General features: G+C 54.0%; 97 protein-coding genes and 12 tRNA genes. 51 read left to right on the top strand and 58 right to left on the bottom strand.

The features are described 5' to 3' along the window. Nucleotides 1-97 precede the first annotated feature (97 nt). Nucleotides 98-2,113 (bottom strand): excinuclease ABC subunit UvrB, encoded by a 2,016-nt coding sequence (gene uvrB / locus M987_RS12300; protein ID WP_014069424.1) that lies wholly within the window; start codon nucleotides 2,111-2,113, stop codon nucleotides 98-100. 751 nt (nucleotides 2,114-2,864) lie between these two features. Between uvrB and M987_RS12295 the strand changes: the two genes are divergently transcribed. Then, on the top strand, nucleotides 2,865-3,587 hold the full coding sequence (locus M987_RS12295) for an ABC transporter ATP-binding protein (RefSeq protein WP_014069423.1): 723 nt from the start codon (nucleotides 2,865-2,867) through the stop codon (nucleotides 3,585-3,587). On the opposite strand, the gene bioD is transcribed toward M987_RS12295, so the two are convergent. The 4 genes from bioD to bioB are packed head-to-tail and all read right to left on the bottom strand — an operon-like array spanning nucleotide 3,550 to nucleotide 7,177. Then, on the bottom strand, nucleotides 3,550-4,251 hold the full coding sequence (gene bioD, locus M987_RS12290; RefSeq protein WP_014069422.1) for a dethiobiotin synthase: 702 nt from the start codon (nucleotides 4,249-4,251) through the stop codon (nucleotides 3,550-3,552). The two genes, M987_RS12295 and bioD, sit on opposite strands and share 38 nt — an antisense overlap. Next, complete coding sequence (gene bioC, locus M987_RS12285) at nucleotides 4,244-4,999, bottom strand: malonyl-ACP O-methyltransferase BioC (protein ID WP_014069421.1); 756 nt, start codon at nucleotides 4,997-4,999, stop codon at nucleotides 4,244-4,246. The genes bioD and bioC overlap by 8 nt, the downstream gene beginning before the upstream one ends. Further along, the gene (gene bioF, locus M987_RS12280; RefSeq protein WP_014069420.1) at nucleotides 4,983-6,140 is read right to left on the bottom strand and encodes an 8-amino-7-oxononanoate synthase; all 1,158 of its coding nucleotides are present in this window, start codon (nucleotides 6,138-6,140) and stop codon (nucleotides 4,983-4,985) included. The genes bioC and bioF overlap by 17 nt, the downstream gene beginning before the upstream one ends. Then, the gene (gene bioB / locus M987_RS12275) at nucleotides 6,137-7,177 is read right to left on the bottom strand and encodes a biotin synthase BioB (RefSeq protein WP_014069419.1); all 1,041 of its coding nucleotides are present in this window, start codon (nucleotides 7,175-7,177) and stop codon (nucleotides 6,137-6,139) included. The genes bioF and bioB overlap by 4 nt, the downstream gene beginning before the upstream one ends. Nucleotides 7,178-7,263: 86 nt before the next feature. On the opposite strand from bioB, the gene bioA reads away from it, so the two are divergent. Together bioA and M987_RS12265 are read left to right on the top strand one after the other, a co-directional pair. Next, a complete protein-coding gene (gene bioA, locus M987_RS12270) occupies nucleotides 7,264-8,553 on the top strand; it encodes an adenosylmethionine--8-amino-7-oxononanoate transaminase (protein ID WP_074392831.1) in 1,290 nt (429 codons plus the stop codon). Between the two features lie 70 nt (nucleotides 8,554-8,623). Further along, nucleotides 8,624-9,100: a kinase inhibitor gene (locus M987_RS12265; RefSeq protein WP_014069417.1), complete on the top strand. Its 477-nt coding sequence runs from the start codon at nucleotides 8,624-8,626 to the stop codon at nucleotides 9,098-9,100. 84 nt (nucleotides 9,101-9,184) lie between these two features. Here M987_RS12265 and hutH read toward each other — a convergent pair whose 3' ends face one another. From hutH to hutI, 5 genes are all read right to left on the bottom strand, one after another. Then, nucleotides 9,185-10,705, bottom strand: coding sequence for a histidine ammonia-lyase (gene hutH, locus M987_RS12260; RefSeq protein ID WP_014069416.1), 1,521 nt, complete (start codon nucleotides 10,703-10,705; stop codon nucleotides 9,185-9,187). After that, the gene (hutU, locus tag M987_RS12255) at nucleotides 10,705-12,390 is read right to left on the bottom strand and encodes a urocanate hydratase (RefSeq protein ID WP_014069415.1); all 1,686 of its coding nucleotides are present in this window, start codon (nucleotides 12,388-12,390) and stop codon (nucleotides 10,705-10,707) included. The genes hutH and hutU overlap by 1 nt, the downstream gene beginning before the upstream one ends. A 136-nt stretch (nucleotides 12,391-12,526) precedes the next feature. Next, nucleotides 12,527-13,261, bottom strand: a complete 735-nt coding sequence (locus tag M987_RS12250; protein WP_014069414.1) for a histidine utilization repressor — start codon at nucleotides 13,259-13,261, stop codon at nucleotides 12,527-12,529. Nucleotides 13,262-13,280: 19 nt separating this feature from the next. Further along, nucleotides 13,281-14,219, bottom strand: a complete 939-nt coding sequence (hutG, locus tag M987_RS12245; RefSeq protein WP_014069413.1) for a formimidoylglutamase — start codon at nucleotides 14,217-14,219, stop codon at nucleotides 13,281-13,283. Beyond that, nucleotides 14,216-15,439 carry an imidazolonepropionase gene (gene hutI, locus M987_RS12240; RefSeq protein WP_014069412.1) on the bottom strand — a complete coding sequence of 408 codons (1,224 nt, stop codon included), beginning with the start codon at nucleotides 15,437-15,439 and terminating at the stop codon, nucleotides 14,216-14,218. Before hutI ends, hutG begins: the two co-directional genes overlap by 4 nt. Before the next feature lie 224 nt (nucleotides 15,440-15,663). Between hutI and M987_RS12235 the strand changes: the two genes are divergently transcribed. Beyond that, nucleotides 15,664-16,947, top strand: coding sequence for a putative acyl-CoA thioester hydrolase (locus tag M987_RS12235; RefSeq protein WP_014069411.1), 1,284 nt, complete (start codon nucleotides 15,664-15,666; stop codon nucleotides 16,945-16,947). 100 nt (nucleotides 16,948-17,047) lie between these two features. On the opposite strand, the gene pgl is transcribed toward M987_RS12235, so the two are convergent. Next, entirely contained in the window at nucleotides 17,048-18,043 is a 996-nt protein-coding gene (gene pgl / locus M987_RS12230) for a 6-phosphogluconolactonase (protein WP_014069410.1), read from the bottom strand. A 140-nt stretch (nucleotides 18,044-18,183) separates the two neighbouring features. Here pgl and M987_RS12225 point away from each other — a divergent pair, with 140 nt between their 5' ends. Further along, nucleotides 18,184-19,002: a pyridoxal phosphatase gene (locus tag M987_RS12225; RefSeq protein ID WP_014069409.1), complete on the top strand. Its 819-nt coding sequence runs from the start codon at nucleotides 18,184-18,186 to the stop codon at nucleotides 19,000-19,002. On the opposite strand, the gene modC is transcribed toward M987_RS12225, so the two are convergent. The 4 genes from modC to M987_RS12205 form a co-directional block, all read right to left on the bottom strand. After that, complete coding sequence (modC, locus tag M987_RS12220) at nucleotides 19,003-20,061, bottom strand: molybdenum ABC transporter ATP-binding protein ModC (RefSeq protein ID WP_014069408.1); 1,059 nt, start codon at nucleotides 20,059-20,061, stop codon at nucleotides 19,003-19,005. A 2-nt stretch (nucleotides 20,062-20,063) separates the two neighbouring features. Next, nucleotides 20,064-20,753 carry a molybdate ABC transporter permease subunit gene (gene modB, locus M987_RS12215; protein WP_014069407.1) on the bottom strand — a complete coding sequence of 230 codons (690 nt, stop codon included), beginning with the start codon at nucleotides 20,751-20,753 and terminating at the stop codon, nucleotides 20,064-20,066. Continuing rightward, nucleotides 20,753-21,526: a molybdate ABC transporter substrate-binding protein gene (gene modA / locus M987_RS12210; protein ID WP_014069406.1), complete on the bottom strand. Its 774-nt coding sequence runs from the start codon at nucleotides 21,524-21,526 to the stop codon at nucleotides 20,753-20,755. Before modA ends, modB begins: the two co-directional genes overlap by 1 nt. Nucleotides 21,527-21,704: 178 nt before the next feature. Continuing rightward, nucleotides 21,705-21,854 carry an AcrZ family multidrug efflux pump-associated protein gene (locus M987_RS12205; protein ID WP_014069405.1) on the bottom strand — a complete coding sequence of 50 codons (150 nt, stop codon included), beginning with the start codon at nucleotides 21,852-21,854 and terminating at the stop codon, nucleotides 21,705-21,707. A 127-nt stretch (nucleotides 21,855-21,981) separates the two neighbouring features. Here M987_RS12205 and modE point away from each other — a divergent pair, with 127 nt between their 5' ends. The 7 genes from modE (at nucleotide 21,982) to gpmA (ending at nucleotide 29,752) form a co-directional block, all read left to right on the top strand. Beyond that, the gene (gene modE / locus M987_RS12200) at nucleotides 21,982-22,770 is read left to right on the top strand and encodes a molybdenum-dependent transcriptional regulator (protein ID WP_014069404.1); all 789 of its coding nucleotides are present in this window, start codon (nucleotides 21,982-21,984) and stop codon (nucleotides 22,768-22,770) included. Between the two features lie 67 nt (nucleotides 22,771-22,837). Beyond that, nucleotides 22,838-24,310 (top strand): molybdate ABC transporter ATP-binding protein ModF, encoded by a 1,473-nt coding sequence (modF, locus tag M987_RS12195; protein ID WP_014069403.1) that lies wholly within the window; start codon nucleotides 22,838-22,840, stop codon nucleotides 24,308-24,310. 200 nt (nucleotides 24,311-24,510) lie between these two features. Further along, on the top strand, nucleotides 24,511-25,527 hold the full coding sequence (gene galE, locus M987_RS12190; RefSeq protein WP_014069402.1) for a UDP-glucose 4-epimerase GalE: 1,017 nt from the start codon (nucleotides 24,511-24,513) through the stop codon (nucleotides 25,525-25,527). 9 nt (nucleotides 25,528-25,536) lie between these two features. Then, nucleotides 25,537-26,583 carry a galactose-1-phosphate uridylyltransferase gene (galT, locus tag M987_RS12185; RefSeq protein WP_014069401.1) on the top strand — a complete coding sequence of 349 codons (1,047 nt, stop codon included), beginning with the start codon at nucleotides 25,537-25,539 and terminating at the stop codon, nucleotides 26,581-26,583. Nucleotides 26,584-26,588: 5 nt separating this feature from the next. Then, the gene (gene galK / locus M987_RS12180) at nucleotides 26,589-27,737 is read left to right on the top strand and encodes a galactokinase (RefSeq protein ID WP_014069400.1); all 1,149 of its coding nucleotides are present in this window, start codon (nucleotides 26,589-26,591) and stop codon (nucleotides 27,735-27,737) included. Continuing rightward, on the top strand, nucleotides 27,731-28,774 hold the full coding sequence (gene galM, locus M987_RS12175; RefSeq protein ID WP_014069399.1) for a galactose-1-epimerase: 1,044 nt from the start codon (nucleotides 27,731-27,733) through the stop codon (nucleotides 28,772-28,774). Before galK ends, galM begins: the two co-directional genes overlap by 7 nt. Nucleotides 28,775-28,999: 225 nt before the next feature. Next, on the top strand, nucleotides 29,000-29,752 hold the full coding sequence (gpmA, locus tag M987_RS12170) for a 2,3-diphosphoglycerate-dependent phosphoglycerate mutase (protein WP_014069398.1): 753 nt from the start codon (nucleotides 29,000-29,002) through the stop codon (nucleotides 29,750-29,752). A 61-nt stretch (nucleotides 29,753-29,813) separates the two neighbouring features. On the opposite strand, the gene aroG is transcribed toward gpmA, so the two are convergent. After that, on the bottom strand, nucleotides 29,814-30,866 hold the full coding sequence (gene aroG / locus M987_RS12165; protein ID WP_014069397.1) for a 3-deoxy-7-phosphoheptulonate synthase AroG: 1,053 nt from the start codon (nucleotides 30,864-30,866) through the stop codon (nucleotides 29,814-29,816). A gap of 303 nt (nucleotides 30,867-31,169) precedes the next feature. Here aroG and M987_RS12160 point away from each other — a divergent pair, with 303 nt between their 5' ends. Both M987_RS12160 and zitB read left to right on the top strand, forming a co-directional pair. After that, nucleotides 31,170-31,550 carry a YbgS-like family protein gene (locus M987_RS12160; RefSeq protein ID WP_014069396.1) on the top strand — a complete coding sequence of 127 codons (381 nt, stop codon included), beginning with the start codon at nucleotides 31,170-31,172 and terminating at the stop codon, nucleotides 31,548-31,550. Nucleotides 31,551-31,649: 99 nt separating this feature from the next. After that, nucleotides 31,650-32,588, top strand: coding sequence for a CDF family zinc transporter ZitB (gene zitB / locus M987_RS12155; RefSeq protein WP_014069395.1), 939 nt, complete (start codon nucleotides 31,650-31,652; stop codon nucleotides 32,586-32,588). Here the strand turns inward: zitB and pnuC are convergent. The 20 genes from pnuC to mngA all read right to left on the bottom strand — a co-directional run bounded on the left by pnuC (nucleotide 32,585) and on the right by mngA (nucleotide 49,482). Then, a complete protein-coding gene (gene pnuC / locus M987_RS12150; protein ID WP_014069394.1) occupies nucleotides 32,585-33,304 on the bottom strand; it encodes a nicotinamide riboside transporter PnuC in 720 nt (239 codons plus the stop codon). The genes zitB and pnuC overlap by 4 nt on opposite strands. Before the next feature lie 22 nt (nucleotides 33,305-33,326). Continuing rightward, nucleotides 33,327-34,370 carry a quinolinate synthase NadA gene (gene nadA, locus M987_RS12145; RefSeq protein ID WP_014069393.1) on the bottom strand — a complete coding sequence of 348 codons (1,044 nt, stop codon included), beginning with the start codon at nucleotides 34,368-34,370 and terminating at the stop codon, nucleotides 33,327-33,329. 290 nt (nucleotides 34,371-34,660) lie between these two features. Continuing rightward, a tRNA-Lys gene (locus tag M987_RS12140) sits at nucleotides 34,661-34,736 on the bottom strand. 31 nt (nucleotides 34,737-34,767) lie between these two features. Beyond that, nucleotides 34,768-34,843 (bottom strand) — tRNA-Lys (locus M987_RS12135). Nucleotides 34,844-34,885: 42 nt separating this feature from the next. Beyond that, a tRNA-Lys gene (locus M987_RS12130) sits at nucleotides 34,886-34,961 on the bottom strand. 3 nt (nucleotides 34,962-34,964) lie between these two features. Next, a tRNA-Val gene (locus M987_RS12125) sits at nucleotides 34,965-35,040 on the bottom strand. A gap of 27 nt (nucleotides 35,041-35,067) precedes the next feature. Next, nucleotides 35,068-35,143: transfer RNA gene (locus tag M987_RS12120), tRNA-Lys, on the bottom strand. 161 nt (nucleotides 35,144-35,304) lie between these two features. Next, complete coding sequence (gene cpoB / locus M987_RS12115; RefSeq protein ID WP_014069392.1) at nucleotides 35,305-36,099, bottom strand: cell division protein CpoB; 795 nt, start codon at nucleotides 36,097-36,099, stop codon at nucleotides 35,305-35,307. 9 nt (nucleotides 36,100-36,108) lie between these two features. Further along, nucleotides 36,109-36,630: a peptidoglycan-associated lipoprotein Pal gene (gene pal, locus M987_RS12110; protein ID WP_003858578.1), complete on the bottom strand. Its 522-nt coding sequence runs from the start codon at nucleotides 36,628-36,630 to the stop codon at nucleotides 36,109-36,111. A 35-nt stretch (nucleotides 36,631-36,665) separates the two neighbouring features. Continuing rightward, the gene (gene tolB, locus M987_RS12105; RefSeq protein ID WP_014069391.1) at nucleotides 36,666-37,958 is read right to left on the bottom strand and encodes a Tol-Pal system beta propeller repeat protein TolB; all 1,293 of its coding nucleotides are present in this window, start codon (nucleotides 37,956-37,958) and stop codon (nucleotides 36,666-36,668) included. A gap of 134 nt (nucleotides 37,959-38,092) precedes the next feature. Then, on the bottom strand, nucleotides 38,093-39,379 hold the full coding sequence (tolA, locus tag M987_RS12100) for a cell envelope integrity protein TolA (RefSeq protein ID WP_014069390.1): 1,287 nt from the start codon (nucleotides 39,377-39,379) through the stop codon (nucleotides 38,093-38,095). Nucleotides 39,380-39,420: 41 nt separating this feature from the next. After that, nucleotides 39,421-39,849, bottom strand: coding sequence for a colicin uptake protein TolR (gene tolR / locus M987_RS12095; protein ID WP_003858589.1), 429 nt, complete (start codon nucleotides 39,847-39,849; stop codon nucleotides 39,421-39,423). A gap of 3 nt (nucleotides 39,850-39,852) precedes the next feature. Beyond that, nucleotides 39,853-40,545, bottom strand: a complete 693-nt coding sequence (gene tolQ / locus M987_RS12090) for a Tol-Pal system protein TolQ (RefSeq protein WP_014069389.1) — start codon at nucleotides 40,543-40,545, stop codon at nucleotides 39,853-39,855. Further along, entirely contained in the window at nucleotides 40,542-40,946 is a 405-nt protein-coding gene (gene ybgC / locus M987_RS12085) for a tol-pal system-associated acyl-CoA thioesterase (protein WP_014069388.1), read from the bottom strand. The genes tolQ and ybgC overlap by 4 nt, the downstream gene beginning before the upstream one ends. 148 nt (nucleotides 40,947-41,094) lie before the next feature. Further along, nucleotides 41,095-41,385, bottom strand: coding sequence for a cyd operon protein YbgE (ybgE, locus tag M987_RS12080; protein ID WP_014069387.1), 291 nt, complete (start codon nucleotides 41,383-41,385; stop codon nucleotides 41,095-41,097). Then, nucleotides 41,385-41,498 carry a cytochrome bd-I oxidase subunit CydX gene (gene cydX, locus M987_RS12075; RefSeq protein WP_014069386.1) on the bottom strand — a complete coding sequence of 38 codons (114 nt, stop codon included), beginning with the start codon at nucleotides 41,496-41,498 and terminating at the stop codon, nucleotides 41,385-41,387. Before cydX ends, ybgE begins: the two co-directional genes overlap by 1 nt. Nucleotides 41,499-41,512: 14 nt before the next feature. Continuing rightward, nucleotides 41,513-42,652, bottom strand: a complete 1,140-nt coding sequence (gene cydB / locus M987_RS12070; protein WP_014069385.1) for a cytochrome d ubiquinol oxidase subunit II — start codon at nucleotides 42,650-42,652, stop codon at nucleotides 41,513-41,515. A gap of 15 nt (nucleotides 42,653-42,667) precedes the next feature. Then, on the bottom strand, nucleotides 42,668-44,236 hold the full coding sequence (cydA, locus tag M987_RS12065; protein WP_014069384.1) for a cytochrome ubiquinol oxidase subunit I: 1,569 nt from the start codon (nucleotides 44,234-44,236) through the stop codon (nucleotides 42,668-42,670). A 682-nt stretch (nucleotides 44,237-44,918) separates the two neighbouring features. Further along, entirely contained in the window at nucleotides 44,919-47,552 is a 2,634-nt protein-coding gene (gene mngB, locus M987_RS12060) for a mannosylglycerate hydrolase (RefSeq protein ID WP_014069383.1), read from the bottom strand. Between the two features lie 22 nt (nucleotides 47,553-47,574). After that, the gene (mngA, locus tag M987_RS12055) at nucleotides 47,575-49,482 is read right to left on the bottom strand and encodes a PTS 2-O-a-mannosyl-D-glycerate transporter subunit IIABC (protein ID WP_014069382.1); all 1,908 of its coding nucleotides are present in this window, start codon (nucleotides 49,480-49,482) and stop codon (nucleotides 47,575-47,577) included. A 172-nt stretch (nucleotides 49,483-49,654) separates the two neighbouring features. On the opposite strand from mngA, the gene M987_RS12050 reads away from it, so the two are divergent. Next, nucleotides 49,655-50,371: a GntR family transcriptional regulator gene (locus M987_RS12050; protein WP_014069381.1), complete on the top strand. Its 717-nt coding sequence runs from the start codon at nucleotides 49,655-49,657 to the stop codon at nucleotides 50,369-50,371. An 81-nt stretch (nucleotides 50,372-50,452) separates the two neighbouring features. Here the strand turns inward: M987_RS12050 and sucD are convergent, their stop codons facing one another. The 8 genes from sucD to sdhC all read right to left on the bottom strand — a co-directional run bounded on the left by sucD (nucleotide 50,453) and on the right by sdhC (nucleotide 60,135). Then, complete coding sequence (gene sucD, locus M987_RS12045) at nucleotides 50,453-51,322, bottom strand: succinate--CoA ligase subunit alpha (protein WP_014069380.1); 870 nt, start codon at nucleotides 51,320-51,322, stop codon at nucleotides 50,453-50,455. Beyond that, nucleotides 51,322-52,488 carry an ADP-forming succinate--CoA ligase subunit beta gene (gene sucC, locus M987_RS12040; RefSeq protein WP_014069379.1) on the bottom strand — a complete coding sequence of 389 codons (1,167 nt, stop codon included), beginning with the start codon at nucleotides 52,486-52,488 and terminating at the stop codon, nucleotides 51,322-51,324. Before sucC ends, sucD begins: the two co-directional genes overlap by 1 nt. 85 nt (nucleotides 52,489-52,573) lie before the next feature. Further along, nucleotides 52,574-53,800 (bottom strand): 2-oxoglutarate dehydrogenase complex dihydrolipoyllysine-residue succinyltransferase, encoded by a 1,227-nt coding sequence (gene odhB, locus M987_RS12035; protein WP_014069378.1) that lies wholly within the window; start codon nucleotides 53,798-53,800, stop codon nucleotides 52,574-52,576. Between the two features lie 14 nt (nucleotides 53,801-53,814). Then, a complete protein-coding gene (gene sucA / locus M987_RS12030) occupies nucleotides 53,815-56,622 on the bottom strand; it encodes a 2-oxoglutarate dehydrogenase E1 component (RefSeq protein ID WP_014069377.1) in 2,808 nt (935 codons plus the stop codon). Nucleotides 56,623-56,891: 269 nt separating this feature from the next. Continuing rightward, nucleotides 56,892-57,608 carry a succinate dehydrogenase iron-sulfur subunit SdhB gene (gene sdhB, locus M987_RS12025; protein WP_014069376.1) on the bottom strand — a complete coding sequence of 239 codons (717 nt, stop codon included), beginning with the start codon at nucleotides 57,606-57,608 and terminating at the stop codon, nucleotides 56,892-56,894. A gap of 15 nt (nucleotides 57,609-57,623) precedes the next feature. Next, nucleotides 57,624-59,390, bottom strand: a complete 1,767-nt coding sequence (gene sdhA, locus M987_RS12020) for a succinate dehydrogenase flavoprotein subunit (RefSeq protein WP_014069375.1) — start codon at nucleotides 59,388-59,390, stop codon at nucleotides 57,624-57,626. Beyond that, nucleotides 59,390-59,737, bottom strand: coding sequence for a succinate dehydrogenase membrane anchor subunit (sdhD, locus tag M987_RS12015; protein WP_008501088.1), 348 nt, complete (start codon nucleotides 59,735-59,737; stop codon nucleotides 59,390-59,392). The genes sdhA and sdhD overlap by 1 nt, the downstream gene beginning before the upstream one ends. Then, entirely contained in the window at nucleotides 59,731-60,135 is a 405-nt protein-coding gene (gene sdhC, locus M987_RS12010; RefSeq protein WP_020684965.1) for a succinate dehydrogenase cytochrome b556 subunit, read from the bottom strand. Before sdhC ends, sdhD begins: the two co-directional genes overlap by 7 nt. Nucleotides 60,136-60,774: 639 nt before the next feature. Here sdhC and M987_RS12005 point away from each other — a divergent pair. Beyond that, nucleotides 60,775-62,058 carry a citrate synthase gene (locus M987_RS12005; protein WP_014069373.1) on the top strand — a complete coding sequence of 428 codons (1,284 nt, stop codon included), beginning with the start codon at nucleotides 60,775-60,777 and terminating at the stop codon, nucleotides 62,056-62,058. Nucleotides 62,059-62,158: 100 nt separating this feature from the next. Here M987_RS12005 and nei read toward each other — a convergent pair whose 3' ends face one another. The 7 genes from nei to M987_RS11970 all read right to left on the bottom strand — a co-directional run bounded on the left by nei (nucleotide 62,159) and on the right by M987_RS11970 (nucleotide 68,268). Then, nucleotides 62,159-62,950, bottom strand: a complete 792-nt coding sequence (nei, locus tag M987_RS12000) for an endonuclease VIII (RefSeq protein ID WP_014069372.1) — start codon at nucleotides 62,948-62,950, stop codon at nucleotides 62,159-62,161. A gap of 22 nt (nucleotides 62,951-62,972) precedes the next feature. Then, nucleotides 62,973-63,710: a 5-oxoprolinase subunit PxpA gene (gene pxpA, locus M987_RS11995; RefSeq protein WP_014069371.1), complete on the bottom strand. Its 738-nt coding sequence runs from the start codon at nucleotides 63,708-63,710 to the stop codon at nucleotides 62,973-62,975. Next, nucleotides 63,697-64,629 carry a 5-oxoprolinase subunit PxpC gene (gene pxpC / locus M987_RS11990; RefSeq protein WP_014069370.1) on the bottom strand — a complete coding sequence of 311 codons (933 nt, stop codon included), beginning with the start codon at nucleotides 64,627-64,629 and terminating at the stop codon, nucleotides 63,697-63,699. The genes pxpA and pxpC overlap by 14 nt, the downstream gene beginning before the upstream one ends. Further along, on the bottom strand, nucleotides 64,623-65,279 hold the full coding sequence (gene pxpB, locus M987_RS11985) for a 5-oxoprolinase subunit PxpB (protein ID WP_014069369.1): 657 nt from the start codon (nucleotides 65,277-65,279) through the stop codon (nucleotides 64,623-64,625). The genes pxpC and pxpB overlap by 7 nt, the downstream gene beginning before the upstream one ends. Nucleotides 65,280-65,293: 14 nt before the next feature. Further along, entirely contained in the window at nucleotides 65,294-66,037 is a 744-nt protein-coding gene (locus M987_RS11980) for a type 2 GTP cyclohydrolase I (protein WP_014069368.1), read from the bottom strand. A gap of 10 nt (nucleotides 66,038-66,047) precedes the next feature. Beyond that, nucleotides 66,048-67,460, bottom strand: a complete 1,413-nt coding sequence (gene phrB, locus M987_RS11975) for a deoxyribodipyrimidine photo-lyase (protein WP_014069367.1) — start codon at nucleotides 67,458-67,460, stop codon at nucleotides 66,048-66,050. 601 nt (nucleotides 67,461-68,061) lie between these two features. Continuing rightward, nucleotides 68,062-68,268, bottom strand: coding sequence for a YbfA family protein (locus tag M987_RS11970; protein ID WP_014069366.1), 207 nt, complete (start codon nucleotides 68,266-68,268; stop codon nucleotides 68,062-68,064). A 308-nt stretch (nucleotides 68,269-68,576) separates the two neighbouring features. Here M987_RS11970 and kdpF point away from each other — a divergent pair, with 308 nt between their 5' ends. From kdpF to potE, 9 genes are all read left to right on the top strand, one after another. Continuing rightward, entirely contained in the window at nucleotides 68,577-68,666 is a 90-nt protein-coding gene (gene kdpF / locus M987_RS24475) for a K(+)-transporting ATPase subunit F (protein ID WP_014069365.1), read from the top strand. Continuing rightward, complete coding sequence (kdpA, locus tag M987_RS11960; protein ID WP_014069364.1) at nucleotides 68,666-70,345, top strand: potassium-transporting ATPase subunit KdpA; 1,680 nt, start codon at nucleotides 68,666-68,668, stop codon at nucleotides 70,343-70,345. The genes kdpF and kdpA overlap by 1 nt, the downstream gene beginning before the upstream one ends. Before the next feature lie 18 nt (nucleotides 70,346-70,363). Further along, nucleotides 70,364-72,412, top strand: a complete 2,049-nt coding sequence (gene kdpB / locus M987_RS11955) for a potassium-transporting ATPase subunit KdpB (RefSeq protein ID WP_014069363.1) — start codon at nucleotides 70,364-70,366, stop codon at nucleotides 72,410-72,412. A 12-nt stretch (nucleotides 72,413-72,424) separates the two neighbouring features. Further along, on the top strand, nucleotides 72,425-73,000 hold the full coding sequence (kdpC, locus tag M987_RS11950) for a potassium-transporting ATPase subunit KdpC (protein ID WP_014069362.1): 576 nt from the start codon (nucleotides 72,425-72,427) through the stop codon (nucleotides 72,998-73,000). After that, nucleotides 73,001-75,688: a two-component system sensor histidine kinase KdpD gene (kdpD, locus tag M987_RS11945; protein ID WP_014069361.1), complete on the top strand. Its 2,688-nt coding sequence runs from the start codon at nucleotides 73,001-73,003 to the stop codon at nucleotides 75,686-75,688. It begins immediately after the preceding gene. Next, the gene (kdpE, locus tag M987_RS11940; RefSeq protein WP_014069360.1) at nucleotides 75,685-76,362 is read left to right on the top strand and encodes a two-component system response regulator KdpE; all 678 of its coding nucleotides are present in this window, start codon (nucleotides 75,685-75,687) and stop codon (nucleotides 76,360-76,362) included. The genes kdpD and kdpE overlap by 4 nt, the downstream gene beginning before the upstream one ends. A 277-nt stretch (nucleotides 76,363-76,639) precedes the next feature. After that, nucleotides 76,640-76,744 (top strand): leader peptide SpeFL, encoded by a 105-nt coding sequence (gene speFL, locus M987_RS24470; RefSeq protein ID WP_003858645.1) that lies wholly within the window; start codon nucleotides 76,640-76,642, stop codon nucleotides 76,742-76,744. A 257-nt stretch (nucleotides 76,745-77,001) separates the two neighbouring features. Continuing rightward, entirely contained in the window at nucleotides 77,002-79,200 is a 2,199-nt protein-coding gene (gene speF / locus M987_RS11935) for an ornithine decarboxylase SpeF (RefSeq protein ID WP_014069359.1), read from the top strand. Next, nucleotides 79,197-80,510, top strand: a complete 1,314-nt coding sequence (potE, locus tag M987_RS11930; RefSeq protein ID WP_014069358.1) for a putrescine-ornithine antiporter — start codon at nucleotides 79,197-79,199, stop codon at nucleotides 80,508-80,510. The genes speF and potE overlap by 4 nt, the downstream gene beginning before the upstream one ends. A 103-nt stretch (nucleotides 80,511-80,613) precedes the next feature. Here the strand turns inward: potE and pgm are convergent, their stop codons facing one another. Continuing rightward, on the bottom strand, nucleotides 80,614-82,254 hold the full coding sequence (gene pgm / locus M987_RS11925) for a phosphoglucomutase (alpha-D-glucose-1,6-bisphosphate-dependent) (RefSeq protein ID WP_014069357.1): 1,641 nt from the start codon (nucleotides 82,252-82,254) through the stop codon (nucleotides 80,614-80,616). A 24-nt stretch (nucleotides 82,255-82,278) separates the two neighbouring features. After that, on the bottom strand, nucleotides 82,279-82,827 hold the full coding sequence (gene seqA, locus M987_RS11920) for a replication initiation negative regulator SeqA (RefSeq protein ID WP_014069356.1): 549 nt from the start codon (nucleotides 82,825-82,827) through the stop codon (nucleotides 82,279-82,281). 183 nt (nucleotides 82,828-83,010) lie between these two features. Between seqA and ybfF the strand changes: the two genes are divergently transcribed. The 4 genes from ybfF (at nucleotide 83,011) to fur (ending at nucleotide 85,624) form a co-directional block, all read left to right on the top strand. Beyond that, entirely contained in the window at nucleotides 83,011-83,784 is a 774-nt protein-coding gene (ybfF, locus tag M987_RS11915) for an esterase (RefSeq protein ID WP_014069355.1), read from the top strand. A gap of 129 nt (nucleotides 83,785-83,913) precedes the next feature. After that, nucleotides 83,914-84,201 carry a LexA regulated protein gene (ybfE, locus tag M987_RS11910; RefSeq protein WP_041162017.1) on the top strand — a complete coding sequence of 96 codons (288 nt, stop codon included), beginning with the start codon at nucleotides 83,914-83,916 and terminating at the stop codon, nucleotides 84,199-84,201. Between the two features lie 155 nt (nucleotides 84,202-84,356). After that, on the top strand, nucleotides 84,357-84,887 hold the full coding sequence (fldA, locus tag M987_RS11905) for a flavodoxin FldA (RefSeq protein ID WP_014069353.1): 531 nt from the start codon (nucleotides 84,357-84,359) through the stop codon (nucleotides 84,885-84,887). A gap of 290 nt (nucleotides 84,888-85,177) precedes the next feature. Beyond that, complete coding sequence (fur, locus tag M987_RS11900) at nucleotides 85,178-85,624, top strand: ferric iron uptake transcriptional regulator (protein ID WP_014069352.1); 447 nt, start codon at nucleotides 85,178-85,180, stop codon at nucleotides 85,622-85,624. A gap of 136 nt (nucleotides 85,625-85,760) precedes the next feature. On the opposite strand, the gene chiQ is transcribed toward fur, so the two are convergent. From chiQ to nagE, 4 genes are all read right to left on the bottom strand, one after another. Continuing rightward, nucleotides 85,761-86,090: a ChiQ/YbfN family lipoprotein gene (gene chiQ, locus M987_RS11895; RefSeq protein ID WP_041162200.1), complete on the bottom strand. Its 330-nt coding sequence runs from the start codon at nucleotides 86,088-86,090 to the stop codon at nucleotides 85,761-85,763. A gap of 47 nt (nucleotides 86,091-86,137) precedes the next feature. Then, entirely contained in the window at nucleotides 86,138-87,535 is a 1,398-nt protein-coding gene (gene chiP, locus M987_RS11890; RefSeq protein ID WP_014069350.1) for a chitoporin ChiP, read from the bottom strand. 449 nt (nucleotides 87,536-87,984) lie between these two features. After that, the gene (gene glnS, locus M987_RS11880) at nucleotides 87,985-89,652 is read right to left on the bottom strand and encodes a glutamine--tRNA ligase (RefSeq protein ID WP_014069349.1); all 1,668 of its coding nucleotides are present in this window, start codon (nucleotides 89,650-89,652) and stop codon (nucleotides 87,985-87,987) included. Between the two features lie 170 nt (nucleotides 89,653-89,822). Further along, the gene (gene nagE / locus M987_RS11875) at nucleotides 89,823-91,841 is read right to left on the bottom strand and encodes an N-acetylglucosamine-specific PTS transporter subunit IIBC (protein WP_014069348.1); all 2,019 of its coding nucleotides are present in this window, start codon (nucleotides 91,839-91,841) and stop codon (nucleotides 89,823-89,825) included. 325 nt (nucleotides 91,842-92,166) lie between these two features. Between nagE and nagB the strand changes: the two genes are divergently transcribed. The 12 genes from nagB to M987_RS11815 all read left to right on the top strand — a co-directional run bounded on the left by nagB (nucleotide 92,167) and on the right by M987_RS11815 (nucleotide 99,036). After that, entirely contained in the window at nucleotides 92,167-92,967 is an 801-nt protein-coding gene (nagB, locus tag M987_RS11870) for a glucosamine-6-phosphate deaminase (RefSeq protein ID WP_014069347.1), read from the top strand. Between the two features lie 55 nt (nucleotides 92,968-93,022). Then, nucleotides 93,023-94,171 carry an N-acetylglucosamine-6-phosphate deacetylase gene (gene nagA / locus M987_RS11865; protein WP_014069346.1) on the top strand — a complete coding sequence of 383 codons (1,149 nt, stop codon included), beginning with the start codon at nucleotides 93,023-93,025 and terminating at the stop codon, nucleotides 94,169-94,171. Nucleotides 94,172-94,179: 8 nt separating this feature from the next. Next, on the top strand, nucleotides 94,180-95,400 hold the full coding sequence (nagC, locus tag M987_RS11860; RefSeq protein ID WP_014069345.1) for a DNA-binding transcriptional regulator NagC: 1,221 nt from the start codon (nucleotides 94,180-94,182) through the stop codon (nucleotides 95,398-95,400). Nucleotides 95,401-95,445: 45 nt separating this feature from the next. Then, the gene (nagD, locus tag M987_RS11855; protein WP_014069344.1) at nucleotides 95,446-96,198 is read left to right on the top strand and encodes a ribonucleotide monophosphatase NagD; all 753 of its coding nucleotides are present in this window, start codon (nucleotides 95,446-95,448) and stop codon (nucleotides 96,196-96,198) included. A gap of 249 nt (nucleotides 96,199-96,447) precedes the next feature. Then, nucleotides 96,448-98,112: an asparagine synthase B gene (asnB, locus tag M987_RS11850; RefSeq protein WP_014069343.1), complete on the top strand. Its 1,665-nt coding sequence runs from the start codon at nucleotides 96,448-96,450 to the stop codon at nucleotides 98,110-98,112. Between the two features lie 225 nt (nucleotides 98,113-98,337). Beyond that, nucleotides 98,338-98,414: transfer RNA gene (locus tag M987_RS11845), tRNA-Met, on the top strand. 8 nt (nucleotides 98,415-98,422) lie between these two features. Then, nucleotides 98,423-98,507, top strand: a tRNA-Leu gene (locus tag M987_RS11840). A gap of 23 nt (nucleotides 98,508-98,530) precedes the next feature. After that, a tRNA-Gln gene (locus M987_RS11835) sits at nucleotides 98,531-98,605 on the top strand. A gap of 32 nt (nucleotides 98,606-98,637) precedes the next feature. Then, nucleotides 98,638-98,712, top strand: a tRNA-Gln gene (locus tag M987_RS11830). Between the two features lie 17 nt (nucleotides 98,713-98,729). Then, nucleotides 98,730-98,806 (top strand) — tRNA-Met (locus M987_RS11825). Between the two features lie 44 nt (nucleotides 98,807-98,850). After that, nucleotides 98,851-98,925, top strand: a tRNA-Gln gene (locus tag M987_RS11820). A gap of 36 nt (nucleotides 98,926-98,961) precedes the next feature. After that, nucleotides 98,962-99,036 (top strand) — tRNA-Gln (locus M987_RS11815). Between the two features lie 106 nt (nucleotides 99,037-99,142). On the opposite strand, the gene ubiF is transcribed toward M987_RS11815, so the two are convergent. After that, nucleotides 99,143-100,318, bottom strand: coding sequence for a 3-demethoxyubiquinol 3-hydroxylase (gene ubiF / locus M987_RS11810; protein WP_014069342.1), 1,176 nt, complete (start codon nucleotides 100,316-100,318; stop codon nucleotides 99,143-99,145). 135 nt (nucleotides 100,319-100,453) lie between these two features. Between ubiF and miaB the strand changes: the two genes are divergently transcribed. The 10 genes from miaB (at nucleotide 100,454) to rihA (ending at nucleotide 110,689) form a co-directional block, all read left to right on the top strand. Beyond that, nucleotides 100,454-101,878 (top strand): tRNA (N6-isopentenyl adenosine(37)-C2)-methylthiotransferase MiaB, encoded by a 1,425-nt coding sequence (miaB, locus tag M987_RS11805; RefSeq protein WP_014069341.1) that lies wholly within the window; start codon nucleotides 100,454-100,456, stop codon nucleotides 101,876-101,878. 154 nt (nucleotides 101,879-102,032) lie between these two features. Beyond that, a complete protein-coding gene (locus M987_RS11800) occupies nucleotides 102,033-103,079 on the top strand; it encodes a PhoH family protein (protein WP_014069340.1) in 1,047 nt (348 codons plus the stop codon). Next, nucleotides 103,076-103,543: an rRNA maturation RNase YbeY gene (gene ybeY, locus M987_RS11795; RefSeq protein WP_003858677.1), complete on the top strand. Its 468-nt coding sequence runs from the start codon at nucleotides 103,076-103,078 to the stop codon at nucleotides 103,541-103,543. Before M987_RS11800 ends, ybeY begins: the two co-directional genes overlap by 4 nt. Nucleotides 103,544-103,632: 89 nt before the next feature. Beyond that, complete coding sequence (corC, locus tag M987_RS11790; RefSeq protein WP_010428614.1) at nucleotides 103,633-104,511, top strand: CNNM family magnesium/cobalt transport protein CorC; 879 nt, start codon at nucleotides 103,633-103,635, stop codon at nucleotides 104,509-104,511. Nucleotides 104,512-104,516: 5 nt separating this feature from the next. Continuing rightward, nucleotides 104,517-106,055, top strand: coding sequence for an apolipoprotein N-acyltransferase (gene lnt, locus M987_RS11785; RefSeq protein ID WP_014069339.1), 1,539 nt, complete (start codon nucleotides 104,517-104,519; stop codon nucleotides 106,053-106,055). A 372-nt stretch (nucleotides 106,056-106,427) separates the two neighbouring features. Continuing rightward, entirely contained in the window at nucleotides 106,428-107,333 is a 906-nt protein-coding gene (locus M987_RS11780; protein WP_014069338.1) for an amino acid ABC transporter substrate-binding protein, read from the top strand. A 154-nt stretch (nucleotides 107,334-107,487) separates the two neighbouring features. Beyond that, the gene (locus M987_RS11775; protein WP_014069337.1) at nucleotides 107,488-108,228 is read left to right on the top strand and encodes an amino acid ABC transporter permease; all 741 of its coding nucleotides are present in this window, start codon (nucleotides 107,488-107,490) and stop codon (nucleotides 108,226-108,228) included. Further along, nucleotides 108,228-108,902, top strand: coding sequence for a glutamate/aspartate ABC transporter permease GltK (gene gltK, locus M987_RS11770; RefSeq protein WP_014069336.1), 675 nt, complete (start codon nucleotides 108,228-108,230; stop codon nucleotides 108,900-108,902). Before M987_RS11775 ends, gltK begins: the two co-directional genes overlap by 1 nt. After that, nucleotides 108,902-109,627: an amino acid ABC transporter ATP-binding protein gene (locus M987_RS11765; RefSeq protein WP_014069335.1), complete on the top strand. Its 726-nt coding sequence runs from the start codon at nucleotides 108,902-108,904 to the stop codon at nucleotides 109,625-109,627. Before gltK ends, M987_RS11765 begins: the two co-directional genes overlap by 1 nt. Before the next feature lie 120 nt (nucleotides 109,628-109,747). Further along, nucleotides 109,748-110,689, top strand: coding sequence for a pyrimidine-specific ribonucleoside hydrolase RihA (gene rihA, locus M987_RS11760; RefSeq protein ID WP_014069334.1), 942 nt, complete (start codon nucleotides 109,748-109,750; stop codon nucleotides 110,687-110,689). Nucleotides 110,690-110,755: the final 66 nt, after the last annotated feature.

Genomic DNA, 110,755 nt, shown 5'->3' with positions numbered 1-110,755 from the left:
CGCTGAATAAAGATAAACATTACTGGGGAACCCTCAGCCCACAGGGAGAGGGAGAAAACACTAAAGATGGCAGCTTCTGGCTGCCATCTTGCTTTTGTTACGATGCCGCAATAAACAGATCCCGCAACTGATGCAGCTGATCGCGGATTTGCGCAGCCTCTTCAAACTCCAGGTTCTGCGCGTGCTGCATCATCTGTGCTTCCAGCTCATGAATTTTCTGCTGGAGCGCTTTCGGCGTCAGCACGACGGTATCTTCTTCCACCACTGAACGTGCCTTGCCACGCCCTTTCGCTTTGGTTTTGGCGATGTTCTGCCCCAGCGCCAGGATATCCACCACCTTCTTGTTCAGCCCTTGTGGCGTAATACCGTTTTCTTCGTTATAACGCTGCTGTTTCTCGCGTCGACGTTCCGTTTCACCAATCGCTTTCGCCATCGATGGGGTTATCTTATCGCCGTAGAGGATTGCCTTGCCGTTCACGTTACGTGCGGCACGGCCGATGGTCTGGATCAGGGAACGTTCAGAACGCAGGAAGCCCTCTTTGTCGGCATCCAGAATCGCAACCAGCGACACTTCTGGCATATCCAGACCTTCTCGCAGCAGGTTGATCCCCACCAGTACGTCGAACTCGCCCAGGCGCAGGTCACGGATGATCTCCATACGCTCGACGGTATCGATATCCGAGTGCAGATACCGCACGCGCTCACCGTGTTCTTCAAGATATTCAGTCAGATCTTCCGCCATGCGCTTGGTCAGGGTCGTCACCAGCACGCGCTCATTGATGGCAGCGCGAGTGCGGATCTCAGACAGAAGATCGTCAACCTGGGTGGCAACAGGACGCACTTCGATAATCGGATCCAACAGACCGGTCGGACGCACCACCTGGTCAACGACCTCATCGCCGGATTTTTCCAGCTCGTAGCTACCTGGCGTTGCCGACACGTAGATAGTTTGCGGGGCAAGCGCTTCAAACTCTTCAAACTTCATCGGGCGGTTATCCAGCGCTGATGGCAGGCGGAAGCCGTACTCCACCAGCGTCTCTTTACGAGCCCGGTCACCGCGATACATGCCGCCAATCTGCGGGATCGTCACGTGGGATTCATCCACCACCAGCAGGCCGTCCGCCGGGAGATAGTCAAACAGGGTTGGCGGTGGCTCGCCCGGCCCACGGCCAGAGAGGAAGCGTGAGTAGTTTTCGATACCGGAGCAGTACCCCAGCTCGTTCATCATCTCCAGGTCAAACTGGGTGCGCTGGCTTAAGCGCTGCTCCTCGAGCAGCTTGTTATTCGCCAGCAGCACCTTACGGCGGTCTGCCAGCTCGACTTTGATCTCTTCCATCGCCTGCACAATACGTTCGCGCGGGGTTACGTAGTGCGTTTTAGGGTAAACGGTGAAACGCTGAATGATCGATTCCACATGCCCGGTCAGCGGGTCAAACAACGACAGCCGCTCAACCTCTTCGTCGAACAGTTCAACACGCAGTGCAATATCGTCCGACTCTGCCGGGAAGATATCGATAACTTCACCGCGCACGCGGAACGTACCGCGCTGGAAGGCCTGGTCGTTACGGGTGTATTGCAGCTCCGCCAGGCGGCGCAAAATCGCACGCTGATCGATGATCATCCCCTGAGTGAGGTGCAGCATCATCTTCAGGTACAAATCCGGGTCGCCCAGACCGTAGATAGCGGACACCGACGCCACCACAATGACATCGCGGCGTTCCAGCAGCGCTTTGGTTGCCGACAGACGCATTTGTTCGATGTGTTCGTTTACCGACGCATCTTTTTCGATAAAGGTATCGGAGCTTGGGACATACGCTTCAGGCTGGTAGTAATCGTAGTAAGAGACGAAGTACTCCACCGCATTCTCCGGGAAGAACTCCTTCATTTCGCCATAGAGCTGAGCCGCCAGCGTTTTATTCGGGGCAAGCACCATTGTGGGGCGCTGGAGATCCGCAATGACGTTGGCAACGGTAAACGTTTTACCCGAGCCGGTAACGCCCAGCAGCGTTTGATGTGCCAGACCGTCTTCCAGCCCCTCTTCCAGGCGACGGATCGCCTCAGGCTGGTCGCCTGAAGGGCTGAAAACAGAATTCAATTTGAACGGTTTACTCATGGGCGATGACCTGATGACGTAATTAGCGGCAGGTGAGTAATTTTACTCGCAGCTGCCAGGATTGCCAGTAAAAAATACTGGATGAAAAACCAGTGGCGTGGCAGGATATTTAGAGTAGCGTTCGGATGATTAGCGCAATCCCGGTCAAAATTTAGACTGTGACAAAATAAAACACCAGCGAACCCGGGTTATCCCCAGAACTTTTTCTTTTTTAACATTTGTCAAGGTGTGTAATGAAAGTTTTGTGGCAACCAGTGACAGTTTCATTACGCTAATTGCTTTTATATAACAAATTGATTTTTAACCGATATTTCATAAAGCCGCGTTTCGCACCAATTCAGGCGTAAGCCGCGTATTCTCTCGCTTATCGCGTGTTTTCTAACTCTAATACACATGGTTATCCACAGGAATAGTGGATAACTGCCTCCAGCCCGTATAGACCGCCACTCAGCTAATTCCCGGTTTTTCCCATCGGTGGGGTGACAAAAAATTTTTATAGCTCTTTTTTGATGGTAATCAGTTGCGCCAGACATAACGGATTGGTGAGATCTTAATCACAATTCAGTGATTATGCCGCTGCACCACAAATCAACACCACCGGCACTGCTACTGTGCAATTCCCTGCCGCATCCCTCCCTTGCCCCAGGCTCATTCCTAAAAAAGTCTCTTTTTTAATCAACTTAACGGTTCTGGCAGGAGTTTTGCACAATTCGTACGAGCCATACCCACATCGATGTTTAAGGAGAGAAACATGTTGAGTCTGCGTGCAGTGAATCAGTTTTACGGAAGCCAACATACGCTATGGAATGTTGATTTAGATTTACCGCCAGGTCTGTGTACGGGGGTCGTTGGCCTGCCGGGTATGGGGAAATCCACGCTGATGAACTGTATCGCGGGCAATTTACCCGTTGAGAGCGGAACCATCATCTGGCATGAAGCAGGCGCCCCTCCGCGTGACCTGCTCAGCCAGCCACCGGAACAGCGAAACCGTCCTGGCATTGGCTACGTCCCGCAGGACAGGCGGATATTCTCGCAACTGACCATTGAAGAAAATCTGCATATCGCGATGCGGGCCACCGGGAAGCCGGATGCCACCGCCAAAAGCGAGGTTTACGCCCTGTTCCCGCAGCTCTATACGCTGCGCCAGACCCGCGCCAACGGGTTATCGCCGGATATTCAGTATCAACTGGCGATAGCCAACGCCCTGGTGAACCGACCGCGGGTATTGATTCTGGATGAGCCGATGCACGGCGCGGGGCCGAGCTTTGCCCAGAAGCTTGCGCAACTGCTGATACGGCTGAACCGGGAGCTGGGTATGACAGTACTGTTAGCGGAGCAGCAGCTATCGTTTATCCGCCGGGTTGCGGACCGCTTCTGCATGTTGTATCGCGGGCGTAACGTGGCGCAGGGCCACGTTAACGAGCTTAATGATGAGCTTATTGCCCACTGGATGACGCTGGAGGCAAGACGCTGAGATCCAGATAGTGACCGGTTTCGGCACTGTCGGCCCCCTCAGCAAGCCAGGGGATCTCACCCAGACATGGCGCAGGCAGCACGCGTTTTAGCGTTGCCAGATACTCCTGATGACGCCTGCCCGGGGCAACCACATCGTTGGCTATCCAGCCCGCAAGGCGCAACCCTGCCTGCTGGATAGCCTGCGCAGTCAGCATGGCGTGGTTGATGCAGCCAAGCTTCACCCCCACCACCAGAATGACCGGAAGCTGCTCAGCCTGAACCCAGTCGGCAAAGGTCTGTTGGTCCGAAAGCGGGGTAAACCAGCCGCCAGCCCCTTCCACCAGTACCCACTCTGCCTGCTGCTCCAGAGCACGTAATCCCCCCGACAGCACCGCGAAATCAATCGCCCGACCTTCATCTGCACTGACGATGTGCGGCGAGGTTGGTTCCGCGAACGTGTATGGATTCACCTGCGGGTAGCTCAGCGCAAGGCTGCTGTTACGTTGCAACGCCAGCGCGTCGGTGTTGCGTAACCCCTCTGCCGTCATTTCACTGCCGGAGGCCACAGGTTTGTAGCCAGCGGTGATAAACCCTTGCAGATTCGCCGCCTGTAATAGCGCCGAGCTGGCAACCGTCTTACCGACTTCCGTATCGGTGCCGGTGACAAAATAACGTTCAGTCACGTTCGATAATCCCATGAAAAAGTTGATAAGAGAGCGGAAACTCACCCTGTTGCTGCGGCCAGGCCATCTCTAAACGGTGCAACTGACCACGGGTAAGCGGTTTTGTGTCCCGCCCTGAATGCAAATGCGTCGCCCCAATGCCTTTCAGTGAGCGCATGGCACTGAGGGCATCGCTAAAACTGAGCGTAATGGTCTGCACCACACTGCGATAACGCCAGCCTTTCAGCGCCTGGAGCACTTCGTCCTGCGATAAAAATCGGTTCGCGTGCGCCCCGCTATCCACCGCGTGCCAGGCCTGATTTAGCTCCGGCAACGAGCTTTCAAGCAGCGTGGTAAAGGCGATTTTTCCGCCTGGTCGTGCCACGCGATACAGTTCATGCAACGCCTGAGGCAGGCTGCTGCACCACTGCACCGCAAGGTGGCTCCACACCAGGTCAAACTGCTCATCTGGCAGGGGAATAGCTTCAATATCCGCCACCAGATAGCGGTCGGCCGCCTGTTGCTGGCGTGCTTCGTCCAGCATTTGCGAGGAGAGATCGATAGCCGTCACACAGCTTCCCGCCGCACGCCAGTAGCGGCTATTTGCGCCCGGGCCACACCCGGCATCCAGCACCTGCGGGAAATCGCTTTCACCCAGCGTGCGGAGCAACCCACGCGCGCTCTGACGTTGCAGTTCATCGTGTTGTGAATAGCTCTGCGCCGCGCGGCCAAACGCGGCTGCAATGGCCTCTTTATTGACGGGCGACATGCAGCGCCTCCAGCAGCGTATCGATATCCTGCGTTTCGTGCGCCGCCGTGAGCGTGAGGCGTAACCGCGCCGTACCCGGTGGTACAGTCGGCGGGCGGATCGCCGTCACCCACATGCCCTGTTCACGAAGCCGTTGCGCCAGCTCCAGCGCCTGGCCGTTATCCCCCACGATCACCGGCTGAATGGCACTCAGTGAGTCAGTGCTCTGGAAAGGTAGCGTGCTTAAGCCCCGGCGGAAATGGCGAATGTGCTGCGCTAAGCGCTGCCGACGTGCTTCTCCGTCATCCCCGCGAATGACCTGCATAGCCGCAGATAGCGCCACGGCCTGCGCAGGTGGCATACTGGTGCTGTAAATCAGGTGTCGTGCGAATTGCAGCAGATAATCGGCCACCGTTTCACTGCACAGTACCGCCGCGCCGCTGACGCCGAATCCTTTACCGAACGTCACCACCAGCAATTCGGGTTTCACGCCCTGGTGATACGCGCTTCCGCGCCCTTCATCACCCACCACACCGATGCCGTGGGCATCATCCACCAGCAGCCAGGCATTGTGCTGCTGCGCTGTGTCATGCAGGGCGTTCAGCGGTGCACTGTCGCCGTCCATGCTAAACACCCCTTCCGTCACCACCAGCTGCTGGCCGTCACAGGGTTTGCCCAGCAGAGCGTGAAGCGGGGTGGCGTCATTATGGGCAAAGCGGCGAAGCTGCGCCGGACTCAGGTTTGCCGCCTCCAGTAGTGAGGCATGGCTTAAACGGTCGGCCACAATTCTGTCGTCTTTCCCCATCAGGGCAGTAATCACCGCCTGATTGGCCGCAAAGCCCGAGATAAACAGCAACGCACGGGGATACCCCAACCAGTCGGCAAGCTCTTCTTCCAGCGCCTGATGGGCTGTGGTGTAGCCGCTGACGTGGCCCGATCCGCCACTGCCCACGCCGTAACGTTCGGCACCCTGCTGCCAGGCGCGGACAACCTGCGGGTGCTGACTCAGGGCCAGATAATCGTTACTGGAGAAATTGCAAAAACGCTGATTGTCGCGGGTGAGAAAACGGCCTGCACCGTTTTCCACCACCCTGCGTACGCGAAAAGTCTCCGCCGCCCGGCGTTCCTCCAGGGCGGTGTTTATGCGTTGTTGCCAGGTCATACGGTCGCCGCGTTGTAAAACTGGTCAGTATCGGCGTTGAAAATTTGCTGCTCCAGCTGCTGCTGTTGCTCGTTATCACCCGTCAGCACCTCGGTCTGATGCGGATTCAGCCCCAATTTACGGAACAACTGGACGTCTTTGTCCTCTTCCGGGTTTGGCGTGGTCAGCAGTTTGCAGCCGTAGAAGATGGAGTTCGCACCGGCCATAAAGCACATAGCCTGGGTCTGTTCGCTCATCTGCTCGCGTCCGGCAGACAGGCGCACAAAGGAAGTTGGCATCATGATGCGCGCCACCGCAATGGTACGGATAAAATCAAACGCATCGACATCGTCGTTATCCGCCAGCGGCGTACCTTTCACCTTAACCAGCATGTTGATTGGCACGCTTTCTGGTGGGGTTGGCAGGTTGGCCAGTTGCAGCAGCAAGCCAGCGCGATCTTTCACCGTTTCGCCCAGACCAACGATCCCGCCGGAACACACTTTGATGCCTGCATCGCGGACTTTATCCAGCGTGTCCAGACGCTCCTGGTAGGTACGCGTGGTGATGATGTTGCCGTAAAACTCCGGAGAGGTGTCGAGGTTATGGTTGTAGTAATCCAGCCCCGCAGCGGACAAGCGTTGCGCCTGATCGTCATTCAGCGTTCCCAGGGTCATACAGGCTTCCAGCCCCATCTCCTTCACGCCTTTCACCATCTGTTCCAGGTATGGCATGTCGCGATCGTGCGGGTTTTTCCACGCCGCACCCATGCAAAAACGGGTCGACCCGGCGTTTTTCGCTTTACGCGCGGAATCCAGAACCTGCTCAACTTCCATCAGGCGTTCGGATTCAAGACCGGTTTTATAGCGGGCACTTTGCGGGCAATATTTGCAATCTTCCGGGCACGCGCCCGTCTTAATCGACAGCAGCGTACTGACCTGCACATGACGCGGGTCGAAGTGCTGACGGTGTACCGTTTGCGCTTCAAACAATAGCTCAAGGAAAGGTTTATTGAATAATTCAGTAACTTGCGACATTGTCCAGCGTGCGTGGTGAGCCATCGGGCTTCTCCAAAGGGTTTTGTTAATTTCCGGTTCGGTTTATACTCGTAAACCTAAAACTTTTCAAAATGGTTTACAAGTCGATTATGACCCAGGACGATCTCGCCTTCGATAAGCTGCATATCTGGCACCCTTACACTTCCACGACGAACCCGCTGCCCGTTTACCCGGTGGCCTCTGCCCGAGGCTGCGAACTGCATCTCGCCAGCGGAGAGCGGCTTGTTGACGGGATGTCTTCCTGGTGGGCCGCCATTCACGGTTACAACAATCCGCGTCTGAACGCGGCGATGAAAGCGCAGATTGACCAGATGTCGCACGTGATGTTCGGCGGTATCACCCATCAGCCTGCGGTTGATCTTTGCCGCCGTCTGGTGGCGATGACGCCGGACTCGCTGGAGTGCGTTTTCCTCGCTGACTCAGGTTCCGTGGCCGTTGAGGTGGCGATGAAAATGGCGTTGCAGTACTGGCACGCCAAAGGCGAGTCTCGCCAGCGGTTCCTCACCTTCCGCAACGGTTATCACGGGGATACCTTCGGCGCCATGTCGGTCTGTGACCCGGATAACTCGATGCACAGCCTGTGGAAAGGCTACCTGCCGGATAACCTGTTTGCCCCAGCGCCGCAGAGCCGCTTTGATGGCGAATGGAACGAAGCCGATATGGTGGGCTTCGCACGCCTGATGGCCGCGCACCGCCACGAGATAGCCGCCGTGATCCTGGAACCCGTTGTGCAGGGCGCGGGCGGGATGCGCATGTACCACCCGGAGTGGCTAAAACGTATTCGTAAGATGTGCGATCGCGAGGGCATTCTGCTGATTGCTGATGAGATAGCCACCGGCTTTGGCCGCACCGGTAAACTGTTTGCCTGCGAACATGCCGGTATTGCGCCGGATATCCTGTGCCTGGGTAAGGCATTGACCGGTGGCACGATGACGCTTTCCGCCACGCTCACCACCCGCCACGTTGCGGATACCATCAGCGACGGCGAAGCGGGTTGCTTTATGCATGGCCCGACATTTATGGGAAATCCACTGGCCTGTGCGGTGGCAAGCGAAAGCCTGGCCATTCTGGAAAGCGGTGAATGGCAAACCCAGGTTGCCGCGATTGAAGCGCAGCTTCAGCAGGAGCTCAGCGCGGCATCAGACTCTGAGTTTGTGGCGGATGTGCGCGTACTTGGCGCAATTGGCGTGATTGAGACAACGCATCCGGTAAATATGGCCGCGCTACAACGCTTCTTCGTCGAGCGTGGCGTCTGGGTTCGTCCTTTCGGGAAACTGATTTATCTGATGCCGCCGTACCTTATTACCGGGGTACAGCTGCGCAAGCTGACCGCCGCGGTTGTCGAAGCGGTTAAGGTTCCCGCACATTTTGCGATTTAATCCAGGGCGTTAGCTTCGGTACTCTGTTTATGCATTACACTTTTTGCACGGCTCAGTACGGAGAAAACGAATGAAACTCATCAGTCAGGATCTGCGCGACGGCGAGAAATTGCCTGAGCGCCACGTATTTAACGGAATGGGATATCAGGGGGATAATTTATCCCCGCATCTGGCCTGGGATGACGTTCCTGCGGGAACCAAAAGCTTTGTCGTCACCTGCTACGACCCGGATGCGCCAACCGGCTCCGGCTGGTGGCACTGGATTGTCGCCAACCTGCCTGCCAGCACGCGCGTCCTGCCGCAGGGTGCGGGTTCTGGCGTTTCCGCCCTGCCAGAAGGCGCGATCCAGACGCGTACCGATTTTGGTAAAGCGGGCTACGGCGGCGCGGCGCCACCAAAAGGGGAAACCCACCGCTATATCTTCACGGTTCATGCACTGGATGTGGATAAGATTGAGGTGGACGAAGGTGCCAGCGGCGCGATGGTGGGTTTTAACGTGCACTTCCAAACGCTGGGAAGCGCCTCGATAACGGCGATGTACTCCTGAAAAAAGCCGGGTGGCGGCTTCGCCTTACCCGGCCTACATTTTGCACTCGTAGGCCCGGTAAGCGCAGCGCCACCGGGCAAACAATCACAGCACAGAAGGTAATAATCCCACCAGTCGCCCTTCTTCAAGAAGCTGCATCGCTTTATCAATATCCGGGGCAAAGAAACGATCATCGTCATAATGCGTGACATGCTCGCGCAGAACATGGCGCGCCTGTTCCAGCAATGCACTGGATTTCAGCCCATCACGCAGATCGATCCCCTGGCAGGCTGCCAGCCACTCAACCGCCAGCACGCCGCGGGTGTTAGAAGCCATCTCCCACAGACGACGCCCGGCAGCCGGAGCCATCGAAACGTGATCTTCCTGGTTTGCCGAAGTCGGCAGGCTGTCCACGCTGTGTGGATGCGACAACGCTTTGTTCTCACTTGCCAGCGCCGCGGCCGTCACCTGGGCAATCATAAAGCCCGAGTTCACCCCACCGTTACGCACCAGGAACGGCGGCAGCTGAGACATGTGTTTGTCCATCATCAGCGCGATACGGCGTTCAGATAACGCACCCACTTCGGCAATGGCCAGCGCGATGTTATCCGCCGCCATCGCCACAGGCTCGGCGTGGAAGTTACCGCCGGACACCACCTCGTTTTCCTGGGCAAACACCAGCGGGTTATCCGACACCGCGTTAGCTTCCACCAGCAATACCTCTGCCGCCTGACGCAGCTGCGTCAGACACGCCCCCATCACCTGCGGCTGGCAGCGCAGGGAATACGGGTCCTGCACCTTGTCGCAGTTATGGTGAGACTCGGCAATGTCACTGGTATCGGTCAGCAGATGGCGATACAGGGCGGCAGCGTCAATCTGCCCGCGCTGACCGCGCACCTCGTGAATACGGGCATCAAACGGACGACGAGAGCCGAGCACCGCTTCCGTGGTCAGTGCACCGCACACCACCGCCGAGGCAAACAGATCTTCGGCTTCAAACAGGCCGCGCAGGGCAAACGCCGTGGATGCCTGCGTCCCATTGAGCAGCGCCAGCCCCTCTTTCGCCGCCAGCGTAATCGGCGCCAGACCGGCTTTTTTCAGCGCTTCTGTTGCAGGTAACCACTCTCCCTGCCAGCGCGCCTTGCCTTCACCCAGCAGTAGCAAAGACATATGCGCCAGCGGTGCCAGGTCGCCGGAAGCGCCCACTGAGCCTTTCGCCGGGATCCACGGATAAACTCCGGCATTCACCAGCGCCATCAGCGCCTGGATAACGCTCAGTCGGATGCCGGAAAAACCACGCGCCAGGCTGTTGATTTTGAGCACCATCATCAGACGGACAATCTCATCATCCAGCGGCTGCCCCACACCCGCTGCATGGGAAAGCACCAGCGAGCGTTGCAGGTTTTCCAGATCGTGAGTCGCAATTCGCGTCTGGGCTAACAGGCCAAATCCGGTGTTGATACCGTATGCGGTGCGCCCTTCGGCCACAATGGCCTCGACGCAGGCAACGCTGTCGTTAATTGCGCGATGGGCGCTTTCATCCAGCGCCAGTGTTACCGGGTGACGCCAGACGTTACGCAGCTGTTTTAGCGTCAGTGAGCCGGGAGTGAGTGTAAGAGCGTTCATTAAAGCTTTCCTTGTGTGGCAGGGATCATCGGCAGGTTTAGCCCCTGCTCTTTGGCACATTCAACCGCTATCTCGTAACCCGCATCCGCGTGACGCATCACGCCGGTTGCCGGGTCGTTATGCAGCACGCGAGCGATACGCGCGGCCGCTTCGTCAGTGCCGTCGCAGACAATGACCATCCCCGAATGCTGGGAGAAGCCCATTCCTACGCCGCCGCCGTGGTGCAGTGATACCCAGGTTGCACCGCTGGCGGTGTTCAGCAACGCATTCAGCAATGGCCAGTCGGATACCGCATCCGATCCGTCACGCATGGCTTCGGTTTCACGGTTCGGGCTGGCGACCGAACCGGAATCGAGGTGATCACGCCCGATAACAATCGGTGCGGAAACTTCACCGCTGCGCACCATTTCGTTAAACGCCAGGCCCAGCTTCTGGCGCCATTCCAGCCCTACCCAGCAGATACGCGCCGGTAAGCCCTGGAAGTTAATGCGTTCGCGGGCCATATCCAGCCAGTGATGCAGGTGTTCGTCGTCTGCGACAATCTCTTTAACTTTTGCATCCGTTTTGTAGATATCTTCCGGGTCGCCGGACAGGGCCACCCAGCGGAACGGGCCAATACCGCGACAGAACAGCGGGCGGATATAAGCCGGTACGAAGCCCGGGAAATCAAAGGCATTGGCAACGCCCATCTCTTTTGCCATCTGGCGAATGTTGTTGCCGTAATCGAAGGTTGGGATGCCCATTTTGCTGAACGCCAGCATGGCGCTCACATGCTCTGCCATGGATTGTTTTGCCGCGAGCACCGTGCCTTCCGGATCGGTTTCGGCTTTTTGCTGGTAGGCTTCCCACGTCCAGCCTTTTGGCAGATAGCCGTGCAGCGGGTCGTGGGCGCTGGTCTGGTCGGTAACTAAATCCGGGCGAACGCCACGAGCCACCAGTTCCGGGACGATATCTGCCGCGTTACCGCACAGGGCAATCGACATAGCTTTACCTTCCGCGGTGTATTTTTTAATACGTGCCAGCGCGTCATCAAGGTTTTCGGCCTGCTCGTCAACATAGCGGGTACGCAGACGGAAATCGATGCGGCTCTGCTGGCATTCAATGTTCAGGGAACAGGCACCGGCAAGCGTTGCTGCCAGCGGCTGTGCGCCGCCCATTCCGCCCAGGCCCGCAGTCAGGACCCAGCGGCCTTTCAGCGAGCCGCTATAGTGCTGGCGACCGGCTTCAACGAAGGTTTCATAGGTTCCCTGCACAATCCCCTGGCTGCCAATGTAGATCCAGCTGCCCGCCGTCATCTGGCCGTACATCGCCAGCCCTTTCGCGTCCAGCTCGTTGAAGTGTTCCCAGGTCGCCCAGTGTGGCACCAGGTTTGAGTTTGCAATCAGCACGCGCGGTGCGTTTTTGTGAGTTTTGAATACCCCGACCGGCTTGCCGGATTGCACCAGCAGGGTTTCGTCGTTTTCCAGTTGAGTCAGGGCTTCTACAATGGCGTCGTAGCACTCCCAGTTGCGCGCGGCGCGGCCAATGCCGCCGTAGACCACTAACTCATGGGGATTTTCTGCGACCTCAGGATCAAGGTTGTTCATCAACATGCGCAGCGGTGCTTCGGTGAGCCAGCTTTTTGCGGTGAGCGTGGTGCCGCGCGCGGCGCGGACATCCTGCTGGCGGTATTTACCTGACGACATTGTGTGCTCCTCATACGGGACAGATGATACAAATAGATATACTTGTATAGACAAGCACACACAAGATTGGTTTTAACAAAAAAGATACAATTTTGTTATATTGAGTTAGCTATCACGCTTTTACTTCTTATGACCCTCAGGACATAAAATGGCCCTGCAAGCGGTAACGATCTCCCGGGAAGAGCAGCCTGGCGTGTGACACAATCTGGGACGATGACCAGGTGCGGCGGCGGATAAGCAGGCAGGGATCGTGCTCTTTCATCCGTAGCAGTTCACACTCCTGCTGTGTAGCGCGCACCGCTTCCACGATATGCTCCCCTTCAGTGAGCGGAGCCACCAGCGACAGATACGCGTGCGGCGTGGTGCGGGTGTAGTCCTGCTCAAGATATTCCGGCACGCTCAGCGCGTTGACGCAGCGATCTTCAATCTGCACCGGAACATCATTTTCAAAGTGGACCATTATCGAATGGAACACCCGCGTTCCCTCTTTGACGTTCAGCTCCAGAGCCTGTTCGGCGCTGGCATGGGTCTCTTCAAGCACCAGCACTTCGCAACGGTGCTGATGGTTACGCGCGGCAATCTCATCGGCAATACTGCGGATTTCAAACAGGGCTGATTGGCCTTTTGGTTCAGCCACAAAGGTCCCCACCCCTTGCAGGCGCACCAGCAAACCTTCATCGGTTAGCTCGCGCAGCGCACGGTTAATGGTCATGCGGCTAAAACCAAACTGCGCCACCAGCTCAGCCTCTGACGGGATGCGGTCATGCGGGCGCCATACGCCGCTGGCAATTTTTTCGCTGATCGCCTGCTTCACCTTTTCATAAAAAGGCGCAGGCGGGCTCGGGTTGGCCTGAGGTGAGCGTGAAAACATGGTGACTCCTTAACCTGTGTTATGCCCACCAGTGAGCAATTTGCCAGGCCAGACGGGCGGCGAGTTTCGCCCCCTGACCGTCCTGGTCGTAATGTGGATTAAATTCAACTAAATCTGCCGCCCGCAGTTTTCCGCTGCGGCAGATGCGCTCGATAACTGGCAACAAATCCAGCGCAGGAATACCTAACGCCGCAGGGGCTGATACGGCGGGCATCTCACCGGCGGGCAACACATCAAGATCGATGGTCAGATAAACGCTGTCTGCCCCGGCCAGTACCTCCTCAAGCACGGATAACGCATCGCGACGGAAATGGAGATCTTCAACCAGCGTCACGTTCAGCCGTTCGGCCTCATCCCACAACGCCTGAGTATTTGCCGCCCGGCTCACGCCAAAGCAGGCATACTGAAACGCGCGGGACTGCTCAGCGCAGTAGTGCGCAAGCTGACGAAACGGCGTGCCGGAGGTGGCACGTTCGGCCTTGCGCAGATCGAGATGGGCATCGAGGTTAATAATGGCCACACGCTCATGCGGGAAGGCATCCAGTACGCCACGCCCGTGTGCCCAGGCCGTTTCATGTCCGCCACCAAAGACAAGCGTATGCATCCCGGCACGCTGGCAGGCCGTAACCGCATCGCTTAACGCCCGCTGTGCAGCCTCAAGCCCATCGCCTTCGACCTCAATCGTGCCCAGATCCGCAAGCTGCTCATGCCCCTGATGGCTGGCCATATTGGCCAGCGCCTTGCGCAGGACATCGGGAGCCTGAGCGGCTCCCGGCCTGCCGTGGTTGCGTTTTACGCCTTCATCACATGCGAAACCCAGCAGCGCAATACCTGAGGAGGCGGGTGCAAACTGTGCCTGCTGCCGGATGGTCTGAAAAATGCGTTTGGCATTGCTGGCCTCTGCGCTGTCATCGCGCCCCTGCCAGACCTGCTCAGAAACGGGCCGCCATAACGTCATACTACCTCCCCACGGAAGATTCGCTGATACAGCGGGTTACGCCCGGGTTCATACACCATTTCCACCGGGTGCTTCGCATCCCAGACGATAAAATCAGCCACAAAGCCTGCCTTTAACTGCCCGTGTGTTCCACCGCGTCCGAGCGCGCGGGCGGCATGTCGCGTCACGCCAGCCCAGGCTTCTTCCGGTGTCAGGCCAAACTGGACGCAGGCCATATTCATCGCCAGATGCAGGCTGGCAAACGGGCTGGTCCCGGGGTTGTAGTCGGTGGCGACCGCCATCGCAACGCCCTGCTTTCTGAGCTGTTCAACCGGCGGACGCTGGCGCTCCTGGAGGAAATAGAAAGCGCCGGGCAGCAGAACCGCAACCGTGCCGCTTTCTGCCATCGCCTGAACCCCGGCCTCATCAAGATATTCAATATGATCGGCGGACAGCCCCTGGTAACGGCTGACCAACGCCGCGCCGCCCAGATTAGACAGCTGCTCGACATGCCCTTTTACCGGAATGCCCAGCGCGAGCGCAGCCTGGAATACCCGCTCGGTTTGCGTCGGGGTGAATCCGACGTTTTCGCAAAAGACGTCGACAGATTCGAACAACCCTTTTTGCCACAGGGCAGGCATTATCTGTTCGCACACCAGCGTGAGATAGGCATCCGGGTCGTGGCGGTATTCCGCGGGAACCGCATGAGCCGCAAGCAGCGTCGGGCTGATTTCTACCGGGTAATCGTCGCCAAGCTGACGCGCCACCTGCAACATTTTCTCTTCGACTTCGGCGTTCAGACCGTATCCTGACTTGATTTCAAGGGTTGTCACGCCTTCATTCATCAGCCGTTGCAGGCGCTGCTGCGCAAGCGCCAGTAATGCTTCGTGAGTGCTGTTGCGGGTTGCAGTCACGGTGGCGTTAATCCCGCCGCCCTGGGCGCTGATGGTCTGATAAGAGACCCCGTTTAACCGCTGCTCCCATTCCGCCGCGCGATCGCCGCCAAAGACCAGATGGGTATGGCAGTCGATAAGCCCCGGCGTAACCAGCCTTCCCGCTAAATCAATGCTGTTAGCGCGCCCGTGAGGGATTTCTGTTTCGGGGATAATGGCCAGAATAGTTTGGTCGCGGACCACCAGCACACAGTGTTCGGTCAGTCCATAAGGGGCAGAATGGTCGGGATCCATTGTCGCCAGTCGCGCATTACGCCAGATAACATCGTCGGGATGAAGCTGCTGCATGGGGCTTCCACTTGTCATGGGTTGTATAGACATTTATTTTCATCTGCTTGCCGCTGTCAACCGCCTTTACGGAAAATGTTATTTATTTGTGATTACTTTCCCGCATCCGCCGGGCGAAAAATGCAACTTTTTACCATTTAAACTTCCCGTTTCGCTCAACTTAGTATAAAAAAGCAGGCTATTTCGTCTATCCCGTTAAGACTTGCATACCCAGGAGCTTTACCTTGAACATTTCCAGGATTTCCCGTCTGGCGTTAGCACTCGCCTTTGGCGTGACATTATCCGCATGTAGCTCAACGCCACCGGACCAGCAGCCTTCTGAGCAGGTTGCACCGGGCACCGCATCTCGTCCGATTCTGTCTGCTGATGAAGCGAAAAACTTCAGCCAGGCGCGTTACTTCACGGCAATGGACCCAAATGGGGCACCGTGGAGCCCGTCTTCAATCAACCTGCCTAAGCAGCCTGATTTCGTCGTCGGCCCGGCCGGTACGCAGGGTGTCACGCACACCTCTATTCAGGCAGCGGTTGACGCAGCAATCACTAAACACAGCGCATCCCGCCAGTACATCGCGATCCTGCCAGGCGAATACGAAGGCACTGTATACGTGCCTGCCGCGCCGGGCAGCATTACCCTGTACGGTACGGGTGAAAAAGCCATCGACGTGAAAATCGGTCTGGCGATTGACTCCGAAATCGACAGCAACACCTGGCGTCGCCTGGTGAACCCGGCCGGGAAATATATGCCGGGCAAACCTGCGTGGTATATGTTCGATAACTGCCAGAGCAAACGTACCGCAACCGTGGGTGTGATGTGCTCTGCGGTATTCTGGTCTCAGAATAACGGTCTCCAGTTGCAGAACTTGACCATTCAAAACACCCTGGGTGATAGCGTGGACGCCGGTACTCATCAGGCGGTTGCACTGCGCAGCGATGGCGATCAGGTTCAGATTAATAACGTGAACATTCTGGGTCGTCAGAACACCTTCTTCGTGACCAACAGCGGTGTGCAGAACGCACTGGTGAACAATCGTCTGACCCGTACTCTGGTCACCAATAGCTACGTTGAAGGCGATGTAGACCTCGTTTCCGGCCGTGGCGCGGTAGTGTTTGATAATACGGATTTCCGCGTAGTGAATTCCCGTACACAGCAAGAAGGTTATGTGTTCGCACCAGCAACACAGTCCAACCTGTTCTACGGCTTCCTGGCAGTGAACAGCCGCTTCACCGCGTCCGGTAATGGCGTGGCGCAGTTGGGTCGCTCTCTGGATGTGGATTCTGCCACCAACGGCCAGGTTGTTATCCGCGACAGCGTGATCAACGAAGGTTTCAACACGGCAAAACCGTGGGCAGACGCCGCAGTGTCTAAGCGTCCATTCTCCGGCAACACCGGTGCCGTGGATGATAAAGGCAACGTGCAGCGCAACCTGAACGACGCTAACTTCAACCGCATGTGGGAATACAACAACCGCGGTCTGGGTAGCAAAGTGGTTGCTGAGCCTAAGCAGTAATCTGTTTTGCCGGGTGGCGGCTTCGCCTTACCCGGCCTACAAATCTGTTCACCGGGCATAAAAAAACCTCGCATCTGCGAGGTTTTTTGTTTTACACCGCTTAGTGTGCGTTAACGACAACCCACATTGGCCCCTGGCCTACAGCATAACGGCCCTTCTCTTCCAGCAAGCCCTGCTCACCTTTGATTTCGTACAGCGCGATGTGATGGGATTTCTGTCCCGCCGCAATCAGGTATTTCCCGCTGTGGTCGATATTAAAGCCACGTGGCTGGGTTTCCGTTGGCTGGAAGCCTTCAATCGCCAGCACGCTGCCGTCTTCAGACACGCTGAACACGGTAATCAGGCTGGAGGTGCGGTCACAGGCGTAAAGATGACGACCATCTGGTGTAATGTGGATATCCGCAGCCCAGCGGGTGTCGGAGAAGTCAGACGGCATCATATCCAGCGTCTGAACGCACTCAATCTCGCCGTTTGGATCTTTCAGCTCCCACACATCGACAGAGCTGTTTAGCTCGTTCACGACATAGGCGTACTGCTGATTAGGGTGGAACACCATGTGACGTGGGCCTGCGCCCTCAACGGTCGTCACTTCAGCCGGGTTTTGCGCAACCAGGTGACCATCGTCACTCAGGGTAAACAGGCAGATGCGATCCTGCTTCAGCGCAGGAACCCACAGCGTGCGGTTGTCCGGGGTGATATTGGCAGAGTGGCACCCTTCCAGCCCTTCAACCACATCGACCGTTTCAACCGGGATGCCATCTTCCAGACGCGTCACGCTGACGCAGCCAGAGTTATAGGAACCGCTGAACACGAAATTGCCTTTGTGATCGGTCGAGATATGGGTTGGGCTACCTGGCAGCGGAGCTTCGGCGGTGAAGGTCAGTGCGCCATCATCCGGGGAGATGCGGTAAGCCAGCACGCGAAACTCAGGACGCACGCCAACATAGAGAAAACGTTTATCCGGGCTGACGACCATCGGCTGAACTTGTCCGGGAACATCAACAACCTGAACCAGCGTGAGTGAACCTTCTGCATTCAAACGCCAGACATGGATCTGCTGACTTTCAGGACTGGCGGTATAAACGGTTTGTTTCATGAATACTCCTTTCCTCACTGCGCGTGAAAGTGATTATTTTTAACGGTGAATGCTGAATTTTAGCCAGGAATTTTGCAGCGATCTTCACTCGGTGTACCATCCCCTAAGACCTTAAATTCAATATTAACCCGGAAGAACAAATGACCTCGCGTGTGATTGCACTGGATTTAGACGGTACACTGCTTACCCCTCAAAAAACCCTGCTTCCCTCTTCTCTCGAAGCGCTGAAGCGCGCAAAAGAAGCGGGATATCAACTCCTGATCGTAACGGGTCGACATCACGTTGCCATTCATCCTTTTTATCAGGCACTGGCGTTAGATACACCTGCAATTTGTTGTAATGGCACTTATTTGTATGATTATCAGGCAAAAAAGGTTCTGGAGTCCGATCCGCTGCCGGTTCCACAGGCGCTGCAATTGATTGATCTGCTGGATGAACACGACATTCACGGCCTGATGTATGTGGATAACGCCATGGTGTATGAACGCCCTACCGGCCACGTTATTCGTACCAGCAACTGGGCGCTATCGTTGCCTGAAGCACAGCGTCCGGTCTTTACTCAGGTTGCCTCTTTGCGCCAGGCGGTTGCGGATGTCGACGCTATCTGGAAATTCGCCCTGACGGACGAAGACACCACCAAACTGAATGTCTTCGCAAAACACGTCGAGCAGACGCTCGGTCTGGAATGCGAATGGTCATGGCACGATCAGGTGGATATTGCCCGCAAAGGCAACAGCAAAGGCAAACGCCTGACGCAGTATGTGGAGTCTCAGGGCTGGTCAATGCAGGACGTGATTGCCTTTGGCGACAACTATAACGACATCAGTATGCTGGAAGCCGCAGGCACCGGCGTGGCGATGGGCAATGCCGATGATGCCATTAAAGCACGCGCCAACGTGGTGATTGGCGACAACACCACCGACAGCATTGCGCAGTACATCTATACCCACCTGCTGTGATTAGGTGGTGATCGAGACGCTCTTGATCTGCGCGTAAAGCCACAGGCCAGGTTTGATCCCTAACTCATCTCTGGCCCACGGGCTGATACGCGCCCACAGCGTCTTGCTGCCCACCTCGAGCTGCACTTCCACCTGGCCGTTATCGTCAAAACACTGAGCCACTTTGGCGCGCAGAATATTACGAATACTGGTTTGCAGAGGCGGTTGCAGCACCAGAGAGACATCCGAGGCCTGAATGCGAATACGCAACGCAGACTGAAGCGGTTTATCAATCTTATTGACCCACAAATGCTGATCGCCGAGCGCCAGCGCGGTCATGGCGTAGTGTGGATGATGCTCCAGCACGCTGACCTTCAGGATACTGCTCTGCTGCTCTTTTGGCAGCCACGGATGCATGACGCTGCTGCCCCACACTTCCTCCAGATTACCAAACGCTTTCACACTGCCGTTTTCCAGCACCAGCACTTTGTCTGCCAGATGCAGAATTTCATCAAGCGAATGGCTGACATAGAGCATCGGGATATTAATTTCGCGGGCCAGGCGTTGCAGGTACGGCAGCAGTTCGCGTTTGCGAGGGATATCCAGCGATGCCAGCGGCTCATCCAGCAACAGCAGTTCCGGTGCGGTCAACAATGCGCGGCCAATGGCCACACGCTGCTTCTCACCGCCAGAGAGCGAAGACGGGAGGCGATCGAGCAACTGTTCAATGCCCAACAGCGCAACAAGCTTATCAAACTGCCCGGCCATGCTTTTTGCCATGCCGTAACGCAGATTGCCGCGCACGCTGTAATGCGGGAATAACCTTGCATCCTGGAAAACGTAACCGATGCGCCGTTTATCCGGCGACAGGTAAACTTTGTTTTCCACGTCATTTAAGACGCGCTTATTCAGTACGATGCGCCCTGACTGAGGGCGCGTCAGGCCACTAATGGCGTTAATCAGCGAGGTTTTCCCCGCGCCAGAGACGCCAAAAATAGCCGTAATGCCGCTCGCCGGCAGGGTTTCGTTCAGCGTCAGACAATGGTCGCCAAGCGTCTGGGTGAAATTCAGCTCCAGCATGGTTATTTCCCCATCCGTTCACGGCTGATGCGCGCCAGCCACTCTGAAACCAGCAGTGATACCAGCGCCAGAACAATAGAGATAATACAAAGCCTTGCTGCAGCGCTTTCACCGCCAGGCGTCTGAATCAGGGTATACATCGCTGACGGAATAGTGCGCGTTTCGCCCGGAATGTTTGACACAAAGGTAATAGTCGCCCCGAATTCACCCAGTGAACGGGCAAAGGCCAGCACGGTACCGACGATAATGCCTGGCAGCGTGAGCGGTAAGGTAATGGTCAGAAACACACGCCAGCGCCCTGCGCCTAACGTACGTGCCGCCTGTTCAAGTTTGAGGTCAACACCTTCCAGCGCCAGGCGGATCGCCCGCACCATCAGCGGGAAGGACATCACTGCCGCCGCCAGTACCGCACCGCGCCAGCTAAACGCAAACGTCAGGCCAAACCAGTCATAGAGCCGCTCGCCGATAAAACCGCGGCGCCCCATTGCAATCAGCAACAGGTAGCCCACTACAACCGGGGGTAAAACGAGAGGAAGATGAAGGATACTATCGAGCAGGGCTTTGCCTGGAAACTTACAGCGAACCAGTAACCAGGCAAAGAAGATCCCAAAAGGCAAACTCAGCACAACGGCCAGGGAAGAGACTTTAAGGCTCAGCAGCACGGCCTGCCATTCAGGATCGGTCAATATCATTAGTGAGTCGTAAATCCGTAACGTTTAAAGATTGCAGACGCCTGCGGGCCCTTCAGGTAGTCGTAGAAGGCGCTGACTGTCGCATTTTTATGTCCATCAACCACAGCAACAGGATATTCCACTTTCTTGTGGGAATCTTCCGGGAACGTACCAACCACTTTTACACCTTTGCTGGCAACAGCATCAGAGCCGTAAACGATACCCAGTGGTGCTTCGTTGCGTTCAACCAGCGCCAGTGCGCCGCGCACGTCTTCCGCCGGTGCCAGTTTAGGGGATAACGTCTCCCACGCGCCCAGTTTTTGCAGGGCTTCTTTAGCATAAATACCCGCAGGTACGTGCTCAGGATCGCCCACCGCCAGACGGCCACCGTTCAGAAGCTGAGTCCAGTTTGTCTCTTTGTTGATGGCAATATCCGCCTGCGCGCTGGCTTTTGGCGCCACAACGACCAGGCTGTTACCCAGCAAAGTGGCGCGGGTTGCCGTATCAATAGATTTTTTCTCTACCGCGTAGTCCATCCATTTCTGGTCAGCAGAAATGAACAGGTCGGCAGGCGCACCGGCTTCAATCTGGCGTGCCAGCGTAGAAGAAGATGCAAAAGAAGAGACAACCTCAACGTTCTTCTCTTTTTTGTATTCCGCTGCAATATCCTGCATCGCGTTAGTCAGCGACGCCGCTGCAAAGACCGTGATTTTACCTTCTTCAGCCAGTGCGTGACCCGCCAGAGAAAGTGTCAGTGTTGCCCCTGCGAAAAGGCGTAACCATGTACGTGCCATCTGTAGCTCCTGTGAGTGTCGTTATATACATCCAAATATAACGACAACTGTAGGGATATCCTAGCGTTAAATCGTACCGATTAATGAGTAAACTCACCCGATGTTGTGAATAATATCGGCGGGAAAGGAAGAAACTTGAGAGCAAAACGCCCGGGCAGGCCGGGCGTTTTGTAGGGAATCAATGCTGCTTTTTAGGCTGGTCTTTGTGACCGATGTTCGAAAACACGTTGAACACTTCACCCAGGCCGTAGATAGCACCGAGGATGAGAGCCATCACTACTGGTACCATGATCACGGCGAATACCAGACTTTTCAACAACTCTAACATGGTTTTCTCCAGACATTGTGAACGGCTTATTCTACCCTTTCAAGTGAGAAAAACATCCCCTTTTGTGCGGTGCACTTTGCCCGCAGGGGCATTTGGGTCACAATACACTTTTTGCCAGGACATTGTTATGCAGGCCGAAATTCTCCTCACCTTACGACTTCAGCAGAAGCTTTTCGCCGATCCGCGACGTATCGCCCTGCTTAAACAAATAGAGCAAACGGGCTCAATTAGCCAGGGGGCAAAAAACGCCGGCATCAGCTACAAAAGCGCCTGGGATGCCATCAATGAAATGAACACCCTGAGCGAGCAGGCGCTGGTCGACAGAGCAACCGGCGGTAAGGGCGGCGGCGGTGCGGTATTGACACGCTACGGTCAGCGTCTGATTCAGCTTTACGATCTGCTGGCACAGATTCAGCAAAAAGCCTTTGATGTCTTAAGCGATGACGACAACGTTCCCCTGGATAGCCTGCTGGCCGCGATTTCCCGTTTCTCGCTCCAGACCAGTGCCCGCAACCAGTGGTTTGGTACCGTGACGGCCAGGGACAACTCGCATGTACAACAACATATTGAGATCCTGCTGGCAGACGGCGCGACGCGTCTGAAAGCCGCCATCACCGCGCAAAGCGGAGAGCGCCTCGGGTTGGACGAAGGCAAAGAAGTTCTGGTGTTACTGAAAGCCCCCTGGGTCAGCATCACGCGCGACCCTGAGCTGGCGAAACACGCCGATAACCAACTGCACGGCGCAATCAGCCACATTGAACGCGGCGAGGAGCAGTGTGAAGTGCTCATGACGTTACCGGATGGGCAAATTCTGTGTGCCACCGTGCCACTCGCCGATGCCGCTGAGTTAGAAGAAGGTGCTGTCGTCACCGCATATTTCAACGCAGACCGGGTGATTATCGCCACATTATGCTAAGCGCATTGACAAGCGTGCCGACTGTGAGTATCCCTGACGCTTATTGCTGCAAAAAATGGGATAAATCATGTTATCATTGCATATTTCGCAAGGTACGTTTCGTCTTAGCGATACCCGAACGCTGGCGCTTCCTGATTTAACGTTACGCGCAGGGGAAAGCTGGGCCTTTGTCGGCACAAACGGTAGCGGTAAATCTGCCCTGGCGCGCGCACTGGCAGGCGAGCTCACGCAGCTAAAAGGCGAACGTCAGTGCAACTTTACGCGCCTGACTCGCCTCTCGTTTGAGCAACTGCAAAAGCTGGTCAGCGATGAATGGCAGCGTAACAATACCGATTTGCTGAGTCCCGGTGAAGAAGATACCGGCCGCACCACGGCCGAGATAATCCAGGATGAGATAAAAGACAGCGCACGCTGCCAGTATCTGGCCGAACAATTCGGCATTACCGCCCTTCTGGACAGACGCTTTAAATATCTTTCCACCGGCGAGACGCGAAAAACACTGCTGTGTCAGGCGCTGATGAGCGAACCGGAACTGCTGATTCTGGATGAGCCCTTCGACGGGCTGGACGTGCAATCCCGCGCCCAGCTGGCAATCCTGCTGGAAAAGCTCAATCAGCAAGGTTACACCCTGGTTCTGGTGCTTAACCGCTTTGATGAAATCCCGGATTTTGTGCAAAACGCCGGAGTATTAGCAGACTGTAGCCTGACCGAAACCGGTGAAAAAGCCGCATTACTGAAGCAGGCCCTGATTGCGCAGCTGGCGCACAGTGAAAAGCTGGACGGTATTTTACTCCCTGAACCCGACGCTCCTTCTGCCCGCCACGGCTTAGATCCCCACCAGCCGCGCATTGTGCTGCATAACGGTGTGGTTTCTTATAACGATCGCCCTATCCTTAACCAGCTGAGCTGGACGGTAAACCCCGGCGAACACTGGCAGATTACCGGCCCTAACGGGGCGGGAAAATCGACGCTGCTGAGCCTGATAACCGGCGATCATCCGCAGGGTTACAGTAACGATCTCACCCTGTTTGGCCGCCGTCGCGGAAGCGGCGAAACCATCTGGGACATTAAAAAGCATATTGGCTACGTCAGCAGCAGTTTGCATCTGGACTATCGCGTCAGCACTACGGTGCGCAACGTCATTTTGTCGGGATTTTTCGATTCCATCGGCATTTATCAGGCGGTTTCGGACAAACAGCACAAGCTGGCGCAGCAGTGGCTGGATATTCTGGGCATGGATAGCCGGGTCGCTGACGCGCCGTTTCATAGCCTGTCGTGGGGACAGCAGCGGCTTGCACTCATCGTCCGTGCGCTGGTGAAACATCCTACTTTGTTGATCCTCGACGAACCGCTCCAGGGGCTGGATCCGCTCAATCGCCAGTTGATTAGACGCTTTGTGGATGTGCTGATCGGGGAAGGTGAAACCCAGCTGTTGTTTGTGTCACATCACGCCGAAGATGCCCCTTCCTGCATTACTCACCGCCTGGAATTCATCCCGGATGGTGAGAGCTATCGCTACCTTCTGAGCAAAATCGATTAATCAGACGGGGGCCCTGCCCCCGCTTTTCAGATTACCTGCAACATTACAACGTTATCTCTTTGATCTAGAATGCTACCGTCCATTCAAAATTAAGGTGCGATGATTAGTGTAAACGATTCCACTATTTTATCCCATGTCACACTTTTCGCGTCTCTGTTATGCTATGGTTAATTCATACCATAAGCCCAATGGAGCGAAATATGCGAGTTCTGGTAACAGGTGGTAGCGGTTACATAGGTAGTCATACCTGCGTGCAGCTGCTGCAAAACGGACATGATGTCATCATCCTCGACAACCTGTGCAATAGTAAGCGCAGCGTGCTGCCTGTGATTGAACGTCTCGGCGGCAAACAACCTACCTTCGTCGAAGGCGATATTCGCAACGAAGCGTTGATGACCGAGATCCTTCACGACCACGCCATTGAAACCGTGATCCACTTTGCCGGTCTGAAAGCCGTTGGCGAATCGGTCGCAAAACCGCTTGAATATTACGACAACAACGTCAACGGTACGCTGTGCTTAATTTCAGCCATGCGCGCAGCAAACGTGAAAAACTTTATCTTCAGCTCGTCTGCCACCGTGTATGGCGATCAGCCAAAAATCCCTTATGTCGAAAGCTTCCCGACCGGTACGCCACAAAGCCCGTATGGCAAAAGTAAGCTGATGGTGGAACAGATCCTGACCGACCTGCAAAAAGCGCAGCCTGACTGGAGCATCGCCCTGCTGCGTTACTTCAACCCGGTTGGCGCACATCCATCAGGCGATATGGGTGAAGACCCGCAGGGCATTCCAAACAACCTGATGCCGTATATCGCGCAGGTGGCTGTTGGCCGTCGCGATTCACTGGCGATTTTTGGTAACGATTATCCAACCGAAGATGGCACTGGCGTGCGTGACTATATTCATGTCATGGACCTGGCCGATGGTCACGTTGCAGCGATGCAGCAGCTGGCAGACAAACCGGGCGTGCATATTTACAACCTCGGCGCGGGTGTCGGGAGCAGCGTGTTGGATGTGGTAAATGCCTTCAGCAAAGCGTGTGGCAAGCCGGTGAATTATCACTTCGCACCCCGCCGCGATGGCGACCTTCCGGCTTACTGGGCTGATGCAACCAAAGCCGATAAAGAGCTTAACTGGCGTGTAACGCGCACGCTTGATGAAATGGCACAGGATACCTGGCACTGGCAGTCACGCCACCCACAGGGCTATCCGAATTAAGGATTTGTCATGACGCAATTCAATCCCGTCGATCATCCGCATCGTCGTTTTAACCCGCTTAGCGGGCAATGGATTTTGGTTTCACCGCATCGCGCCAAGCGCCCCTGGCAGGGGGCGCAAGAAACGCCTGCAAAACAGACGCTGCCTCAGCATGATCCAGACTGTTTCCTGTGTCCGGGCAACACGCGCGTCACCGGCGATACCAACCCTGACTACAAGGGAACATACGTTTTCACCAACGATTTTGCAGCCCTGATGACCGACACCCCGGATGCACCGGAAAGCGAAGATCCGCTGATGCGTTGTGAAAGCGCACGTGGCACCAGCCGCGTGATCTGCTTCTCGCCCGATCACAGCAAAACGTTGCCGGAACTGAGCGTCGAGGCCCTGAAAGAGGTGGTAACCACCTGGCAGGCACAGACTGCAGAGTTAGGTCAAACCTATCCCTGGGTGCAGGTGTTCGAAAACAAAGGTGCGGCGATGGGTTGCTCTAACCCGCACCCGCACGGCCAGATTTGGGCGAACAGCTTCCTGCCAAACGAAGCCGAGCGCGAAGACCGTCTGCAAAAAGAGTATTACGCGCAGAATGGCTCGCCGATGCTGGTGGATTACACCCAACGCGAGCTGGCTGATGGCAGCCGTACCGTGGTCGAAACCGAACACTGGCTGGCCGTTGTGCCGTACTGGGCTGCCTGGCCATTTGAAACGCTGCTGCTGCCAAAAGCACATGTGCAACGCATCACCGACCTCAGCGATGCGCAGCGTGATGATCTGGCACTGGCGCTGAAAAAACTGACCAGCCGCTACGACAACCTGTTCCAGTGTTCCTTCCCATATTCGATGGGTTGGCACGGCGCACCGTTTAACGGTGAAGAAAATCAACACTGGCAGTTACATGCCCATTTCTATCCGCCGCTGCTGCGTTCCGCGACGGTACGTAAATTTATGGTGGGCTACGAAATGCTGGCCGAAACCCAGCGTGATCTGACGGCAGAACAGGCGGCAGAACGTCTGCGCGCCGTTAGCGACGTCCACTATCGCGAATCAGGAGTCTAAAAAAAATGAGTCTGAAAGATAAAACACAATCCCTGTTTGCTGAAACATTTGGCTACCCTGCCACCCACGTTATTCAGGCGCCTGGCCGCGTTAACCTGATTGGCGAACACACAGATTATAACGACGGCTTCGTGCTGCCCTGCGCCATTGATTACCAGACGGTGATCAGCTGCGCTAAACGTGATGACCGCAAGGTTCGCGTAGTGGCTGCGGATTATGACAACCAGACTGACGAATTCTCTCTGGATGCCCCGATTATTGCCCACGATACCCAGCAATGGTCGAACTACGTGCGCGGCGTGGTTAAGCATCTGCAAAAGCGCGATAAAAACTTCGGCGGTGCCGATCTGGTGATCAGCGGTAACGTCCCGCAGGGGGCCGGGCTGAGCTCATCGGCTTCGCTGGAAGTGGCGGTAGGTACTGTATTCCAGCAGCTTTACCATCTGCCGCTGGACGGCGCGCAAATCGCGCTGAATGGACAGGAAGCAGAAAATCAGTTCGTTGGCTGTAACTGCGGCATTATGGATCAGCTGATTTCGGCCCTCGGTAAGAAAGAGCACGCGCTGCTGATTGACTGCCGTTCGCTGGGAAGCAAAGCGGTTCCTCTGCCAAAAGGCGCGGCGGTCGTTATCATCAATAGTAACTTCAAGCGTACCCTGGTAGGCAGCGAGTACAACACTCGTCGTGAACAGTGTGAAACCGGCGCGCGTTTCTTCCAGCAGACTGCCCTGCGCGACGTTTCTATCGATGAATTCAACAAAGTTGCCCATGAGCTTGATCCGATCGTTGCCAAACGCGTTCGCCATGTTCTGACGGAAAACGCCCGTACGGTGGAAGCTGCTTCAGCGTTGGCAAAAGGTGATTTGAAACGCATGGGTGAACTGATGGCTGAATCTCATGCCTCCATGCGCGATGATTTCGAAATCACCGTGCCGCAAATCGACACCCTGGTTGAGATTGTTAAAGCCACCATCGGCGATAAAGGCGGTGTGCGCATGACTGGCGGCGGTTTCGGCGGCTGCGTCGTGGCTCTGGTGCCTGAAGAGCTGGTTCCGGCCGTTCAGGATGCCGTAGCGAAACAATACGAAGCGAAAACCGGCATCAAAGAAACCTTCTATGTGTGTAAAGCAACGCAAGGAGCGGGACAGTGCTAAACGAAACGCCAACCCTCGCACCAGATGGTCTGCCGTATCGCCTGTTAACTCTGCGCAACAGCGCAGGGATGGTGGTTACGCTGATGGACTGGGGCGCAACATTACTCTCGGCACGTGTGCCTATGCCTGATGGCAGCGTGCGTGAAACCCTGCTCGGCTGCGCGTCGCCGGAACAATACATCACTCAGGCGGCCTATCTCGGCGCATCCGTGGGCCGTTACGCCAACCGCATCGCCAAAAGCCGTTTTGTACTGGATGGCGTGAGCTATCCGCTGCTGTCCAGCCAGGGCGAAAACCAACTGCACGGCGGGCCGGAAGGATTTGATAAACGCCGCTGGCAGATTGTTCAGCAGAATGATGGCGAAGTGCTGTTCTCGCTGGACTCTCCTGATGGCGATCAGGGCTTCCCGGGTAATCTCGCCGCCACGGCACGTTTTACCCTGACGGAAGATAACCGTATTGCGATTGAGTACCGCGCAACGACTGATAAAGCCTGTCCGGTCAATATGACTAACCACGCGTATTTCAATCTCGACGGTAACCAGTGCGATGTTCGCCAGCATAAGCTTCAGCTGCTGGCAGATGACTATCTGCCGGTCGATGAGATGGGTATTCCGTATCAGGGCCTGAAATCGGTGAGCGGCACCAGCTTTGATTTCCGCGTGGCAAAACCTGTCGCCCAGGATTTCCTGAGCGATGACGATCAGCGCAAAGTGAAAGGTTACGACCACGCTTTCCTGTTACAGGCACAAGGCGGCGTGAAGCAGCCTGCGGCCCACGTCTGGTCGGCGGATGAAAAGTTGCAGATGACGGTCTATACCACGGCCCCTGCCCTGCAATTTTATTCGGGTAACTACCTCGGCGGCACGCCAGCCCGCGCGCATAACGAGTACAGCGACTGGCAGGGCCTGGCGCTGGAAAGCGAGTTCCTCCCGGACAGCCCTAACCACACGGAATGGCCGCAGCCAGACTGCGTGCTGCGCCCGGGTGAAGAGTACGTTAGCGTGACGGAATATCAATTTATTCCTCACGCATAACGCCAGGCGCAATCCTGGGAAATGTAGAGCTCTCGCCACGAGGGCTTTTTTTTGTCCATCTTGCTGAAAATAGCGCCACTCATAGACAAAATCATAACCCTGGATTCACAAGCAGCTTACACTGAGAGACTATTTTCGCTATGGTTATGGTTAAGCGTTGCCGCTGGCACTGACACGGCAATATAATGAGAATTGTTATCATTCAAAATGCTTGAGGAGTAAGAGATGGCTATTACTAAGCTGGTTCTGGTGCGCCACGGCGAAAGCCAGTGGAACAACGAAAACCGCTTTACCGGTTGGTACGATGTTGACCTGTCCGAGAAAGGCGTAAGCGAAGCAAAAGCAGCAGGTAAACTGCTGAAGGAAGAAGGCTTCAGCTTTGATTTTGCTTACACCTCTGTGCTGAAACGTGCCATCCACACTCTGTGGAACGTTCTGGACGAGCTGGATCAGGCATGGCTGCCAGTTGAGAAATCCTGGAAACTGAACGAGCGTCACTACGGTGCTCTGCAAGGCCTGAACAAAGCTGAAACCGCTGAGAAATACGGTGACGAGCAAGTTAAACAGTGGCGTCGTGGCTTCGCAGTGACTCCACCAGAGCTGACCAAAGATGACGAGCGTTACCCGGGCCACGATCCGCGCTATGCGAAGCTGACCGATGCTGAACTGCCACAGACCGAAAGCCTGGCGCTGACCATCGACCGCGTTGTGCCTTACTGGAACGAAACCATTCTGCCACGCCTGAAAAGCGGTGAGCGCGTTATCATCGCAGCTCACGGTAACTCCCTGCGCGCGCTGGTGAAATTCCTGGATAACATGGGTGAAGACGAGATCCTCGAACTGAACATCCCAACTGGCGTGCCGCTGGTATACGAGTTCGACGAAAACTTCAAACCAATCAAACACTACTATCTGGGTAACGCTGACGAAATCGCTGCAAAAGCGGCGGCCGTAGCGAACCAGGGTAAAGCGAAGTAATTTTCGCCAGACATAAAAAAAGCGTGGAGCAATCCACGCTTTTTTATTGCCAGAATCCGTATCAGCCGCGACGTGCTTTTACCGCGTCCGCCAGCTGACGCAGAATCGTGTCAGTATCTTCCCAGCCAATGCAGGCATCCGTCACGCTCTTGCCATAAACCAGCGGCTCGCTGCCTTCCAGATTCTGGTTGCCTTCAACCAGGTGACTTTCGATCATCACACCGATGACTGCCGTTTCGCCGCCCGCAATCTGCTGACATACGTCCGTGCCCACTTCCATCTGCTTTTTGAATTGCTTGCTGGAGTTAGCGTGGCTGAAGTCGATCATCACCTGCGGTGACAGCCCTGCTTTCTCAAGACCGGTTTTCACTTCTGCCACATGTTTTGCGCTGTAGTTCGGCTCTTTACCGCCGCGCAGGATGATGTGGCAGTCGCCGTTACCGCTGGTGTTCACGATGGCAGAGTGACCCCATTTGGTCACTGACAGGAAGCAGTGCGGCGCACCTGCGGCATTGATTGCGTCAATGGCCACTTTGATAGTGCCGTCGGTCCCATTTTTGAAACCAACCGGGCAAGAAAGGCCGGATGCCAGCTCGCGGTGCACCTGAGATTCTGTGGTACGTGCGCCGATAGCACCCCAGCTCATGAGGTCGGCAAGATACTGTGGGGTGATCATGTCCAGGAATTCACCGGCAGCTGGCAGACCGCTGTCGTTGATTTCCAGCAGCAGCTTACGCGCGATGCGCAGACCGTCGTTGATCTGGAAGCTGTTATCCATGTGAGGATCGTTAATCAGCCCTTTCCAGCCCACGGTGGTACGCGGCTTTTCAAAATAAACGCGCATCACGACTTCCAGCTCGCCTTTTAGCTCATCACGCAGTTTAATCAGGCGGGAAGCGTACTCTTTAGCCGCCGCAGGATCGTGAATGGAGCATGGGCCAATCACCACCAGAAGACGATCGTCGTTACCTTTCAGGATCTTATGGATCGCTTTGCGGGCATGGGAAACCGTGTTTGCTGCGTTTTCTGTGGCGGGGAATTTTTCAAGGAGTGCTACTGGAGGTAATAACTCATTGATCTCTTTAATGCGTAAATCGTCATTCTGATAATTCATTTTCTGTTCAGCTCTGCCATATCTTTAGTAATGATTGCAATCCTTTCAATCTATCTCGTCGGCCAGGAAGTGTAAACGGGATTTTACACTTCACGCAGATAATTCCTGGAATTAGCCTAAAAATCGCCACAAAATAGCGAAAAGTGAGTTCTGACCTAATCTTTTTAACTGTAACAACTATTTTTGAGTGATTAAACGCGATTCGATACTGACGTAAGTCTGTATACCAGAATCTTTCGCCTGTGAACGAGATGCACTGTTGGAAATGTTATCCAGCGTAACGACAAAAACAGGAGCAGCATGATGAAAATGACGAAACTGGCAACCCTCTTCCTGACCGCCACCCTCACCCTGGCAAGCGGTAGCGTGCTCGCCGCAGAAACGAGCGCATCTGAAGGCAACGGTGACGCCAATGCCGCAGCATCAGCAGGCCAGGTCGCCCCTGATGCCAAACAGAACATCGCCCCTAATAATGTCGATAACAGCCATATCAACAACGGCAGCACCAATACGGGTGGGACAATGCTCCATCCGAACGGTACCGGTTCGGGCACAATGAATCATGACGGTATGACCACGGATGAGGTGCATAAAAATTCGATGTGTAAGGACGGTAAATGCCCGGACCCGAATGACAAAGTGGGGAACGATGCTGATACCAAAACGGATGGCACCACGCAATAACATTGAATATTCTGACCAAAGGAGAGCCTGAGCTCTCCTTTTTTATTTAACCTCTTAAAAACGCTACACTAAAAATAATAACAAATCAGGAAAGAAGACATGGCGCACACCCACTCCCATTCACACACTTCAGGTGACGACAACGCTAAGCGGCTGGCACTGGCTTTCGGTGTTACTGCAACCTTTATGGTCATCGAGGTCATCGGCGGGCTGATTTCAGGCTCTCTGGCGCTGCTGGCTGACGCCGGGCATATGCTTACCGACGCCGCTGCCCTGCTGTTTGCGTTGCTGGCGGTACAATTTGCACGCCGTCCGCCTAATGCCCGCCATACGTTTGGCTGGCTCAGGCTGACGACCCTTGCGGCCTTTGTTAACGCCATTGCGCTGGTCGTTATTACCATTCTTATCGTCTGGGAGGCGTTTCAGCGTTTCAGACACCCGCAACCTGTTGCCGGTGCAACCATGATGGTTATTGCCGTTGCCGGACTGCTTGCCAACATCCTGGCATTCTGGATTTTGCATCGCGGCAGCGGCGAAAAGAATCTGAACGTGCGGGCCGCGGCGCTTCACGTGCTGGGTGATTTGCTGGGTTCGGTAGGGGCTATTGCGGCTGCGCTGGTTATCCTCTACACAGGCTGGACACCTATCGACCCGATCCTGTCGGTGCTGGTTTCATGCCTTGTGCTGCGCAGTGCCTGGCGGCTTTTGAAAGAGAGTGTTAATGAGTTACTGGAGGGTGCGCCCACTTCGCTGGATATCCCGGCGCTCAAGCGCAACCTGTGCCGCTCGATCCCGGAAGTGCGAAACGTGCACCATGTTCATGTCTGGCTGGTGGGTGAAAAACCGATTATGACGCTGCATGTCCAGGTGATCCCACCTCACGATCATGATGCGCTACTTGAACGCATTCAGCATTTCCTGGAACACCACTACGAGATTGCTCACGCAACCATCCAGATGGAATATCAGCCCTGTAACGGTCCGGACTGCCATCTTAACGAGATGCAGTCCGGCCATTCACATCATCACCATCATTAACTGGATAGCGCGTGTGAGCCACGCTCACGCGCGCTGTTTATCCACATACGACTACCGTTGAGCGCAATGAAGGTCAGCAGCAGATATTCCAGCGACATGGCGTAAACGCCTTGCAGGGCGAAAATCACCACGCTGATGACGTTAATGATGACCCACAGCAACCAGTTTTCGACGTACTTGCGGGTCATCAGGATCATCGCCGCAATCGACAGCACCATCATGCAGGAATCCCAGAACGGGAAGGCATCAGGCTGGAGCTCGGGCATAGCGACATTCAGCCCAAGCGTTGACATCACTGACACCGCAATGCGTGTCAGGAAGGCGAACACCGGGTTGATAAACACGGTCATTAAGCCGATAGCGACTATGCAGGCCACAAACCAGGCGATTGCTTTAGGTAGCGGCAACCAGCGGATCTGGAGTTCTGCTTCCTGCTGGCTGTTCTGACGCGACCAGGCATACCAGCCATAAATATTGGCGGCAAAGAAGAACAGCTGCAACAGCAGGCTGGCGTAGAGCTGGATCTGGAAGAAAATAATCGCAAACAGCGTGACGTTGATAAGCCCAAACGCGTAGTTGCTGATCTTCTCCAGGCTGGCCAGCCAGATACAAAGCAGGCCAGCCAGTGTACCTATCGCTTCAATCCATGACAGGTCGTAGCCACCCGCACCAATCGGTATATGAACCAGAATGTTTTGCGTGCTAAAAAAATCCATCTTTTCCCCTGGGCGTGTTGAATTAAGTACGTAGTGTAGCCGCAAAATCCAGCATTCGGTTAAGCGGAATTAACGCGCCTTCACGCAATGCGGCATCCACATGTACTTCATGGGCCGCACCACCCGCTTCTAACCCTTCTGCAATGGCTTTCAGGCCGTTCATCGCCATCCACGGGCAGTGGGCGCAGCTACGGCAAGTTGCGCCCTCTCCTGCGGTCGGCGCTTCGAGCAGCTCTTTTTCCGGCACGGCCTGTTGCATCTTATAGAAGATGCCGCGATCGGTGGCCACAATAAGCTGCTTATGCGGTAGCGTCTTCGCAGCATTAATCAGCTGACTGGTTGACCCTACGGCATCTGCCATGTCGACAATCGACTGCGGTGATTCCGGGTGAACGAGAATGGCCGCCTGCGGGTATAACCCCTTCATACGTGCCAGCGCTTGCGTTTTGAATTCATCATGCACAATACATGCGCCCTGCCAGCAGAGGACATCGGCACCGGTTTGCTTTTGAACATAGTTCCCAAGATGACGATCGGGTGCCCAGATGATTTTCTCACCCAGGCTATCCAGATGTTCAATCAGCTCTACCGCAATGCTGGAGGTCACTACCCAGTCTGCACGTGCTTTGACCGCGGCAGAGGTATTAGCGTAGACCACGACAGTACGGTCAGGATGCGCATCGCAGAACGCGGAAAACTCCTCGATTGGGCAACCGAGATCGAGCGAGCATTCGGCGTTTAACGTCGGCATCAGGATGGTTTTTTCCGGGCTTAAGATCTTTGCCGTTTCACCCATAAAACGCACGCCCGCCACCAGTAGCGTGGAAACGGGATGTTTTGCGCCAAAGCGCGCCATCTCCAGGGAATCGGAGATACACCCGCCTGTCTCTTCCGCCAGTTGCTGAATTTCCGGGTCGGTGTAGTAATGCGCCACCATCACCGCATCACGCTCTTTGAGAAGTCGTTTGATCTTCTCACGGTAGAACTGTTTTTCATCCAGGGTTAGCGGGACGGGCTTTGGTGGGAAGGGATAGATCGCGGCTTCTGGATCGAACATCACACTCATTATGGCTTCTCGTTTCACTGGCTTAACAATATTGCCTTTCTTTTGCATGACATAGCAAAACGGGTGGCAATTGTGTTTTGTATACTAAACAAGATAGCGAATTTGAGGTGAAAAGTCACCGGAAATAGGTGCGCGCAGCATTTGTCGGGTGGCGGCTTTGCCTTACCCGACATGACAGGGCCTGAGTTTTGTTTTTCGTAGGCCTGATAAGCGCAGCGCCATCAGGCAATGTGCTTTAGGCTCTGGAGTCGCAGATAGCAAAAAGGCGCCTTTAGGGCGCCTTTTTACATTGGTGGGTCGTGCAGGATTCGAACCTGCGACCAATTGATTAAAAGTCAACTGCTCTACCAACTGAGCTAACGACCCCTTGCGGGATGTACTTCAAATTTATTCAGGCTGGTGGGTCGTGCAGGATTCGAACCTGCGACCAATTGATTAAAAGTCAACTGCTCTACCAACTGAGCTAACGACCCATCTGGGTATTGCCTGAATTATCACTCGGAACCAATAAGAATTGGTGGGTCGTGCAGGATTCGAACCTGCGACCAATTGATTAAAAGTCAACTGCTCTACCAACTGAGCTAACGACCCGAGTGGTGGGTGATGACGGGCTCGAACCGCCGACCCCCTCCGTGTAAAGGAGATGCTCTACCAACTGAGCTAATCACCCACTCTGTACTACCGGAACTGCTTTAAGTGGTGGGTCGTGCAGGATTCGAACCTGCGACCAATTGATTAAAAGTCAACTGCTCTACCAACTGAGCTAACGACCCACTTTTGCGCTGCTTTCACGTTGTTTGATATCCCGTGGCAACGGCGGCATATATTACTGATTTAAGAATTCTGCGCAACAAAAATTTCGATGAAGATCACTTAACTGCTTAGTAATCATGCTGCACGACCAGAAATAACGCGATTTCTGGTCATGCGGTAATCATCCCATCGAACTCAGACGTTTTTGCGCCTGTTTGGCACCTTCGGTACCCGGGAACTTCGTCACAACCTGCTGGTAGACGGCTTTCGCTTTTGCGGTATCACCTTTGTCCTGCATGATCACGCCGACCTTGAACATCGCATCAGGTGCTTTAGGTGATTTTGGGTAATTTTTCACCACAGAGGCAAAATAAAACGCCGCATCATCCTTCTTACCCTTGTTGTAATTCAGCTGACCAAGCCAGTAATTCGCATTTGGCTGGTAAGTGGAATCAGGGTACTTCTTGACGAAGTTTTGAAACGCAACGATAGCATCGTCCTGACGAGATTTGTCCTGTACCAGGGCAATGGCCGCGTTGTAATCCGTATTCGCGTCACCGCTCTGTACAGGCGCACCTGTCGAGGCTGAAGCATCTGCTGCCGGAGCCGGTGTTGCCGCAGCACCACCACTCTGATCGCCCGCTGCTGGCTGTGCGGCTGCACCACCGTTACTCAGGCTATCAATTTGCAACATGATCTGCTTCTGACGATCCATAACCTGATTCAGCTGATACTGACTTTCCTGGATCTGCCCACGCAAAGAATCAATATCGCTTTGGTTATCAGAAAGTTGCTGCTGGAGTTGGGTTAAAAGCTGGCTGTGAGCATTAGAAATACGCTCGAGTTGAGTGACACGGTCTTCAACCGAGCCTGAGCCGACACTACTGATTGGTGCCTGAGCAAAAGCGGCCCAGGGGGCCGCTATTCCAACCAGTAACGACAGACTCAACAGATGATGTCTGAAGTTACTGTTCATGCAATTCTCTTAGTAAACCAGTACGGCACGACGGTTTTTGGAGTAAGCCGCTTCGTCATGACCCAGTACTGCTGGTTTTTCTTTACCGTAAGAAACGATGGAGATCTGGTCAGCAGAAACGCCTTTACCTTGCAGGTACATTTTAACAGCGTTAGCACGACGTTCACCCAGGGAGATGTTGTACTCTGGAGTACCACGTTCGTCCGCGTGACCTTCTACGGTGACTTTGTAAGATGGGTTGCTACGCAGGAAGTTAGCGTGAGCATCCAGCATCGCAGCGAAGTCAGAACGGATGTCGTACTTATCCAGATCGAAGTAAACGATGTTGTTCTGCTGCAGCTGCTGCATCTGAAGACGCGCTTGCTCTTCAGAAGACATGTTGCCATTGCCGTTCGCGTCCATACCGGTGCCGGCACCCATCATGCCTTCGCCGCTCTGGTCATTGCTTGCGTTCTTGTTAGAAGAACACGCTGCGATTGCCATTACAGGCAGAGCGATCATCAGCCCCTTCAGCACTTTGTTCAGTTGCATTTCTATGATTCCTTTAGTAATCAATTAATTATTATTTACAGATACGGCGACCAGGCAGGTGATTTTACCTGTCCATCAGTAGCCGGAATACGCGCTTTGAAACGCCCATCTGTAGAAACCAGATTCAGCACAGATCCCATCCCCTGAGAAGAGCTGTAGATTACCATAGTGCCGTTAGGTGCCAGACTTGGCGTTTCATCCAGGAACGTTGACGACAGAACTTGAACGCCACCCGCTACCAGATCTTGTTTGGCAATGTGCTGCTGCCCACCGTTGGAGCTGACCATTACCATAAACTTACCGTCGCTGCTCACGTCTGCGTTCTGGTTCTGTGTACCTTCCCAGGAAATACGCTGCGGAGCACCGCCGTTGACATTCACTTTATAGATTTGTGGACGGCCTGCCTGGTCGGAAGTAAACGCCAGGTTCTGGCTATCCGGGAACCAGGTCGGCTCAGTGTTGTTGCTACGACCATCAGTCACCTGACGGATCTGGCCAGACCCAATGTCCATCACGTACAGGTTCAGGCTACCGGTTTTAGACAGGGCAAATGCCAGTTTTGAACCATCCGGAGAGAATGACGGCGCACCGTTGTGACGCGGGAAGGACGCAACCTGGCGTACAGCACCGTTTGACAGCGTCTGAATGACCAGCGCAGAACGGCCGCTTTCGAAGGTGACATAAGCCAGTTTAGAACCGTCTGGAGACCATGCCGGAGACATCAGCGGCTGTGCAGAACGGTGAACTGTGAACTGGTTGTAACCGTCGTAATCGGACACGCGCAGTTCATACGGGAACTGACCACCGTTGGTCTGCACCACATAAGCGATACGGGTACGGAACGCACCTTTAATACCGGTCAGCTTCTCGAACACTTCGTCACTTGCCGTGTGGCCAGCATAACGCAGCCACTGCTTGTTCACTTTGTAAGAGTTCTGAGCCAGAACGGTACCTGGCGCACCACCGGTATCCACCAGCTGATAAGCCACGTTATAGCCGCCGTCCGGGCTAGGAGTTACCTGGCCTACAACAACCGCATCAATACCCAGCGCAGACCATGCAGCAGGTTGAACCTCCTGCGCAGTACCCGGCTGCTGAGGCAGACGAGAACGATCTAACGGGTTGAATTTACCGCTGTTACGCAGGTCAGCCGCAACGATGCCACCAATATCTTCTGGTGCAGCGCCAGGACCGGCCCACTGGAACGGTACAACACCGATTGGGCGTGCCGAGTCTACCCCCTGGGTGATCTCGATACGTACTTCTGCGTGCAGCACAGCTGCCCACAGCATTAAGAAACTAAATGCTACACGTAATGCCTGCTTCATCATATCTCCCTTATCTGGGTAACCTTACCCGCGATAATTTAGCAGAATGTTAACAAACTCAAATAGACAAAACTACCAGAACCCTGTGACTAAACCTGGTCTATTTTTCCCCGTTTGCACGGGGAAAATGTAACTTAAGGTTTGAAGTCCAGCGGTGCATTTTTAAACGTTTCATACACAGCCTGAGACGGCGGTTTAGGGAACTTCGTCATTCTGCTGGTCGCAGACAGCATCTGCTGACAGAACGCATCATCCCCACCTTCCGGTTTCACGCTAAGTATCGAGCCGTCTGAACTGATGTTTACACGCAAAGTACAGGTTTTGCCTTTGTAGGTATCCCAGTCATACAGGTGGCCACGAATAGCTGCCTGAACCTGAGAGATGTACGAAGCAATCTCTGCCTGAGATGCACCACCCTGCCCCGGCTTACTTCCTTTAGCAGGAGATGAACCACCAGCGCTACCACTGGTCGTGCCTTTCGGCGCATTCTTACCAGAACTCAGGTCGCCCAGCAGGTCATCCACTCCCGATGCAGCAGCGGCTTTTTCCGCGGCAGCCTTTTTAGCAGCCGCAGCGGCTTTCTTATCAGCAGCAGCTTTTGCAGCAGCGGCAGCTTTATCCGCAGCAGCCTTTTCAGCAGCAGCAGCTTTCTTAGCCTCAGCGGCAGCAGCAGCCTTCTCAGCTGCAGCAGCTTTTTCCGCAGCAGCTTTCTCAGCGGCAGCCGCTTTCTTAGCTGCATCGGCGGCAGCTTTCTTCTCGGCTTCCTGAGCGGCTTTTTTCGCGGCATCTGCTTCAGCTTTCTTCTGAGCATCTGCTGCGGCTTTTTTCGCAGCTTCGGCTTCAGCTTTCTTCTGAGCATCGGCAGCCGCTTTCTTTGCTGCTTCCTCAGCCTGTTTCTGGGCATCCGCTGCGGCTTTCTTCGCAGCTTCTGCGGCCAGTTTTGCCTGTGCGTCAGCCTGAGCTTTCGCATCAGCAGCCGCTTTCGCTGCGGCCTCTTCGGCTTGTTTCTGCTGTTCCTGCGCTTTTTTAGCAGCGGCTTCAGCCTGTTTCTGCTGTTCCGCCTGCTCTTTTGCTGCTTCCTGCGCCTGCAAACGTTCTTTCTCGAGCTGCTTCAAACGCTCCTGCTCTGCGGCCTGCTTTTCACGCAGTTCCTCAGCTTGCTGTTGCGCCTGTTTATCACGCTGCTCTTCAGCACGTTTTGCACTCGCCTGCTGTTGTTGCTGGCGATTATAGTTTTGTACTACCGCACCAGGATCCACCATGACGGCGTCGATGGAAGAACCCCCACCACCGCCAGCTGATGCATCTATATGCTCGTCGAACGAACTCCAGATCAGTGCCGCAAAAAGAATAACGTGCAGCACTGCGGAGATAATTATCGCTCGCTTAAGCTTATCGTTTTGTTCGGTTGCCTTTGACACTATCGGTTCCCAAAAACTCGTATCCCACTGCTAGCAGGTGATCAAATAGGCTGCGTCATTAAGCCAACAGACTTAACGCCCGCGCTATGGAGCAAGTTCAGCGCTTTTATAATTTCATCGTAAGGCACATCTTTTGCACCACCGATTAAGAATACCGTCTTCGGATTTGACTCCAGGCGGCGCTGCGCTTCGGCAATCACCTGCTCTGGCGGTAACTGATCCATACGATCTTTTTCTACCACCACGCTGTATTGCCCTACGCCGGAAACCTCAATGATGACCGGAGGATCGTCATTGGTGCTTACCGCCTGTGATTCTGTCGCATCCGGCAGATCAACTTCCACGCTCTGGGTGATTATCGGCGCTGTTGCCATAAAGATAAGCAACAGCACTAACAGTACGTCCAGCAGAGGAACGATATTGATTTCGGACTTGAGCTCGCGACGACCTCGTCCACGCGATCTGGCCATGGTTTACCCCTTGTTACTCTCGGTGCTGGTAAACGCCTGACGGTGCAGAATCGCGGTGAACTCTTCCATAAAGTTGTCGTAGTTCAGTTCCAGTTTGTTCACGCGCTGATTCAGACGGTTATAGGCCATAACCGCCGGGATAGCGGCGAACAGACCGATAGCGGTCGCGATCAGTGCTTCTGCGATACCCGGAGCAACCATCTGCAACGTTGCCTGCTTCACCGCACCCAGGGCGATAAAGGCGTGCATAATCCCCCACACTGTACCGAACAGGCCGATATACGGGCTGATGGAACCGACTGTGCCAAGGAAAGGAATATGCGTTTCAAGGGTTTCCAGCTCACGGTTCATAGAAATGCGCATCGCACGAGACGCACCTTCAACGACCGCTTCCGGTGCATGGCTGTTAGCGCGATGCAAACGGGCGAATTCTTTGAAACCGCTGTAAAAAATTTGTTCGGAGCCTGCGAGGTTATCCCGACGCCCCTGGCTTTCCTGATACAGACGGGAAAGTTCGATACCAGACCAGAACTTGTCTTCAAACGCTTCAGCCTCGCGGCCAGCGGCATTGAGGATACGCGTTCTCTGGATGATGATGGCCCAGGATGCGATTGAAAAACCAATCAAAATCAACATGATAAGTTTAACCAGAAGGCTTGCCTTCAGGAACAAATCAAGGATATTCATGTCAGTCACTGCTTAAACTCCGCGACAATAGACTTAGGAAGCGCACGAGGCTTCATGATGAGTGGATCAACACAGACAATCAGTACTTCAGCTTCGTTCAGTACCGTGTTCTCTGCATTGAGGATCCGTTGCGTGAACACCAGTGAGGTTCCGCGCATTGATGTTATTTCTGTTTGGACTTCGAGCATATCGTCGAGTCTGGCAGGCGCAAAATACTCAAGCGTCATCTTGCGTACCACAAAGGCAACTCGCTCAGCCAACAGCACTTGTTGGCTAAAGTGATGATGGCGCAGCATCTCTGTGCGTGCCCGTTCATAAAAAGCAACGTAGCTGGCATGGTAAACCACACCACCGGCATCGGTATCTTCGTAGTAGACACGAACCGGCCATCGAAACAGCGTTGTATTCACTTTACATCCCGGTAATGCAACAAAAGTTAACTCTTTTAAACTTCGCTACTATACGCGCGGGAAAGGTGGTTTGGAATGGGAGAAAGTAAACGGAGAGTAAATTTTTATGGGCTCGGGTAAGCCCATATGATTAACGGACATTTCTTATTCAGAAGAAGAAGAAAATCAGCCCAGCGAGAAGCACCAGATCGGCAATCAGCGGGCAGAAAATACCCTGCCAGTGAATGGCTTTCGGACGAAAGCCAACGCCGTGAATAACACCTGCGCAGACGGCCCACATGATGAAGAAACCGTGCCAGATCTCGAGCTCGCTGGTCTTCGCTGCAAAACGCGAAGGGTCCCAGAAAATACAACCTGCCAGCAGTAATGCCATCACTAAAGAAAGCGCCCTTAACGGGCGCTTATCCATTACCGCGTAAAGCGTCGCGATAATGTTCATTAGTGTTTTTCGTCACTCGCTTTGGACGCTTCAATGTGCTCAAGCGCCAGGGCAGTAATGATGCCAAATGCACAGGCAAGAAGCGTCCCCAAAATCCATGCGAAATACCACATATTCAGCTCCTTACTTAGTACAGGGAATGAGTGTTACGTTCGATGTCTTCTTTCGTGATACGACCGAACATTTTCCAGTAACACCAGGTGGTGTAGAGCAGGATAATCGGAACGAACACGCACGCAACATACGTCATCAGGTTCAGCGTCAGCTGGCTAGATGTTGCATCCCACATGGTCAGACTTGCGTTCATCATGGTGCTGGAAGGCATAACGAATGGGAACATCGCGATACCCGCCGTCAGAATGATGCACGCCAGCGTCAGTGAAGAGAATACAAACGCCAGAGCGCCTTTTTCCAGACGGGACGTCAGCACGGTCAGCAGCGGCAACAGAACACCCAGAGCCGGGATAACCCACAGCACAGGCATGTTGTTGAAGTTAGTCATCCAGGCACCTGCCTGACGCACAACTTCTTTCGTCAGCGGGTTAGACGGCGCAGCATGGTTCATCGCAGAGGTCACCACGTAACCATCAATACCGTACACCACCCAGACACCGGCCAGTGCGAAGCAGACAAGCGTCACCAGGGCAGCCAGCTGAGCGGTTGCACGTGAACGCAGATGCAGTTCACCTACCGTACGCATTTGCAGGTAAGTCGCGCCCTGAGTAATGATCATCGCCACACTCACCACGCCCGCCAGCAGACCAAACGGATTCAGCAGCTGGAAGAAGTTACCGGTGTAGTAAAGACGCATGTACTCATCAATGTGGAACGGAACACCTTGCAACAGGTTACCGAACGCCACACCAATCACCAGCGGTGGAACAAAGCTACCAATGAAGATGCCCCAGTCCCACATGTTGCGCCAGCGGGTGTCTTCAATCTTGGAACGGTAGTCGAAACCGACCGGACGGAAGAATAAAGACGCCAGCACCAGAATCATCGCCACATAGAAGCCGGAGAACGCAGCCGCGTAGACCATCGGCCAGGCAGCAAACAGCGCGCCGCCCGCGGTGATGAGCCACACCTGGTTACCATCCCAGTGCGGGGCGATGGAGTTGATCATAATTCGACGCTCGGTGTCATTACGACCGAGGAAACGGGTGAGCATCCCCACCCCCATGTCGAAACCGTCGGTGACAGCAAAGCCAATCAGCAAAATACCAACCAGCAGCCACCAGATAAAACGCAATACTTCATAATCGATCATTTGATGACTCCTGTCTTAGCGTGCCGGCTGAGTAGTCGCAGCGGACTGCTCGTAGTGATAGCGACCGGTTTTCAGGCTGCTTGGGCCAAGGCGCGCGAACTTGAACATCAGGAACAGTTCAGCCACCAGGAACAGGGTATACAGACCACAAATCAGCAGCATGGAGAAGATCAAATCGCCCGCTGTCAGGGAGGAGTTCGCTACTGCCGTTGGCAGCACCTCACCTATCGCCCATGGCTGACGGCCATATTCCGCCACAAACCAACCGGATTCGATAGCAATCCATGGCAGTGGAATACCGTACATCGCGGTACGCAGCAGCCATTTTTTCTGACCGATACGGTTACGAATAACTGACCAGAAGGACGCCGCGATGATAAGCAGCATCAGGATGCCGCAGCCCACCATGATACGGAATGCGAAGTACAGTGGCGCAACGCGTGGAATGGAGTCTTTGGTAGCCTGCTGGATTTGCGCTTCCGTCGCGTCAGAGACGTTCGGGGTATAGCGTTTGAGCAGCAGCCCGTAACCCAGGTCTTTCTTCACGCTGTTGAACTCATCGCGTACAGACTGATCGGTTGAGCCAGCACGCAGCTGCTCCAGCAGTGAATAAGCTTTCATACCATTACGGATACGGCCTTCATGCTGCACCATCAGATCTTTCAGGCCAGTAACCTGTTTGTCGACGGAGCGGGTTGCGATGATGCCCAGCGCGTAAGGGATTTGAATAGAGAAGTGGTTTTGCTGCGCATCCTGATCCGGGATACCGAACAGGGTAAAGGCAGCCGGAGCCGGTTGGGTTTCCCATTCAGCTTCGATAGCAGCCAGTTTGGTTTTCTGCACGTCACCCATTTCGTAACCGGATTCATCACCCAGAACGATAACGGAGAGGATTGCAGCCATACCGAAGCTAGCAGCGATAGCAAAGGAGCGCTTAGCGAAAGCAAAGTCACGGCCGCGCAGCATGTAGTAGGAACTGATACCCAGAACGAACATCGCACCACAAACGTAGCCAGATGCCACGGTGTGAACGAATTTAACCTGAGCTACCGGGTTCAGGACCAGCTCGGCAAAGCTGACCATCTCCATACGCATGGTTTCGAAGTTGAAATCAGATGCGATTGGGTTTTGCATCCAGCCGTTCGCCACCAGGATCCACAGCGCGGACAGGTTGGAACCCAATGCCACAAGCCAGGTGACCGCCATATGCTGGACTTTGCCCAGACGGTCCCAACCGAAGAAGAACAGACCTACAAAGGTGGATTCGAGGAAGAAGGCCATCAGACCTTCAATGGCCAGCGGCGCACCGAAGATATCCCCAACGTAGTGGGAATAATAAGACCAGTTAGTCCCGAACTGGAACTCCATGGTCAAACCGGTTGCCACGCCCAGTGCGAAGTTGATACCAAACAACTTGCCCCAGAACTTGGTCATATCTTTATAAATCTGTTTGCCGGAGAGGACGTAGACCGTTTCCATGATGGCCAGCAGGAACGCCATACCGAGCGTCAGTGGCACAAACAGGAAGTGGTACATCGCGGTCAAGGCAAACTGTAAGCGCGACAGTTCGACTATATCTAACATCATGACTCCTTGCTCATCGCATGAAGACTCCGAGAGTGAAACCCGTAAGAGAGATCCACACACATGCCCCAATACAAAGTTATCTACTCCCCTTCTTCGTTGCCTATTCTCTCCTGGAGGAAAAAGCAGTGATGAAAGGTTGCAAATACGTTAATAAAAAACCCAAATTGATCCCGCAAATATAATACGCTGCAAAACCCTTACAATAAACAGGTTTTTATTGAATCACATTTACGTTTTACGACGGTGATCAACTTATAGCAAAACTACCACTTTTCAGCCATTTTGATCGGGCACAATTTAGCGCCTTTTGATGGTTTTTTCCAAGGATTAAACATTGATTTAAATCAAAATTACATCGCACTGTTAACCATGTTTAATTACAGCAGGAATAGTAAAAGGCATGTTAAAATTATGTGTATGACGAGGCGGTGATAGTTATCAAATACAAGAAAAAATATAAACAGAGGTGATTTTAATTAACGCGGGAGAGGATGCATATTTACATACCAGAGAACCTGTAATCATAGTCTCTTCACAGTATTTTTCCATTGTTGTGCTAAAGCACCCAGAAATTACATTTGATTTACTTTTAACCCCTTTAAAATTAACACCACAATGTGACAATTTAAGGAAACGAAGAGTTGCACCACCTGCAACCCTCCGTTCATATCTCGCACCGTTAGTCTAACCAAATGCTAAATGTACGCGATTGACTCGGTCTAAATACTTCAGTGATGCACTTAGCTTCATGCCCTTCAGCCTGCAGTCTCTCGTTCATGTCAGTCTCACAACATCGCTTAATTGCTCTGCTCATGGATAGCGTAACGTCGCAGGTACCCGACTCCGACGGGTTAAATACCCTAATGATCAGCTCATCACGATCTTCTGCTTTTTTCAGGGCGCTCAGGAGACAGCCTGTCGGGGAGAGCGTTAACAGGCTGTAGCTGTCCGGTGTCGTAAACGTGGCTCGGTTGAGCTTCATCGCATCCCAGGGGATTTTATTGTAACACTGGACAGGAGTTAGCCAGCTTTTCGCCTGATGTGCAACGCCTGTATTTTCAGGCGATCCGTTGAAGCTAAAGAGACTGAATCGGCAGTTGAGCGAGCCACGAAGCTGCGAGTCAGGCACGGGCATTTTGATGCCAGAAGGCCTGCCAGGACGCAGAAGTAAATCTTCCTTTCCGAGCAGTCCGACTCCACGTAACAGCGTCAGGGCAAAGGTTTTTTTGTCGTCGCCGATAACTTCAAATTCCCGCAATCCTTCAGTGAACAGCGCCAGCCCATTGCGTTTCTCCTGGAGAACAACATAGTTAAGGAGATTCCAGACCGGCAGAGGAGCCTCTTTCCATCCCTCCGTTTGCCAGTTGGCCATTGCTTCATCATTTACAGGCCGTGTCAGTGAACCAAATTGTGTATCGGCTAACACGGTGTCCGGATTAAATGGTGTGGGGATCAAAACGCGAACGCGATGGTCATCCGCCTGGTTGTCCAGACGCACTTCCACATCGATACGCCTGTTGTTCTGGCTGAGTGTGATTACCACTTCAGCGCCAAGGTATCCGTTTTGCTGGCGCGCTGAACGTTCAGAAAGGTTAGCCGGAATAGCCATACGGTGACGGATCACCGCCCTGCTCTGCCACCCTTCATGCACCACTTCAACCTCGTGCTCTCCCTGTGCCGTTGTGAGCCGCCACTCCTCCCGTGACGGGGAGTAATCGTACTCATCGCCATCATCTGAACTCTCTTCAATTTCCAGCACGCGGTCGTAAATCAGCCCAGACTCTTTATCGAACAGACGCAGCGTTCCGTCACGATTGATCTCAACTTGCCAGAACGCATTTTCCAGCAATGCTTCGGTATTTTTTACGGTTGGAACCTGCTTTCCGCTGGCATGAGGCTCTATATAAAGTGTGCGATATCCCATGGAAGGCAGGATAGCCTCAATCTGAATATCGAACTCCATGAACGGCTCATAATTACCGTAATGGACGATTTGCCTGTCAATCAGCCCAGGATCAAGTTCGCGGGCGCAGCGAATGAAATACGGGATACTGTTCCCTTTGTCATCCAGCAGACGGAACTGACTGGCGCGCAAGCGAATCGTGGTATTAATGACCTCTTCACGCGGCCAGGGCATCAGATTAAACATCACCAGCTTGTCGTTATCAGTTTGCGGCATATTGTCGGTAATCTTACGCATATAAAAGTGCGTCAGGTTATCGGCCATGTCTTCTGCCAGCACAAAGCGGGACATAATTTCACGGTGGACTTTGTCACTACAGCAGCACCCGATACTGTCGTGGGCATGATTTTTGAGGATCTCTTTCCACATTTTTTCCAGCAAGCCGTGGTGATACTCAAAACCCAGCGTCCAGGCAAGAGTCGCCAGCGGCTCCAGAATATTCACGATTTTGTTCTCAATTCGGGCATGGATGATTTTAATGTCCATTCGCGTAGATCCAATCGTCCGGTGCACGCGCATATATTTACCATCGATAAACTCCCCTTTCAGGGTCGCAAGTTCATTCCGGTGAGCATCAATTTGTTCAAAAACCTCCTCGAAGCGGCTCATCACAAACTGACGCTGTGGGTAAATTTCGCGAAGTTTATCCATCACCGCAAAAATGTTCTGCTGCAGGGGCATTTGGTCGTGGCCATTCGGTAGCATAATATTTTTGGTTACCGAGGCTTTTTCCAGCACATCGAAGTAGCTGTCGAGTCGTTTCCGCAGACCCGCTTCGTCCTCCGGTAAGTACTTACCAATCGCGTAGCCCAGTGGTAGCACCTGTGCCGTCACTTCGCTGCCGTCCGCACTTTGCCACAAAAATTCAGTTTTATCGGTGCCGTGACGCTCTGAGCATCCGCGCCAGAACATCGTTCGGGTAATACCAAATCCGTTATAGATATGCGGCAACTGTCCGGACATACCAAACGAATCCGGCAGATAACCAATTTTCATCGGTTCGCCAAACGCCATGCAATCACGGATACCGTACATCAGATTACGCACAATCGACTCGCCGCTGACGATAGTGGTATCGGTTTGGGTATACCACGGCCCGATTATCAACTTTCCGGCTTCCACCAGTTGTTTCACGCGTGGCCTGCTTTCAGGCATGACGGCAAAGTAGTCCTCCAGCACAGCCGTCTGCCCGTCGAGGACATAATATTTGTACTCTTCATCCTGTTCGAGTCGAGTCAGGATCTCTTCCATATTATTAACGAGGAGAATACGCGACGCTTCGGTGGTGAAATACCACTCGCGATCCCAGTGCATATGCGGCGTGATATGAACGCGAGATACAGCTTTCATCTTCTTTTCCTGTAAGTAAGTTTTATGGCGTGACGTCTTCAGTGTTGTATTTGCCTTTTTTCAAGGCATGGCGTCGCCAGAACAGTAAAATGAGCGTAGAAATGGCGGTACCAACAAGTGCCGCACCGAACCAACCTGCCGCAGCACTCACCCCACCGATTCCAGCGTGATGCAGTAAAAAGAGGGAGAAAATGCCCGCTCCTGGCGTGGATAACCCAATCCCCATTGCACCGACGGTTGCCCCCGTTGCCATCGAGCCAAGGACAAGCGAGCCAATCACTCTCAGCGGATCTTCTATCGCCATCGGGATAGCACCTTCGGTAATACCCGCCAGCCCGAGCAGCCACGTTGACTTGCCGATTTCAATTTCAAACGGCTTAAAGAGGTACGGAGCAAGCATCGTTGATGCGGTGACGGTAAAGGCCGACACCATTTTGACAGAGGCAAAAATGGCATATGGACCGTAAACGCCATTGGCCATTGCCCCCAGACAGAACGCATACGCTGCTTTGTTGACCGGCCCACCCAAATCGAACGAGCACATAAATCCGAGGAGCATTCCGAGTAAAAGCGCATTCGCACCAGAGAGACCGTTTAACCAGGCTGTGAGCGAGTTATTGAGCCATGCCACTGGCTCCCCTATCACAAACAGCATCAGACTGCCCGCCCCCAGAACGCCAATCACAGGGTAGAGGTAATAGGTCAAGAAACCGTTATAACGATTACTGAGGCGAATGTGATTTTTAACCCAGCGCATCATGTAGCCAGCGATCAGTCCGCCTGCAACAGCACCCAGAAAACCGGAGCCGATCATATTGGCGGCAAGTCCAGCCGCAAAGCCCGGAGCCAGTGCGGGTTTATCCGCCAGCGAATAGGCTGTATAAGCAGCAAGTACGGGCACCATCAAAATGCCGAGAATGCCGCCGCCAAGTTTGCGGTACATCCACAGCCACGAATTTTCCTGATCGAATAGATGCTGCAAACCCAGCATCTGTGACAGCAGTACCGCGACAGCCAGCACCGTTCCCCCGGCAACGATCAGCGGTACAGCAAAAGAGATACCGCTAAGCAGAGCCTGCTTGAGCTCTGTCCTTATACTCCTTTCTTCAGCCTGTACCGGTTGTGCTATGGACGACGCCGGTAAAGCCAGCGCCCGCTCAATCAGGGCTTCGGCATGGCGCAGCGGTTCCGCAACCGGTACTGAAATGGCCGGAATGCCCTGAAAGCGTTCGTACTCTTTAATCGCCACTTCGGCGGCAAAAATACATGCTCGCGCATCGCGCAACTGCTGCGGAGTGATACGCCCTTCAATGCCGTTCGCCCCCTGTTTTTCAACCACTACATTGATGCCGAGCTTGCGCCCTGCTTTTTCCAGATATTCAGCTGCCATATAAGTGTGGGCAATCCCGGCCGGACAGGCAGTGACGCAGACAACTGTAGGTGCATCAACCAGTACAGTGTTTTCCTCGCCCTGAGGCGTATCGTTGAGCGCAGCCAGTAAGGCTGGCGCAGTGGTCGCCGCCATAACCCGCTCCCGCAGTTTATCGTCTGCCAGTCTGGACGTGAGCTCCGTTAACACCTGAATGTGCGTTGACCCCGCTTCAGACGGCGGAATGGCGAGCAGGAAAATGAGTTCGACCTCCTCAGGGCCTTCAACACCTTCCCATTTCAGTGGTTCGATTAGCGTCGCCACAGCAAAGGCGGCTTCCTTCACAACTGATGATTTGCCGTGTGGCACAGCCAGTCCTTCTCCAAGCGCCGTGGGCCCTAGCGATTCACGACGAAAAACTTCCGCTAAAAATTCATCGCAATCAGTGATCTTTCCCAGCTCAAACAATCGCATTGTGAGCTTGCGTATGGCCTCATCCCGGCTGGGGAACTGTGTCTGCACGCAGATAGCGCTGGGGTGGGTCAGGGTCGTCAGGTTCATGCAGATCCTCACATTCATGGTGTTATTGTCTGCCGAGAATTGTGACAGACGAAACAATACATTTATGTGATCATTTTCACTAACATGCATTATTTGTATTTAATTTGTATTGTTTACAAATTACAGGTTGCGGGCATAATACTTTGAAAAGGTATTAATCAGGCATCACATAATGAGTAACAAACCGATGTATCGGCAGATAGCCGATGCGCTGCGCGACAAAATCACTACTGGTGAATTGAAGCCCGGAGATGCATTACCGACGGAATCAAGCCTTCAAGAGGCGTTCGGTGTAAGTCGCGTGACAATCAGGCAGGCGCTAAAGCGGCTGACGGAAGAGCAGATCATCGAGAGTATTCAGGGCAGCGGTTCATACGTGAAAGAAGAGCGCGTCAATTACGATATCTACCAGCTCACGGGTTTCTACGAGAAACTGGCCGACAGAAACGTGGATACTCACAGTGACGTCAAAATTTTCGAGGTCATAAAAGCTGATGCGCGTATGGCAGAAACGTTAAACATTAAGCCCGAGGATAAAATCTGGCACGTTAAACGCGTACGCTTCATAAAGCAAAAACCGGTAAACCTGGAGGAAACGTGGATGCCTCTGGCAATGTTTGCCGACCTCACGTGGGAAGTGATGGAAAACTCCAAGTATCACTATATTGAGCAGATCAAAAAAATGGCCATCGATCGTAGCGAGCAAGAACTCGTGCCGGTCATGCCCTCTCAGGAGGCAATAGCCGCACTGGCGCTCGATCCGACAAAACCCATTCTGGAAAAAGTCTCCCGCGGTTTTCTGAAAGACGGACGGGTTTTTGAATACAGCCGCAACGTGTTCAATACCGACGATTACAAGTTCACTCTCGTCGCCAGACGCAGGCAATAAAAAAGGCCGCTTTTCAGCGGCCAACCATGTCGAAACGGACATTTTTATTTCAAAGCTCCCAGTCCTGGGAGCAGAGAGGACTTACTTAATGATGGATTTCAGTGCTTCGCCGATATCGGCCAGGCTGCGCACAGTTTTCACACCAGCAGCTTCCAGCGCAGCGAATTTCTCATCCGCTGTACCTTTACCGCCCGCGATGATTGCGCCTGCGTGGCCCATACGTTTGCCTTTCGGCGCAGTGACGCCCGCGATGTAGCCCACTACAGGCTTAGTCACGTGATCTTTGATGTACGCAGCGGCTTCTTCTTCTGCGCTACCGCCGATTTCACCGATCATGACGATCGCTTCGGTCTGCGGGTCTTCCTGGAACAGTTTCAGGATGTCGATGAAGTTAGAGCCCGGGATCGGGTCACCACCGATGCCCACACAGGTGGACTGGCCGAAACCGTAGTCAGTGGTCTGCTTAACAGCTTCATACGTCAGGGTACCAGAGCGGGAAACGATGCCCACTTTGCCTGGGCGATGAATGTGGCCTGGCATGATACCGATTTTGCACTCGCCCGGGGTGATAACACCTGGGCAGTTCGGGCCGATCATACGCACGCCAGCTTCATCCAGCTTCACTTTCACAGTCAGCATGTCCAGGGTCGGGATGCCTTCGGTGATGGTGATGATCAGTTTGATGCCTGCGTCGATCGCTTCCAGAATGGAGTCTTTGCAGAATGCCGCCGGAACGTAGATAACGGTCGCGGTTGCGCCCGTCGCTTCTACGGCTTCGCGTACGGTGTTGAACACTGGCAGACCCAGGTGAGTGGTACCGCCTTTACCTGGCGTGACACCGCCAACCATCTGCGTACCGTAGGCAATCGCCTGCTCGGAGTGGAAAGTCCCCTGGCTACCGGTGAAGCCCTGGCAGATAACCTTGGTATCTTTATTAATTAAAACTGACATTATTTCCCCTCCACTGCGGCAACAACCTGCTGAGCTGCATCCGTCAGACTTTTCGCTGCAATAATATTCAGGCCGCTGTCAGCCAGTTTTTTCGCGCCGAGTTCAGCGTTGTTACCTTCCAGACGCACAACAACCGGGACGTTAACGCCCACTTCTGCCACCGCGCCGATGATACCGTCAGCGATCAGGTCGCAACGAACGATACCGCCGAAGATGTTAACCAGAACGGCTTTCACATTGTCGTCAGAGAGAATGATTTTGAACGCTTCGGTTACGCGCTCTTTGGTTGCGCCGCCGCCTACGTCGAGGAAGTTCGCTGGCTCACCACCGTGCAGCTTAACGATGTCCATGGTGCCCATTGCCAGGCCCGCACCGTTAACCATGCAACCGATGTTGCCATCAAGTGCCACGTAGTTCAGTTCCCACTGTGCAGCCTGCGCTTCACGCGGATCTTCCTGAGACTGGTCACGCATTTCGCGCAGATCCGGCTGGCGGAACAGTGCGTTGCCGTCAGCGCCCAGTTTGCCGTCGAGGCAGATCAGATCGCCCTGAGTGGTGATAACCAACGGGTTAATTTCGATCAGCGCCAGATCGCGCTCCAGGAAGATAGTCGCCAGGCCCATGAAGATCTTGGTGAACTGTTGAACCAGTTTACCTTCCAGACCCAGTTTGAACGCCAGCTCACGACCCTGGTAAGGCATTGGGCCTGCCAGCGGATCAATGGCCACTTTGTGGATCAGATGTGGCGTTTCTTCTGCCACTTTTTCGATTTCCACGCCGCCTTCAGTAGACGCCATGAACACCACGCGACGGGAGCTACGGTCTACCACTGCGCCGAGGTACAATTCTTTTGCGATATCGGTCGCCGCTTCTACCAGGATCTGGTTAACAGGCTGGCCATTCGCATCTGTTTGATAGGTTACCAGCCGCTTACCAAGCCAATGTTCAGCAAAAGCACGGATCTCTTCTTTGCTCTTAACAACCTTCACACCGCCCGCTTTACCACGGCCACCAGCGTGAACCTGACATTTAACTACCCAAGGGCCGGAACCGATTTTAGATGCGGCTTCTTCTGCTTCACGCGGGGTAGTACAGGCATAACCCACCGGAGCCGGTAAGCCATACCGGGCAAACAGCTGTTTGGCCTGATATTCATGTAAGTTCATGTGTTCTATCCATCCTTCAGGTAATCGTTAGGTATTGCTTTTGTAGGCCCGGCAAGCTTAATGCCGCCGGGCAAGACTGCTAAAACTAGACGTCGAGCAGCAGACGCGTTGGATCTTCCAGCAGCTCTTTAATGGCTACCAGGAAGCCGACGGACTCGCGGCCATCGATCAGACGGTGATCGTAAGAGAGCGCCAGATACATCATTGGCAGGATCTCAACTTTACCGTCTACCGCCATCGGACGATCTTTGATGGCGTGCATCCCCAGGATCGCGCTCTGCGGTGGGTTGATGATCGGCGTAGACATCAGTGAACCGAATACACCGCCGTTGGTAATGGTGAAGTTACCGCCGGTCAGGTCGTCTACAGTCAGCTTGCCATCACGGCCTTTCACTGCCAGCTCTTTAATATTTTTCTCGATGTCTGCCATACCCAGGGTATCCACATCACGCAGAACTGGCGTTACCAGGCCACGTGGGGTAGAAACCGCCATGCTGACGTCGAAATAGTTGTGGTAAACCACGTCATCGCCATCGATAGACGCGTTCACTTCCGGGTAGCGTTTCAGCGCTTCAACAACCGCTTTTACGTAGAAGGACATAAAGCCCAGACGGATACCGTGACGTTTTTCAAACGCGTCACCGTACTGCTTACGCAGGTCCATGATTGGCTTCATGTTCACTTCGTTGAAGGTGGTCAGCATCGCGGTGGAGTTTTTCGCTTCCAGCAGACGCTCAGCCACACGCTTACGCAGACGAGTCATCGGTACGCGTTTTTCACTGCGTGCGCCCAGAGCAGGCTGTGCCGCTGGCGCTGCCGCAGGGGCTTTGGCTTCTGCTTCCGCTTTCGCAGGCGCTTTCGCCAGGTGTTTCTCAATGTCTTCGCGAGTCAGACGACCACCCACACCGGTGCCTTTAATGGCAGCCGCGTCCAGGTTGTGCTCAGCCAGCAGGCGACGGATCGCCGGGCTGAGTGCATCGTTGCTCTGCTCTTCCAGAGAGGCCTGCTGACGCTGCGCTGGGGTAGAGGCTTTCTCATCAGACTTAGCGCTGGACTCTTTGCCCGCGCTGTTGCCTTCACGCAGGCGACCCAGGATCTGACGAGAGGTTACGGTGGTGCCTTCATCTTCCAGCACTGCATCCAGAACGCCATCCGCCGAAGCCGGTACTTCCAGTACCACTTTGTCAGTTTCGATTTCTACCAGCACTTCATCGCGCTTAACGGCATCGCCCGGTTTTTTGTGCCAGGTGGCGACAGTCGCATCTGCTACAGATTCAGGCAGGTCGGGAACAAGAATATCTACGCTACTCATTATGTATCCTTTAATTAATCGACGTTCAGCGCGTCATTGACCAGATCTTGTTGCTGCTTCTGGTGAACGGACATATACCCTACCGCCGGAGAGGCGGAGGCCGGGCGACCTGCATAACGCAGAGCAGACCCAAATGGAATCACTTCACGGAAATGATGCTGGCTGCAATACCATGCGCCCTGGTTGAGCGGCTCTTCCTGGCACCAGACAAAATCATGTACGTGAGCATATTGTTTCAGCACTTCCTGCATCGCCTGATGCGGGAATGGATAAAGCTGTTCGATACGCACGATGGCGACATCTTTCTGGTCGTTCTTACGGCGTTGTTCCAGCAAGTCGTAATAAACCTTACCAGAACACATTACGACACGCTTGATGCCTTTCGGATCCAGCTCGTCAATCTCGCCGATGGCCGGCAGGAAGGTGCCGTTTGCCAGTTCATCCAGGCTGGACACGGCCAGCGGATGACGCAGAAGTGATTTCGGAGACATCACCACCAGTGGACGACGCATCCCGCGCAGCGCCTGACGACGCAGCATGTGGTAAACCTGAGCCGGGGTAGACGGCACGCAAACCTGCATGTTCTGCTCAGCACAGAGTTGCAGATAACGTTCCAGACGCGCGGAGGAGTGCTCCGGACCCTGCCCTTCGTAACCGTGTGGCAGCAGCATGACCAGGCCACACATACGACCCCACTTCTGTTCACCCGAAGAGATGAACTGGTCGATAACCACCTGCGCACCGTTGGCGAAGTCACCGAACTGCGCTTCCCAGATGGTCAGGGTGCGTGGTTCTGCGGTGGCGTAGCCGTATTCAAATGCCAGTACCGCTTCTTCAGACAGTACGGAGTCCCAGACCTTGAACTGGCCCTGGCCGTTATGTACATGCTGCAACGGGGTATAGGTAGAACCGTTAGTCTGGTTATGCACCACGGCATGACGGTGGAAGAAGGTACCACGGCCGGCATCTTCACCGGACAGACGAACAGGAATACCTTCATCAACCAGCGTTGCGTAAGCCAGGGTTTCAGCGCCGCCCCAGTCGAACAGCTTCTCACCTGCCGCCATAGACTGACGGTCACCATAGATCTTCGCTACGCGAGACTGCATCTCGATAGCATCTGGTACGGTACTGATGCGTTTAGCCAGCTCCTGCAAACGTTTCATCTCGACCTTGTTCGGGTAGCTCTCATCCCACTCGTGGTTGAGGTACGGCGACCAGGTAAAGGAGTGCATGTTCATTGGGCGCAGCTCTTTCACTACGCACTCACCCGCATCCAGTGCGTCGCGGTAAAGATTGACCAGCTCGGTCGCATCTTCCAGCGTCGCCACTTTGTCGCCTTCCAGCTTATCAGCATAGATTTTACGTGGAGTTGGGTGTTTTTTGATTTTCTGGTACATCAACGGCTGGGTTGCACTTGGCTCATCAGCTTCGTTGTGGCCGTGGCGGCGGTAGCAGAACAGGTCAATCAGCACGTCACGCTTGAAGGTATTACGGTAGTCCAGCGCCAGGCGGGTCACGAAAGCAACCGCTTCTGGGTCATCCGCGTTAACGTGGAAGATTGGCGCCTGTACCATTTTACCGATGTCGGTGCAGTACGGCGTTGAGCGTGCGTCCAGCGGGTTAGAGGTGGTGAAGCCCACCTGGTTGTTGATCACGATGCGAACGGTACCGCCCACTTCATAACCACGCGCTTTCGACATGTTCAGGGTTTCCTGAACCACGCCCTGACCGGTAATTGCCGCATCACCGTGAATGGTAATTGGCAGCACTTTATTGCTGCTTGGCTCGTCAAGACGATCCAGACGCGCACGTACGGAACCGATAACCACCGGGCTGACGATCTCAAGGTGCGACGGGTTAAACGCCAGCGCCAGGTGGACCAGACCGCCATCGGTTTCGATATCAGACGAGAAGCCCATGTGGTACTTCACGTCACCGGTGCCGAGGTGCTCTTTATGTTTGCCCGCGAATTCGTCGAATAGGTCCTGCGGTTTTTTACCCAGCACGTTGACCAGCACGTTCAGACGACCACGGTGCGCCATGCCCAGTACCACTTCACGGGTACCGCTGTTGCCTGCGTGGCGAATCAGCTCTTTGAGCATTGGCACTAATGCATCACCACCTTCCAGCGAGAAGCGTTTTGCGCCCGGGAATTTCGCGCCCAGATAGCGCTCAAGGCCTTCTGCTGCGGTCAGTTCACTCAGAAAACGTTTTTTCTCTTCAACAGAGAAGGTCGCATGGCCTGCCACAGATTCAATGCGCTGCTGGATCCAGCGTTTTTCTTCTGTAGAGGTAATGTGCATATATTCCGCGCCGATGGAGCCGCAATAGGTTTGCTTGAGCGCATCAATCAGATCGCCGAGCTTCATCGTGTCTTTGCCGATAGCAAAAGAACCTACGTTAAAGGTTTCCTGGAAATCGGCCTCGGTCAGATCGTGATAAGCCGGATCAAGATCCGCTACACGGTCTTGCTGCCACAGTCCCAGCGGATCGAGATTCGCATGCTGGTGACCACGGAAGCGGTAAGCGTTGATAAGTTGCAGGACTTTAACCTGCTTCGCATTGGTGTCAGGGTCGGAAATCGCAGAAGAGTAACGTGAGGCATCCTTCGCCAGACGGCGGAAATAATCACGTGTTTTAGAGTGGAATTGATCCGGTTTGACTCCCGTGCCAGGCAACTCCTGGAACATGGAACGCCAGTTTGCGTCCACTGAGTCAGGATCGGTTAAGAAGTCTTCATAGAGCTGTTCGATCCAGCTCTGGTTCGCACCAGAAAGGAAAGAAGAGTCCAGCCAGGCTTTCATTGCGCCGTTCTGCATCGTGATCCCTTAAGCATTTTTATGCTTACTTTCGCCGTAGAAACTACCACGCACACCACGTGTACGTGCCGGGGTTCACCTGCGAGCTCTTTTCATTTGGCCCGCGAAGGAACCTTTAGAAACTGTCTTAGGGATTTCCCCTCACCCCGACCCTCTCCCACAGGGAGAGGGGGAAGGTCGTCGGCAGTTTTTAAAGATTTCCTGCAATCTGTTCCCTCTCCCTGTGGGAGAGGGTTAGGGTGAGGGGAACAGCGCTCCCCTCTCACTACTTACGCACTGCGTTGCAACAACATCGACTTAATATGGCCGATGGCGCGCGTTGGGTTCAGCCCCTTAGGACAAACACTGACGCAGTTCATGATGCTATGGCAGCGGAATACGCTGAAAGCGTCACTCAGTCCTTCCAGACGGCTATCGGTTTCGGTGTCGCGGCTATCGATCAGGAAGCGATAGGCAGCCAGCAGACCCGCCGGGCCGATGAACTTGTCCGGGTTCCACCAGAACGATGGGCAAGACGTCGAACAACATGCACAGAGAATACACTCGTACAACCCATCGAGTTTTTCACGCTGCTCAGGAGACTGTAAGTGCTCACGAGCGGGTGGATTTTGCCCATTATTCAATAAGTAAGGCTTAATCTTCTCATATTGTGCATAGAATTGCCCCATGTCCACCACCAAATCGCGCACGACCGGCAGGCCTGGCAGAGGACGGATAACAATTTTCTGACCCGGGCGCTGCAACGCCGAAATTGGCGTGATGCAGGCCAGACCATTTTTGCCGTTCATGTTGACACCGTCAGAGCCGCAAACCCCTTCACGGCAGGAACGACGGAACGACAGTGTCGGATCTTTTTCTTTCAGCTGCATTAAGGCATCCAGCAGCATCATGTCACGGCCTTCTTCTGCTTCCAGCGTGTAATCCTGCATACGCGGAGCATCGTCTACATCCGGGTTATAACGATAAACTGAGAATTCGAGTTTCATTGTCCTGTCTCCGCATTAGTAAGTACGAATCTTCGGCGGGAACGCCGGACGCAGTTTCGGTTCCATATTGACGCTACGACGCGTCATGGATTCCGACTCTGGCAGATACAGGGAATGGCACAGCCAGTTTTCGTCATCACGATCCGGGAAGTCGAAGCGGCTATGCGCGCCACGGCTCTCGGTACGGAAGTTTGCCGACACCGCAGTTGCGTAAGCGGTTTCCATCAGGTTATCCAGCTCCAGACACTCAACGCGCTGGGTGTTGAACTCGCTGGACGTGTCGTCCAGACGGGCATTTTTCAGACGCTCGCGGATCGCTTTCAGCTGCTCAAGGCCTTTGGCCATCGCGTCACCTTCACGGAATACCGAGAAGTTGTGCTGCATACATTCCTGAAGCGCTTTACGGATTTCCACCGGATCTTCACCGTTACGGTTACCGTTCCAGCGGTTCAGACGTTCGAGAGAGGCATCGATTTCAGCGTCGGTTGCGTCAAGCAGGTCGCCCTGTTCGGCAATCGACTCTTGCAGATGCAGACCCACCGCACGACCAAATACCACCAGGTCCAGCAGAGAGTTACCGCCCAGACGGTTTGCACCGTGTACGGATACGCAGGCGATTTCGCCTACCGCGAACAGGCCAGGGATAACCACATCTTCGCCCTGCTCGTTCACGGTCAGCGCCTGACCGGTCACTTTGGTCGGAATACCGCCCATCATATAGTGACAGGTTGGGATAACCGGAATCGGTTCTTTTACCGGGTCAACGTGGGCGAAGGTACGGGACAGCTCCAGGATACCCGGCAGACGGGATTCCAGAACCTCTTTACCCAGGTGATCCAGTTTCAGCTTGGCGTGTGGACCCCATGGGCCGTCACAGCCGCGACCTTCACGGATTTCGATCATGATGGAACGCGCCACCACGTCACGACCCGCCAGGTCTTTCGCATTCGGGGCATAACGCTCCATGAAGCGCTCGCCGTGTTTGTTCAGCAGATAACCACCTTCACCACGGCAGCCTTCTGTTACCAGAACGCCCGCACCGGCGATGCCGGTTGGGTGGAACTGCCACATTTCCATATCCTGCACCGGCACACCAGCGCGGATAGCCATGCCAACGCCGTCACCGGTGTTGATGTGGGCGTTAGTAGTCGATTGATAAATACGGCCTGCGCCACCGGTCGCCAGCACGGTTGCGCGGGCTTTGAAGTAAACCACTTCACCGGTTTCGATGCACAGCGCGGTACAACCGACAACTGCGCCATCGGCGTTTTTCACCAGATCCAGCGCGTACCACTCGGAGAAGATAGTGGTATGGTTTTTCAGGTTCTGCTGATACAGCGTGTGCAGCAGTGCGTGACCGGTACGGTCAGCTGCCGCCGCAGTACGTGCCGCCTGCTCGCCGCCGAAGTTTTTCGACTGGCCGCCAAACGGACGCTGATAGATGGTGCCATTTTCCAGACGGGAGAACGGCAGACCCATATGATCCAGTTCCAGAATCGCTTCCGGGCCAGTCTTACACATGTATTCGATGGCATCCTGGTCGCCGATGTAATCGGAACCTTTTACCGTATCGTACATGTGCCATTCCCAGTTATCTTCATGGGTATTACCGAGCGCAACGGTGATGCCACCCTGCGCAGATACGGTGTGCGATCGGGTCGGGAAGACTTTAGAGAGCAGCGCACAGGTCTGGCCGCTCTGGGAAATTTGCAGCGCTGCGCGCATACCTGCGCCACCAGCACCAATTACAACAGCATCAAATTCTCTGACTGGCAGTTTCATTACACACCCCACACCACAACGAATCCATAAATGACGTAAACCACCAGAGCAACGACGATAGCCAGTTGCAGAGGAAGACGAATGGCCAGTGGTTTAACGTAATCGGTCAACACCTGCCACATGCCAATCCAGGCATGGATAAGGATGGAGAACAGAGCCAGCAGGGTGAACACTTTGGTGAAGGCAGATCCGAAGAACCCGCTCCAGATTTCCCACGTCAGCGTGCCGCTGGTCGCGAAGAAACCAATCATATAGATGATGTAAAGGGTGAGAACGATGGCGGTAGCACGGACCAGAATGAAGTCATGTACGCCGTTGCGTCCTAATGCGGAGGCGTTGCTTACCATACGAGAACTCCTGCGAGAAGTGAAAGCACGACAGTAATCACAAACGAAATGTTAGCGGAGCGTTTCCCGGCTTCGAAGGTTTCTTCCAGATAGCCAAAGTCCATCAGCATATGGCGAACACCCACTACAACGTGGTACGCCAGCGCAGTCAGAATGCCCCACATGATAAATTTCACGAAGAAGCTGTTCATAATGGCAGAGGCCTGAAGGAACCCTTCAGGAGATGAGAGGCTGGTTCCCAGTAACCACAGCAGAATACCGACCGCCACAAACGTAATTACACCTGAAACACGGTGCAAAATGGACGCTATTGCTGTTACAGGGAATCGGATCGTTTTGAGATCCAGATTGACAGGTCTTTGTTTTTTCACATTTCTTATCATGAATAACGCCCACATGCTGTTCTTATTGTTTCCTTCCTCCGGACTGCGATGCGGGTCAAGCAGCGTTCCTTTTCTATAACTGCGCGTCATGCAAAACATTGCTTCCAAATGCTAAAACGACACGTTACAACGCTGGGTGGCTCGGGATTGCAGGGTGTTCCGGAGACCTGGCGGCAGTATAGGCCGTTCACAAAATCATTACAATTAACCTACATACAGTTTGTCGGGTTTTCTCTGGAACAGTGATCAGGGTCACGATAACAACATCTTTTTAAATTTTAATCATCTGATTTGACAAATGTTAAACAATATTGTTACAAACGTCATCAGAAAAGGCATATAATGCGCAAAAGTTATGAGGTCTCTCTTTCACCTGACAAATAGTTATGTAACAGTGTGATGGTATTGACCGAAGTTATCAGGACAGTTATTAGTGATATACAGGTTTGAATAATTCGGACTGCAAAAACGCTGATTTGCTGTGTTTTCACTGATATTTCATCCGTTTACCTGCAAGGCGCCATAGCTCTGTACCCTGGTTTCTCCTCGTGAGCTGAGCGGTAAGCCAAATAACAATCTGGTAACGGTGATTAACAGCTGAATGCAAATCCGGTGAACAGCAGTCTTAAGCATAAGGCGCTAAGGAGACCGTAAATGGCTGATACAAAGGCAAAGCTCACCCTAAATGGTGACACTGCTATTGAACTGGATGTGCTAAAAGGCACGCTCGGTCAGGATGTTATTGATATCCGTACGCTGGGTTCTAAAGGTGTTTTCACCTTCGACCCTGGATTCACCTCTACCGCATCTTGCGAATCCAAAATCACCTTCATCGACGGTGACGAAGGTATCCTGCTTCACCGCGGTTTCCCCATCGATCAGTTAGCCACCGAATCCAACTATCTGGAAGTGTGCTACATCCTGCTGAACGGCGAAAAACCTACGCAGGATCAATATGATGAATTCAAAACCACCGTTACCCGCCACACCATGATCCATGAGCAGATCACCCGTCTGTTCCATGCGTTCCGTCGTGACTCTCACCCGATGGCGGTGATGTGCGGTATTACTGGTGCGCTGGCAGCGTTCTACCACGATTCCCTGGACGTGAATAACCCACGTCACCGTGATATCGCGGCGTTCCGTCTGCTGTCCAAAATGCCTACCATGGCAGCGATGTGTTACAAATACTCTATCGGTCAGCCGTTCGTTTACCCACGTAACGACCTCTCTTATGCCGGTAACTTCCTGCGTATGATGTTCTCCACTCCGTGCGAAGAGTACGAAGTGAACCCGGTGCTGGAACGTGCAATGGACCGTATTCTGATCCTGCACGCAGACCACGAGCAGAATGCCTCTACGTCTACCGTGCGTACCGCTGGCTCTTCAGGCGCGAACCCGTTCGCCTGTATCGCTGCGGGCATTGCCTCCCTGTGGGGACCGGCACACGGCGGCGCGAACGAAGCGGCACTGAAGATGCTGGAAGAGATCAGCTCCGTGGAACACATTCCTGAGTTTGTGCGTCGCGCGAAAGACAAGAATGACTCCTTCCGTCTGATGGGCTTCGGTCACCGTGTTTATAAAAACTATGACCCACGCGCAACCGTGATGCGTGAAACCTGTCATGAAGTGCTGAAAGAACTGGGCACCAAAGATGATCTGCTGGAAGTGGCGATGGAGCTGGAACACATCGCGCTGAACGATCCGTACTTCATCGAGAAGAAACTCTACCCGAACGTCGATTTCTACTCTGGTATCATCCTGAAAGCGATGGGTATTCCGTCTTCCATGTTCACCGTGATCTTCGCCATGGCACGTACCGTGGGCTGGATCGCGCACTGGAACGAAATGCACAGCGAAGGCATGAAAATCGCCCGTCCTCGCCAGCTGTATACCGGCTACGAGCAGCGTGATTTTAAGTCTGATATTAAGCGCTAATGTTAACAGGGTGCGGCTTGATGCCCTCACCCTTGCCCTCTCCCACAGGGAGAGGGAACACACATTAAAAACGGCAACCTTCGGGTTGCCGTTTTGCTTTTTACTTCTGGCACCCAGGGCACCAGTAAAACGGTCTTGAAGAGAGCGTTGTCTTCTCAATCACCCCGCCGCACCGCTCGCAGGGTTTACCATCGCGATGAAACACCTTAAAGCGGAACAGCGCCCCGTGGTGCTTGTTGTCATCCACCATGCCACGCGTGTTGTACGAAAGACGCGGGATATCCAGCAGCGCATGGGATAACGCATCGAGTTGCGCGTCATTCAGCTGCGATGCTTTATGTTGCGCCGCCAGCCCCACCGCCCACAGAATTTCCACACGAAGGTAATTCCCTAACCCCGCCAGAAACGCCTGATCGAGCAACAGCCCCGAAAACTGCCGGTTGCGGAAAGTGGGCGATAACAACCGTGCTTTAACATCCTGTGCCGTCAGCCGCATATCCAGCACATCCGGCCCGACACGTTGCAGGAACGGGTGAGTGAGCAGTTGCTCCGGCGTTAACATTTCGATATCCGAGGCGCTGTACAGCAGGATAGTTTTATCAGCCGCTTGCAATTTAACACGCAGCACTCGGGTGGTTTGTAATGACTCACCCGTATTAACCACCCGCCAGACACCGTAAAGCTGGTTATGGCTATATAACGTCAGGTTATGGGAAAAGTGCGTTAGCAGTGCCTTGCCCCGCGTTTCGATATGGGTCACCGTTTGCCCCACCAGCTGTGCTTCAAACGGCTTAAGTTGAGGGAAAGCAAACCAGACATCCGTCAGGGGTTTGCCTTTTATCGCCACCTCCAGGCTATCCGCCGCGCGGCGGATCTCCGGGCCTTCTGGCATCTTTCAGTCCTTATTGTAAAATTCAGGCGCGAACGAGGATCCCCTGTTCGGCAAAAGCAGCCCGTAGACGACGCGCAAACAGCAGCGCGTGCTCGCCATCACCGTGTAAGCACACCGTTTCGGCCTGTACGTTTGCCTGCGTACCGTTAATGGTTTTCACCCGCCCGGTGCGTACCATGTCCAGCGTTTGCGCCAGCGCCTGCGCGTCATCAGTGATAAGCGCGCCCGGCTGACTGCGTGGTACCAGGCTTCCGTCCTGCTGATATCCTCTGTCGGCAAATACTTCCTGACGAGTCACCAGCCCCAGACGCTGCCCGGCGCGAATAAGTTCACTGCCCGCCAGTCCGACCAGGATCAGCTGCGGGTTGTGATCCCGCACGGCACGGGCAATGGCGTCCGCCAGAGCCGGATCCTGCGCGGCCATGTTGTAGAGCATTCCGTGCGGCTTCACGTGGCGCAGTACGCCGTGCTGGGCGCGGACAATCGCATCCAGCGCCCCGGTCTGGTACAGCGTCTGGGCGTAAACCGTCTCAGGCGGTAAAACCATTGCCGTACGGCCAAAGTTTTCCCGGTCGGGGAATCCCGGATGGGCACCTATCGCCACGCCATGTTTAATAGCATTACGCACGCTCACCAGCATGGTTTGCGCATCGCCCGCATGAAACCCGCAGGCGATATTGACCGAAGAGACCAGCGTCATCAGCTCTGCGTCGGCCTGCCCGCCCTCGCCCAGATCGGCGTTTAAATCAATCTTTACCATCGAGTCGCCACGCAAGTTGTTCCAGATAGCGTTGCTGATCGTGGCGCGCTTTCAGCGCCTCTTCCAGCGAACATTGCACGAAGTGGATCGGCTGCCCAAGCGGTATTTGCGCCAGATGGTAGCGATCGGCATCAATAATACAGGCAATACGCGGGTAACCACCTGTTGTCTGCGCATCATTCATCAGCACAATCGGTTGACCGTTTCCCGGCACCTGGATGACGCCAGGCAACAAACCGTGGGACAGCATTTCCCGGTCGGTGGTCCGGTTCAGGGGTTGCCCCTGCAAACGATAGCCCATGCGGTTACTTTGCGAGCTAAGGTGCCACGGGGAGCGCCAGAAGGACTCCTGAGAAACCTCGTCAAATTCCTGATACTCAGGTCCTGGCAGGGCGCGGATCAGGTTACCCCAGAGCAGTTGTTTCACCCCCTGGGTTGTGGTGAAGCGGCGAGACGACGGCTTAATGGCCAGGCGATCGCCGTCGCGAAGTAAGCGCCCTTCATGCCCACCAATGCCCGCTTTGGCATCGGTACTAGACGAGCCCATCACTTCCGGCACATCGATGCCCCCGGCAACCGCAAGATAGCTGCGTACACCGTGTAACGGGCGTTTTAGCGCCAGACGCTGGCCCGCTTTCGCCCGCAGTCGCCAGCCCGTCCACACCGCTTTGCCATCAAGCGTGGCATCGCAACCTGCACCGGTCAGGGCAAACCAGGTTTCCTGGCTAAATTCCACCACGCACTGACCAAGGGTGATTTCCAGCGCTGCCGTACTGCCCGGGTTGCCCACCAGCAGGTTGGCAATTTCAAGTGCAGGCCGGTCGAGTGCCCCACAATAGCTGACGCCCGACTGGCGCAGGCCAAACCGGCCCACATCCTGAACCGAGGTATAAAGTCCTGCGCGAATAAGCGTTAACATATCCCCTCCTTCTGCGGGATAAAGCGCAGGGTATCACCAGGGCGAAGGAGGATTGGCGCATCCTTGCCGGGTTCAAATAACGGCGCAGAGGTATGCCCGATCAACTGCCAGCCACCAGGTGAAGCAAGCGGATAAATGCCGGTTTGCTGCCCTCCGATAGCCACGGTCCCCGCCGGGACGCTCAGGCGCGGTTCCGCCCGGCGTGGTGTGTGCAGCTCAGGAGATAAACCGCCCAGATACGGGAATCCGGGCTGGAATCCTAAAAACCAGACCACGTAGTTCACAGAGGCGTGCAGCTCGACAACCTGTTTTTCTGTTAACCCGCAGTGCTGCGCCACAACAGACAAATCAGGGCCGCCCTTACCGCCATAAATGACCGGGATCTCAATCGCCCGGGATTCTGGCTCCAGCGCGTCACTCTCTTCCCACCAGCACTGCAAACGCTCGATGGCGTCCAGCGCCAGGGTATGCGGATTACGCAGAACAACGGTGATGTTGTTCATACCCGGAATGGCCTCCACCACTTCCGGCACATCCGCCAGGCGCTGCGTTAGCCGCCAGATACGCTTTTGCGTGGCAAGGGTTACCGGAGGCTCAAGCTCCAGAACCACTGCTGTTTCACCCAGAAGATAACAACGCGCTCGCTGCACTTAAGCACCTCTCATCAGGCAGGATTTGGGATATCCACAAACGTCACATCCAGATCGGTATTTTCCGTCAGCCACTCGCTGAGTGCGCGGATGCCGCCACGCTCTGTTGCGTGATGCCCGGCCGCGTAAAAATGCAGCCCTTGTTCACGTGCGGAGTGAATGGTCTGTTCAGATACTTCGCCGGTGATGAATGCATCCACGCCGAAACGCGCCGCGCTGTCGATAAAGCCCTGGCCGCCGCCAGTACACCAGGCAACGCGTTTAACCGTATCTGGCCCGGTATCGCCGCACCACAGCGGGCGGCGGCCCAGTCGGGCTTCAATCCAGGAGGCCAGCTCCAGCCCGGGCACCGGCATGGCCAGCTCACCCCACGGGACCAGCGGCTCGATTTCGCCCATCACCGTGATGCCCAGCAGCTGCGCGAGCTGGACGTTATTACCCAGTTCAGGATGGGCATCCAGCGGCAGGTGATAACCGTAGAGGTTAATGTCGTTTGCCAGCAGCGTTTTGAGACGGTTACGCTTCATACCACGGATAATCGGCGATTCGTTTTTCCAGAAATAACCGTGATGCACAATCACCGCATCGGCTTCCTGGCGCACTGCCTCATCCAGCAGTGCCTGGCTTGCCGTTACGCCTGTCACTATCTTCTGTATGTTTTCACGCCCTTCAACCTGCAAGCCATTTGGACCGTAGTCGCTGAAGCTGGCACTGTTCAGCTTCTCGTTAATCAGACGTTCCAGTTCGCTGTTTTTCATCATCACTCTCTTAGGCTTTACGGGCGGCTTCATACGCTGCCAGGGTGGCAACGCGCGCCTGTTTATGGTCAACAATCGGGCGGGGATAATCGAGCGTGACGCCCTGTTTATCCGCCCACACCCAGGGCTCATGCAGCGCTTTCAGCGGCACGTCAGCAAGCTCGGGAAGCCAGTGACGAATAAACTCGCCGTCAGGATCAAACTTCTGCCCCTGGGTGGTCGGGTTAAAAATACGAAAATAGGGAGCGGCATCTGTTCCCGTTGACGCGGCCCATTGCCAGCCGCCGTTGTTGGCCGCAAGGTCGCCATCAATTAGCTGAGAAATAAAATAACGCTCCCCGATACGCCAGTCGATAAGCAGATCTTTCACCAGAAAACTGGCGGTGATCATGCGCAGGCGGTTGTGCATCCAGCCGGTTTCATTGAGCTGACGCATCGCGGCATCCACTATCGGGTATCCCGTCAGCCCGTTTTGCCAGGCGTTCAACTGAGTATCATTCATCTGCCATTTTACGTTATCCGTCCAGCGAATGAAGGGCCGGTGCTTACATAAACCAGGATGATATGTCATCAGATGACGGTAAAACTCACGCCAGATAAGCTCGTTAAGCCACACCGCGCCCGCGCCGCCTTCCAGCGCCTGCGGCTGTTCCGCCAGCAGACGATGCAAACACTGACGCGGCGAAAGGACACCGAGGGTTAAACAGGCGGATAAACGGCTGGTGCCTTCAATGGCAGGGTAATCCCGGCGGGTTTCGTATTCAGCCGCATCCTGTTTGCAGAAGTGGCGCATCTGAGCAATAGCCGCCTTTTCGTCTGGGGGAAAAAAGGTTTCATCAAAGGTTTTTTGCGGGTAATCAAACGTGAGTCTGGGCAGGTCCGTTAACGTTTCTCCCCTGGACGCAGGGGCGGCAACGCACTCCGGGAGCGACTCTTTCAGGCGTTTGATAAACGCATTTTTGAACGGAGTAAAGACTTTATACATCTCGTGGTTGCCGGTCATAACGCTGCCCGGCGGCAGCATTACGCTGTCATCAAATCCCTGACACACCACATTCTGCAACGTTTTTTCCAGCTGGCGATCGCGTTGCTGCTCGTTGAATTCGTACTGATAGTTGTAAAAGAGATGCGTAACGCTGTGCTGTTCGCAGATGTGCTGCACCTTTTGCAACTGCGCGGCAAAATCACTGACCTCTTCATACAGCAGAGGAATGCCTTTTTCTGCGAGTGAGTGTTGCAGGCTATTGAGATGCGAGGCTAAACAGGCCGCTTGCCGTGGGGCCATCCTATGCTGCCGCCACTGTTCGGGCGTAGCGATAAACAGCGCCAGCACTCTGGCATCCTGAGAGCGGCAGGCTGCCGCGAGAGCGATGTTGTCATGTAGGCGCAGGTCCGCGCGAAACCAAACCAGATGGGTGGGCATAAAACTCCAGGCAAATATCCATTATGTCCGTAAGGGCACGCCACTAAAGGAAAAAGCGGCGTCCTTATACTGTACTTTGCCATGAAGTGTAGACGGGATGAAATAAAAAAGGCCGCCCGAGGCGGCCTTAACGCTACTTGTCCTGCGCTATCGTGGTCAATGCAACAAACCCGGTCGGTTCATCACGCTTAACAACGAGTACGCTGGCGACAATGAACGCAATGCATATATAGCGTTTCATTATGCGGTCCCTGCAGCTAACCGCTCCACCGTTCACCACCGGTGATAAGTCGGTGGACACAAGCCCGGGTAGGTGGGCTGCTTTACGGCTGTAAATACACCTTTCCCTGGACCGATGCCCATGTGCGAGATGGCGGAAAGGGACACTGCATCATAGTTAACATCACCGCCAAAGATAAGTTATTCGAATAAAATTAGGATTTTATAAAGGTCAGAAGGGATTGCTATCTGTTCACTCGAGGGTATGATGAAAATCCCGGGTAGGGGCTGCAAGACCACCCAACGGACCGCGAATCCAGAGGGACAAAAAAACCGCCACATTGCTGTTGGCGGTTTTTTTATTGCTGTGTGTAATCTTTTTTTAGTAGAAATCGCAGGTCGCTTTTTCGGCCTGATCCATCCATACCGGCTTCTCGCTGGTTTTCGCCCAGACGCGGTGCAGATAGCTGTAAAAACGTGCGCGGTCTTTCCAGAAAAGCATCACCGGCAGTGCGAGGACACCAGCCACTACGGCGAAAGTGCGACGCATGAAAACGATATGAGCCGGATATTCTTTATAAAGATCCATAATTTTCTCCCCTATAGTTGGCCGGAAACGTCATCCGGAAAATTCAAAATCTGTGATCTGGCTAAAATAATACCGTCTTGATTGTAATTTTACTACTCATCCGACCACTTATTTTCATTCATTTGGCAAATATTTACATTCAACTCGTAACTAAGTTACAGAGAAGTTAACAAGATACTTACCATTAGTTAAATTGTGGCCTTTTCATTTTTATACTTTTTTTACACCCCTCCTCCTGATTTTTGCGAAATCTTTGCGCCGTAAATCCTACCTTTAGCACAAATACAAATGTCACCCGGAGGTGGATTGTGAGTGCAGGTCTGATTGCCGGCATCGTGCTGGTTTTCCTGTTATTGGGTTATCTGGTTTATGCCCTGATTAATGCGGAGGCATTCTGATGGCTGCTCAGGCGTTTTTGCTTATTGCCAGCTTTTTACTGGTGCTGTTCCTGCTTGCAAGGCCACTGGGAACCCTGCTTGCGCGCATGATAAACAACGTGGCACTGCCCGTTGTTGGCAGTGTTGAAAAAGGGATCTGGCGCGTACTGGGAATACGCGACCTGGAGATGAACTGGTGCCAGTATCTGATGGCCATCCTGCTGCTCAACATTGTCGGCCTGTTTGCGCTGTTCGCGATGTTGATGCTTCAGGGCATTCTGCCGCTGAACCCGCAACAGCTGCCGGGACTGTCCTGGCATCTGGCGTTGAACACGGCGGTCAGCTTCATCAGTAATACCAACTGGCAGTCCTATGCCGGTGAAACCACCCTGAGCTACTTCAGCCAGATGGCCGGCCTAACGGTGCAGAACTTCCTTTCTGCGGCCAGCGGTATTGCGGTGATCTTCGCCCTGACACGAGCCTTTGCGCGCCAGAATGTCGGTACGCTGGGTAACGCCTGGGTCGATTTGACACGTATCACCCTGTGGGTGCTGCTCCCAATCTCCCTCATCATGGCGTTGTTCTTTATTCAGCAAGGCACGCTGCAAAACCTGCTTCCCTACACAAGCTACACCTCGCTTGAAGGGGCAAAACAGCTTTTGCCGATGGGGCCGGTTGCCTCGCAAGAGGCCATAAAAATGCTCGGCACCAACGGGGGCGGGTTCTTCAATGCTAACTCGTCTCATCCGTTTGAAAACCCAACCGCACTGACGAACTACGTACAAATGCTGGCGATCTTCCTGATCCCTGCCGCGCTGTGCTTTGCGTTTGGCGATGTGGTTAACGATCGCCGCCAGGGCCGAACCCTGCTCTGGGCGATGTCCCTGATCTTTGTGGTTTGTGCAGCGCTGGTGATGTGGGCCGAATGGAATGGCAACAGCCACTTCATGCAGCTGGGTGCCAGCAGCAACATCAATATGGAAGGGAAAGAGAGCCGCTTTGGCATCCTGGCGAGTAGCCTTTACGCGGTTGTCACCACGGCGGCTTCATGCGGTGCAGTCAATGCGATGCACGACTCCTTTACGGCACTGGGCGGCATGATCCCACTCTGGCTGATGCAAATTGGTGAAGTGGTGTTTGGCGGCGTGGGTTCCGGGCTGTATGGCATGTTGCTGTTTGTTCTGCTGGCGGTATTTATCGCCGGGCTGATGATTGGCCGCACCCCGGAATACCTGGGTAAAAAAATCGACGTGCGCGAAATGAAGCTCACGGCGCTGGCTATCCTGGTCACTCCGGCACTGGTGCTGCTTGGCACTGCGCTGGCGCTGATGACCGAAGCGGGACGCAGCGGCATCTTCAACCCGGGCATTCACGGTTTTAGTGAAGTGCTTTACGCCGTCTCGTCTGCAGCCAACAACAACGGTAGCGCCTTTGCGGGTCTGAGCGCCAACTCCCCGTTCTGGAACTGTCTGCTGGCGTTTTGCATGTTTGTCGGCCGTTTTGGCGTCATCGTCCCCGTGCTGGCTATTGCCGGTTCGCTGGTGAGTAAAAAAATCCAACCAACCACCAGCGGTACATTACCGACCCACGGTGCGCTGTTCACTGGACTGCTGATTGGCACTGTGTTGCTGGTCGGTGCCCTGACCTTTATCCCCGCCCTCGCGTTAGGCCCGGTCGCGGAATATCTCTCTTTACGCTGATTTTGCGGAGAATTTGTCATGAGTCGTAAACAACTGGCCCTGCTTGAACCGTCTTTAGTTCGCCAGGCGCTAATGGATGCGGTGAAAAAGTTGAGCCCGCGCGTTCAGTGGCATAACCCGGTGATGTTTATCGTCTGGGTTGGCAGCCTGCTCACCACGGCACTGGCGGTAGCGATGGGAACCGGTCATCTGGTGGGAAATGCGCTGTTTACCGCGGCAATCAGCCTCTGGCTGTGGTTCACCGTGTTGTTTGCCAACTTTGCCGAAGCCCTGGCGGAAGGCCGCAGTAAAGCGCAGGCCAACAGCCTGAAAGGGGTAAAAAAGACCGCGTTTGCCCGCAAATTACGCGAGCCAAAGTATGGCGCACAGATGGATCACGTCCCGGCGGATGAGCTGCGTAAAGGGGATGTGGTGCTGGTCGAAGCCGGGGACATCATCCCCTGCGATGGCGAAGTCATCGAAGGCGGGGCATCGGTCGACGAAAGCGCCATTACCGGGGAATCCGCCCCGGTTATCCGTGAATCCGGCGGCGACTTTGCCTCCGTCACGGGCGGCACGCGCATTCTCTCTGACTGGCTGGTTATTCAGTGCAGCGTTAACCCGGGTGAAACCTTCCTCGACCGGATGATCGCCATGGTCGAGGGCGCACAGCGTCGTAAAACGCCAAACGAAATCGCCCTGACCATTCTGCTGGTTGCCCTGACCATTGTCTTCCTGCTGGCAACCGCCACCCTGTGGCCATTTTCCGCCTACGGTGGTACGGCTGTCAGTATCACTGTGCTGGTTGCCCTGCTGGTCTGTCTGATCCCGACCACCATCGGCGGGCTGCTTTCAGCCATTGGTGTGGCGGGCATGAGCCGGATGCTGGGTGCGAACGTGATTGCCACCAGCGGACGTGCCGTTGAAGCCGCGGGTGATGTGGACGTTCTGCTGCTGGATAAAACCGGGACCATCACCCTCGGTAACCGTCAGGCGTCGGATTTCTTACCCGCGCCCGGCGTGGATGAAAAAACGCTGGCTGACGCTGCGCAGCTTTCGTCGCTGGCCGATGAAACACCGGAAGGCCGTAGCATCGTGATTCTGGCTAAGCAGCGTTTTAACCTGCGTCAGCGCGATGTGCAGAGTCTTCATGCCACCTTTGTGCCGTTCACCGCCCAGACTCGTATGAGCGGGATTAACATCCAGGACCGGATGATCCGCAAAGGCTCCGTTGACGCCATTCGTCGCCATATCGAAGCTAACAACGGCCATTTCCCGCCAGAAGTGGACAAACTGGTCGAAAGCGTTGCCCGTCAGGGTGCCACCCCACTGGTTGTGGCAGAGGGTTCGCATGTGCTGGGCGTTATTGCGCTGAAAGATATCGTTAAAGGCGGGATCAAAGAGCGTTTCGCCCAGTTACGCAAGATGGGGATCAAAACGGTGATGATCACCGGGGATAACCGTCTTACCGCTGCCGCCATCGCAGCAGAAGCGGGCGTGGATGATTTCCTGTCAGAAGCTACGCCGGAAGCCAAACTGGCGCTGATCCGCCAGTATCAGGCTGAAGGCCGCCTGGTGGCGATGACCGGTGACGGCACCAACGATGCGCCAGCACTGGCGCAGGCCGATGTCGCGGTGGCAATGAACTCCGGGACACAGGCGGCGAAAGAGGCGGGAAACATGGTCGACCTCGACTCTAACCCGACCAAACTGATTGAGGTCGTTCACATCGGTAAACAGATGCTGATGACACGTGGTTCACTGACCACCTTCAGTATTGCCAACGATGTGGCGAAGTATTTTGCCATTATCCCGGCGGCGTTCGCGGCAACCTATCCGCAACTGAACGCGCTAAACGTCATGCATCTGCACTCCCCGGCGTCGGCCATTCTGAGCGCGGTGATTTTTAACGCCCTGATCATCGTCTTCCTGATCCCGCTGGCGCTAAAAGGCGTGAGCTACAAGCCACTGACCGCCGCCGCCATGCTGCGCCGTAATCTGTGGATTTACGGGCTCGGTGGGCTGGTCGTTCCTTTCGTTGGCATCAAGGTTATCGACATGCTGTTGACCCTGTTTGGGCTGGTTTAAAAGGTGAATCAAATGACAATGTTACGCCCCGCTATACTTCTGTTTATTCTGTTATCGCTGATTACCGGCGGGCTTTACCCGCTGGTGACCACCGCGCTGGGCCAGTGGTGGTTTACCGATCAGGCGAACGGCTCGCTGATTATGCAGGATGGCGAAACCCGTGGTTCACGCCTGATTGGTCAGAACTTTACGGATGCCCGCTACTTCCAGGGCCGCCCTTCCGCCACGGCTGAAAGCCCGTATAATCCAATGGCTTCCGGCGGCAGTAATCTGGCCGGCAGCAACCCGGACCTGGACCATGGGATCGCTGAACGCGTTGCCGCCCTGCGTGCAGCCAATCCGCAGGCCAGCCGCGAGGTGCCAGTCGAGCTGGTGACGGCATCTGCCAGCGGGCTGGACTACAGCCTGACCCCGGAATCAGTCGCATGGCAAATTCCGCGCGTGGCTGCCGCCCGCCAGTTGACCACAGAACAGGTAAGCCAGTTGGTGGCCGAACATACGCAAAAACCGCTGGTCAGTTTCATCGGGATGCCAGTCGTGAACATTGTTGAGCTGAATCTGGCGCTGGACGCGCTAAGGAAAAACTAAATGACCGACGAGCCCATTCGCCCGGATCCGGACAGGCTGCTCGAACAGACCGCTGAAGCCCATCGCGGCAAACTGAAAATCTTTTTCGGCGCCTGTGCGGGGGTCGGGAAAACCTTTGCCATGCTCACGGAAGCACAGCGGCTACGGGCGCAAGGGCTCGATATTCTTATCGGCGTCGTCGAAACGCACGGGCGCAAAGAGACGGCGGCGCTGCTGACCGGGCTTGCCACGCAGCCGGCACGCCGCATCAGCCACCGTGGACGTCTGGTCACTGAGTTCGATCTGGATGCAGCCCTCGCCCGCCGCCCGGCGCTTATCCTGATGGACGAACTGGCGCACAGCAATGCGCCAGGCTCACGTCACCCTAAGCGCTGGCAGGACGTCGAGGAGCTTCTGGAAGCGGGCATCGACGTTTTTACGACGGTGAACGTTCAGCATCTGGAGAGCCTGAACGACGTGGTCAGCGGTGTCACCGGTATTCAGGTGCGGGAAACCGTGCCGGATCCGTTCTTCGACTCTGCCGATGAGGTGGTGCTGGTTGACCTTCCTCCTGACGATCTGCGCCAGCGTCTGCACGAAGGTAAGGTGTATATCTCAGGCCAGGCCGAACGCGCTATCGAACATTTCTTTCGCAAAGGCAACCTGATTGCCCTGCGCGAGCTGGCCCTGCGCCGCACGGCAGACCGCGTTGACGATCAGATGCGCGCCTGGCGTGACCTGCAAGGACAAGAGCGCGTCTGGCACACGCGGGATGCCATTCTGCTGTGCATCGATCACGGCAGCGGCAATGAAAAACTTATCCGTACAGCCGCCCGGCTGGCGGCAAAATTTGGTAGCGTCTGGCACGCGGTGTATGTCGAAACCCCTCGTCTTCATGCTCTGCCGGAAAACCAGCGCCGGGCGATCCTGAGCTCGCTCCGGCTGGCCCAGGAGCTTGGCGCTGAAACTGCCACCCTTTCTGACCCGTTAGAAGATAAAGCCATTCTGCGCTATGCACGCGAACACAATCTCGGCAAAATCGTGATTGGTCGACGTCAGCATCGCCGCTGGTTTAGCCGCGAATCCTTTGCCGATAAGCTGGCCCGACGCGCACCGGATCTGGACCTGGTGATTGTAGCGCTTGATGACAAACCCTCTCCCCTGCCTGGCCGCCTGCCGGATGCCCGGGCGTTTAGTGATAAATGGCGTATTCAGATCCGCGGCTGCCTTGTGGCTGTCGTACTTTGCGCCTTGATAACCCTGATTGCCAGCCAGTGGCTGATCGCCTTTGACGCCGCTAACCTGGTGATGATTTACCTGCTGGGTGTGGTAGTGGTGGCGCTTTTCTTCGGCCGCTGGCCGTCGGTACTGGCGACGGTTATCAACGTGGTGAGCTTCGATCTGTTCTTTATTGCCCCGCGCGGCACGCTGGCGGTGTCGGATGTGCAGTACATCCTGACGTTTGGCGTGATGCTTACCGTGGGGCTGGTTATCGGGAATCTGACGGCGGGCGTTCGCTATCAGGCGCGGATTGCCCGCTATCGAGAACAGCGCACTCGCCATCTGTACGAGATGTCCAAATCCCTGGCGGTGGGCCGCACACCGCTGGATATCGTCCAGACCAGCGAGCAGTTTATTCGCTCGACGTTTCACGCCAGCAACCTGATTTTATTACCTGACGAGCATGGCGTGTTGCGTCCACTGACGTCAGCCACCGGCATGACGCCCTGGGATGAAGCCATTGCCCGCTGGAGTTTTGACAAGGGTTTACCCGCCGGTGCCGGGACCGATACGCTGCCAGGCGTGCCTTACCAGATCCTGCCGCTACGCAGTGCCGACAAAAATCAGGGGCTGGTGATTGTCGAACCCACCAACCTGCGCCAGCTGATGATCCCTGAGCAACAGCGTCTGCTGGAGACATTTACCCTGCTGGTCGCCAGCGCGCTTGAGCGTCTGGCGCTCACCGCCAGCGAAGAGCAGGCAAGGCTTGCCAGCGAACGCGAGAGCATTCGTAACTCCCTGCTGGCGGCGCTGTCGCACGACCTGCGTACCCCGCTCACCGTGCTGTTTGGTCAGTCAGAGATCCTGACGCTAGACCTGGCGGCGGAAGGATCGAGCCACGCCATGCAGGCCAGTGAAATACGCCAGCATGTGCTCAATACCACCCGGTTGGTGAATAACTTACTGGATATGGCACGCATTCAGTCCGGCGGTTTTAACCTCAAAAAAGAGTGGCTGACGCTTGAGGAAGTGGTCGGCAGCGCCTTAAAAATGCTCGAGCCGGGAATGGGCGGTCGGCATATTGAGCTGAACCTGCCAGAGCCGCTTACGCTGATCCACGTTGACGGGCCGCTGTTCGAACGCGTGCTGATCAACCTGCTGGAAAATGCCGCTAAATATGCGGGGCAGAAAGCGCGTATTGGCATTAACGCAACGGTAGAGGAACATACCTTGCAGCTCGACGTCTGGGACACCGGGCCAGGCATTCCTGCCGGGCAGGAGCACGCTATTTTTGAGAAATTCGCGCGCGGGAATAAGGAATCAGCCATTCCGGGAGTCGGGCTTGGGCTGGCGATTTGCCAGGCTATCATTGATGTGCATGGAGGAACCATTTCGGCGGCGAACCGCCCGGAAGGTGGCGCGCATTTCTGTGTTACACTTCCTCTTGATCCCCCGCCAGAACTTGATGAATTACCAGAGGATTTGTGATTAACGTCCTGATTGTTGAAGATGAACTCGCGATTAGTCGTTTTCTGCGCGCCGCGCTGGAAGGAGACGGCCTGCGCGTTCATGACGCGGGGACGCTCCAGCGTGGCCTTATCGAAGCCGCAACCCGCAAGCCGGACCTTGTCATTCTCGATCTGGGGCTACCGGATGGCGATGGCATCGATTTCATCCGCGAAGTGCGCCAGTGGAGTCAGATGCCCATTCTGGTGCTCTCGGCCCGTACCGAAGAGACAGATAAAATCGCGGCACTCGATGCCGGGGCTGACGACTATCTGATTAAGCCCTTTGGGATTGGCGAACTTCAGGCCCGGCTTCGCGTGGCGCTGCGCCGACACAGCGCCACCACCCCTTCAGAGCCGGTGTATACCTTTTCTGACATTCAGGTTGATTTAGCGTCGCGGCGCATTCAGCGCGGTGAAGAAGAAATCCACCTCACCCCGATTGAATTTCGCCTGCTCGCTGTTTTGCTCAACAACCACGGTAAGGTCCTCACCCAGCGTCAGCTGTTAAATCAGGTCTGGGGACCCAATGCTGTCGAACATAGTCACTATTTACGCATATATATGGGACACCTTCGCCAGAAACTCGAAGTCGACCCCGCGCGTCCTCGTCATTTATTAACTGAAACCGGTATCGGTTATCGGTTCATGATTTGAATAGTTATTCATTTTAATTTTGTTTTATCTTAAAACCCTCCGAAATTTATATTAAAAAATAACAAAGCCGTTATTTACGGCTTATTTTCCGTCAATTCAAACAATATAAAAACAGAGTATTAACATTAAACATACAAAACAGCATTTTGATCTGCGTTATTCAGTAAATCAGAATATTTATTTCTGATCTGATCGATTATTGTTGATCTCCTTCACGGTTTACCGCCTTTTCCTGGATAAAATGACCATGCTTTCAATTACTGAAAGGAAAATACACATGGAAAACAACAATCGTTTAATGCCCCATATAAGGCGGACAACTCATATTATGATGTTTGCCCACCGTAACTGCTTCGACTTTCATCTCTTTAATGCCCGGTAGTCCTTCGACTTCTGGCGCATCTGCTTACAGGTCATTCTGAAAAACTTTATTTTACAGGCAACTGCCTGTGAACACGTGCGCTCATTTCTCTTGATCCAGGCTCTTCCGTAGCCGGACGGACTGGATTTAATTCTGTAAAAAGCAATTAACTGATTTTTTTATCAGAGGTCAGGCTTTGCTTTTTATTCCGGTAAATTGTCGATTTTTTCATTGCAAAGAATCGAAGGCCTCCTATTGCCTAAAATAAAGAGATAAAGATGAAAAATTTAAAAATTGCTGCCAGCCGTTCATGTCCTGATTGCTTTACCACCACGCGCGAAATGGTGGATGTGAGTGCTTCTGATTATATTGATGTTGCTGCCGTAGTTTTGGCCATCAGCGATATTTCCAGTGGTGCTATAGAAGAAATAGAAGCAACGGGATTTGGGATCCCCATCTTTATTGCCACACATAAAGAAGAAATTGTTCCGGCAGAATATTTGTCCCGTATTCAGGGTGTTTTTGAATACTCTGACACCAGCAATGATTTCTATGGCCGCCAGCTTGAAGCCGCCGCACAGAAGTACGAAACCCAGCTGCGTCCGCCGTTCTTCCGCGCCCTGGTAGACTATGTCAAACAAGGTAACAGCGCGTTTGACTGCCCGGGGCATCAGGGTGGTCAATTCTTCCGCCGTCATCCTGCCGGAAATCAGTTTGTTGATTTCTTTGGCGAAACGCTGTTCCGTTCGGATCTGTGCAACGCAGATGTGGCCATGGGCGATTTGCTGATCCACGAAGGTGCCCCGTGTATTGCCCAGCAACATGCCGCAAAAGTGTTTAATGCCGATAAAACCTACTTTGTGCTGAACGGCACGTCATCATCAAACAAAGTGGTTTTAAACGCCCTGCTGACGCCTGGCGACCTGGTGCTGTTCGATCGTAATAACCACAAATCCAACCACCACGGAGCGCTGTTACAGGCTGGTGCGACGCCGGTTTATCTGGAAACAGCACGTAACCCGTACGGTTTTATTGGCGGGATTGACGCGCACTGCTTCGAAGAAAGCTATCTTCGCGAACTGGTCGCCGAAGTCGCCCCGGGCCGTGCCCGTGACCAGCGCCCGTTCCGACTGGCGGTGATCCAGCTTGGTACTTACGATGGCACCATTTATAACGCCCGCCAGGTGGTGGATAACATTGGCCACCTGTGTGACTACATCCTGTTTGACTCTGCGTGGGTGGGCTACGAGCAATTTATCCCGATGATGGCCGACTGCTCGCCGCTGCTGCTGGAGCTGAACGAAAACGATCCGGGCATTCTGGTGACCCAGTCGGTGCATAAACAGCAGGCTGGCTTCTCGCAAACTTCGCAGATCCACAAAAAAGACAGTCACATCAAAGGCCAGCAGCGCTATGTGCCGCATAAGCGTCTCAACAACGCCTTTATGATGCACGCCTCCACCAGCCCGTTCTATCCGCTGTTTGCCGCACTCGATATCAACGCCCGGATGCATGAGGGACAGAGCGGTCGCAACATGTGGATGGATTGCGTGGTCACGGGTATCGAAGCACGCAAACTTATTCTGCAAAACTGCCAGTTCCTTCGTCCGTTCGTACCGGAAAGCGTCGATGGCCGCCCGTGGGAGAGCTGGGATACGGCAGAAATCGCCACTGACCTGCGCTTCTTCCACTTTGTCCCCGGCGAGAACTGGCACGCCTTTGAAGGTTATGCCGAGCATCAGTACTTTATCGATCCGTGTAAACTGCTGCTGACCACACCGGGTATCAACGCCCGTACCGGTGAGTACGAGGATTTCGGCGTCCCGGCGACCATTCTTGCGAACTTCCTGCGCGAAAACGGCATTGTTCCGGAAAAATGCGACCTGAACTCCATCCTGTTCCTGCTGACCCCGGCAGAGGATATGGGCAAATTGCAGCAGCTTGTGGCTCAGCTGGTGCGCTTCGAAAAACTGCTCCAGACCGATGCTCCGTTAAAAGAGGTGCTGCCGTCGATTTGTAAGCAATACCCGGAACGCTACGCCGACTATTCCCTGCGGCAGATTTGCCAGGAAATGCACGACCTGTATGCGCGTAATAACGTGAAACAGCTGCAAAAAGAGATGTTCCGTAAGTCTCATTTCCCGCGCGTGATGATGTCACCCCAGGATGCCAACTATGCCTACCTGCGCGGTGAGGTCGAGCTGGTGTCCCTGCGCGATGCCGAAGGCCGTATTGCCGCCGAAGGTGCCCTCCCTTACCCACCAGGCGTGCTGTGCGTTGTGCCGGGCGAAGTCTGGGGCGGTGCAGTGCTGCGTTACTTTGCCGCGCTGGAAGAAGGGATCAACCTGCTGCCAGGCTTTGCGCCAGAGCTTCAGGGCGTGTACGTGGAAGAGTGTGACGGCCGCAAACACGTTCGCTGTAACGTCATCAAGCAACCTGCCGCTCAGCCTTCGCTGCTGAAAGGAGAAAAATTATGAGTAAGTCTAACAAGATGGGCGTGGTGCAGCTGACCATCCTCACCATGGTAAACATGATGGGGTCGGGAATTATCATGCTGCCTACCAAGCTCGCAGAAGTCGGTACGATCTCGATTATCTCCTGGCTGGTGACTGCCGTTGGCTCAATGGCGCTGGCGTGGGCCTTTGCCAAGTGCGGGATGTTCAGCCGTAAATCAGGCGGCATGGGTGGTTATGCGGAGTATGCCTTCGGCAAGTCGGGCAACTTTATGGCCAACTATACCTACGGTGTGTCGTTGCTGATTGCCAACGTGGCAATTGCCATTTCGGCTGTCGGTTACGGTACCGAACTGTTCGGTGCCACGCTCAGTCCGGTACAAATCGGTATCGCCACTATTTGTGTGTTGTGGATCTGTACCATTGCGAACTTCGGTGGTGCGCGCATCACCGGGCAGATCAGCAGCATCACCGTCTGGGGGGTGATCATCCCGGTGGTGGGATTGTGCATCATCGGCTGGTTCTGGTTTAGCCCTACGTTGTATGCCAACTCCTGGAACCCGCACAATGTACCGTTCTTTACTGCGGTGGGGTCATCTATCGCCATGACGCTGTGGGCATTCCTCGGTCTGGAATCCGCCTGTGCGAATGCCGAAGTTGTGGAAAACCCGGAAAAGAACGTCCCGATTGCCGTACTGGGCGGTACGCTGGGCGCGGCCGTTATCTACATCGTTTCAACTAACGTGATTGCGGGGATTGTGCCTAACATGGATCTCGCCAACTCCACCGCGCCATTCGGGCTGGCTTTTGCGCAGATGTTTACCCCAACCGTCGGGAAAGTGATCATGGGGCTGATGGTGATGTCCTGCTGTGGCTCACTGCTCGGCTGGCAGTTCACTATTGCACAGGTGTTTAAGTCATCCGCAGACGAAGGTTATTTCCCGAAAATCTTCTCCCGCGTGACGAAAGCAGATGCGCCGGTGCAGGGCATGTTAGCGATTGTTATCTTCCAGAGTGGTTTGTCGCTGATGACCATCAGCCCGTCGCTGAACAGCCAGTTCAACGTGCTGGTAAACCTGGCGGTAGTCACGAACATCATTCCGTACATCCTGTCGATGGCGGCACTGGTGATTATTCAGAAGGTAGCGAAAGTCGATCCGGGCAAAGCCAGAGTGGCCAACATCGTGGCGCTGATTGGGGCGATTTACAGCTTCTATGCGCTCTATTCGTCCGGCCAGGAAGCGATGCTTTATGGCGCGATGGTGACCTTTATGGGCTGGACGCTGTACGGTTTAGTCTCACCGCGGTTTGAATTGAAGAATAAACACAGTTAGGAAAAGCAAAACGGCAACCCAAGGGTTGCCGTTTTTAATGTTTTCACCCTCTCCCTGTGGGAGAGGGCCGGGGTGAGGGCATCAGTCCGCACCAGATTAGCATTTACGCGTTTTTCAGCACTTCGCTGACAATCTCCACCGCTTCTTTCTCAATCAGCTTACGGTGTTCGTCGCCGAGGAAACTTTCACAATAGATTTTGTACGCATCTTCCGTACCGGACGGACGCGCGGCGAACCAGCCGTTGTCGGTCATCACTTTCAGACCGCCAATAGAGGCACCGTTACCAGGCGCTGCCGTCAGGCGTGCCGTGATAGGGTCTCCGGCCAGGGTGTTAGCGCTCACCATTTCCGGGGACAGTTTAGACAGTGCGGCTTTCTGCGCAGAGGTCGCAGAAGCCTGAATACGGTTGTAGCTTGGCGCACCAAAACGTGCAGCCAGCTCATTGTAGTGCTCCTGCGGGTTTTTCCCGGTTACTGCAGTAATCTCTGCCGCCAGCAGACACATAATGATGCCGTCTTTATCGGTTGACCATGGTGTGCCGTCAAAACGCAGGAAGGATGCGCCCGCGCTTTCTTCACCACCAAAGCCGAAGCTGCCGTCATGCAAGCCATCAACAAACCATTTGAAGCCAACCGGCACTTCCACCAGCTTGCGGCCCAGCGCATCAACCACGCGGTCAATCATCGCAGAGGACACCAGCGTTTTACCCACGGCAACATCGTTGCCCCACTGTGGACGGTGCTGGAACAGATAGTTGATCGCTACCGCCAGATAGTGGTTCGGGTTCATCAACCCTGCCGGGGTGACGATACCGTGACGGTCATAATCCGGGTCGTTAGCAAACGCCAGGTCGAATTTGTCGCGCAGCGCCAGCAGGCCAGCCATCGCGCATTCAGAGGAGCAATCCATACGGATAGCACCGTCTTTATCCAGATGCATAAAGCGGAAAGTCTGATCGACGTGATCGTTCACGATAGTCAGATCCAGCTTGTAATGCTCTGCGATACGTTTCCAGTATTCGATACCGGAGCCGCCAAGCGGATCCACACCCAGTTTCAGGCCCGCTTTCTGGATAGCCGCCATATCGACGATATCCGCCAGCCCTTCAACAAACGGCTGCACCAGATCCTGCTCTTTCACATGACCAGACGCCATCGCGGCATCCAGAGCAATGCGTTTCACACCTTTCAGGCCATCCGCCAGCAGGGCGTTAGCACGATCTTCCACCACTTTGGTGACGTTGGTATCAGCCGGGCCGCCGTTAGGTGGGTTGTATTTGATACCACCGTCTTCCGGCGGGTTGTGGGATGGCGTAATAACGATACCGTCAGCCAGCGCACCACCTTTTTTGTTGTGCACCAGAATCGCGTTGGACACCGCCGGCGTTGGGGTAAAGCCGTTGTTTTCCTGCACAATGACGTCTACGCCATTGGCGGCCAACACTTCCAGTACGGAAATAAATGCAGGCTCAGACAAGGCGTGGGTATCTTTCCCTACATAGCACGGACCAGTAACGCCATTTTTAGCGCGCTCTTCCGCGATGGCCTGGGCAATGGCCAGAATATGCGGTTCGTTAAAGCTGTGGCGCCCCGCGCTACCGCGGTGGCCAGATGTACCAAACTTCACTGCGTGTTCCGCGTTACCTACCACCGGCTTCAGCACATAGTACTGAGCGGTCAGTTGGGCGACGTTAATCAAATCGCTTTGTTGTGCAGGTTGGCCTGCACGGCTGTGATTTGCCATTGCCTGGTCCTTCTTATGCAAGGGTTAAATTGTACCGCAAACCTTTTCAATCAATTCCGCCGGGAACTGCATAGACTGCATGATGTGTTCGACCATGCTGCACTTGCGCCCGGTGTTGGTATTGGTGATCACCCAATACGGGGTACCAGCCACGTGTTTGGGTTTGGTTTGATTGCCATTTTGCAACAGCGTCTGCTCGTCGCCCGCAAAATAGACGCGAGTACGACCATGCAGCGACTCGGTCGCTTCAGCAAACGCTTTGTTATCCAGTGAGTAGAGTGTAGACAGCACCAGCATAAAGCGGTTAACCGCTTTCTTCTGTTCTGCATACTCATCAGACAGCAGTAGTTCGCGCATCGCACGAACTTTGTCTTTCGCAGGTGTCATAGCGGGTTTGGCTTGCACCGCTACGCTCGGCTGAGACACGACATCTTTCGCGACAGGAGTGACAGGCTGTGAGGCGGCGGAAATTTTAAGCATACGCCGTAAAATGTCGGACGCGCTCTCCCCGATATGCCGCGTTTGGCTGGCGATATACTGATAGAGTTCGTCATCAACTTCGATTGTTTTCATCTTAATCCAGTGCGATATCTTATCTGAATACAAGTCGTTGGGATTATAAGGTCAAATCCCAACAGCGGATAGCGTCAAGCCAGGTTGGCGGCAAAAGTCAGATTAAACTGGATCCTTGCAGCCGGGCGGCAGAATGGTCAACATGATACCCTAACCTGACATACGTAAAAAAAGAACTTTGCCATGAAATTGAATACCCGAGCGCAATCTGCACAATCGCCGAACAATAATTCTCCCATCGTACTGGTTCACGGCCTTTTTGGCAGCCTGGATAACCTCGGGGTGCTGGCGCGGGATCTGGTTACCGATCACGATATTTTGCAGGTGGATATGCGTAACCACGGCCTTTCCGGGCGCTCGCCAGAAATGACGTACGCCGCAATGGCGCAGGATCTTCTGGATACGCTGGATGCCAATCACCTCGAAAAGGTGACGCTGATCGGGCATTCAATGGGAGGCAAAGCCGTTATGGCCCTGACCGCGCTCGCCCCGGAGCGCATTAGCGGCCTGGTGGTGATTGACGTTGCGCCCGTGGATTATGACGTGCGTCGCCACGATGAGATCTTTGCCGCTATCAATGCGGTGACCGATGCCGGTGTTTCCACCCGCCAGCAGGCCGCCGCCATCATGCGCGAACATCTTAATGAAGAAGGTGTGGTGCAGTTTCTGCTGAAATCGTTTGTCGACGGCCAGTGGCGCTTCAACGTGCCGGTGCTGTGGGATCAATATTCAGAAATCGTTGGCTGGCAGCCGGTTCCGGCCTGGCCACACCCTACCCTGTTTGTGCGCGGCGGCAATTCGCCGTATGTCACCGAAGCCTGCCGTGATGAATTGATCAGGCAGTTCCCCGAAGCGCGCGCTCATGTTATCGCCGGAGCCGGGCACTGGGTTCACGCTGAAAAACCAGAAGCGGTGCTTCGTGCAATCCGCCGCTATCTCTCTGATACTGCGAATTGATTAAAAAGACAGCGACTGGAAGCCAGCGGGCTTCCAGTCGTTGGCGTGCCGATGTGGGTGATGTATGATGGCGCGCTTATCGCCCGGGCAATAGCAGGGCGGCTTGTTTTCCCCCGAAGTCTCAAAATCATGGCCAAAGAACAAACGGACCGCACGACAATAGATCTGTTCGCGAATGAGCGTCGCCCGGGACGACCCAAGACAAATCCGCTTTCGCGCGATGAACAGCTGCGTATTAATAAACGCAACCAGCTTAAACGCGATAAAAATCGTGGGCTTAAGCGTGTCGAACTGAAACTCAACGCCGATGCCGTTGATGCACTCAACGAGCTTGCCAGCGCCCGTGATATCAGCCGCAGCGAGCTGATTGAAGAGATGTTGATCGCGCAACTCGAAAAATTGCACAGCAAGGCATAAGTCAGAAAACTCCCTTTCTCACCCTTTTCATGTAGCACAGAGTGCAGTCCTGCGTGATAGCTGTTTCCGCAGGGTTGTCTGTTCTGCTATTATTGCCCTTATCCGTGGACAAATTGCGCCACCATACCATTAAGTTTCAAGAGGTTATTTTACTCATGGCAATCATCGGCATTTTCTTCGGCAGTGATACCGGCAATACCGAAAATATCGCAAAAAACATTCAAAAACAGCTCGGTAAAGATGTTGCCGATGTGCATGACATTGCCAAGAGCAGCAAAGAAGATCTCGAAGGCTATGACATCCTGCTGCTGGGTATTCCAACCTGGTACTACGGCGAAGCACAGTGCGACTGGGACGATTTCTTCCCGACTCTGGAAGAAGTTGATTTCAACGGTAAGCTGGTTGCGCTGTTCGGTTGTGGCGATCAGGAAGACTACGCAGAATACTTCTGTGACGCGCTGGGCACCATCCGCGACATCATCGAACCACGCGGCGCGGCTATCGTGGGTCACTGGCCTACCGCAGGTTACCATTTCGAAGCCTCTAAAGGGCTGGCCGACGATGATCACTTTGTGGGACTGGCCATCGATGAAGACCGCCAGCCTGAGCTGACCGCAGAACGCGTTGAAAAATGGGTTAAACAGATCCGCGAAGAGTTGAACCTGGACGACATTCTTAACGCCTGATGACAAGCGGCGCAACTTCGGTTGCGCCCGCGTAGCGGGTCAAACCGATTAAATTAATTGCTACAAACTTTTAACTTTTTCGTTCAGACCTGTACAATATCCCCCTGGTAAAACGTGGGTGCCATCGAACAAGTTTGTTGGTGATACCACGTTTTTATATGCATACTTTGCTTGAGACTTGCAGTTTTCATTTAGACATGGCAGTTCTATAATGAAACGCATTATCCCAAGTGCATTCTCTGTCACTTCTTCCTTAGAAGTGAATCGTTTAGCAACAGGACAGATTCCGCATGACTGACAACAATACCGCATTAAAGAAGGCTGGCCTGAAAGTTACGCTTCCTCGGTTAAAAATCCTTGAAGTGCTTCAGGGGCCAGACAATCACCATGTCAGTGCGGAAGACCTTTACAAGCGTCTTATCGACATGGGTGAAGAAATTGGGCTGGCAACCGTTTATCGCGTGCTGAACCAGTTTGATGACGCGGGCATTGTTACCCGTCATAACTTCGAAGGCGGTAAATCTGTCTTCGAACTGACCCAGCAGCACCACCACGATCACCTGATCTGCCTCGACTGTGGCAAGGTCATTGAATTTAGTGACGACTCTATCGAAGCGCGCCAGCGTGAAATCGCTGCCCGTCATGGCATCCGTCTGACCAACCACAGCCTGTACCTGTACGGCCACTGTGCAGAAGGCGATTGCCGCGAAAATGATCACGCGCACGACGCGAAGTAAGTACCTTTTTCATACTCTGAGCCAGCCGAAAGGTTGGCTTTTTTTTGCCTGTCATCTGGCATAAAAAAAGCCCGGTGACGCTATGCTCACCGGGCCTGCATTGTTCTCATCCCCTAACGGGCATGATGGCGTATCATCAATTTGCGTTGTTACTGCGAATTTCTTTCCAGATCTGATCGCAACGTTTTGCCACTTCCTGATCGTTTCCGGTTTTACGCGCCTGGATACAGGCCTGGTAATCCATCACGCGGACGTTTTCCTGAGTTGCGAACTGCTCATGCGCCTTCTCCTTCTTCAGCACATTAAGCACGCTCTGGCAGGCTTCGACTTTCTCTGGCGAGCCTTCAGCGGTATTTATACAGGCGCTGTAAGCCTCTTTCAGACGTGAGTCCTCTTTCGGTGCCTGAGTTTGTGCACAAGCCACCAGCCCCGATGCCATCATCGCGACGATTATGATTTTTTTCATCATTTTCAGTCTCCATTCCGGCGGGACTTAACCCGCCGGTCTGCTCATCAGAAGATTGTGAACGGGGCAATAACCATGAATTTCACGTCACGTTCATCCTGGAAGATGTTGCCGTAACCGCCCGCGTAGCTTGGGATATCGGAGTGGTTGTCGTACTGAGTGAAGTGCAGTTTGAACATCGTGCCTTTCGCGCGACCATCCTGAAGGGTGTAAATCGCATCCAGGCTGTAAGAGGACTCTTTCAGACGATAGTTCGGGTCGTAATACGCGTCAGGAGTGGCCATATCGCCCGGTTTTGCATCCCATGCGTAAGCGTAGGAAGCCCCCACCGCCCAGCCCGGCAGATTCCAGTTTTTCAGGTCATACATGGCACCAAAGAAGACGGCTTTTTCGCCATCGGCGTTAAAGTCTGAACGGTTATCCCACCAGATATCCAGACGACCGTTTGAAGAGGCGTACGTTGGGGTCATACGTTGCAGGAAGTAACCCTGCTGGCCTTCGGCCTTCACCCATGTCCCTTCAAGACGTAAATCGACCTGGCCCACTTTGTAGCCGAAGGTTAACGCCTGCAACCACGCCGTGCCGTCGTAAATATCGTTGACAGTGCCGCTGCTGGCTTTGTCGCGCGTACCGTAGAACTGATAGCTGGTGCTCAGCGGACTGCCCGCAATATCAAACTTGTAGCTTGCTTTGGCAAAATACTGGTCGATATAGCCTTCAGCCTGACCAAATGCGGCTTCCAGAACCAGGTCGTTTTTGAAATCGTACTTCGCACCCAGCGAGTGAAGATAATCAACTTTGGTTTTTTTATCGTTCTGGTAAAACTTATCCATCTCGATATGCCACGGCGCTTTATACTCGTTGGTCCACATATACGAGAAGCTCAATGCGCCTGCATCGCCGTAGTCAAAATTCGCGCCAGCTTCTGCACCCTGATAAGTACCAGGCATAAAGCTCCAGTGCGGCGCTAACAGCGTTTGTCCGGTTGGCTGAATATAACCTGCACGTGCCCATACCGGGCCATATTTGAATTTCGCAGCCGCTTTATAAAGGCTGACTCCGCTCTTATCCCCTGACCAGTCTTCTTTATATGCTTTGTTGCTGGAAGAGAATGCAATTTCGTTCGGGTGGCCGCTGTCGCCATTTTCTGCCATTTCAATTGCGGTGAATGCCGCAATATCCAGGCCGAACATATCGGCGGCATAACCAGACTGGAAATCCAGGTTGGCGTTCCAGGTGGAGTGAGAAAGGTTAGTTTTGTATTTGTCTTCGGTGACGTCTTTACGGTCACGTTCACGCTGCCAGTAATAGATACCGCCCGTGAGAGTAGAATCATCGATGAAACCTGCCGCCTTAGCTTCTGGAGCGACAACCAGGCCCGACATTGCTGTCACACCGGCAATAGCCAGCGCCAGCGCACTACGTTTGCCACTGAACGTACGCATAGATTATTCCTCTTTGACGAATTAAAACGCCTAAAACGGCGGAAAATATAAAAGACCAAATGGTCAGGGGTAGTTAGAAATACCCTCGAATTAACTACCGTCTTTAGGGTATTTTTCGCGACGCGAATTATCAATGCTTTTTAGCGGGCAAAAGTCAGGATTATGACGAAGTGCACATAATTGGTAGTGCTTTGTAACATTTCGCGTGAAGCGAGATTTCACGCGGGAAAGCCATTAAATTCAGAGGCTAATTAGAGAGGTTTGCGTTTATTTCCACCGGTTCTGCCTTTCCGTAAATCCTCAAACTTTTTTTGAGAAAAATAAGTAGCAGCTCATTGACCTCCTTATTTAGCAATATTTCTTTCGCCATGGCGTTAATGGCATGATCATTAAATAAAAAAAACGCCGCAATAAGCGGCGTTTGTTTCTCATTGACCAGGCAAGCGTTATTATTCGCCGACTTTAGCCCAAGTATCACGCAGACCCACAGTACGGTTAAATACCGGTTTTTCTGCGGTGCTGTAACGGCTGTCCAGGCAGAAGTAACCTTCACGCTCAAACTGGTACGCTTTACTGATTTCAGCGTCTTTCAGTGAAGGTTCGGCAAAGCCCTGCTTGATAACCAGAGATTCCTGGTTGATGGTTGCCAGGAAGTCATCCGCTGCACCTGGGTTAGGTACGCTGAACAGACGGTCGTACAGGCGGATCTCAACCGGCAGCGCGTGTGCTGCGCTCACCCAGTGGATAACGCCTTTCACTTTACGGCCATCAGCCGGATCTTTGCTCAGAGTCTCTGCATCATAGGTACAGAAGATAGTGGTGATATTGCCTTCTGCATCTTTCTCTACGCGCTCAGCTTTGATCACGTACGCGTTACGCAGACGCACCTCTTTACCCAGCACCAGACGCTTGTACTGCTTGTTCGCTTCTTCGCGGAAGTCAGCACGGTCGATCCAGATATCAGCGCTGAACGGCACGTCGCGGCTGCCCATTTCCGGCTTGCTCGGATGGTTAGGCATGGACACCAGCTCGCTTTCACCCTGCGGGTAGTTTTCGATAACCAGTTTAACCGGATCGATAACAGCCATCGCACGTGGTGCGTTTTCGTTCAGATCTTCACGGATGCAGGATTCCAGAGAGGCGATCTCAATGGTGTTATCCTGCTTGGTGACGCCGATACGTTTGCAGAACTCGCGAATGGACGCAGAGGTATAACCACGACGACGCAGGCCAGAGATGGTCGGCATACGTGGGTCATCCCAGCCTTCAACGTGCTTGTCAGTGACCAGCAGGTTCAGCTTACGCTTGGACATCACGGTGTATTCCAGATTCAGACGAGAGAACTCGTACTGACGTGGATGCACAGGAATGGTGATGTTATCCAGCACCCAGTCGTACAGACGACGGTTGTCCTGGAATTCCAGCGTACACAGAGAGTGGGTGATCCCTTCCAGCGCATCGCTGATGCAGTGGGTGAAATCGTACATCGGGTAGATGCACCACTTGTTGCCGGTCTGATGGTGTTCCGCGAACTTAATGCGGTACAGCACCGGATCGCGCATCACGATGAACGGTGACGCCATATCGATTTTGGCACGCAGACAGGCTTTGCCTTCTTCGAAACCACCGGCACGCATTTTTTCAAACAGCGCCAGGTTCTCTTCTACGCTACGGTCGCGGTACGGGCTGTTTTTACCCGGCGCGGTCAGCGAGCCGCGGTATTCACGGATTTCGTCGGCAGAAAGCTCGTCGACATACGCCAGACCTTTGTTGATAAGCTCTACTGCGTAAGCAAACAGCTGATCGAAATAGTCAGAGGAGTAGCAGATATCGCCAGACCAGTTGAAGCCCAGCCATTGCACGTCGTTCTTGATGGACTCAACGTATTCGATGTCTTCTTTTACTGGGTTGGTGTCATCGAAACGCAGGTTGCACTGCCCTTTATAGTCTTGCGCAATGCCAAAGTTCAGGCAGATAGATTTCGCATGACCAATATGCAGGTAGCCATTCGGCTCCGGCGGAAAACGGGTATGAATTGTGGTGTGCTTACCACTGGCCAGATCTTCATCGATGATCTGACGAATAAAGTTACTCGGGCGGGCTTCAGCCTCACTCATCGTAGGTTCCTCAAAGCGTAAACAACGTATAACGGCATATGATCTTATAAGCAGGGCGCAGTGACAACCCTTTAAAACGTCCAGGACGTAAATAATGGGGGCAAATGCTGCAAAAAAAAGCGGCGGAGGATAACCCCCGCCGCTTAAGGCATGACTCTACTCAGGAGCGATTACTTGCCTTTAATCTCATACAGTGGTGTCTGACCTGCAATCACCTGACCTTTCGCCTGAAGCACCAGGCCGCTGAAGTCGTCGATGTTGCTGCACACAACCGGGCTAATCATGGAGCGTGCGTTGGCGTTCAGGAAGTCCAGATCCATTTCCAGAATCGGCTGACCTGCAACCACTTCTGCCCCCTCTTCTACCAGGCGGGTAAAGCCTTTCCCGTTCAGCGCTACGGTGTCGATGCCCATGTGGACGACGATTTCCGCGCCTTTTTCGGTTTCAAGACAGAACGCATGGTTGGTGTTGAAGATCTTCACAATCGTACCGGCTGCCGGAGATACCACGGTTTTTTCCGTTGGCTTCACCGCCACACCGTCACCGACCGCTTTGCTGGCGAAGGCTTCGTCAGGTACCTGCTCAATGGCAACCACTTCACCGGTCACTGGGGAAACCAGTGCAGCAATGGTGGTTGCGTTTGGTACAGCCTGAGGTTTTGCCGCCGCTGGCGCCGCCGCTGCTGGAGCAGAGGTTGCTGCCTCTACCGGCCCGGTGGTTTTCATGGCGTTAGCAATTTTTTCTGCCACGAAGCCAACGATAATCTGCACGCTGGTTTTGTTCAGACGGATAACACCGGATGCACCTAGGCGTTTTGCCAGCGCTTCGTTCACCAGGGAAGAATCTTTTACGTTCAGACGCAGACGGGTGATGCACGCATCGATACCGGTCAGGTTGTCAGAGCCACCAACAGCGGCAATGTACTGACGCGCCAGACCTGCAACGTCCTGGTCTTTATCCGCGCTCACATTCACGTCCTGACCATCCGCTTCGCTACCGGCAACAGCCAGTTCACGACCCGGGGTCATCAGGTTGAATTTGGTGATAGTGAAACGGAACACCACGTAGTAGATAGCGAAGAACACCAGACCTTGTGGGATCAGCATCCACCAGTGGGTCGCCAGCGGGTTACGGGAAGACAGCACCATATCCACCAGGCCCGCACTGAAGCCAAAACCGGCAATCCACTGCATACTTGCGGCGATGAACACAGAGATACCGGTCAGCACGGCGTGGATCACATACAGTACTGGTGCCACGAACATGAAGGAGAATTCCAGCGGCTCGGTGATACCCGTAAAGAAGGCTGCGAACGCACCCGCCATCATGATACCCAGCACTTTCGCTTTGTTCTCTGGACGCGCGCAGTGGTAGATAGCCAGCGCTGCACCCGGCAGGCCGAACATCATGATTGGGAAGAAGCCCGCCTGGTAACGACCGGTGATACCCACAACCGCTTTACCTGCTTCGATGGACTGTGCGCCACCCAGGAAGTTAGGAATATCGTTAATACCAGCAACGTCAAACCAGAATACGGAGTTCAGCGCGTGGTGCAGACCAACCGGGATCAACAGACGGTTGAAGAACGCATACACGCCCGCACCGACAGAACCCAGTTTCTGAATGTGCTCACCGAAGTTCACCAGACCGTCAAAGATAACCGGCCAGATGTACATCATGATGAATGCGACAGCAATCATCAGGAAGGAGGTCAGAATCGGTACCAGACGGCGTCCGCTGAAGAAGGACAGCGCTTTTGGCAGCTCAACGCCGCTAAAGCGGTTGTACAGTTCCGCAGAGATGATACCGACGAGGATACCCACGAACTGGTTTTCAATTTTCCCGAATGCGGCAGGAACCTGATCCAGAGGGATTTTCTGAATCATGGATACCGCTGCTGGGGAGCAGAGGGTGGTTAACACCAGGAAACCGACAAAGCCGGTCAGCGCAGCCGCACCGTCTTTATCTTTGGACATACCATAAGCCACACCAATCGCGAACAGGACTGACATGTGATCGATAATGGCAGAGCCCGATTTAATAAACAGCGCTGCCAGAGCGTTATCGCCGCCCCAACTTATCGGGTCAATCCAGTAACCGATACCCATTAATATCGCTGCGGCAGGCAGCGTGGCAACCGGCACCATAAGCGCGCGGCCAACCTTTTGTAAATAACCTAGAATACTCACTTTCTTCCCCCTATGAGACCCCGTTTAAGGCACGTTCTCAGCTGTGTTTTTATTGTGTCACTAACCTATATATACGGTTGATGATTCACTGGCATTCTGAGTGTGTGAAAAATTAATTCGTATCGCAAATTAAACACGTATTTTTTGTGATTTTTGTCACCAAATATCGTTATTAACCCTCCCTTTCACTGGCTAACAGTGAAAACTTATTTTATCATTCAAAAAATCAAGACGGATTCATCCAGCCTGACAGGTTCCAGGTTACTCTTAGTTCAGGTTCGATAGCCATCCGCCCACTTTTTTACTTTAACTCTAGAGGTGAACAATGAGACTGATTCCCCTGGCAACAGCTGAACAAGTCGGTAAATGGGCCGCTCGTCATATCGTTAACCGCATTAATGCGTTCAAACCGACCGCCGATCGTCCTTTCGTTCTTGGTCTTCCGACTGGCGGCACACCGCTGACTGCATACAAAGCACTGGTTGAAATGCACAAAGCGGGCCAGGTTAGCTTCAAACATGTTGTGACCTTCAACATGGATGAATATGTTGGCCTGCCAAAGGAACATCCTGAGAGCTATCACAGCTTCATGCACCGCAACTTCTTTGATCACGTTGATATCCCTGCTGAAAATATTAACCTGTTGAATGGAAACGCGCCTGATATTGATGCGGAATGCCGTCAGTACGAAGAAAAAATCCGCGCATACGGTAAAATCCACCTGTTCATGGGTGGCGTGGGTAACGATGGGCATATCGCGTTTAACGAACCAGCATCATCTCTGGCTTCCCGTACGCGTATTAAAACCCTGACCCATGACACTCGCGTGGCAAACTCACGCTTCTTTGACGGCGACGTTAACCAGGTTCCAAAATACGCCCTGACCGTTGGCGTGGGCACCCTGCTGGATGCCGAAGAAGTGATGATTCTGGTGCTGGGCGGCGTGAAAGCACAGGCGCTCCAGGCGGCCGTTGAAGGCAACGTTAACCACATGTGGACCATCAGCTGTCTCCAGCTGCACCCGAAATCAGTTATTGTGTGCGACGAGCCGTCCACCATGGAACTGAAAGTGAAGACGCTGAAATACTTCAACGAGTTAGAAGCTGAGAACATCAAAGGTCTGTAATTGAATAACCGCCTCTTTGCGAAGAGGCGGTCGCATTTTTAAACCGGGGGTCGTTATGTATGCTTTAACCCACGGTCGGATTTATACCGGCCATGAAATTCTGGATGACCACGCGATTGTTATCGCGAATGGCCTGATTGAACGTATCTGTCCGCTGGCTGAACTGCCGCCGGAGATTGAACAGCGCTCACTCAATGGAGCAATTATCTCCCCCGGTTTTATCGACGTTCAGCTTAACGGCTGCGGCGGCGTGCAGTTTAACGACACCGCAGAAGCAGTGACCGTTGAAACGCTGGAAATCATGCAAAAAGCCAATGAAAAATCGGGCTGCACCAGCTATCTGCCAACGCTTATCACCAGCAGCGATGAACTGATGAAAAAAGGTATCCGCGTGATGCGCGAGTACCTTGCAAAATACCCTAATCAGGCGCTGGGCCTGCACCTGGAAGGACCGTGGCTGAACATGGTCAAGAAAGGCACCCATAACCCGGATTATGTTCGTAAACCGGACGCGGAGCTTGTCGATTACATGTGTGCCAACGCCGATGTAATCACCAAAGTGACGCTGGCACCAGAAATGACCGGGCCAGAGGTTATCAGCAAACTGGCTGCGGCCGGGATTGTGGTGTCTGCCGGCCACTCTAATGCCACGCTGAAAGAAGCTAAAATCGGCTTCCGCGCAGGCATTACCTTCGCAACCCACCTTTATAATGCCATGCCATACATCACCGGTCGTGAACCGGGGCTGGTCGGCGCGATTCTGGATGAGCCAGACGTCTACTGCGGCATTATTGCCGATGGGTTACACGTCGATTACACCAACATCCGCAATGCCAAGCGTCTGAAAGGCGATAAGCTGTGTCTGGTAACAGATGCAACCGCACCGGCAGGGGCAGATATTGACCAGTTCATTTTTGCTGGTAAAACAATATACTACCGCAATGGACTGTGTGTGGACGAAAACGGCACGCTGAGTGGCTCTGCGCTGACCATGATCGAAGGGGTGCGTAACCTGGTCGAGCATTGCGGTATCGCGCTTGATGAAGTGCTGCGTATGGCAACACTGTATCCGGCTCGCGCGATGGGCGTGGATAAACAGCTCGGTGGGATTGCGCCAGGTATGATTGCAAACCTGACTGCCTTCACACACGATTATAAAATTATTAAGACCATCGTTAATGGTAACGAGGTCGTCACTGAGTAAGTAAAAGTATGACACCAGGCGGACAAGCTCAAATCGGTAATGTCGATCTCGTTAAACAACTTAACAGCGCGGCAGTTTATCGCCTGATTGACCAGCACGGGCCAATCTCACGCATTCAGATAGCCGAACAAAGCCAGCTTGCTCCCGCCAGTGTGACAAAAATTACACGTCAACTTATTGAGCGCGGCCTGATAAAAGAAGTCGATCAGCAGGCCTCTACCGGGGGTCGCCGCGCTATCTCCATTGTTACCGAAACCCGCAACTTCCAGGCTATTGGCGTCCGTCTTGGCCGTCATGACACTACGCTTACCCTCTACGATCTGAGCAGTAAAGCTATTGCCGAAGAACATTACCCGCTGCCGGAACGTACCCAGGAAACCCTGGAGCACGCCCTGCTTAATACCATCGCGCACTTCATTGAAACCTGTCAGCGCAAGATCCGCGAGCTGATTGCTATTTCGGTGATCCTGCCGGGTCTGGTCGACCCTGAAAGTGGTGTGATTCGTTATATGCCACATATCCAGGTTGAGAACTGGGGGCTGGTTAAGGCGCTGGAAAAACGCTTTAAAGTGACCTGCTTCGTCGGCCATGACATTCGTTCTCTGGCGCTGGCAGAGCACTATTTTGGTGCGAGTCAGGACTGTGAAGACTCTATTCTGGTGCGTGTTCACCGTGGTACGGGCGCAGGCATTATCTCTAATGGCCGCATTTTTATTGGCCGCAACGGCAACGTGGGTGAGATTGGCCATATTCAGGTAGAGCCGCTGGGCGAGCGTTGCCACTGCGGTAATTTCGGCTGCCTTGAAACCATCGCCGCCAACGCGGCAATAGAAAATCGGGTCCGCCACTTACTTGAACAGGGTTACCAAAGCCGCGTGACCCTCGACGACTGCAAAATTGGTGCAATTTGCAAAGCCGCCAACAAAGGCGACGCGCTGGCCTGTGAAGTTATCGAACAGGTTGGTCGCCACCTGGGTAAAACCATTGCCATTGCCATCAACCTGTTTAACCCACAAAAAGTGGTGATCGCGGGTGAGATCGTCGAAGCTGAAAAAGTGTTATTACCGGCTATTGAAGGCTGTATTAACACCCAGGCGCTGAAAGCGTTTCGCCAGAACCTGCCGGTGGTGCGCTCAACGCTGGATCACCGCTCAGCGATTGGTGCTTTCGCGCTGGTAAAACGCGCCATGCTTAACGGGATCCTGCTCCAGCATTTGCTGGAATCCTGATCGGATCTTATAGTAACGCCTTCTTTTTTTGATGTCGGATTGTCCATGACCATTAAGAATGTAATTTGTGATATCGACGGCGTGCTGATGCACGACAACGTTGCCGTGCCGGGTGCTGCGGAGTTCTTACACCGCATCATCGACAAAGGAATGCCACTGGTTCTTCTCACGAACTACCCTTCCCAAACCGGTCAGGATCTGGCTAACCGCTTTGCGACGGCGGGTGTCGACGTGCCGGACACTGTGTTTTATACCTCCGCAATGGCAACGGCTGATTTTCTGAAACGTCAGGAAGGAAAAAAAGCCTACGTGGTGGGTGAAGGCGCGCTGATCCACGAGCTGTATAAAGCGGGCTTTACCATCACTGATGTGAACCCGGACTTTGTGATTGTGGGTGAAACGCGCTCCTTTAACTGGGAGATGATGCATAAAGCAGCGTACTTTGTCGCCAACGGCGCGCGCTTTATCGCGACCAACCCGGACACCCATGGTCGCAGTTTTTATCCGGCCTGCGGGGCGCTATGTGCCGGTATCGAAAAAATCTCCGGCCGTAAGCCGTTTGTTGTCGGTAAACCGAGCCCGTGGATCATCCGCGCCGCACTGAACAAAATGCAGGCGCATTCTGAGCAGACCGTGATTGTGGGCGACAACCTGAGAACTGACATTCTGGCCGGTTTCCAGGCGGGTCTTGAGACGATCCTCGTGCTTTCCGGTGTATCCACCCTCGACGATATCGACTCCATGCCGTTCCGGCCGAGCTGGATTTACCCCTCAGTTGATGAAATTGACGTCATCTGATTCAGAACCACGCCTCAGGGCGTGGTTTTTCATTTTTGGCCCTGATAAACGCAACTCCATCTAACAAAAACCACCATTCATTGCATAATCATCAATAAAATCGTTCAGGACATACTCATTTTTCAACATTCAGCAATTGCCATTGCACTATTTCTGTTTTAGGCCGTAAAACCCTTGCGCGCCCTCCCCCTTTGCGGCATTTTCATAAGCAAGCAACATTACAAAGCAACAGGGTTAACGGAGAAGGTTATGTGTTCAATTTTCGGCGTACTGGATATTAAAACTGACGCAGGCGAACTGCGTAAAAAGGCTCTTGAACTGTCCCGCCTGATGCGCCATCGCGGCCCGGACTGGTCAGGCGTTTACGCCAGTGATAAAGCGATTCTGGCGCATGAACGTCTGTCTATTGTTGACGTCAACGCTGGTGCACAGCCGCTGTATAACGAGAAAAAAACGCACGCGCTGGCGGTGAACGGTGAAATCTATAACCATCAGGCGCTGCGCGCTGAATACGGCGACCGCTACGCTTTCCAGACCGGTTCTGACTGCGAAGTTATCCTCGCGCTGTATCAGGAGAAAGGACCAGAGTTTCTGGATGACCTGCAAGGCATGTTCGCCTTTGCACTGTATGACAGCGAAAAAGACGCCTACCTGATCGGCCGCGATCACATCGGGATTATCCCGCTGTATATGGGACATGATGAACACGGTAACTTCTATGTGGCTTCTGAAATGAAAGCCCTGGTGCCCGTTTGCCGCACCATTAAAGAGTTCCCGGCAGGCAGCTATCTGTGGAGTAAAGACGGCGAGATCCGCCAGTACTACCAGCGCGACTGGTTCGATTTTGATGCAGTGAAAGACAACGTGACCGACAAAGCCGAGCTGCGTCAGGCGCTGGAAGATTCCGTTAAAAGCCACCTGATGTCCGACGTGCCTTACGGCGTGCTGCTTTCCGGTGGTCTGGATTCCTCTGTGATTTCCGCCATCACCAAGAAATTTGCCGCGCGTCGTGTGGAAGATCAGGAGCGTTCAGAAGCCTGGTGGCCACAGCTGCACTCCTTTGCTGTTGGCCTGGAAGGTGCTCCTGACCTGAAAGCCGCGCAGGAAGTGGCAAACCACCTCGGTACCGTGCACCATGAAATTCACTTCACCGTGCAGGAAGGCCTGGATGCGATCCGCGATGTTATCTACCACATCGAAACCTATGATGTGACGACCATCCGCGCCTCTACGCCGATGTACCTGATGTCTCGTAAGATCAAAGCGATGGGCATTAAGATGGTGCTGTCAGGCGAAGGTTCTGATGAAGTCTTCGGTGGCTACCTGTACTTCCATAAAGCGCCGAATGCCAAAGAGTTACATGAAGAGACGGTCCGCAAACTTCAGGCACTGCATATGTTTGACTGTGCGCGTGCCAACAAAGCGATGTCGGCCTGGGGCGTGGAAGCTCGTGTACCGTTCCTCGATAAGAAATTCCTCGACGTGGCGATGCGTATTAACCCGCAGGATAAAATGTGCGGCAACGGCAAAATGGAAAAACATATCCTTCGTGAATGTTTTGAGTCCTACCTGCCGGCAAGCGTTGCATGGCGTCAGAAAGAGCAGTTCTCTGATGGCGTAGGTTACAGCTGGATCGACACCCTGAAAGAGGTGGCGGCAAAACAGGTTTCTGACCAACAACTGGAAACCGCCAGCTTCCGCTTCCCGTACAACACGCCGGGCTCCAAAGAAGCCTATCTGTACCGTGAAATCTTTGAAGAGCTATTCCCGGTACCGAGTGCTGCGGAATGTGTTCCTGGTGGCCCGTCAGTCGCTTGCTCTTCCGCAAAAGCGATTGAATGGGACGAATCGTTCAAATCCATGAACGACCCGTCAGGACGTGCTGTAGGCGTTCACCAGTCGGCATATAAATGATTGTCTGAATGACTAACAGGCCCTCCGGGGCCTGTTTTTTTGCATTGTATTTTGCTGGACAAAAACGATTAATAACCAATAATTGCCGAATATTCGGCCACGCTGTTCGCAACCTAACCAAACAGTCACATTCCGGCCATTTTCGATGAAAAAGGTGTTGACGCTGCAAGGGTCTATACGCATAATGCGCCCCGCAACGCCGATAAGGTAACGCGAAAAAAAGATGGCTACGTAGCTCAGTTGGTTAGAGCACATCACTCATAATGATGGGGTCACAGGTTCGAATCCCGTCGTAGCCACCATCTTTTTTGCGGGAGTGGCGAAATTGGTAGACGCACCAGATTTAGGTTCTGGCGCCGCAAGGTGTGCGAGTTCAAGTCTCGCCTCCCGCACCATTCCCAGGTAAGCGTTGCACGGATGGGGTATCGCCAAGCGGTAAGGCACCGGTTTTTGATACCGGCATTCCCTGGTTCGAATCCAGGTACCCCAGCCATATTTCTTCGATTTTGCGGTTCTCCGCGGTATTGGGGTATCGCCAAGCGGTAAGGCACCGGTTTTTGATACCGGCATTCCCTGGTTCGAATCCAGGTACCCCAGCCATCGAAGAATGCAGTACTGGCTACGTAGCTCAGTTGGTTAGAGCACATCACTCATAATGATGGGGTCACAGGTTCGAATCCCGTCGTAGCCACCAAATTAGTACATTATCGATTATGTCGGTAAGCTAGAAAAAATTGTTGGGGTATCGCCAAGCGGTAAGGCTCTGGTTTCTGATACCAGCATTCCGAGGTTCGAATCCTCGTACCCCAGCCAATTTAAAAAGTCGTTAAGCTGTTTGTTTAACGCAATTGGGGTGTCGCCAAGCGGTAAGGCTCTGGTTTCTGATACCAGCATTCCGGGGTTCGAATCCCTGCACCCCAGCCACTTAGCAACAAAAAAGCCCGCTCTGCGGGCTTTTTTGTTTTTGTACAGAATTGTGCGGCCTGATGCTCTCACCCTGGCCCTCTCCCACGGGGAGAGGGAAAAATGATTAGAGTCCGAGAGCGTATTTCAACGCCTGACGCTTCAGACCACCGGCACGCTCTGCCGCCATCAGCCCAATATTACGCAAAATTCGCACCGGCCCTAAGTCGTTACTGAACCCGGCGTAAAACAGATCCATCCCCGATTGCATCAAGAAGTTATCCGCCATGCGACGCGTCTGATAACGTTTCAGTACCTGCTGGCTCGCCCAGGGTTCAGCGTGCGCTCGCGCACTGGTTAATACATCCAGCAACGCTTCAACGTCACGATATCCCAGATTGACACCCTGCCCTGCCAGTGGGTGAATGGTATGTGCCGCATCCCCGACCAGCGCCAGCCCTTCGCGGGCGTATTGCAATGCGTGTCGGCGGGTCAGCGGGAATGCTCCGGCAGCAACCGGCGTCACATGTCCCAGACGGCCCGGGAAGTGGTGCATAACTTCATGTTGTAGCTGCGCCATCGATAACCCCTGCAACTGGCGAATACGCGCCGGTTTGTCGTACCACACCAGGGATGCCCAGTTGTCAAACAGCGGCAAGAAGGCATGTGGGCCGTTTGGCGTGAAATGTTGCCAGGTACTCTTACCCGGGTCATTTTCACACTGCACAGTGATTAACATACAGGATTGCTGATACTGCCAGGCATGAACGCCGATCCCCGCCATTTGTCTGACCTGCGAGTTCGCGCCATCCGCCCCCACCACCAGCTTCACGGCAACTTCATCATCATTATCCAGCGTCAGGCGGTACCCGCCTTCATGACGATGCAGGGCCTTGAGCGAAGAAGGGACGCGCAACGTCACCTTCTGGTGCGCCTCCAGCGCCTGCCATAGCGCCTGTTGCAGGACGTTGTTTTCCACCATATAACCCAGCCGCGGCAATTTCAGCTCGGCGGCATCAAACTCCACATGGGCATTTTCCCACTCCCATGTTTCGAGTCGACTGTAGGGATGCGCCCGCATCGCAAGCACGGCATCCCATACGCCCAGCCCACGAAGAAGATCGACAGAGGCGGCACTGATCGCAGAAATTCGGACATCGGGTTTTGCTGTCGCATCAAATGCCACAGGCTCGGCCTGTTCAATGACCGTTACCTCAAATCCCTGCTGCGCGAGCCCCAGCGCCAGTGCGCCGCCGACCATACCGCCGCCGACAACGGCAATTTCGGTTTGTTGGAGTGTCATGGTCAATTTTCCTTATTGCAGAATCCCTTAAGTTTACCGGATTTTTAGGGTAAGGAGGTTGACAACCTTCATACTGGTCACAACCGCACCAAAGCATTACAATACGCGGCTTGCAATCCTGAGCTGAGCAAGTCGATGACTAAAAAACTCCATATAAAAACCTGGGGCTGTCAGATGAACGAATACGATTCATCGAAGATGGCCGATCTGCTGGATACAACCCACGGATACCAGCTGACTGAAAATGCGAAAGAAGCCGATGTGCTGCTGCTAAACACCTGTTCAATTCGTGAAAAAGCGCAGGAAAAAGTCTTTCATGTGTTAGGTCGCTGGAAACTTCTCAAACGTAAAAATCCGGATCTGATCATCGGCGTTGGCGGCTGCGTTGCGTCGCAGGAAGGCAAACTGATCCGCCAGAGAGCCCCTTATGTGGATATCGTCTTTGGCCCTCAGACCCTGCACCGCCTGCCTGAGATGATCAATAAGGTTCGCGGCAATCGTAGCCCGGTTGTTGACGTAAGCTTCCCGGAGATCGAAAAATTCGACCGTCTGCCAGAGCCACGTGCTGATGGCCCTACAGCATTCGTCTCCATCATGGAAGGCTGCAACAAATACTGTACCTACTGCGTGGTGCCTTACACGCGCGGTGAAGAAGTCAGCCGCCCGGCAGATGACGTTCTGTTTGAAGTCGCACAGCTTGCCGCACAGGGCGTACGCGAAGTCAACCTGCTGGGCCAGAACGTTAACGCCTGGCGTGGCGAGAATTATGACGGCAGCACCGGCAGCTTTGCTGAACTGCTGCGTCTGGTGGCCGCCATTGACGGTATTGACCGCATTCGTTTCACCACCAGCCACCCGATGGAATTTACCGATGACATCATCGATGTTTATCGCGACACGCCGGAACTGGTGAGCTTCCTGCACCTGCCTATCCAGTGTGGTTCTGACCGCGTGCTGAACCTGATGGGCCGTCCGCATACGGTGCTGGAATACAAAGCCACCATCCGCAAGCTGCTTGCCGCACGCCCGGATATCCAGATTAGCTCCGACTTTATCGTTGGCTTCCCTGGCGAAACCACCGATGACTTTGAGCGCACCATGAAGCTCATCGGCGACGTGAATTTCGACGTGAGCTACAGCTTCATCTTCTCTGCACGTCCTGGCACCCCGGCGGCCGATATGGTTGACGATGTTCCGGAAGAAGAGAAAAAACAGCGTCTGTATATTCTCCAGGAGCGCATCAACCAGCAGGCTAACGCCTGGAGCCGCCGGATGCTCGGTACTGTCCAGCGCATTCTGGTTGAAGGCACGTCCCGTAAGAGCGTTATGGAGCTCTCCGGTCGTACCGAAAATAACCGCGTGGTGAACTTCGAAGGTACCCCGGATATGATTGGGAAATTCGTGGACGTCGAGATTGTCGAGGTGCTGACCAACTCGCTGCGCGCGAAGCTTGTGCGTACCGAGGATGAAATGGGCCTGCGCATTGCTGAATCTCCGGAATCCGTTATCTCCCGTACCCGTAAAGAAAACGATTCTGGCGTAGGTATCTATCAGCCTTAATTCGTCCAGGCCTGCCTTTCTGGCAGGCCTTGTATTTCCTCTGCTCGCCCCCAATATCGATAGCAATGCTTGCGCCTTTATTCTGTGGCGTGAATACTTTCGGTAATGACAGTTTTATGATGCCAGGCCTACAAAACACTCAAAGAGGAACGGTTTGAATATAGACACGCGTGAAATTAGCCTTGAGCCCGCAGACAACGCTCGCCTGCTGAGCCTGTGCGGGCCGTTTGATGACAACATCAAACAACTGGAGCGACGTCTGGGTATCGAAATCAATCGTCGCGATAATCATTTCAAACTCACCGGACGCACGATTTGCGTCAATGCGGCTGCGGATATTCTGCGCAGTTTGTATGTCGATACCGCCCCGATGCGCGGCCAGACTCAGGATATCGAGCCGGAACAGATCCACCTCGCCATTAAAGAGGCGCGAGTGCTTGAGCAGAGCGCTGAAAGCGTTCCTGACTACGGCAAGGCGATTAACATCAAGACCAAGCGTGGCGTGATTAAGCCGCGCACGCCAAACCAGGCGCAGTACATCGCCAATATCCTCGACCATGACATCACCTTCGGCGTGGGCCCGGCCGGGACAGGGAAAACCTATCTGGCGGTAGCCGCGGCTGTGGATGCGCTGGAGCGTCAGGATATCCGTCGTATTCTGCTGACCCGTCCAGCGGTTGAAGCGGGCGAGAAACTGGGCTTCCTGCCAGGCGACCTGAGCCAGAAAGTCGACCCGTACCTGCGCCCGCTGTACGATGCGCTGTTCGAAATGCTGGGCTTTGAGAAAGTCGAAAAACTGATTGAGCGTAACGTTATCGAAGTGGCTCCCCTCGCGTACATGCGCGGTCGTACCCTCAATGATGCCTTCATCATCCTGGATGAGAGCCAGAACACCACCATCGAACAGATGAAGATGTTCCTGACGCGTATCGGCTTTAACTCAAAAGCCGTTATCACCGGCGACGTGACCCAGATTGACCTGCCGCGCAGTACCAAATCCGGCCTTCGTCACGCCATCGAAGTGCTGGCCGAAGTGGACGAAATCAGTTTCAACTTCTTCCACAGCGAAGACGTGGTACGTCACCCGGTGGTGGCACGCATCGTCAATGCTTATGAAGCCTGGGAAGAGGCAGAGCAGAAGCGAAAGGCCGAACTGGCCGCAGAACGTAAGCGCGAAGCGCAGGAGCAAGATCAAAAATGAGTCAGGTGATCCTCGATTTACAGCTGGCCTGTGAAGATAATTCTGGAATGCCGGAAGAAGCGCAATTTCAGAAATGGCTGGATGCGGTCATCCCCCAGTTTCAGGAAGAATCAGAAGTCACGATTCGCCTGGTGGATGAAGCGGAAAGCCATGAGCTTAATCTGACCTACCGCGGTAAAGATAAGCCGACCAATGTGCTCTCTTTCCCGTTTGAAGCTCCACCGGGTATCGAGATGCCGCTGCTGGGCGATTTGATCATCTGCCGTCAGGTGGTTGAGCAGGAAGCCAAAGAGCAGCAAAAACCGCTTGAGGCCCACTGGGCGCATATGGTCGTACACGGCAGCCTGCATTTGCTGGGCTACGATCATATTGAAGATGACGAAGCGGAAGAGATGGAGTCCCTCGAGACAGAGATAATGCTTGCTCTGGGCTATGAGGATCCGTACATTGCCGAGAAAGAATAGTCAGTCAACAGACCGGCTAACATGCCGCCGCGTAAGGAAATAGCGCGGCGGTAAACATTGAACTTACAAGAGAACCCTTAACAAACGCCATGAGCGACGACAATTCACACAGTAGCGACACGACAAACAGTAAAAAGGGATTCTTCTCCCTCATTCTGAACCAGCTTTTCCACGGCGAACCGAAAAACCGTGATGAACTGCTGGAGCTGATTCGTGATTCCGGGCAAAACGACCTTATCGACGAAGATACGCGCGAAATGCTCGAAGGGGTCATGGACATCGCCGACCAGCGCGTCCGCGACATCATGATCCCCCGCTCGCAGATGATCACCCTGAAACGCAACCAAACGCTCGACGAGTGCCTTGATGTCATTATCGAATCTGCCCACTCGCGTTTCCCGGTTATCAGCGAAGATAAAGATCACATCGAAGGGATTTTGATGGCGAAAGATCTGCTGCCGTTTATGCGCAGCGATGCCGAAGCCTTCAGCATGGAAAAAGTGTTACGTCAGGCCGTGGTTGTGCCGGAAAGCAAACGTGTGGATCGGATGCTGAAAGAGTTCCGCTCTCAGCGCTACCACATGGCGATTGTTATTGATGAATTCGGCGGCGTTTCGGGCCTGGTCACGATCGAAGATATTCTTGAGCTGATCGTGGGCGAAATCGAAGACGAGTACGACGAAGAAGAAGATATCGACTTCCGTCAGCTCAGCCGCCACACCTGGACCGTGCGCGCGCTGGCCTCGATTGAAGACTTCAACGACGCCTTCGGTACACACTTCAGCGATGAAGAGGTCGATACCATTGGCGGTCTGGTGATGCAGGCCTTTGGGCATCTTCCGGCTCGCGGTGAAACCGTTGACATCGACGGTTACCAATTCAAGGTCGCTATGGCCGACAGCCGACGTATTATTCAGGTTCATGTCAGAACGCCGGATGACTCACCGGTGCCAAAACTGGAAGATTAATGTAAATGGCATTTGCCCCATTACTTGAACGCCAGCGCGTCCGACTGCTGCTGGCGCTGTTACTCGGAGCCAGCGGTACGCTGGCTTTTTCTCCTTACGATATCTGGCCTGCCGCCATTATTTCCCTGATGGGGCTACAGGGTTTAACCCTGAACCGCCGTGCTGTGCAGGCCGCAGCCATTGGCTACTTCTGGGGCCTGGGTCTGTTTGGCTCCGGCATTAACTGGGTCTATGTCAGCATCGCACAGTTTGGCGGGATGCCGGGCCCGGTTAACGTCTTCCTGGTTGTGCTGCTTGCTGCATATCTCTCGCTCTATACTGGCCTGTTCGCAGGTATTCTTTCCCGCCTGTGGCCGAAAACCACCTGGGTGCGGGTTGCCATTGCGGCTCCGGTTATCTGGCAAATCACAGAATTCCTGCGCGGCTGGGTGCTGACCGGCTTCCCGTGGTTGCAGTTCGGCTACAGCCAGATTGATGGTCCGTTAAAAGGGCTGGCTCCGGTGATGGGCGTGGAGGCGATTAACTTCCTGTTGATGGTGGTCAGTGGCTTGCTGGTGCTTGCGCTTATCACGCGCAGCTGGAAACCGCTGGTCACGGCGCTGGTGCTGTTTGCTCTGCCCTTCCCGCTACGTTATATCCAGTGGTTTACCCTGGAGCCCGCACGGGCAACGCAGGTGTCGATGGTGCAAGGCGATATCCCGCAGGCAATGAAGTGGGACGAAAAGCAGCTTATCAACACGCTGAAAATCTATGCCAGTGCGACCGAGCAGGTGATGGGAAAATCCCAGCTGATTATCTGGCCGGAATCCGCCATTCCTGACCTCGAAATCAACCAGCAACCGTTCCTGAGCATGATGGATAATTTGCTGCGTGCGCGTGGCAGTACGCTGATCACCGGGATTGTCGATGCGCGTCTGAACCCGCAAAACCGTTATGACACGTACAACACGATCATTACGCTCGGCAAGGACAGCGAATACAACTACAACTCCACGAATCGCTATAACAAGAACCACCTGGTACCGTTCGGTGAATTTGTGCCGCTGGAGTCGATTCTGCGCCCGCTGGCACCGTTCTTTGATTTGCCGATGTCCTCTTTCAGCCGTGGTCCGTACGTTCAGCCTCAGCTGCACGCGCACGGTTTCGCGCTGACGGCCGCCATTTGCTACGAAATTATCCTCGGTGAGCAGGTGCGCGATAACTTCCGCCCGGACACCGACTATCTGCTGACCATCTCTAACGATGCATGGTTTGGCAAATCGATTGGCCCGTGGCAACACTTCCAGATGGCACGAATGCGCTCCCTGGAGCTGGCGCGTCCGCTGCTGCGTAGCACCAACAACGGCATTACCGCCGTGATTGGCCCGCAGGGCGAAATTCAGGCCATGCTTCCGCAATTTACTCGCGACGTACTAACCGCAAAGGTCACACCGACAACCGGATTGACGCCATACGCCCGTACCGGCAACTGGCCGCTGTGGATCCTGACCGCACTGTTTGGTTTTGGCGCCGTGCTGATGAGCCTTCGTCAGCGTCGTAAATAATATCATCTCCTCCTGCCGGGTGGCGCTGACGCTTACCCGGCCTGCTTTTCCATCTTCAACAATTCCTCCCAAACTTTCACTTTGGCACGCCTATTGCTTTGTATATTAACGCAAACGCAATTTGGCTTAACGTGCAACCCGGTCGCACCAGCGTAGATCACCGGTAGCACCGAAACGGTGCAACGGGAGATTTTTGCCTCTGAATGGTGCGGCGTGCTTCGCAAAAATAAACAATAACGCAGCAAAATCTTTACATTAAGCCAAACTAAATGTTAACAAGCTTGCATAACACTGCACTCGCATAGCGCGAGATATAACAACATCACAATGGGTATCAATGCGTCACTGGCGCTGATAAAAAAGGAGTTGGGTATGCAATTACGTAAACTGGCCACAGCAATGCTGGTTATGGGGATGTCCGCAGGCGTTGTCCACGCTGAAGACGCTCCGGCTGCCGGGAGCACTCTCGACAAGATTGCCAAAAACGGCGTGATCGTGGTCGGCCACCGTGAATCTTCTGTCCCGTTCTCTTACTACGACAACACGCAAAAAGTCGTGGGCTATTCACAGGATTACTCCAACGCCATCGTTGAAGCCGTGAAGAAAAAGCTGAACAAGCCTGATTTACAGGTGAAGTTGATTCCTATCACCTCGCAGAACCGTATTCCTCTGCTGCAAAACGGCACCTTCGATTTTGAGTGCGGCTCAACCACCAACAACCTGGAGCGCCAGAAACAAGCTGCGTTCTCTGACACCATCTTCGTGGTAGGTACCCGCCTGCTGACCAAGAAAGGCGGCGAGATTAAAGATTTTGCTGACCTGAAAGGTAAAGCGGTTGTGGTGACATCCGGTACCACTTCTGAAGTTCTGCTGCACAAGCTGAACGACGAGAAGAAAATGGATATGCGCATCATCAGTGCGAAAGACCACGGCGACTCCTTCCGTACGCTGGAAAGCGGCCGTGCGGTGGCGTTCATGATGGATGACGCACTGCTGGCAGGCGAGCGTGCTAAAGCGAAGAAACCTGACAACTGGGAAATCGTCGGCACCGCGCAATCCAAAGAAGCTTACGGCTGTATGCTGCGTAAAGACGACGCTGAATTCAAAAAGCTGATCGATGACACCATCGCTCAGGCGCAGACCTCCGGCGAAGCGGAAAAATGGTTCGACAAGTGGTTCAAGAACCCAATTCCACCAAAAAATCTCAACATGAACTTTGAACTGTCTGACGACATGAAAGCACTGTTCAAATCACCAAACGACAAGGCTCTTAACTAATTAGAACAACAGGGGCGGGATCTCCTGCCCTCTCGATTGTCGGGAAGCACGGACAGACTATACGTTGAGTGGTCGTTCCCCACTCAGCGCGAAAATTAGCTTCTCACCAATCTTCGAGGGTAGCGCTGCTACCCTTTTTTTTCTGGAGTTTATTATGTCAATTGACTGGAACTGGGGCATATTCCTGCAAGAAGCCCCGTTCGGCAACACCACCTATCTTGGCTGGTTATGGAGCGGCTTTCAGGTCACTGTGGCGCTATCCATAACGGCATGGATAATCGCGTTTCTTGTCGGCTCGCTGTTCGGTATTTTGCGTACCGTCCCTAACCGCTTTCTTTCAACCCTCGGCACCCTGTATGTGGAACTGTTCCGTAACGTTCCGCTGATTGTGCAATTCTTTACCTGGTATCTGGTTGTGCCGGAACTGCTGCCTGAAAATATTGGCATGTGGTTTAAGTCAGAACTGGATCCGAACATTCAGTTCTTTGTCTCCTCAATGCTGTGCCTGGGGCTGTTTACCGCTGCCCGCGTGTGCGAGCAGGTACGTGCAGCCATTCAGTCCCTGCCGCGCGGACAAAAGAACGCTGGTCTGGCGATGGGCTTGACGCTGCCACAAACCTACCGTTATGTGCTGCTGCCTAACGCCTACCGCGTGATCGTTCCGCCGATGACCTCAGAGATGATGAACCTGGTGAAAAACTCGGCCATCGCCTCCACCATCGGTCTGGTTGATATGGCGGCCCAGGCGGGAAAACTGCTGGATTACTCCGCCCATGCGTGGGAATCCTTCACCGCGATAACCCTCGCGTATGTTCTGATTAACGCTTTCATCATGCTGGTGATGAACCTGGTTGAACGCAAAATTCGCCTGCCGGGCAATCTGGGAGGCAAATAATGTACGATTTTGACTGGAGTTCCATCGTTCCTTCCATGCCATACCTGCTGGATGGCCTGGTGATTACCTTAAAAATCACCGTCATCGCCATCGTCATTGGTATTGTCTGGGGAACATTGCTGGCGGTCATGCGCCTGTCGAGCTTTAAACCGTTCGCCTGGTTTGCTACCGCCTACGTTAACGTCTTCCGCTCCATTCCACTGGTGATGGTGCTGCTGTGGTTTTATCTGATTGTTCCAGGCTTCTTGCAGAACGTACTGGGGCTGTCACCGAAAACCGACATCCGCCTGATCTCGGCGATGGTGGCGTTCTCCATGTTTGAGGCCGCTTACTACTCAGAGATTATCCGAGCGGGTATTCAGAGTATTTCACGTGGGCAATCCAGTGCTGCACTGGCGCTGGGGATGACTCACTGGCAGTCGATGCAGCTCATCATTCTGCCGCAGGCGTTTCGCGCCATGGTTCCACTCCTGCTGACTCAGGGCATCGTGCTGTTCCAGGATACCTCTCTGGTATACGTACTCAGCCTGGCAGACTTCTTCCGTACCGCTTCCACCATCGGTGAGCGTGATGGTACGCAGGTTGAGATGGTTCTCTTCGCAGGTGGGGTCTATTTTGTGATTAGTTTAAGCGCGTCGCTGTTGGTCAGCTGGCTGAAGAAAAGGACTGTATAATGATTTCCCTGAAAAATGTTTCTAAATGGTATGGGCACTTTCAGGTGCTGACCGACTGCTCCACCGAAGTGAAAAAAGGCGATGTGGTGGTGGTGTGCGGACCATCCGGTTCCGGTAAATCCACGCTTATCAAAACCGTCAACGGCCTGGAGCCGGTGCAGCAAGGTGAGATCCTCGTTAACGGCACCAAAGTAAATGACAAAAAAACCAACCTGGCCCAGCTGCGCTCCCACGTCGGGATGGTGTTCCAGCATTTTGAGCTGTTCCCGCACCTCTCCATTATCGAAAACCTGACCCTGGCGCAGGTAAAAGTGCTTAAGCGTGATAAAAAGCTCGCGCGCGAAAAAGGGCTGAAGTTACTGGAACGCGTGGGGCTTTCCGCTCATGCCGATAAATTCCCGGCGCAGCTCTCCGGCGGCCAGCAGCAGCGTGTGGCGATCGCCCGCGCGCTGTGTATGGATCCGGTAGCCATGCTCTTTGATGAACCCACCTCTGCGCTCGATCCTGAAATGATCAACGAGGTGCTGGATGTCATGGTTGAACTGGCGCACGAAGGGATGACGATGATGGTGGTGACACACGAAATGGGCTTCGCCCGTAAAGTGGCCAACCGCGTGATCTTTATGGATGAAGGCAAGATCGTAGAAGACTCGCCGAAAGAAGAGTTCTTCGCCAACCCGAAATCTGAGCGCGCAAAAGACTTCCTCGCCAAAATCCTGCATTAATCCTCTCAGTGCGCAATCTGCGGATTGCGCACTGCTTCACGCTTTACATCTCTTCTTCTCGTCGGCGTCACATTGCAGCGTTACCCTTGTCACAAAATAACGCTAAAAATGGAGAACTCTATGGCACTGCCAATCATTCTCGATTGCGATCCAGGTCATGATGACGCGATTGCCCTCGTCCTTGCTCTTGCCTCCCCTGAACTGGACGTAAAAGCTGTCACCTCGTCAGCCGGAAACCAGACCCCGGATAAAACCCTGCGCAACGTGTTACGAATGCTCACGCTGTTAAAACGTACGGATATTCCGGTGGCAGGCGGTGCGATTAAGCCGCTGATGCGCGAGCTGATCATTGCCGACAATGTTCACGGTGAATCAGGGCTTGACGGCCCGGCACTGCCGGAACCAGGATTTGTGCCGCAAAACTGCACGGCCGTTGAGCTGATGGCGAAGGTGCTGCGTGAAAGTGCTGAACCCGTGACGCTGGTAGCAACCGGCCCGCAAACCAACGTTGCGCTGCTCTTAAACAGCCACCCGGAACTGCATAAGAAAATCGTCCGCATTGTGATTATGGGTGGGGCAATGGGGCTTGGGAACTGGACGCCTGCGGCGGAGTTCAACATCTTTGTCGACCCGGAAGCGGCAGAGATTGTCTTCCAGTCGGGTTTACCGATTGTGATGGCGGGGCTGGATGTTACCCATCGGGCACAAATCATGTCGGAAGATACAGAGCGTTTTCGTGCCATTGGTAACCCTGTCGCCACAACCGTGGCTGAGTTGCTCGACTTCTTCCTTGAGTACCACAAAGACGAAAAATGGGGATTCCAGGGAGCACCACTGCATGACCCATGCACCATTGCCTGGCTGTTGAAGCCTGAGATGTTCACCACGGTGGAACGCTGGGTTGGTGTGGAAACCGCAGGGAAATACACCCAGGGAATGACGGTGGTAGATTACTATTCGCTGACCGGAAATAAGCCTAATACGACATTGATGGTGGATGTCGACAGACAAGCGTTTGTGGATCTGCTGGCGGAAAGACTTAAATATTATCGTGAAGCCTGATGCCCATGGGCTGAGAGACCCACACAGAGAAATACGAGCACTGACAGCCCCCTCTCCTTTTGGGAG

It is taken from the genome of Enterobacter soli ATCC BAA-2102, assembly GCF_001654845.1.
Classification (GTDB): Bacteria; Pseudomonadota; Gammaproteobacteria; order Enterobacterales; family Enterobacteriaceae; genus Enterobacter; species Enterobacter soli.
This window is presented reverse-complemented; position numbering and strand designations above follow the sequence as displayed.

Excerpts from the sequence above, each read along its gene's own strand:
- uvrB (WP_014069424.1), bottom strand. The coding sequence starts at position 2,113 with ATGAGTAAACCGTTCAAATTGAATTCTGTTTTCAGCCCTTCAGGCGAC.
- M987_RS12295 (WP_014069423.1), top strand. The coding sequence starts at position 2,865 with ATGTTGAGTCTGCGTGCAGTGAATCAGTTTTACGGAAGCCAACATACG.
- bioC (WP_014069421.1), bottom strand. The coding sequence starts at position 4,999 with ATGTCGCCCGTCAATAAAGAGGCCATTGCAGCCGCGTTTGGCCGCGCG.
- bioF (WP_014069420.1), bottom strand. The coding sequence starts at position 6,140 with ATGACCTGGCAACAACGCATAAACACCGCCCTGGAGGAACGCCGGGCG.
- bioB (WP_014069419.1), bottom strand. The coding sequence starts at position 7,177 with ATGGCTCACCACGCACGCTGGACAATGTCGCAAGTTACTGAATTATTC.
- bioA (WP_074392831.1), top strand. The coding sequence starts at position 7,264 with ATGACCCAGGACGATCTCGCCTTCGATAAGCTGCATATCTGGCACCCT.
- M987_RS12265 (WP_014069417.1), top strand. The coding sequence starts at position 8,624 with ATGAAACTCATCAGTCAGGATCTGCGCGACGGCGAGAAATTGCCTGAG.
- hutH (WP_014069416.1), bottom strand. The coding sequence starts at position 10,705 with ATGAACGCTCTTACACTCACTCCCGGCTCACTGACGCTAAAACAGCTG.
- hutU (WP_014069415.1), bottom strand. The coding sequence starts at position 12,390 with ATGTCGTCAGGTAAATACCGCCAGCAGGATGTCCGCGCCGCGCGCGGC.
- M987_RS12250 (WP_014069414.1), bottom strand. The coding sequence starts at position 13,261 with ATGTTTTCACGCTCACCTCAGGCCAACCCGAGCCCGCCTGCGCCTTTT.
- hutG (WP_014069413.1), bottom strand. The coding sequence starts at position 14,219 with ATGACGTTATGGCGGCCCGTTTCTGAGCAGGTCTGGCAGGGGCGCGAT.
- hutI (WP_014069412.1), bottom strand. The coding sequence starts at position 15,439 with ATGCAGCAGCTTCATCCCGACGATGTTATCTGGCGTAATGCGCGACTG.
- pgl (WP_014069410.1), bottom strand. The coding sequence starts at position 18,043 with ATGAAACAAACCGTTTATACCGCCAGTCCTGAAAGTCAGCAGATCCAT.
- M987_RS12225 (WP_014069409.1), top strand. The coding sequence starts at position 18,184 with ATGACCTCGCGTGTGATTGCACTGGATTTAGACGGTACACTGCTTACC.
- modC (WP_014069408.1), bottom strand. The coding sequence starts at position 20,061 with ATGCTGGAGCTGAATTTCACCCAGACGCTTGGCGACCATTGTCTGACG.
- modB (WP_014069407.1), bottom strand. The coding sequence starts at position 20,753 with ATGATATTGACCGATCCTGAATGGCAGGCCGTGCTGCTGAGCCTTAAA.
- modA (WP_014069406.1), bottom strand. The coding sequence starts at position 21,526 with ATGGCACGTACATGGTTACGCCTTTTCGCAGGGGCAACACTGACACTT.
- M987_RS12205 (WP_014069405.1), bottom strand. The coding sequence starts at position 21,854 with ATGTTAGAGTTGTTGAAAAGTCTGGTATTCGCCGTGATCATGGTACCA.
- modE (WP_014069404.1), top strand. The coding sequence starts at position 21,982 with ATGCAGGCCGAAATTCTCCTCACCTTACGACTTCAGCAGAAGCTTTTC.
- modF (WP_014069403.1), top strand. The coding sequence starts at position 22,838 with ATGTTATCATTGCATATTTCGCAAGGTACGTTTCGTCTTAGCGATACC.
- galE (WP_014069402.1), top strand. The coding sequence starts at position 24,511 with ATGCGAGTTCTGGTAACAGGTGGTAGCGGTTACATAGGTAGTCATACC.
- galT (WP_014069401.1), top strand. The coding sequence starts at position 25,537 with ATGACGCAATTCAATCCCGTCGATCATCCGCATCGTCGTTTTAACCCG.
- galK (WP_014069400.1), top strand. The coding sequence starts at position 26,589 with ATGAGTCTGAAAGATAAAACACAATCCCTGTTTGCTGAAACATTTGGC.
- gpmA (WP_014069398.1), top strand. The coding sequence starts at position 29,000 with ATGGCTATTACTAAGCTGGTTCTGGTGCGCCACGGCGAAAGCCAGTGG.
- aroG (WP_014069397.1), bottom strand. The coding sequence starts at position 30,866 with ATGAATTATCAGAATGACGATTTACGCATTAAAGAGATCAATGAGTTA.
- M987_RS12160 (WP_014069396.1), top strand. The coding sequence starts at position 31,170 with ATGAAAATGACGAAACTGGCAACCCTCTTCCTGACCGCCACCCTCACC.
- zitB (WP_014069395.1), top strand. The coding sequence starts at position 31,650 with ATGGCGCACACCCACTCCCATTCACACACTTCAGGTGACGACAACGCT.
- pnuC (WP_014069394.1), bottom strand. The coding sequence starts at position 33,304 with ATGGATTTTTTTAGCACGCAAAACATTCTGGTTCATATACCGATTGGT.
- nadA (WP_014069393.1), bottom strand. The coding sequence starts at position 34,370 with ATGAGTGTGATGTTCGATCCAGAAGCCGCGATCTATCCCTTCCCACCA.
- cpoB (WP_014069392.1), bottom strand. The coding sequence starts at position 36,099 with ATGAACAGTAACTTCAGACATCATCTGTTGAGTCTGTCGTTACTGGTT.
- pal (WP_003858578.1), bottom strand. The coding sequence starts at position 36,630 with ATGCAACTGAACAAAGTGCTGAAGGGGCTGATGATCGCTCTGCCTGTA.
- tolB (WP_014069391.1), bottom strand. The coding sequence starts at position 37,958 with ATGAAGCAGGCATTACGTGTAGCATTTAGTTTCTTAATGCTGTGGGCA.
- tolR (WP_003858589.1), bottom strand. The coding sequence starts at position 39,849 with ATGGCCAGATCGCGTGGACGAGGTCGTCGCGAGCTCAAGTCCGAAATC.
- ybgE (WP_014069387.1), bottom strand. The coding sequence starts at position 41,385 with ATGAACATTATCGCGACGCTTTACGCGGTAATGGATAAGCGCCCGTTA.
- cydX (WP_014069386.1), bottom strand. The coding sequence starts at position 41,498 with ATGTGGTATTTCGCATGGATTTTGGGGACGCTTCTTGCCTGTGCATTT.
- cydB (WP_014069385.1), bottom strand. The coding sequence starts at position 42,652 with ATGATCGATTATGAAGTATTGCGTTTTATCTGGTGGCTGCTGGTTGGT.
- cydA (WP_014069384.1), bottom strand. The coding sequence starts at position 44,236 with ATGTTAGATATAGTCGAACTGTCGCGCTTACAGTTTGCCTTGACCGCG.
- mngB (WP_014069383.1), bottom strand. The coding sequence starts at position 47,552 with ATGAAAGCTGTATCTCGCGTTCATATCACGCCGCATATGCACTGGGAT.
- mngA (WP_014069382.1), bottom strand. The coding sequence starts at position 49,482 with ATGAACCTGACGACCCTGACCCACCCCAGCGCTATCTGCGTGCAGACA.
- M987_RS12050 (WP_014069381.1), top strand. The coding sequence starts at position 49,655 with ATGAGTAACAAACCGATGTATCGGCAGATAGCCGATGCGCTGCGCGAC.
- sucD (WP_014069380.1), bottom strand. The coding sequence starts at position 51,322 with ATGTCAGTTTTAATTAATAAAGATACCAAGGTTATCTGCCAGGGCTTC.
- sucC (WP_014069379.1), bottom strand. The coding sequence starts at position 52,488 with ATGAACTTACATGAATATCAGGCCAAACAGCTGTTTGCCCGGTATGGC.
- odhB (WP_014069378.1), bottom strand. The coding sequence starts at position 53,800 with ATGAGTAGCGTAGATATTCTTGTTCCCGACCTGCCTGAATCTGTAGCA.
- sucA (WP_014069377.1), bottom strand. The coding sequence starts at position 56,622 with ATGCAGAACGGCGCAATGAAAGCCTGGCTGGACTCTTCTTTCCTTTCT.
- sdhB (WP_014069376.1), bottom strand. The coding sequence starts at position 57,608 with ATGAAACTCGAATTCTCAGTTTATCGTTATAACCCGGATGTAGACGAT.
- sdhA (WP_014069375.1), bottom strand. The coding sequence starts at position 59,390 with ATGAAACTGCCAGTCAGAGAATTTGATGCTGTTGTAATTGGTGCTGGT.
- sdhD (WP_008501088.1), bottom strand. The coding sequence starts at position 59,737 with ATGGTAAGCAACGCCTCCGCATTAGGACGCAACGGCGTACATGACTTC.
- sdhC (WP_020684965.1), bottom strand. The coding sequence starts at position 60,135 with ATGTGGGCGTTATTCATGATAAGAAATGTGAAAAAACAAAGACCTGTC.
- M987_RS12005 (WP_014069373.1), top strand. The coding sequence starts at position 60,775 with ATGGCTGATACAAAGGCAAAGCTCACCCTAAATGGTGACACTGCTATT.
- nei (WP_014069372.1), bottom strand. The coding sequence starts at position 62,950 with ATGCCAGAAGGCCCGGAGATCCGCCGCGCGGCGGATAGCCTGGAGGTG.
- pxpA (WP_014069371.1), bottom strand. The coding sequence starts at position 63,710 with ATGGTAAAGATTGATTTAAACGCCGATCTGGGCGAGGGCGGGCAGGCC.
- pxpC (WP_014069370.1), bottom strand. The coding sequence starts at position 64,629 with ATGTTAACGCTTATTCGCGCAGGACTTTATACCTCGGTTCAGGATGTG.
- M987_RS11980 (WP_014069368.1), bottom strand. The coding sequence starts at position 66,037 with ATGAAAAACAGCGAACTGGAACGTCTGATTAACGAGAAGCTGAACAGT.
- phrB (WP_014069367.1), bottom strand. The coding sequence starts at position 67,460 with ATGCCCACCCATCTGGTTTGGTTTCGCGCGGACCTGCGCCTACATGAC.
- M987_RS11970 (WP_014069366.1), bottom strand. The coding sequence starts at position 68,268 with ATGGATCTTTATAAAGAATATCCGGCTCATATCGTTTTCATGCGTCGC.
- kdpA (WP_014069364.1), top strand. The coding sequence starts at position 68,666 with ATGGCTGCTCAGGCGTTTTTGCTTATTGCCAGCTTTTTACTGGTGCTG.
- kdpB (WP_014069363.1), top strand. The coding sequence starts at position 70,364 with ATGAGTCGTAAACAACTGGCCCTGCTTGAACCGTCTTTAGTTCGCCAG.
- kdpC (WP_014069362.1), top strand. The coding sequence starts at position 72,425 with ATGACAATGTTACGCCCCGCTATACTTCTGTTTATTCTGTTATCGCTG.
- kdpD (WP_014069361.1), top strand. The coding sequence starts at position 73,001 with ATGACCGACGAGCCCATTCGCCCGGATCCGGACAGGCTGCTCGAACAG.
- speFL (WP_003858645.1), top strand. The coding sequence starts at position 76,640 with ATGGAAAACAACAATCGTTTAATGCCCCATATAAGGCGGACAACTCAT.
- speF (WP_014069359.1), top strand. The coding sequence starts at position 77,002 with ATGAAAAATTTAAAAATTGCTGCCAGCCGTTCATGTCCTGATTGCTTT.
- potE (WP_014069358.1), top strand. The coding sequence starts at position 79,197 with ATGAGTAAGTCTAACAAGATGGGCGTGGTGCAGCTGACCATCCTCACC.
- pgm (WP_014069357.1), bottom strand. The coding sequence starts at position 82,254 with ATGGCAAATCACAGCCGTGCAGGCCAACCTGCACAACAAAGCGATTTG.
- seqA (WP_014069356.1), bottom strand. The coding sequence starts at position 82,827 with ATGAAAACAATCGAAGTTGATGACGAACTCTATCAGTATATCGCCAGC.
- ybfF (WP_014069355.1), top strand. The coding sequence starts at position 83,011 with ATGAAATTGAATACCCGAGCGCAATCTGCACAATCGCCGAACAATAAT.
- ybfE (WP_041162017.1), top strand. The coding sequence starts at position 83,914 with ATGGCCAAAGAACAAACGGACCGCACGACAATAGATCTGTTCGCGAAT.
- fldA (WP_014069353.1), top strand. The coding sequence starts at position 84,357 with ATGGCAATCATCGGCATTTTCTTCGGCAGTGATACCGGCAATACCGAA.
- fur (WP_014069352.1), top strand. The coding sequence starts at position 85,178 with ATGACTGACAACAATACCGCATTAAAGAAGGCTGGCCTGAAAGTTACG.
- chiQ (WP_041162200.1), bottom strand. The coding sequence starts at position 86,090 with ATGAAAAAAATCATAATCGTCGCGATGATGGCATCGGGGCTGGTGGCT.
- chiP (WP_014069350.1), bottom strand. The coding sequence starts at position 87,535 with ATGCGTACGTTCAGTGGCAAACGTAGTGCGCTGGCGCTGGCTATTGCC.
- glnS (WP_014069349.1), bottom strand. The coding sequence starts at position 89,652 with ATGAGTGAGGCTGAAGCCCGCCCGAGTAACTTTATTCGTCAGATCATC.
- nagB (WP_014069347.1), top strand. The coding sequence starts at position 92,167 with ATGAGACTGATTCCCCTGGCAACAGCTGAACAAGTCGGTAAATGGGCC.
- nagA (WP_014069346.1), top strand. The coding sequence starts at position 93,023 with ATGTATGCTTTAACCCACGGTCGGATTTATACCGGCCATGAAATTCTG.
- nagC (WP_014069345.1), top strand. The coding sequence starts at position 94,180 with ATGACACCAGGCGGACAAGCTCAAATCGGTAATGTCGATCTCGTTAAA.
- nagD (WP_014069344.1), top strand. The coding sequence starts at position 95,446 with ATGACCATTAAGAATGTAATTTGTGATATCGACGGCGTGCTGATGCAC.
- asnB (WP_014069343.1), top strand. The coding sequence starts at position 96,448 with ATGTGTTCAATTTTCGGCGTACTGGATATTAAAACTGACGCAGGCGAA.
- ubiF (WP_014069342.1), bottom strand. The coding sequence starts at position 100,318 with ATGACACTCCAACAAACCGAAATTGCCGTTGTCGGCGGCGGTATGGTC.
- miaB (WP_014069341.1), top strand. The coding sequence starts at position 100,454 with ATGACTAAAAAACTCCATATAAAAACCTGGGGCTGTCAGATGAACGAA.
- ybeY (WP_003858677.1), top strand. The coding sequence starts at position 103,076 with ATGAGTCAGGTGATCCTCGATTTACAGCTGGCCTGTGAAGATAATTCT.
- corC (WP_010428614.1), top strand. The coding sequence starts at position 103,633 with ATGAGCGACGACAATTCACACAGTAGCGACACGACAAACAGTAAAAAG.
- lnt (WP_014069339.1), top strand. The coding sequence starts at position 104,517 with ATGGCATTTGCCCCATTACTTGAACGCCAGCGCGTCCGACTGCTGCTG.
- M987_RS11780 (WP_014069338.1), top strand. The coding sequence starts at position 106,428 with ATGCAATTACGTAAACTGGCCACAGCAATGCTGGTTATGGGGATGTCC.
- M987_RS11775 (WP_014069337.1), top strand. The coding sequence starts at position 107,488 with ATGTCAATTGACTGGAACTGGGGCATATTCCTGCAAGAAGCCCCGTTC.
- gltK (WP_014069336.1), top strand. The coding sequence starts at position 108,228 with ATGTACGATTTTGACTGGAGTTCCATCGTTCCTTCCATGCCATACCTG.
- M987_RS11765 (WP_014069335.1), top strand. The coding sequence starts at position 108,902 with ATGATTTCCCTGAAAAATGTTTCTAAATGGTATGGGCACTTTCAGGTG.
- rihA (WP_014069334.1), top strand. The coding sequence starts at position 109,748 with ATGGCACTGCCAATCATTCTCGATTGCGATCCAGGTCATGATGACGCG.